A 115,343-nucleotide genomic window follows, 5' to 3' on the forward strand; every position below is an offset into this window, starting at 1 on the left:
CCCGCTTGATGATCTCCAGCCCCAGGGTGTGGAAGGTGGAAATCATCAGCCCACGCGCCTCTTTGCGTCCCAGGGTTTGCGACACGCGCTCTTTCATCTCGCGCGCGGCTTTGTTGGTAAAAGTCACGGCGGCGATGTGCCGCGCCTGATAGCCGCAGTGGTGGATCAGGTGGGCTATCTTATTAGTGATAACGCGCGTCTTGCCAGAGCCGGCACCGGCCAACACCAGGCAGGGCCCGGTAACGAATTCGACGGCTTGTTGTTGGCTGGGGTTTAATCGCATGGCGCTGACTTGCTCGACTGTAAAACGTGGAAGGGAATTGTAGCAGAAAGCGCCGATGAGATTTAGCGGGTATAATCAGCGCAATTTTCGCATCGACAAAGGCAATACCATGGCAAAAACGGCGTGCGCCCTGCACATTCTGGTAGACAATGAAAAGCTGGCCAACGAGCTGCTGGCCAAGCTTAAGCGTGGCGTCAGCTTCGACACGCTGGCGCGCAAATACTCGAGCTGCCCGTCAAAACGCAACGGCGGCTCGCTGGGCGAATTCAACAAAGGCGCAATGGTGCCTGCGTTCGATAAAGCGGTGTTCAGCATCCCGCTGCTCAAACCTTACGGCCCGGTCAAAACCCAGTTCGGTTACCATATCATCAAGGTGCTGTACCGCAACTGAGGGGGCCTGAGCCCCCTGCCACGAATTACTGCGCGCCAGCGGCGTCCGTCGCCGGCGAAGCGACTGCGGTGTCCGCCGGTTTGGCTTCTTCCGTCACCACCGCCGGCGGCGGCATCATGATGCCGTTATAGGTATCCTGCAGCTGCTTCATGCTCATTTCCGGCTCGCCCTTCGGCTGCATCAGCACCAACGTCGCGTCCTGAGACAACTGCAGCTTCAGCGCCTGATTCAACGTCTCCAGCGTCAGGCTGGACAGGAATTCCTGGCGCAACTTCTGGTACAGCTCCGGCGCGATATCCACCACCCCGCTCTGCTGCGACCGCAGACGCTGGCTCATCAGCACGTCGGTGTCGGTACGGGCGTAGGTCGCGAACAGCTTGCTCAGCTGATCGTTTTTCTGCGCCAGCAGCGCATCGAATTCCTCTTTCGACAGGCCGTTGTCCCGCACGTTGGCCAGTTCGCGGGCAATGAAGCCCAGGCTGCCGTTCAGGTTGTTGTTCGGCGTATCCAGGTGGATGGCGCACTGCCCGCGCTGGTACTGCACACGGCAGTCAAAGCCCAAATGCAGGTTTTTCTGGTCGCTTTTTTCCAGCGTCTGCTGGAGGTGCCAGAACAACGCCTCGCGGGCGAGATCGCCACGCCAGTAGCGCAGCAGGCTTTGCGAATCGCGAATCGGGTGCCACGGCGAATCCCACATGATCGACAGCGTATCCTGCTTCACCTGCTCGCTGATCAGGCTCACCGGCTGCTGCGGCAGCGGCGTCAGGGTCGGCATCGGAGCCGGGGTTTCACGTTTGCCCTGCAGCGGCGAGAAAGCCTTGTTGATCTGCTCGCCCAGGCTGCGGCTGTCAACCTTGCCGACCACGAACAGCGTCATGGCGTCCGGTGTGTACCACTGCTGATAGAATTTCTTCAACTGCTCAAGGTTGACCGGCCGTTTCGCCGGCTGCGCCGGATCGTGCGCCAGCAGCGTCGAGCCTTTCAGGCGGTAACGCCACCAGGCGTCTTTAGTATTGGGTGGGAAAGTGCCGACCGGATTGATGCTGGAATTCATCACCGCGTGCACCGTGTGCTCGTCGATCGCCAGTTTGCCGGTCGTGTCCGCCAGCCAGGCCAGCGCTTCTTTCAGCAGATCGGGCCGGTTGTTCGGCAAGCTGAGGTTATACATGGTGAAATCGTACGAGATGATAGCCGGCGGCAGCGGCCGCTCGTTATCTACGCTCTGCTGCCACAGCGCCCGCAGCTGCGGCGCCGTGAAGCTTTCGCTGCGCGTCAACGCCAGCCGCGGCAACAGGTGGGCAAAGCCGGTCTGCTGCGAAGACTCCACCAAAGAGCCGGTATTGACGATCAGCCGCAGTTCCACGCGGTCGCTCGGCCGCTGAGGCGTATCGAGAATCTGCCATGAAAACCCGTTGGCCAGCGCCCCCTGCTGCCAGGCAGGATCGGGTTGTAGTGCTTCAGCCTGCACGCTGCCACTGGCTGCCGCCAGTAGCAGCCCACCAACTATAAGATGAATTCTGGTGCCCTGCATGTGAACCCCTACTTAATGACTATCCAATTTCTTATGCAAATGCGTGTATTCCATTCAATGGAATCATAAAAATACGCCCTGAGTTTCACGGTGGGGCGGAAAGCAGAAAGTGTACCATCGTGTTAGACCGCGCGCCTTTGCGGATGTCACTCATTAGAGTGAAAAATAATAGATTGCGGGGTTTTTAATGCAAAAAATCGTTACGAGGCAGGGGAAGAAGCTCACCGGCCGCGGATGCGACCGGTGATTTACCGCCGAAATCAGGCGGAAGGCAGCGTTTTGTCCGCGCCGGTATTTTTGTTGTTCAGGGTGTCTTTCAGCTGCTTCTCATCCAGCTGATTACACCATTTGGCCACGACCACGGTCGCCACGCCATTGCCCACCAGGTTGGTCAGCGCGCGGGCTTCCGACATAAAGCGGTCGATGCCGAGGATCAGCGCCAGGCCGGCCAGCGGCAGGTGGCCCACGGCGGAGATGGTGGCGGCCAACACGATAAAGCCGCTGCCGGTCACGCCCGCCGCCCCTTTGGAGGAGAGCAGCAACACCACCAGCAGGGTAATCTGATGCATGATATCCATGTGGGTGTTGGTCGCCTGAGCGATAAACACCGCGGCCATGGTCAGGTAGATAGAGGTGCCGTCCAGGTTGAAGGAGTATCCGGTCGGGATCACCAGACCCACCACCGATTTCTTGCAGCCCAACTTCTCCATTTTATCCAGCATGCGCGGTAGCGCGGATTCAGACGACGAGGTCCCCAGCACGATCAGCAGCTCTTCTTTGATGTAGTTGACAAATTTGAAGATGCTGAAGCCGTTGGCGCGGGCGATGCTGCCCAACACCACCACCACGAACAGGATGCAGGTGATATAGAAGCACACGATCAGCTGGCCGAGTTGCACCAGCGTGCCGACGCCGTATTTACCGATGGTAAACGCCATGGCGCCGAAGGCCCCCAGCGGCGCCAGACGCATGATCATGTTGATGATGCCGAAAATCACCCGCGAGAAGCTGTCGATCACGTTGTAGATCAGCTGCCCTTTGTCGCCCAGACGATGCAGGGCGAAGCCGAACAGTACCGCGAACAGCAGCACCTGAAGAATGTTGCCGCTGGCGAACGCGCCGATCACGCTGCCGGGGATGATGTCCAGCAGGAACGGAATGATGCCCTGCTGCTGCGCCTGCTCGGCGTAGATCGCCACCGCTTTGGCGTCCAGCGTACCGGGATCGACGTTCATGCCGGCGCCCGGTTGCACCAGGTTGACGATCACCAGGCCGATAATCAGCGCGAGGGTGCTGACGATTTCAAAATACAGCAGCGCGATGGCGCCGGTGCGCCCCACCGCCTTCATGCTTTCCATGCCGGCGATGCCGGTCACCACGGTGCAGAAAATCACCGGGGCGATAATCATCTTGATCAGTTTGACGAAGCCATCGCCCAAGGGTTTCATCTGGGCGCCGAGGTCAGGGTAGAAGTGGCCAAGCAGGATACCCAGCGTGATCGCCGTCAGCACCTGAAAATAGAGGCTCTTAAAAATTGTTGTTTTCATATGAACATCCTATGGGGGGAAGACACGCACCAGGCGGCAGTCTAAAAATCCAGCCTGTTCATTGCTTGCGCGGAAAATAACACCCACTTAACAACATGGAAATAATTTGTTGCACCCACCCCTCAGGGTTGATGTGAATTTAAGAGCTGAAACGCGTCAGTCCGGGTGCAAAGCTGAAAATTGCGTAAGCCTTTGTTTGCACTAACGCAAAAGAGGTATGAGGGGAATAGCGATTTTCGGACGAGGAAAAGTACCGGAAAGGTATCGCGACGCTCACCGCGCCGCGCGGCAAAACTCGGCTTCGAACGCTTCGCGCGGCAGCGGCCGGGCGAACAGGAATCCCTGCCCACTGCGAATGCCGTGCTGCAGCAGCCAGTCGCGCTGCTCGGCGTTTTCCACGCCTTCGGCCATCACCGGCAACGCCAGCACTTCAGAGATTGAACTGACGATGCGCACCATCGCATCGTCGGCCGGCAGCCCCTGAATGAAACTGCGGTCGATTTTAATCAAATCGATCGGCAGGGATTTCAACCGGTTCAGGTACTCCAGGCTGGAGTAGCCCATGCCGAAGTCGTCCAACGCGATCGACAGCCCCAGATCGTGCAGCTCGCGCAGCAGCGCCAGCGCGCGGTCGAGATCGTCGATGCGTACCGTCTCGGTGATCTCCAGCAGCAGCTTGCGCGGATCGATTCGATACTGCGCCAGCAGATTTTTCAGATGCGGAACAAACGCCTCGTCCTGCATCTGAATGCCGGAAACGTTGACCGCCAGCGGCAGCGCAATGCCGCGCTGCTGCCAGTCCGCCAGGATACGGCAGGACTCTTCCAGCACCCAGTTGCCGAGCGGCACAATCACGCCCAGCTCTTCCGCGAGCGGAATGACGTCGGCCGGCAGGGTATAGCTGCCGTCGTACTGCTGCCAGCGCAGCAACGCTTCTGCGCCAATCACCTCGTTGGACTGCATGTCGATCTGTGGCTGCAGGAACAGCGTGAAATGCCGCTGCTCAATGCCGTGCAGGATCTCGCTCTCCTGCGTCAATCGCTTCTGCGTGCGCTCCGTCAGGCTGGGTTCGAAGAACAGGATCTGATTTTTCCCTTCGCGATGCGCGGACATCATCGCCGAGGTGGCGCTACGCAGCAGCTGTTCCGCACTCTCCCCCTGATTGAGGTAGTGGGCGATGCCGATGCTGGCGTTGGGCCGCAGCGCCAGTCCTTCCAGCGTCAACGGCGCGTTGATCTCCGCCATGATGCGCCGCGCCAGCTGCATAGCGTGGAACGGCCGCTCGATGCCCTTGGCCAGGATGGCGAATTCGGTATTGCTCAGCTGTGCCAGCACGCCGTTTTCGTCGATGCAGCCGCGCAGCTTCTTCGCCAGCGCCAACAGCAATGCCTCGCGCATCGCCGGGCTCATCACGCCCGACGCTTCATGCAGCGTCTCGATGCCGATCACCAGCAGGTTAAAACGCTCGGGGCGCAGGCTGGAGGCGATATGCTGTTCCAGCAACGCGTTCAGCAAGGCCGGGTTCGGCAGTTCGGTCACCGGGTGGCGGGTGCTCAGGCGGCTCATGTCGGCATGCGCCTTGGCCAGCGTCTGTTGATTGCGGTTGTAATTGCGCACCAGCAGGCCGAGCTCATCATCCTGGTGCAGCGCCGGCAGCATCAGTTGATGATAGGGCGCTTCGTCCTGCGAGATGTTCTCCAGCTCTTTGGCCATCGCGCGCAGCGGATGCACCATCAGCCGGTTCATGCACCAGGTGATGGACACCGACAGGATCAGCGCCAGCAGCAGGTAGGTCGACAGCATGGTCGACAATATGCTGAGGATAAACTGATACATGCGGAACGAATCGGCCTGCAGCACCAGGTAGGCCAGCGGCTGCTGGTTGGCCGGCACCCGTTCCAGCGAATAGAGCGGCACGGATATTTGGATAGGCAGTTCAAACAGCCGGGCGATCAGCGTCGGCACCGGCCGCTCCGGCGGGAAATTGGCGTGCAGCGCCTGAAACTCGTTCGGCAAGACGATATCCGCCCGGCTGAGAATGCCGACCGGCAACAGCGTGTTCAGCACCCTTTTGGCTTCCGGCACGTCCATGCGCAGCACCGCCTCCGCCAGCGGCTGGCGCACGGAGTGGGCGATATTCTCCAGTTGCTGGGCGTAGTCATCCCTGCGCTGCTGCACAAAGTGGAATAACTGGATCACGATAAAGATGCAGATCGTAACCAGCGCCACGCCGGACACTGTCGCCATCTGCTTAATCGTTAACGAACGCCTGACCCGCAAACCTGCTCTCCGTGAAATCGGGCTGAAACAAAAAAGGGGGCTGACTCTCACCCGCCCCCTCGAACCGGGCTGAGTATACTCGATCATCGGCTGTTTTTATCTGGCTATGCCGCAGGCAAAACCAAGAAAATCGCGGGTTTCAGTCTTTTCCTAAAGCGAACAAACGCGACCCGCACACAGGGTAACAAAACTCCCCGGCGTCCGACACTCCGAATCTTTCCCCCTTCCGGCTACTTGAAGTCGGCGTAAGGCGTCAGCGGCTGCGGCGGCAAATCGAGATCCCCTTGCCAGCCGGCCAGGGAATAACGCAGATAAATCAACGCGTGGCTCGGCGTATAGTCCTTCGCCTGTTGAATGTCGATGCCGGCGCCGAGCGTCCAGTGCGAACTGAGACGGCGTTCGACGATCGCCCGCAGGGTATAACCGACGCCGCTCGAGGAGCTGCCGTCCTCGACGGCGAACTTATCGGGCAACGAATCCGGGATCAGTCCCTGCAGCGGATAGCGGCGCTGGCTGTCGGTTTTGGAATGGGACAGCGAAACCGAACCGCCCAGCTCCCACGACCAGTTCTCGGTGCGCTGACGGTAGTTGACCGGCAGCGACAGCGACAGATATTGCTGCGGGCTGTAATAGCCGCCCTGCCCCAGCGAATAGCCGCTCAAATCCTTCTGGTAGTGCCACAGCATGGTATTGAGCCCAACGCTCAGGCGGCGATTGTCTTCGTTGATCAGCTTGTAGTAGTAACCGGCCATCAACCGCTGCCGCTGGTTGTCCGCCACGTTCTTGCCGGTGAGCTGGTGCGCGCTGAGATCGGCCCACACGCCGTTCGCCTCGCCGCGATCGTAGCTGGCGCTCAGACTGACGCCGGTGGCGCGCACGCCGCCCCAGGTAGTGCCGGTATTCGGATCCTTGGCGCCGCCAAACGCCAGCAGCGAGCTGGAGATCGGCCGCCGCGAGGCCGCCAGCGTCCAGCCGATGTGGTTCCAGTCGCCGCTGTAGGCCAGGCCGCCGGTCCAGTCGACCACCTCAAAGCCCATCGGCGTCGTGCCGATGTCGGCGGCCCAGCGATCGTTTTTCCAGCCGGCCGCCACGCTGGTGCCGGTGGTTTTCTGGTGTTCATCGCCGCGGCACCCTTGCGTGTGGCAGGTGCCGAAGGTTTCGTAGTACTTGCCGCTGCCGTCGGTCGAGAAGCGGCCGGCATCCAGCTGCACGGTGTCGGTACGCAAAAAGGCGCGCCCGTCATACAGCGGCATGTCCACCTGCAGCATGGTGTCGTGCGCGTTGAAGTCGGAAATGCCGCCGGTGCCGCTCGAGCGCCAGTAATCGTGATCGAGCGTGACGTTCACGTCTTGCTGTCGATACAGATCCGCGGCGTCGGAGCGGATGCCGCGTTTCAGCCAGTCGTCGCTCGGATTATTGCGCGTCAAATAGGTGTAGCCGTCATTATCCTGCGGCAGCGTCGGCGTGATGCCGCCGGCCACCATCGCCTGGCGGTAATCCTGCTGCGCCCGCTCAGGCTGTTGCTGAGCCCGTTCCAGCCGGGCGGCGTCACGATAAACAAGCGCCTTGGTCTGCCCGGCGGGCTCCGAAGCCGCCGCCGTTTTCAGCCGGCTGAAGAGCGCGTCGGCCTGCTGCGGATCGCCGACCGCGCCCCAGGCGTTGGCGACCCGCCGTTGGCTGTTGAGCGAAGCGTCTTGCGGCTGCGGTTCGGTTTTCAGCCGCTGACGCGCCGCGTCCAGATCCCCCTGCGCCACATAGGCTTCGATCTCGCCCAGCTGCGCATCCGGGTTGTTCGGTTCACGCCGTTTCACCCGCTGATAGTCGTCCAGCGCCGCCGCATACTCCCCGCGCGCCAGCGCCCAGTCGGCGAGCAGCAAATCGATGCGGGTGTCCGCCGGCTGCCGACGCAGATAGGCTTCCGCCGCCGCTTCGTCACCGGCGGCCCGCAGCCGTTCGGCATGCTCGATTACCGCCTGCATTTTCAGCCGCTGCGCCAGTTCGCGCATGTTGTCGTTCCATTGCGCCGCAGGCAGCGTATTGAGCTGCGCCAGCGCCTGCCTGTCGCGATCGCTGCCGGAAAGATAGAGCGCATAGGCGTAGGTCAGCTGCGGATTGGCGTGCTGGCGCTGCGTCAGCTGCCGGAATAAGGCGTCCGCCTGTTGCGGCTGCCCGGCCTGACGCAGCGCCTGGGCATAGCGATAGGTCAGCCAGACATCGTCGGGCGCCATCGGCTGGGCGCGCCGATAGATTTCCGCCGCCTGCTGCCACTGTTGCTGCTGCGCCAGCGTCTCCGCCTGCTGTTTCAACCTGTCGAGCCGCAGCCCATCGAGAGTGCTGCGCAGCTTGGCCTGCTGGCTGCGCGGCAGGCCGTCAAGGTAGGCCAGCGCTTTTTCCGGCGACTGGCGTTGATAGATATTCACCAGGCCGCGCAGCGCGCTGCCGTTGCCGGGATCGCGCCGCAACGCCTGCTGATAAAACCCTTCCGCCGCGGCGTCATCCTTGCTCGCCACCGCCACATCGCCCAGGCCGATAAACGCATCGCCGTCGCTGTCGTCGAGCTGGCGCGCCTGTTGATATTTCTGCCGAGCCAGCGCGAGATTGCCGGCCTTGAGCGCTTTGTCGCCCTCGTCGATCGCCAGCCAGTAGCCGGTGCTCTTAATCAGGCTCTGCCATTTGCCGCTGCCGTAGCCATTCTTGTCGGCCGCCAGCGCCTGGCGAAACAGCTTCAGCGCCTGCGGGCGGTCACCGGCGCGTGAATAGGCCTGGCCGAGCGCGCCCAGCACCTCGGCGTCGTTCGGCGTCGCCGCCAACGCCTTTTGCAACTCAGGAATGGCTGCCCGGCTGCCGCCTTTATCCACCTGTGCTAGGCCGCGCACCCGCGCCTGATAAGCCGGATCGGCCAACAGTTTCTGCTGTCTGGCCAGCTCTTCACGGGCGCTGGTCGCCTGATCGCCGGTGTCGAACACGCCGAGGAAACGGTTGAGCGCCGCTACGCTCTGCGCGCTGACCGGCATCGCTTTGACCTTGTCCAGCCACAGATCGGCGGCATCGCCGCGCCCGGCCGGATCGGCGGCGATCTTCTGCAGCAGTTCATAGGCCTGCGCGTCCTGATTCTGGCTGAACAGCATGCGCGCCAGCGACATGCGCAGCGCCGCGTTGCCGGAATATTGCTGATCCAGCGCCTGCAGCTGCTTTAACGCCTTCGCCTCCTGTCCCGGCAAGCGCGCCACCAGCCGCCAGTATTCCACCGCCAGATCGAGCGTCGGCGGCTCGCCGTGGAACAGCGCATCGTACTGCGCCTTGGCCTCCGGCAACCGGCCGGCGGTCGCCATCAGGCGCGCCTGCTGCAGCTTTTGCCGGGTTTCCGGCTGGGTCAGCAGCATGTTCATTTGCGCCTGGCGATAAGCGCTGGACTGCGGCGCGAGCGTTTTCAGCTTGTCCAACTGCTGCTGCGCCAGCGCCATGTTGCCCTGCCGCAGCGCCAAACGCATGCGCGCGGCGATCACGTCCGGGTTGTTCGGATCCATCAGTTCGAGCCGGTACAGCGATTGGCGCACCAGATCGTCCTTGTTGCCGGCCTCGCCAATGCGCACCTGCTCCAGCAGCCACTGCTCCGGCGCCACGGCCTCCGCAGCGCGCGCCTGCGGCAGCATCGCCAGACTCAGCGGAATCAAATTCAGCCAGTTTATTTTGAAGTTGTGCATTGGCCGTCCCACGAGGGTTGCAGTTCACCCTGACGATTAAAGCGATAACGTTGTTGATCCCACCCCTGGCCGAACAGCGTCAGCGAGGCGCTGAAATAGGCGTCGTCACCCGGCGGGTGTTCGCCGATCCGTTGCCGCTGGGCCGCCAGCGCGTCGGCCTGCGCCGCCAACATCGGCAACATCGCGGCGGAAAAGCCGACCGGGCCGTCGCCGGTGGTTTTGCCGCTGGCGGTATCGGTTTTCTCCGGCGGCACGCCCTGGCTGGCGGTGAGCTGCGCCATCGGCTGGAAGCGTTTGAGCAGCGCCGCCTTGTGTTCATCGTCGTCCGCCAGCATGCCGGCCCACAGATAGACCCGAATGGCGTCGTAGCTGCCGACGTTCGGCTTGACGGTGTCCGGCTGCCAGCCGGCGCCGACCCGCCATACCACCCAGTCCGGCGAGAAGCCGTGCGGCGCGGTCTCCAACCACAGCCGCTGATTGATCTCGCGCATCGCGCGCCACGGGCCGTTCAGCGCCGCAAAACGCGTCAACAGCTGCGGCGGCAGGTAGCTGGGGTTCAGCCGCCAGCGATCTTCCGCCACGAACCCGACTTTGCCTGGCAGCAGCATCAGCCCCAGGCCGGGGATGTCGGCCACTTCCTCGCGGCCGATGCGCTGCAACAGCAGCGTCCCCAGGGTTTGATAACGCCGGCTTTTCCACAGGCGGCCGGCTTCGAGCAGGTTATAAGCGATCCACAGATCGGCGTCCGACGCCGAGTTGGCGTCCAGCACCTTCCACTGCTTGTCGTCGCCCTCGCCCCACAGCCAGGCGGGTAAACGGGCGCTGAGATCGCCCGCCGCCAGGTTGTTCTCCGTCCAGGTCAACAGCTGGTCGAAGGTCGGCCGGTCATTGGCCACCAGGGCGAAGAACAGGCCGTAACTCTGCCCCTCCGACGTGGTGATTTTGTTCGGGCTGCTCGGATCGATCACCCGCCCCTGCGGGCTGATGTAGAACTGCTTGTACTGTTGCCAGCCCGGCCATTCGCAGGCCGCCGCCGCGCTGAAAGCGCACAGCAGCAGCATGCCGAGCGACAGGCGTTGCAGCATCGCGTTCACCGCCGTCAATCCCGATCTTCAGGCGCCAGACGCCGCCGGCTGAAGGCCTTCAGGCCGCGCCACAGCATCAACCCCAGGATCACCACCAGCACCACCGCGAGCACCGCCAGCAGGACCGGATGCGTGGAGAGGGCATACCAAAGCCGCTCCCACCAAGGCAGGTGACCGACATAGTAAACATCGCCGACGCGCAGGCTGTTGACCCCCGATTCGCGGATCACCGCCACCGAGCCGAACACCGCGGCGCGCTTGCCGCTGTCCAGCAGGGCATTGTTCAGCAGCTCATAGCCGCGCGGGCTGTCCGCCAACAGCGCCACGATGCTGCGCTGGTCGTTGAACGGCGACTGCACGCCAATGATCGCCGACATCGCCCCCTCGGAACTGACGGTGGTCTTGCTGTCCGGCTTGGCGTCCTCCGCCAGCACTTCCGAGCTGGGCAGCGGCGGTTGGCGCGTCGGCTGTTTCACCCAGCTTTGGGTCGCGTCCACCAGCAGGCTGATTTTCTTGTCGTCGCGCAGCGCCTGCGGAATGGTGCCGACCATCAGGATATCGTCGTCACGATCCTTGGCCTGCGACCAGTCGTCGCTCAGCGTAAAGGCCAGCGCCGGGTAGCCGGTTTGCGCGCCGATCACGCCGAGCGCATTCAGCAGCGCACTGACCTGTGCCGGCTGCGGTTTCTGGTTCACCAACACCAGCGTTTGTGACAGATCCGCCAGGCGGCTGAACGGGAAGCCGGCGTTGGCGAAGGCGCGCAGGTCCGGCATCGCCATAAAGTGGCGGTAGCCGGAGAAATCGATGGTAGACGCGCCGTCGATCACCGCGTGGTTTTGCGTGAAGGAGTAGGTTTCGCAGCGCCCTTCCGCGCCGCTGGCCAGCAGCGTGGTGTAGTCAAAGTCAAAGCGCAGCTGGTTGGTCGCACCCAGCCGCAGCGCCGGGATACTGACGTTCTTGTCTGAGTCGAGCAGCCCCTGCGTCAACGGCAGGCGCAGCAGCTGCGCCCCCTGTTCGTGTTCCGGCACCAGCGAGTAGGCCTGCACGAACTGGTTGTTCAGGCTGACGCTCAGCCGCGAACCGTCCTGAATGCGCGGCGCGGTATAACGGTACTTGAGGTGCATATCGATGCCGGTGCTGCGGATCAGGAACAGATCCGGCGGCAGGTTCATGGTCAGCGAGATCGGGCCGGGCTCGATGCCGCTGGTTTGCAGCTGTTCGGCGTATTGCTGCAGTTCGGCGAAGGTCATCGGCCGATCGGTGCGCACCCAGTTCGGCGCGTCGTAAGGCTGGCGCGGCGCCAGCTGTTCCACCTTGTCCACCGTCACGTTCTGGCCGCGGAACAGGATGTTGCCCTGCGCAATGCCCTTCACCGCGGTGATCAAATCGTTGTCGTCACGCCCCTGAATCAGCAGCAGTTTGACGTACGGATTGTCGGGGTGGCTGATCATCTCCACCGTCGGGCCGTTGACCGCCGGATAATCGCGCAGGAAATCCGGACGCTGCTGGTTGGTGGCGAACACCACCGCGTGCTGCGTCGGCAGCACGTTATACAGCGTCGGGAAGGATTGCCCGCGCCACTGCGCCTTGCTGCCGAACCAGGAAGCCAGAATGCCCGCCGCGCGCTGCTGGGCCAGATCCGGCTGGCCGGCGAACACCATCGGCAGCGTCAGCGGCCGATTATCGCGGCTGTCGAAGAACGGCTCAGGGAAGTGCGACAGCTCGTTTTTCACCGGCAGCGTCTGGAAGCGCAGCTTCAGCGCGCTGGATTTGCTGACGTCGAGCCACAGCGAGGTGCTGGCCGGGTTTTCGCAGATGTTCTGATAATGGCCGACGAACACCAGCCGGACGCGGTTAAAATCGGTGATATAGCGCGGATCGATCGCCATCTGGATGCGATTGGGCTTGCCCAACTGCTCCTTGGCGATCGTGGTCACGCCCATCAGCTCGTCGTTCAGGTAGACTTTGACGTGCGACTCCACCGGGATCAGCGCCGGCGACGGCGTAAATTCCAGGTCGAGCATCGCCTGCGAGACCACCTCATCGCTGCGCACGCCGAATTCGATCTGCCCGTCCGGCCGGGTGCCGCGCAGAACAAAGGTGCCCGGCGGCGGCGCTATCTGCGCGAACGGCAGCGACACGTCGCGCACCGGCGCATTCGGATCCTGCGGCGCGGTCGCCGTATCGGCCGCCGCAGCGATCGGCGGCTGGGCCGCCACGGTCGGCGCGGTGGCGGTTTCGGCCTGCGACAGGGTGCTGATGCCTAAGGCCAGAGCAGTTAACCAGGTTATTTTTCTCGTCATCGTATCATCATCAATGTTGGAGCCTGTTCACCGGGCGAGTGAGCGGGCGGTTGAACTCGCAGCTAACCCACGGTTTCTTGTTGACCCAAGGTCGGATCCCTGCCGACGCCGCGCGGAATAAACGACACTACCCAGGCGGTCAGCGACGTGACCCCGACCAGCAGACCGCGTACCAGCGGCGGCGCGTAGTCCGCCATGCGCACATAGCCGCGGAAGCCCAGCGCCAGCACGTCGCGCAGGCTTTCGATCGGCCGGTCTTCAGGGAACCCGTCCTGCCACAGCGCCCAGGTATCGGCGCGGGCGAAGGTGCACTGAATAAAATCGATGTGTTCGCGGGTGGAAAGACTGACCAGACGCACCCCCACCTTGTTGCCGAAGGCGCGCGTCACCACGCAGGGGAAGCTGTACTCCTGCTGGCCGCGTTTGAGCAGCAGCGAGGCCTTGTCGCCTTCTTTCAACGTGTCCGCCACCCGCATCTCGATGCCCACGCCGCCATCGGAGTAATCGCGCAGCGTGCAGGGGTAGAGGTGGCCGTCGGCACGCGCGATCGCCGCCGGCATGGCGATCTCCACGCGGTGCGCCTGACGCACCTGTTTGGCTTCCACCGCCACCGCCACCGCGCCGCCGAGAATGGTCATGTTGTACAGCACCCACACCAGGCTGATGATCACCGTCATCACCTCGTCCGTCGGGCCATAGGCCAGCCGCCAGGCGCCGAACGCCAGCCCGGCGAGGTTAAGAACCACCAGAAACATGTAAGGCCGGGTGATCACCCAGTCGACGTGCTCCTCCTCCACCAGCCCGCCCTTGGCGGTCACGTTGAATTTGCCCTTGTGCGGATTGAACAGCGCCACCGTCGTCGGCCGCGCGATATACCAGGCCAACACCGTTTCATAGATTTCGCTCCAGAACGAATGGCGGTATTTCCCCTGGATGCGCGAGTTGGTCAGGCTGGCGTGGATCATGTGCGGCAGCACGTAAAGCGCGATCGCCAGCGCCGGCGCGAAGATGATGTAGGCATGCAACAGCAAAAACGCCAGCGGCGTGGTGAGGAAGATCAGCCGCGGGATGCCCGACAGGAAGTGCAGCATGGCGTTGGCGTAGCACAGGCGCTGCGCCAGTTTCAGCCCCTTGCCCAGCAACGGGTTGTCGAGCCGGAAGATCTGCACCATGCCGCGCGCCCAGCGAATGCGCTGGCCGATGTGCGCCGACAGGCTTTCGGTCGCCAGCCCGGCGGCCTGCGGAATGCGGATATAGGCCGAGGTATGCCCGCGTCGGTGCAAACGCAGCGAGGTATGGGCGTCTTCGGTGACGGTTTCCACCGCAATGCCGCCGATTTCGTCCAGCGCGCTGCGGCGCAGGATGGCGCAAGAGCCGCAGAAGAAGGTGGCGTCCCACATGTCGTTGCCGTCCTGCACCAGCCCGTAGAACAAAGTGCCCTCGTTGGGCGTCTGACGGAAGCGGCCAAGGTTGCGCTCGAAGGGATCCGGCGAGAAGAAGTGGTGCGGGGTCTGCAGCATCGCCAGCTTTTTGTCTTTGAAGAACCACCCCATGGTCAGCTGCAGGAAGGAGCGCGTCGGGACATGGTCGCAGTCGAAAATCGCCACGAACTCGCCGGTGGCCTGCTTCAGCGCGTTGTTGATGTTGCCGGCCTTGGCGTGTTCGTGAGTCGGCCTGGCGATGTACTTCACTCCCACCTCGGCGGCGAACGCCCGGAACTCGGGGCGATTGCCGTCATCAAGGATATAGATGTTCACTTTCTCTTTCGGCCAGTCGATGCCCAGCGCCGCATAGATGGTGGGCTTCACCACCCCGAGGTCTTCGTTGTAGGTCGGCACCATCAGATCGATGGTCGGCCAGGTGGCGCTGTCTTCGGGCAACGGCACCGGCTGGCGGTTAAGCGGCCAGATAGTCTGGAAATAGCCCAGCACCAACACCACCCAGGCGTAAGTTTCCGCCACCAGCAACAGCAGGCCGCATACCAGGCTGAGCGGATCGTCCCAGTTCAGCGTGGCGGTATAGCGCCACCACAGGTAACGGCAGGAGACGGTCAACGACAGCACGATCAGCATCAACGCAGGCAAGCGCCCCGGCACCCGTCGCACCACCATCGCGATCCCCCACAGCAGCAGAACGAACACGAACTGCGCCGACAGATCGAACGGTTGCGAGATGCACAGCATGGCGAGGATCGCCGCCAGCACGCCGACCAGAATGAACAGCGCGCGCCGCAATCCGCGGTTCATGCGGCCGAGTCGCTCTACCGAGCGCTGTTCCACGCCGGCGTTTTTCAGCCGCTGCGGCAAGCCCTGCAGCCAGTCGGCATAGCGCTGCTGCAGCCGCCGCCAACCGGCGAAATAATCGCGCTGCACCGGCGCGCGGCCGCTGCGGAACAGCAGCAGCCACGCCCCCTGCAGCAAATAGCGCAGCGCATCCGCCGGACGGGGGCGTTCGGCGGACAGATGCGGGAACCAGTAAGCGCGGCCGGCGCGCACGCGCCGCCAGGCCGGTGACTCCAAACGCAGCAGCATCCACCCCAGCGCCACCAACAGCGTAGTGAAAAAGGCGGTCAGCGCCGACGCCCCGCTGCGGCGATAGGCGCGGTAACGCGCCTGCACCGCCTGGCGCACCGGCGGCACCAGCAGCAGGCTCAGCACCCGACTCATGGCGCAATGCCCCGTTTGAGGTTGATCAGGCACCAGTTGGCCAGCGTCAGCACTTCATCCGCCGCCAGGCTCTCGGGGCGGTACTCGCCCAGCGGCTGTTTGGCCGCCAGCGCTTCCGCCAGCGCTTCATCGCGGTGGATAACCACCGGCAACAGGCCGCTCAGCGTTTGCAGCCACAGCTGATGCAAATCCTGCTGCAGCCGGCTGGCCGAAGAGTAATGGTTAATCAGGAAATGACTTGCGTGCGGCAGCGCCTGCTGATGGAGCCGCACCTGACAGTTGGCGTCGGGGTTCAACAGCACGAACACGCTGTCGGCCAGTTGCAATGCCTGCTGCGCCAAAACGCCATCCCCGACCGGGACGTCCAGCAGGATCCAGCGCTGCGGATCGCCGGCCATCAGCTGGCGCAAATTATCGCGCCAGCGATCGGGATGCGCCTGACACCGATGTTGCACTTCCAGCCGTTCCGCCGCATTCAGGCGGCCAAACGGTAAAAAGTCGAGGTTTTCGCAATAACGCAGCGCGCCTTCCCGCCAACCGCCGCCGTCCTGTTCCGCGCGTGCCCAGCCGCGCGCCAGTTCGAACGGCGTGTTGAAATGCAGGCGCAGCAGATTGTCCGGCGTAAAGTCTATCGCCAGCACCGACTCGCCAAGCTGGCGCAACGCCCAGGCGAGCGCCGCCGTGACTGACGTCGTCCCCATTCCACCCCGCAACCCTTGCAGCGCGATCGCCGGCATAGATCAGTGGCTCCCCGCGTTTTGCGCCAATTCGGCCAGCAGCGGCCAGCGCGTCATCATTTGCGTTAACCGCTCCTGCCGCGAAATATCGACATAGCTTAATTTTGGTAATGAAAAAGCCTGGCTGAGCGCCTGCAGGTCATCCTGGCTCTCCTCCGGCGCCGCTGCACGAAAATGGCTGGGTGCGTTATTCATTCTTCCGCCTTGGCGAAAATAGGCTATGTTAATTAACTATAGCAACGATACAAAAAGAGACAGGCAATAAGATGATTCTCAACAAATATTATTGAAGAGCATCGGAGATTTGTTATTGCCAGCGTAAAAATGGCTATCTTTAAATATAAACGCCTTTAGTCGGCTTTCAACGAAAGTAGAACACATCCTATGGCGCACTCTTTTTCTCTAGGCATTCGGCAGATTTGGGAAGAGCTGTCGGTGATGCAGGCCCCCGGGCTTTATTGGATCAATATCGACAGGCAAAGCGACGCCGCGCTGTTGTGTCGCCAGGCCATCGCCGCCCAGCCGGCCACCCGCAAGCTCGCCCTGATCTGCAGCGGAGACAAACCCGATCGCCTGCTGGCCGAGCTGGCTGCGCCCGCTTTGCAGAAGCTGCCGCTGTATCAACTACCGGAGAAAAAAGCCGCGCTGGCGCAGTTGAGCGACGATCTGATGCGCGCCCTGCGGCCGCAAAATCGCTTACTTATCCTGCTGGCCCACGCCAGCCTGTGGCAAACCTTCACCACCGAAGAACTGCGCGAATGGACGCGCACCCTCGCCGCCTGGCTGCGGCGGCAGGGGTGTACGCTATTGATCCTCAGCCACGGCGGCGGCATCAATAAGCTCAAAGGGCAGCTCAGCACACAGCACCGCATCCTGAACGGCCTGTCCAGCCTGCAATGGCAGCAGGACAGCGCGCAATACCTGGTGAACTGGTGGAGCACCGAAAACGGCATCAACGCCAATCAGCTGCTGACGCTGTATGCGGCGGAAGGCGGTTGGCAGGGCGAGGAGGAAAATAGCCAACCCTCCCCCACCGCCTTGCGCAGCGACGAAGGCCAGTATCTGGCCGAGCGCAGCATCCTGGAAGGCGCACCGCCGCTGTCCGCCAACTGGCAGCTGTTGGAGAACAACGACGAACTGGCGCAGCACGGCATGCTGAGACTCTCGGCGACGTTGATTTTCGCATTGTATCAAAGCGACCAAATCGATCATCTGGCGCACCAGATCCACACCCTGCGCCGCAGCCGCGGCAACGGCCTGAAAATCGCGGTGCGCGAGATGAGCGCCAGCCTGCGCTACAGCGACGAACGGCTGCTGCTGGCCTGCGGCGCCAACCTGATCGTGCCGCACGTCGCGCCGCTGTCGCGTTTTCTGACCATGCTTGAAGGCATCCAGGGGCAGCGCTTCTCACGTCACGTGCCCGCCGACATCGATGCGCTGCTGGCCGGGCTGCGTCCGCTGCAGCTGAAAGGCTACATGCGGCCGGAACCGTTTAGCCAGGCGGTGCTTTCGCTGATGGCCAACACCTTGCTGCCCGAGGACGGCAAAGGCGTGATGGTGGCGTTGCGCCCGGCCACCGGCCTGCGCGCCGAACAGGCGATGACCCTGTGCCACCTGCGGCGTTTCGGCGACGTGATGACCGTGGTGCAGGGGCGCCTGGTGCTGTTCCTCTCCACCTGCCGCATCAACGATCTGAACACCGCGCTGAAGTTCATCTTCCGCCTGCCGGTGGATGAAGCCTTCAGCAACCGGGTGGTGTGGCACCAGGATGTCGATATCATTTCGGAAATCAAACGCATGGCTCAGGGGCGCTGGCAGCTTACCGCCACCGGCGCCGCGGGCGTCGCGCCGCCGCCCCCCGTGGTGACGGCCGCAGAGCCCGCAGAACGCCGCCAGCCGATCGCTTTCACGCTGCCGCTTGGCCCGCAGGAGGAAAAGCATGCTGAACCTTAACGACATCCTGCAACTGATCTTGCTGTGCGCGCTGGTCTTCATTCCGCTGGGCTACGCCTTTCACCGGCGTTTTCCGCATTTGCGTCAATACTGGCAAAACCTGTTGTTATCGCCGCGCTATTTGAAATCCGCCGGTTTATGGGTGCGCACAGGCTCATCCTCCCAGATTAAACGTCATAAGAAGCAGCCATGAATCCAAACTCAAATACGCAATCCGATAACGCTCTGTGGCGCTACTGGCGCGGGCTGGGTGGCTGGAACCTCTACTTTCTGGCGAAATTCGCCCTGCTGTGGTTCGGCTACCTGAATTTCCACGCGCTGCCGAACCTGGTGTTCATGGCCTATCTGCTGATGCCGATCCCCTCGCCGCGGCTGCACCGCTGGCGCCATTACCTCGCCATCCCGATCGGCATCGCGCTGTTCTACCACGATACCTGGCTGCCGGGCATCAACAGCATTCTCAGCCAGGGCTCTCAGCTGGCCGGCTTCAGCGCCCAGTACCTGCTGGAGCTGGTCAGCCGCTTTATCAACTGGCAGATGGTCGGCGCCGCCTTCGTGTTGCTTATCGCCTACCTGTTCGTCGCCCAGTGGGTGCGCGTTACGGTGTTCACCGTGGCCGCGCTGGTGTGGCTCAATATCGTCAACATCGCCGGGCCGGCGGTCTCACTGCTGCCCGCCAGTTCCACGGCTGCCGCCGGTGGCGCCGGCACGCCGGCCACGGCCGCGCCGACGGCAGGAGATAATGCGCCCGCAGACAGCCTGCCGCCGACCAGCGCCAACCTGACGGCCTATCTGAACCAGTTCTACGAGCGGGAAAAAGGCCGCGCCACCGCGTTCCCGGCCACTTTGCCCGCCGACGCCCAACCGTTCGATCTGTTGGTGATCAACATCTGCTCGCTGGCCTGGGCCGATATGGAGGCGGTCAACCTGCAGAATCATCCGCTGTGGTCGAAGATGGATATCATGTTCGACAGCTTCAACTCGGCCACCGCCTACAGCGGCCCGGCGGCCATACGGTTGCTGCGCGCCAGCTGCGGCCAGCTTTCGCATCACGATCTGTACCAGCCGGTGAACCAGCAGTGTTACCTGTTCGACAACCTGGCGAAGCTCGGCTTCAAGGAACAGCTGATGCTCGATCACTCCGGGGTGTTCGGCAACTTCCTGAAAGAGCTGCGTGAACAGGGTGATATGCAGGCGCCGCTGATGTCGCAGGCCGGCGTCGGCAACGAGCTGACGTCGTTCGACGGTGAGCCGATTTATAACGATCTGGAATTGCTGACCCGCTGGCTGGATCAGCAGCAAAAAGCCGGAGACGCCCGCACCGCCACCTTCTTCAACGTCATTCCGCTGCACGACGGCAACCGCTTCGTCGGCTCTAACAAGAGCGCCGACTATCAGCCGCGCGCGCAGAAGCTGTTCGATCAGCTGAACACCTTCCTCGATCAGCTGGAAAAATCCGGCCGCAAAGTGGTGGTGGTGATCGTGCCGGAGCACGGCGCGGCGTTGGTGGGTGACAAGATGCAAATGTCCGGCCTGCGCGATATTCCCAGCCCGAACATCACCCATACGCCGGTCGGCATCAAACTGATCGGCATGAAGGCGCCGCATCAGGGCAGCCCGCTGCAGATCAAAACGCCGAGCAGCTATCTGGCGCTGTCGGAGCTGGTATCACGTCTGGTGGACGGCAAAGTCTTCAGCGAGTCCAGCGTCGACTGGCAGGCGCTGACGCAAGGGCTGCCGCAGACGCCGGTCATCTCCGAAAACGACAACGCCATCGTGATGCAATATCAGGGGAAACCTTACATTCGCCTGAACGGCGGCGATTGGGTGCCTTATCCGCAATAAGCGCGGCCTTATCGACCCAAAGCACGCCGACGGCGTGCTTTTTTTATTGAGCAAGTCCGACAAAAGGCGAAGTTAAACGTCTGGCAAAAATATTATTACTCACCCCCGTTAAATTTTTTATTCGCTTATTAATTCATTGCGAAAATTCCTATAAAAATAAGCATTCGTCAGATTTTCGTTAAGCATTCAATAACGCCCTGAAAAGCGATTCGATTAACTGATTGATTAAATAATAAAAAACGCCGGCGTTAAGCCGGCGTGGGTTTATGCGGTGAAATCCGACGCTTTACGCCCCCGGATGTTCGTCCTGATCGACCGCAAAACAGGCCACCATCTGCTCACCGTACTGCTTCAGCTGCGGCTGCAGCTGTACGCAGGTGCCGAAGGCGCGGCGGCAGCGGGCATTGAATGCGCAGCCCGGCGGCGGGTTCATCGGGCTGGGCAGTTCGCCGGTCAGCTTGATGCGCTCGCGGCGCATATCCGGGTTCAACCGCGGCGTCGCCGACAGCAGCGCCTGGGTGTATGGATGGCGCGGGTTGTTGAAGATCGCCTCTTTGCTGCCCTTTTCCACGCAGCGGCCCAGGTACATCACCATCACTTCATCGGCGATGTGTTCCACCACCGACAGATCGTGCGAGATGAACACGTAGGACAGCCCCAGCTCCTGCTGCAGATCCATCATCAGGTTCAGCACCTGCGCGCGCACCGATACGTCCAACGCCGATACCGGCTCATCGGCGATCACCACGTCCGGATTCAACATCAGCCCGCGGGCGATGGCGATACGCTGACGCTGGCCGCCGGAGAACATGTGCGGATAGCGATCGTAATGCTCGGTCTTCAGGCCGACCTTCGCCATCATCTCCAGCGCTTTTTCCCGCCGTTCAGCGGCGCTGAGCGAGGTGTTGATCAACAGCGGCTCCTCGAGGATCTGCCCGACCTTCTTGCGCGGGTTGAGCGATCCGTAAGGATTCTGGAACACGATTTGGATCTTCTGGCGCCGCAATTTCTCGGCGGAAACGTCCGGCTTCAGCAGATCCTGTCCCTGGTAGTACAGCTCGCCGCCGGTCGGCACTTCGATCATCGTCAGCAGGCGGCCGAGCGTGGATTTGCCGCAGCCCGACTCACCGACCACCGCCAGCGTTTTACCGCGCTCCAGAGTGAACGACACGCCGTCCAGCGCCTTGACCAGCCGCTCCGGCGCGAACAGGCCCTTTTTCACCGGGTAATGCTTTTTCAGGTCGATCGCCTGCAGTAAAGGTTGATTCTGGCTCATACGGTCGGCCTCCCCGCATCATCCAGCGGTGTGTGACATTTAACCTGACGGCCGGGAATGCTGCGCAGTTCCGGCTCCTCGTTACGGCAGCGCTCGTTGGCGTACGGACAACGCGGATTGAGCAGGCAGCCGGTCGGGCGATCGTATTTGCCCGGCACCACGCCCGGCAGCGAAGCCAGCCGCGCCTTGTCGGCGGCGAACTCCGGCAGCGCGCGCAGCAGCGCCTGGGTGTACGGGTGGCGCGGCGCGCGGAAAATCTCCGCCGCTTTGCCGGATTCCACCACCTGGCCGGCGTACATCACGATGATGTGATGCGCCGCTTCCGCCACCAGCGCCAGATCGTGGGTGATCAGCAACAGCGCCATGTTCTCGCGCTGCTGCAGATCCAGCAGCAGTTCGATGATCTGCGCCTGGATGGTCACGTCGAGCGCGGTCGTCGGCTCATCGGCGATCAGCAGCTTCGGCCGACAGGCGATAGCCATGGCGATCATCACGCGCTGGCTCATGCCGCCGGAAAGCTGGTGCGGGTACACGTCCAGCCGCGAGGCCGGATCGGGAATCCCCACCTGCGTCAGCAGGTCGATAGCGCGCTGGCGGCGGGTGCGGCGGTTGCCGCCCTGATGCACCTTCAGCGCCTCCATAATCTGATAACCGACGGTGTAGCACGGGTTCAGGCTGGTCATCGGATCCTGGAAGATCATCGCCACTTCGGAGCCCACCAGCTGGCGACGCTCTTTTTCGGAGATCTTGCGCAAGTCCTGGCCGTTGAACTCCAGCTTGTCGGCCATCACTTTGCCGGGAAAATCGATCAGGCCCATGATCGCCAGCGAACTGACGGATTTGCCGGAGCCGGATTCGCCGACGATGCCGACCACCTGACCTTGATCCACGCTGTAACTGATGCGGTCTACCGCGCGGAACGGGGTGCCTTCGTCACCGAAGTGCACCGAAAGCTTGTCTACATTCAATAACGCCATCTCTCTCGTCCTCTGTTACTGCTTGAGTTTGGGGTCGAGAGCGTCACGCAAACCGTCCCCCATCAGGTTGAATGCCAGCACCGTCAGCAGGATCGCCAGGCCGGGGAAGGTCACTACCCACCAGGCGCTTTGCGCGAACTGCAACACGTCGGAGAGCATGGTGCCCCACTCCGGCGTCGGCGGTTGCGCGCCCATGCCCAGAAAGCCGAGAGCGGCCATGTCGAGAATGGCGTTCGAGAAACCGAGAGAAGCCTGAACGATCAAGGGCGCCAGGCAGTTAGGCAGAATATTGACGAACATCTGACGCAGCGCGCCGGCGCCCGCCACCCGCGAAGCGGTGACGTAATCGCGGTTCACCTCCGCCAGCACCGCCGCGCGCGTCAGACGCACATAGTGCGGCAAGGCGACGAAGGTGAGCGCCAGCGAGGCGTTGACGATCGACGGTCCGAATACCGCCACCAGCACCAGCGCCAGCAGCAGGCTCGGCAGGGCCAGCATGATGTCGACGACGCGCATGATCACCGCGTCCACCGCGCCGCCGAAGTAGCCGGCCAGCAGGCCGAACACCACGCCCATGACCAGCGACAACACTACCACCAGACAACCGACCAGCAGCGACAGGCGCGCGCCGTACATCAGGCGCGACAGCACGTCGCGGCCCACGTCGTCGGTGCCCAGGATGTATTGCCAACTGCCGCCCTCCTGCCACACCGGCGGCTTGAGCAGCGCGTCGCGGAACTGGTCCGCCGGCGCATGCGGCGCCAGCACCCCGGCGCCGAGCGCGATCACCAGCATCAAAACGATATACACCAGGCCGACCACGGCCCCTTTATTGCGCTTGAAATAGTGCCAGAACTCCTGAAACGGGGTCATCGGCTTCGGCGCACCTTTAACTGCAGACTCAGTGATTTGAGACATGAGAGCGCCCCTTATTTCTTGTGGCGAATACGCGGGTTGACCACGCCGTAGAGCACGTCTACCAGCAGGTTAACCAGAATGATCATACAGGCGACCAGCAACACCCCGCCCTGCACTACCGGGTAATCACGGCGCTGCAGCGCATCGATCAGCCAGCGGCCCAGACCCGGCCAGGAGAAGATGGTTTCGGTCAGAATGGCGCCGGCCAGCATGGTGCCGACCTGCAGCCCGATCACCGTCACCACCGGCAGCAGCGCGTTGCGCAGCGCGTGAACGACGATCACCCGCATGCGGCTCACGCCCTTGGCGCGCGCGGTGCGGATATAGTCTTCGCCCAACACCTCCAGCATCGAGGAGCGGGTCATGCGCACGATCACCGCCAGCGGGATGGTGCCCAGCACGATGGCCGGCAGGATCATGTGCATCACCGCATCGATAAAGTCGCCCGGTTCGCCCCAGATCAGGGTGTCTATCAGCATGAAGCCGGTCAGCGGGTGGCTGTCGTCGAGGAATACCGTGTCGCTGATGCGCCCCGACACCGGCGTCAGGTTAAGCTGCACCGACACCAGCATGATCAGCATCATGCCCCACCAGAAAATCGGCATCGAATAGCCGGTCAGCGAGATGCCCACCGCGGTATGGTCGAAGACCGAGCCGCGTTTGACCGCCGCCAGCACCCCGACCGGGATGCCCACCAGCACCGCGAAGATCATCGCGCACAGGCCCAGCTCCAGCGTGGCCTGAAAGCGCGGAACGAACTCGCTCCAGACGGAGATGCGGCTTTTGAGTGAGGTGCCCAGATCGCCGTGCAGCACGTTGGACACGTAGGAGAAATATTGTTGATAGAGCGGCTTGTCCAGCCCCATTTCCGCCATCAGCTGCGCGTGGCGCTCGGCGGAGATACCGCGTTCCCCGGCCATGATGGTCACCGGGTCGCCGGGGATCATATGGACGAATGCAAAAGTCAGCAATGTAATGCCGATAAACGTTGGGATAACTAACCCCAAACGTCGGAGTATGAACTGCAACATATCCCGAACTCTCTGTATCAATGCCCGGCAGCTCATCGTCCGCCAGGCTTATTAACGCTCACATGCCTTTGAACGATCCAACGGCCATACGCCGGAGACTGGTCAGCAGAGGCGCAAACCTGTTGCGCCCCTGCAAGTCCATTCGTGCATCTCCGGTTTAGGTCGGAATCAGTCTACAGAGACATTCTCGAAGTGATGTTTGCCGAGCGGATCCACGACGTAGCCCTTCACTTCCTTACGCACAGGCTCATACACGGTGGAGTGCGCGACGATCAGCGCCGGAGCCTGATCGTGCATCACCACCTGCGCCTGCTTGTACAGTTCGATGCGTTTGTCGTGGTTGGACTCGGCGCGCGCCGGTTGAATCAGATCTTCAAACGGCTTGTAGCACCAGCGGGAGTAGTTGGAGCCGTCTTTCGCCGCCGCGCAGCTGAACAGCGTGGCGAAGAAGTTGTCCGGATCCCCGTTGTCGCCGGTCCAGCCCATCATCACCGTTTGGTGCTCGCCCGCTTTGGCGCGCTTGAGGTATTCACCCCACTCATAGGTCACGATTTTGGCTTTCACGCCGATCTTGGCCCAGTCGGCCTGGATCATTTCCGCCATGCGGCGCGCGTTCGGGTTGTAAGGACGCTGTACCGGCATCGCCCACAGGTCGATGCTGAAACCATCGGCCATGCCCGCTTCTTTCAGCAGTGCTTTCGCCTTGGCTGGATCGTAAGCGTAATCCTGCACCGCGTCGTTATAGCCCCACATGGTCGGCGGGATCAGGTTCTTGGCCGCCTGGCCCGCGCCCTGATAAACCGCGTCGATGATCGCCTGCTTGTTGACCGCCATGGTCAACGCCTGACGCACCTTCACGTTATCCAGCGGTTTTTTCTCGGTGTTGAACGACAGGTAACCCACGTTCAGCCCCGGCTGCTCCATCAGGTTGATGGATTTGTCCTGCTTCATGCGGGCGATATCGGCCGGGTTCGGGAACGGCATCACCTGGCATTCGTTTTTCTGCAGCTTGGCGTAACGCACGGAAGCGTCAGGCGTGATGGAGAACACCAGACGATCGATCTTCGGCTTGGTGCCCCAGAAACCGTCGAACGCCTTGTACAGGATTTTGGAGTCTTTCTGGTATTGCAGCAGCTGGAACGGGCCGGTGCCGATCGGGTTCAGGTCGACTTTTTCCGGCGTACCGGCTTTCATCATGACGTCAGCGTATTCGGCGGACAGGATGGACGCGAAGTCCATGCCCAGGTCAGCCAGGAACGGCGCCTCCGGGCGGTTCAGCACGAAACGCACGGTGTTGTCGTCTACTTTTTCGATCTTGGCGATCAGCTTCGGCATGTCCATGCCTTCAAAGTATTCGTAACTGCCGCCGGACACTTTGTGGTAGGCGTTATTGGCATCCAACTGGCGTTCGAAGGAGAACACCACGTCGTCGGCGTTGAAGTCGCGCGTCGGTTTGAAATCTTTGCTGCTCTGCCACTTCACGCCTTTGCGCAGGTGGAAGGTATAGGTTTTGCCGTCTTCGCTGACGTCCCACTTCTCAGCCAGGCCCGGCTGCAGTTCGGTGGTGCCGACTTTGAATTCGACCAGGCGGTTGTAGATCGGTACCGAACTGGCGTCGTAGGTGGTGCCGGAGGTGAACAGCTGCGGGTTGAACCCTTCCGGGGAACCTTCAGAACAGTAAACCAACGTCTTGGCCTGTACGCTGGCCGCCACGGTCAGCGCGATCAGCCCAATGCCGAATTTCAGAACCCCCGATTTACCCAAGGAACGTGTCATCGTTAGTGCTCCATTGTGTGATGTGATGTGTGTAATTGCCGCCAGACCTGTATTTTTTATTGCGTGGCCTGTGCGGTCAGCGCCCGAAGGCAGAAGGCGTACGATGAGAGGATGCCGGATGGAACGCATCGCGACGGGGACGTCTGAGCGCGTGGAATTCACTCAAACAACTCTCGCTCTTACCCCTGAGGCTATCAAGTTGCCAACTGTTTGGGGTGTCGTCAATATAACCAGTGGGGATTTACGCAGACTGTGAGAAACAGCAAACAAACATAAAAAAAACCTTTTGTTAACAGTTCCAGCATGAAAATTTATGCTAAGCGGTCATTTTTAGCGCATTGGTCTGACCCTGATAAATTTACTGGTTTTAAACTCCGCTAAAAAACCCCAAAACTTTGTTGCTGAACGATGAATATCTGAACGGTTATTTTTGTGATCGCCGTTAAAGACAGAAGGAAATGCTGAAGGATTACCCAAAAGGGTGAGTCCGATGAGCGCATTTTTCGCCGGGCAGGCCCACAATCTGTGCGGCGTAAAAAAACTTTCGGCGGTGAAAAAGCCGGGGGCGAAAGGATATCCCCCGGCAACGCACTGCAACCGATTATTGAACGCCGGCGCTGTTGCCCAGGCTGGCGTTCATGCTGTTGAGAATATCGCCGTTGTCCGCGTCGATCTCCCAGGAGAACAGGCCGCCCAGCTGCTTATCCAACACGTACTTGCCTTTGGCCTGCACCGAGCGGGCATCGTCAAAGGTGATCAGATCGCCGGTGGAAGGTTTGAACACGTAAGGCGCTTCCGCCGTGGCGTCGTAGGTGTACTGCCACTCGCCGCTCATGAACTGGCTGGCGATCTGGCGGTAGTCCACGATGCCGTTCTCCCAGGTGCCTTTGACCGGCCCGGTGGCGGTGCCGGTGAACGGAATGTTGTTCTGGTAGCCGTTCACCCCGGTCCAACCGCGGCCATACATGGCGGTGCCGACCACGATCTTGCCCGGCTTGACGCCCTGCGCCAGCAGCGCATTCACGCCGTTCACCGTGGTGTAGGCGGTGTCCGGTTTCCAGGCCGGCGCATTCAGCGCGGTCTGATGCCCCAGGTTTTTCAGATCGAAGGCGCCGTAGAAGTCGTAGCTCATCAGGAAGATGTGATCCATCGAGTTCTGCGCGACGTTGTATGCCACCTTGTCGATCTTGTCCTTGCCGGCGCTGATGGCGGAGGTCAGCTCATACTTGCGGCCGGTTTCCGCCGACAGCTGATCCAGCATCGCCCGCAGTTCTTTCATCAGCAGCACATAAGTTTCCCCGTCCTGAGGGCTGCCCAGATTCGGATTGGCGCCTTTGCCGCCCGGGAATTCCCAGTCGATATCCACGCCGTCGAAGAACTTCCAGGTCTGCAGGAACTCTTTCACCGAGCCGACGAAGCGATCGCGCTTCACCTTGTCGCCCATGAAGAAGAACGGGTCGGACAACGTCCAGCCGCCGATCGACGGCAGGATTTTCAGATCGGGACGCGCCTGCTTCAGCGCCATCAGCTGGCCAAAGTTGCCCTTATAGGGGTCATCCCAGGCGGTGACGCCCTTCTGCGCTTTTTGCAGCGCGGCGAACGGATCGTGGATGGAGACTTTGAAATCCTCGCGGCCCTGGCAGGAGCGCTGCAGCGCCTGGAAGCTGCCTTCGATCTCTTTCAGGCTGTCGTTGATGCCGTTGCCGCCGCAGATTGGGATAAAGCCGTACAGCAGGTGGGTCAGGTTTTGCGCCGGGATCTTATCGACGGTGAAATTGCGCCCGTAAACCCCCCACTCGACGAAATAAGAACCGACCACTTTGCCGGAATTCTGTTTATACGGTTTATTCTTTTCCAGCAGCGGCTCTTTCAACGGCGCCAAATGGCTGCCGTCGGTGTCGGCCACCACAATTTCAGTGGCGTCGCTGGCGGTGCAGCCGTCGGCATTGCACAATGCCACCTGCATTTGATAACGGCCGCCTTTATTGACTTTAAAATTCGCCGTACCGGAAGAACCGGTTGAAGGGCCGCTCCACGCCTCTTTGCCATTTAATAAAATCTTGGCCGTCGTGCCCGCGTCGCCATTCCATAAATTCCAGGAGACGGAAACATCGGCGGCATTTTTTACCTTCACCAAATTATTATAAGCGGTAGCCGCCTGGTCAACTTCAACGATGGCGAACTTGGTGTTGCCCCAGGCGATGGTCGGCTTGCCCGGCGCGGCGGCCTGCGCCGCGGAACACAGCGTGCTGCCGATCAACAGCGCCAACAGCGGTTTATTAAATTTGCGCATAACTGATTCCTTTATTCCGAGAGGATAAACATAAAAGAGTTAATCGTCGCTACGCATTGCCGAAGCGAAAAAATTCCGCAATAATCCACGAAGATTAAAGTCAACAAATAAAAACAGCGTTTTTCCACGTAACGGAAAAAAATCATTCCCGCCGCGTACATTCAGACTATAAATAAAAAAGGCGTAAAAACAAGAGCGCTATCAACTGGGTTTTATTCAGCAAGAGTGAATTTATTTAAATATGAGAAAAAGAACCTAACTGGAATAAGGAGTTTGAATTAATTAAGCGTAAAGGATAAATATATTTCACGAGGCTGGCGGATTGACACGTGCCATAAAGCGAAGCCGGTCGTATCGTAGGAGGTGCTCATCCTCATAAACCGCAGGCGAAAAAAAACCTGCTTTAAAAGCAGGTTTTTCGAATGGTGGTCGGCGAGAGAGGATTACGCGCATCGTTGATGCGCGCCCTGCGGGCCGTTGCTAAAGCAACGTTGTCTCGCTTCGCGAGGCTCGAACCTCCTGCGGAGGTACTCATCCTCATAAACCGCAGACGAAAAAAAACCTGCTTTAAAAGCAGGTTTTTCGAATGGTGGTCGGCGAGAGAGGATTCGAACCTCCGACCCACTGGTCCCAAACCAGTTGCGCTACCAAGCTGCGCTACTCGCCGATGCGGGGCGCATCTTACTGCTGGCGGTTATAGGCGTCAATCACTTTTTTTCCCCTGCATTTCAAGTGGTGATAAAAGCGCCATAATGCGCTGCGCCGGGGGTTACGCAGCGCATTTTACTCAGGCTTTGGCGGTTTTCAGCACCGGCGTCTGCGCACGCAGGAACGGCAGCAGGAACAGCGCCGACAGGCAGGCGGCGATGGAAATCACCACAAAGAAACCGTTCCAGTGCCAGATTTCCATCACCCGCGCGATCGGGTAGCCGGACAACGCCGCGCCCAGGTAGGCGAACAGGCCGACGAAACCGGTCGCCGCGCCCGCCGCATCTTTATGCGAGCACTCCGCCGCCGCCATGCCGATCAGCATCTGCGGGCCGAAGATGAAGAAGCCGATGGCGAAGAAGCAGCAGGCCTGCAGCAGGTAGGTGACGCCCGGCATCAGCCACAGCGCCGCCACCGACAGGAAGATGCCGATGGCGAAGATCAGGTTCATCGGGCCGCGGTTGCCGCGGAACAGCTTGTCGGAACCCCAACCGGCCACCAGCGAACCGATAAAGCCGCCCACTTCAAACAGCGAAATGGCCGAGTTGGCGGTCATCAGCGAATAGCCCTTTTCCTGCGTCAGGTAGAGGTTGCCCCAGTCGTTGATCGCGGTGCGCACGATGTACACCAGCACGTAAGAGACCGCCAGCAGCCAGATGTACTTGTTGGTCAACACGTAGCGCTTGATGATCTCGCGGTTGCTCAGCCCCTGGCCTTCCGATTCCTGCACCAGCTCCATGGCGTCGTTGCGCCATTTGCCGACGCTCGGCAGCCCCAGGGTGGAGGGCTTGTCGCGCAGGCGCCAGCACATCAGCAGGCCGAGCACCACGCCGATGATGCCGGGAATGATCATGCCGTAACGCCAGCTGAAGTGCAGCGAGATAAAGCCCACCAGCAGCGGGATCAGCGCGCCGCCAACGTTGTGCGAAGTGTTCCAAATCGCCCACCAGCTGCCGCGCTCGGAGCGCGAATACCAGCTGGTGAGGATTTTGGAGCACGGCGGCCAGCCCCAACCCTGGAAGAAGGCATTGAGGATCCACAGCGTGCCGAGCATCAGCAGCGACGAACTGAGGCCGAAGAAGATATTCAGCACCCCGGTCATGATCAGGCCCAGCCCCATAAAGTAACGCGGGTTGGAGCGATCGCTGATCATGCCGGAAATGAATTTCGAGCAGCCGTAGGTGATGTAGAACAGCGTGCCGAGGATGCCGACGTCGGACATCGTCAGGCCCAGATCGCTCAGCATCGCCGGCATGATGAAGTTGAAGCTTTTGCGCGTGAAGTAAAACGCGGCGTAGCCGATGTACATGGTGCACATCAGCTGGATGCGCCAGTACTTGTAGCTGGCGTCGATCTGCCGTTGATCGGTGACCTGCGGCGCATCCGGGCGGCTTTTAAGGAAAGACCACATGTGGAACCTCAGAGGATTGAATAAAGTGCCGCTATGATGCTCCCCGCGCGCGCGGGAGGCTTACGCCGGATTCCCGACGCGGTTAGGAGTTTTTCCTAGTTTTGCGCTTGCGCCGGTGAAACTGTGGGCAAGATCACACTCAAACAGGCGCCCCGCTCAGAGGTGAGCCGCAGGCTGCCGCCGAGAGCGCTGATGCGCTCCTGCATGCCGCGCAGGCCGTACCCCGGCTGATGGTGGTCCGCATCGAAGCCCACGCCGTTATCGCGGATGGTCAAGGCAATCTGCGGCGCGGCGCCTTTGCGCGGCTGCAGACGCGCGTCCAATTCCAGGCGGCTGGCGCCGGCGTGGCGGCACACATTGGTCACCCCTTCCTGGCACACCCGGTACAGCGTGATTTTCAGCGTTTCATCCAGCAGTTCGTCCGGCACCTGCCACTGCATGCTGCTCACCAACGAGGCGTCCTGCGGCAGCGACTCCCGCAGCATCGCCGCCACCGCCGCCGACAGCGGCAGGTTGTTCAGCGCCGCCGGCCACAGCTGGGTCAGCACATCGTGCACCCCATCGTAGACCCGCAGCGCTAACGCATCGATGGTGTCGGCGCAGCCGATCACCGCCGGCTCCGGCGCCAGGCGTTTAACGATGCTGGCCTGTGTGCGGATCACGGTGATGGTCTGCCCCACTTCATCGTGCAGCTCGCGCGCCACCTCGCGCCGGGTTTGTTCCTCCGCCGTCACCAGCGCCCGGGCCAGCTGCCGGTTCTCCGCCAGCCGCAGCCGCAGCTGCTGATTCAGTTCGCGCTGGCGCTGAATACCGGCGCCCAGCAGCAGCCCGGTCAGGCTCTGGGCCAGCAGCGACAACAGCAAGTCGCGGTGCGACTCGGGCTGCGGCGGCTCGTTGACCATCAACGCCACGCCGTTGAGCAGCGTCGCCAACAGCGCGCCCTGCCAGCCATAACGGTAAGACATGAACACGATAGGGATCGCCAGGCAGAAAGGCGCAAAGCGGCGCAGCTCGGCGGCGTTAACCTGCTGCTGCAGCCAGATGCTGAATGCAAACAGCAGCAGATAACTGGCCAGGTGGCCCAGGCGCAGCTCCACCGGCTTGTGGATCAGCCCCGGCTCCAGCGGCACCCAGATTTGGCGCGCCAGATAGTGCCACAACAGCAGGCAGGTCGGCGCGATGGTGAAACCGCCGGTCAGGCCGAGCAGCAGCGCGCGGGCGCCTTCGCCGCTCACCAGCTGCCACACAAGCGCCTGCAGCAAAGCGGCGGCGGCCACCACCGCGCCCTGCAACAGCGGCCAGCGCCATTCGCTGTCGCTCTGCTGATGGCGCAACAGCCACGGCGAGGCCAGCAGGCTGAGCAGCACCGTCAGCACCAGCACCGCCACCGACGCCCACAGCGCCGGGCCGTAGCCGTACTGGTCCGCCAGCAGCGCCATCAGCAGCAGGTCGGCCAGCAGGATCCCCGGCCAGAAACGGTACGGGCTCTGCAGCAAAATGCCCATGCGCAGGCCGAACGGGAACAGCAACAGCGCCTGCCAGGGCGGGTCGATCAGCACGGTGCCGATGCCCCACAGGCAAAATGCGCTGGCGGCATAAATGAAGAACAGCGCCAGCTGGGTGATCAGACGCTGCGTCACAGGTTCAGCATCCGTCTGGCCAGCTCAACGTTATTGGTGATGCCCAGCTTGGCGAACAGGTTGGCACGATGCACATGCACCGTCTTCGGCGACAGCCCCAGCGCGGCGGCAATCTCGCGCACCTCCTGGCCCTGTGCCAGCAATAGCGCGATCTCGCGCTCGCGGCGGGTCAACGGATCCACCTTCACCCGCGCCAGCTGCTGGGCGATTTCCGGCATCAGATAGACGCCGCCGCCGGCGACGGTGCGCACGGCGGTGATCAGATCTTCCGGCTTGCAGCGCTTGGAGAGAAAGCCGCTGGCGCCGCGTTCCAGCGCCATTTCCACCAGCGCCGGATTATCGTGCATCGACAGCATCACCACGCGGATGCCGGAGGGAATGTCCGCCAGCAGATCCAACCCGCTGCCGTCGGGCATCGAAATGTCGCAAATGCAGATTTCCGCCTCCAGCCCCGGCAGGCCGGCACGCGCCTGCGCCGCGCTGCTGAACTCGCCCACCACCTGAATATCGGCCTCCAGCGACAGCAGCTGCACAAAGCCCGAACGCACAATGTCATGATCGTCGATAAACGCCACGCGCAGGGTCATGGAAATCTCCGGTTAGAAGGGGAAGTGCGCAAGTATACCGTATGCACACACCGGAATAATTGATGAAGAGAATGTATTGGCGGAAATTACCGGGTGCGCAAGGCACCCGGCGGGAGGGATTACAGGCTGGCAGGCGCCGTTTTATTCTGCGGGAGATGGCACCAGTTGTTTTTATCCACGATGCCGCCGTTCGGCGAGGTGTAGCCGAGGCAACCGAGGATGGTGTCGAACAGCTCGACGTGGCGATGCGTTCTGCCGATGCGTTGCTGCGCCTGCAGTTGCTCAAAGGCGCTGAGGTGCTGCGGGTTCTCGAGGAACTTGTCCGACGCCCACACCATCATCGGCACGCGGAATTGTTCCGGCGGCGCCATTTCGCGCGGCGTGCCGTGCAGGTGCGTATTCTCGCCGATCGACTCGCCGTGATCGGCGGCATAGAACACGATGGCCTTCTTGTCCCGCACCTGGTCGATCACATTACTGATAAAGCTGTCGGTATACAGCACCGTATTGTCGAAGGCGTTGATCAGCTGCGCCTTGGTGCAGGAGTCATCCACCCCCATGCACTCCGGCTGATAGCGCGCATAGCTGCGCGGATAACGCTGCGAGTACAGGTAGTGCGAGCCTTTGGTATGCAGGATCACCAGGTGTTTGCCCTTCGGATAACGCGCCAGCGACTCCTTCATTTCGTCCACCAGCAGCATATCGTCGACCGCCTTGCCGTCGTTGCGCTTCTCGGACGCGATCATCTCGCGGAACGAATAGTTGTTCACCTCGGTGTTGTTGTAGAACCACACCTCACTCTGCATGGCGAACAGCTCGGAAGAGAAGCCCAGTTCCTTCATCACCGCGAACACGTTTTGCTCTTTCAGCGTGCGTTGCGGGTTGTCCTCGGTGCCGCCTTCGCGCACGAACATGCAGCGCAGCGACAGCTTGGTGGCGGTGTCGCAAGACTCGCCGCGGAACGCCACCAGATTCTTCTCTTTCGACAGGCGCGGCGTAGTATCGCGCTCGTAGCCCAGCATGCCCATGTGATCCCAGCGCGTGGTCTCGCCGATGATGAACACCACGTAGGTATCGTCGATGTCCGCCGGCGGCACATAGGTAAAGTGTTTGCCCGGATCGAACAGCGTGCTCTGATCCTGACTTTCGTCATAGCGGGTATAGGCGAACAGCCCCAGCGCCGACAGCCAGTTAGACGGCAGGTACGAGTGCGCCACCACGCCGCCGTAGCTCGGCAGATCGACGTTGGCGAGCTTCTCCTGCACGCTTTGCTCGTCGTCCAGCATGCGCAGCGGCAGCCAGACCAACGCTACCACCGCCAACAACACCAGCAGCGGTTTGATGCGGTGACCGGGGGTTTTCAGCTGTTCGATCAGGGTGAAGCGCAGGCTGTTTTTCCAGATCAGCAGCAGCGGCAAGGCGCTGAGCGCCACCATCCACAGCACGAAATGCAGGCCCACCACCTCTTTCGACAGATCGATATCGGTGGTCATCACCGACACCACGATGCCGTAGCCGATCACCACGTTGAAAAACGTCATGTAGTAGCTGGCGGCAACCGAAATCAGCACCAGCAGCGAGGCGACGATGCGATAAAACAGCCGGCCGCCGAGCGATACCAGCCGCATGATGAAGAACGTGAACAGGACGATAGCGATGACTTCCGTCACCGCCGAAATAAGCTTAATTCCCTGAATGCCGTGCGCCAGCGAATCAAAACGGCGATAAAAAACGGACAGGTTTAGAAAGATGCCGATATAGATCGCTAACAATAACGATAAATTCTGCTGTGATAGCGATTTAACTTTGTTCATGTAACGCGGTGGCTCCGGGGACGGTGTAGCGGTTCTGACTCAGTCAGACACTGATTGCGGCTTCTGGTTCAGCCAACCGGCAATAAGCGTTATTTTGCGAGTAATAATCAAGAGAATTCTCACAAAACGGGCAAAATTTACCGCTTTTTTGAGCACTTTTCAGACGGGATATCAAAGAAAATGGAGGGATAAACCCTCCATTTTTTCCATGGTGTCGGCAAAAAACTTACTTAACGTTCAGCGTAACGTCGATATTGCCGCGGGTGGCGTTGGAATACGGGCACACCACGTGCGCCTTTTTCACCAGATCTTCCGCCACGCTGCGCTCGATGCCCGGCAGCGAAATATCCAGCTGCACTTCGATGCCGAAGCCGTTCGGGATTTCACCGATGCCGACGGTGCCGTCGATCTTCGCTTCGGCCGGGATTTTGACCTTTTCTTTCGCCGCGACAAACTTCAACGCGCCGAGGAAACAGGCCGAGTAACCGGCGGCGAACAGCTGCTCGGGGTTGGTGACTTCGCCGCCGGCGCCGCCCATCTCTTTCGGTACGCCCAGTTTCACGTCCAACACGCCGTCGGAGGAGGTTGCACGGCCGTCGCGGCCGCCGGTTGCGGTGGCGTGAGCGCGGTAAACCACTTTCTCAATAGACATCGTTCATTCCTTCTTGCTGGTTGGCGAGATGACAACGGCCCCCGCGAGGGGTAGCCGGTCACATATATATCTTTTACGATTAAATCGTGCACTACTTATTTTTGACGCTTATTAACCAGTGTAGACCACCCCTGCCGTTCTTGCGTCCGGCGTCGGTGGGTCAAATCTGATCGATCAGGCTGCCGCGCAGCTTTTCCAGCTGCTGTTTGAGCGAGACGATCTCGTCCAGGCTGCAGTCGGTGGCGCACATCACCGCCTCGGGCACCGACTGCGCCCGTTCACGCAGCGCGCGGCCGGCTTCGGTGAGCGCGATGATCACCTGGCGCTCGTCGGTAGTGGCGCGATAGCGCACCAGCAAACCAGCGGTTTCCAGCCGTTTCAGCAGCGGCGTCAGCGTGGCGGAATCGAGGAACAGCCGCTCGCCGATATCCGATACCGTCACCCGATCGCGTTCCCACAGCACCATCATCACCAGATACTGCGGGTAGGTGAGCTCGAGCTGATTCAACAGCTTGCGGTAGACTTTGTGCAGCGCCAGGTTGGCGGAGTACAGCGCGAAACAGAGCTGCTGATCGAGCAGCAGCAGGTTCTTCGCGTTGGGTTGTTCGGTATCGGTGCTTTTCATGTGAGTGAATATAGATAGCGCACGATGTAATCGCAAGCTATTTCTTGTGAGGTATGCTACATTTTTTTCATGCAGAGGATGCCTGGAGGGAAAGGAAATGACGAATACGCTTGCAGAACGCGCGCGCCGCTACGCCACCAAGGCGCATGCGGCCATCGATCAGCGCCGCAAATACACCAACGATCCGTACATCGTCCACCCGCAGGCGGTCATGGAGCTGGTACGCAGCGTGCCGCACACCGAAGAGATGCTGGCGGCCGCCTGGCTGCATGACACGGTGGAAGACACGCCCACCACCCTCGGCGATATCGAAAGCCACTTTGGGCCGCAGGTAGCGGAGCTGGTGCGGATGTTAACCAACGTCAGCCACGCCGAGGACGGCAACCGCTTCGAGCGTAAAAACCGCGATCGGCGCCACAGCGCCAGCGCATCGCCGCAGGCCAAAACCATCAAACTGGCGGATCTGATCGACAACACCCGCTCGCTGCTTGACTACGACAGCCACTTCGCCCAAACCTATCTGATCGAGAAACAGCGCCTGCTGGAAGTGCTGACCGAAGGCGACCCGACGCTGTGGCGCCAGGCCAGCCATATCGTCGAACAGGGGCTGCTCAGATTACAGCAGCCGCCGCACAACGTGCCGGCCAGCTGGTTTGAGCACGCCCGCCGGCGCTACCGCGAGAACGACGCGGCCTGATCAGAAGGTCACCACCGTTTTCAACGCCGTCACCCAGGCGTCCTGCGTCTCGCTGACGCCCGCCGGATGATGCCAGTATTGCAGGCCCGGCTGCAGCTGCAGCCACGGCGTGACGTTAACGCGGTAGTACAGCTCCGCCGTCACCGAGTGGCCCGGCACCGGCCGGTAGTTCGGATCGTGATAATCGCTGATGCCGCTCATCTCGTTGAGGTAACGCTGATTGTCTTTATAGCGGTCGCTCAGTTTCACCACCGAAACGCCCAGCCCCAGCCAGTCGTCCGGCCGCGCATCGAACAGCCCGCGATAGCGGATGCCGGTCGAAGTGGACCAGTGCAGGTAGTTGCTGCGCTGATCCCCCAGCCCCAGGCTGTAGAACACGCTCAGGCCACGGTTGACGTCATCCGCATGGCGCGTCACCTGCTGGTTGAAACCGGTATACAGGAACCAGGTGCGATCGTGGCTGCGATAGCCCTGCGGATCGCTGGCGCCCGGCCCGCCGGATACCCCTTCATAAAGATCGCTCTGGCGCGCGTTGGTGAACAGCACGCCCAGGTTATACACCCCCGGCAGCTGGTTGACGGCGTGGGTTTTCAGCTCCACCTCCATCGGCAGCAGGAAGCCTTTGCTGCCCTTGGTGGACCAACTCCAGGCGTGGCTGCGGCTGGGGGCGCTCGGGTTCTGCTCCATCACGCCGCCCTTGAGCGTCAGGCCGTCGGTCAGCTTGTATTGCAGCGTGGTGCCCCAGTAATGCACGTTCCAGTTGTACCAGGTCAACGAGTTGGCGGACTTGCCGCCGCACAGCGTCAGCGTCTGAAAATCGCAGGGGATGATCTGATCGAAATCCTGCACCTTGTTCATCATGCCGATACGCCATTGCAGCCGGCTGTCGAGGAAGGAACGGCTGAAGGTCAACCAGCCCAGCCGGGTGATCGACTGCCCGCCAAAGCTCTCCTGCGACAGATCGGTCAGGCCGACGCGCGGATCCTGCAGCCGATCGCGGGTCAGGTTGTTGTCATGGTTGCGGTTGACGATATTGCCTTCGATCGCCGCATCCGGAATGCCGGTCAGCGCCTGCAGATCCTGGCTGAAGGTCAGCGAAAATTGGTCGATGTACGACGCCTGTTTATCGTGGTTGTAACCGCCGCCGGCGTTATACGACAGCTGGCTGAGGTAGCCGAGATTATAGTGGAAACCGTGATCCTCCAGGATCGGCCTGATCCCCAGCATATCCCCCAACAGCCCAGGCTGCGGCGGTTCAAAGCCGAGCGCCACCCCTTCCCATTTGGCGGTGGGAGCTTCAACGTCCTTGCCGGTTTGCAGCGTTTCCGCCTGCGCCTGGCTACAGAGCAGCGCCAGCGCCGCCAGGGTCATGGAACGAGGTAATAAGCTTTTCATCATTATTATATTTCTCCGCATAACGGCTGACTGCGGGCAACAGCATTCCCTGGGAGAGAATTTCCCATCATGAACAGCAGCGAATAAGGTTAGTTAACGCCCGGCGTTTGCCGCCGGGCTGAAGGGTTAGCGCCGGTCTTTCAGGCTGGCGCCGTTGCTGTGGATCACATCGCGATACCAGTAGAAACTCTTCTTGCGGCGGCGCTCGAGGCTACCGTTGCCGGCATCGTCTCTGTCGACGTGAATGAAGCCGTAGCGCTTCGACATTTCGGCCTTCGAGGCGCTGACCAGATCGATCGGCCCCCAGCTGGTGTAGCCCATCACCTCGACGCCGTCGTCGATCGCCTCGGCCACCTGCACCAGGTGGTCATTGAGGTAGTTGATGCGGTAGTCGTCGTTGATGCTGCCGTCGGCCTCGACGCGGTCTTTGGCGCCCAGCCCGTTCTCGACGATGAACAACGGCTTCTGATAGCGGTCGTACAGCACGTTGAGCAGGTAGCGCAGCCCGATCGGGTCGATTTGCCACCCCCACTCCGAACTGGCCAGGTGCGGGTTCGGCACCATATCGAGAATGTTGCCGCGCGCCGTTTCATACTGCTCCGGGTCGGCGGTAACGCAGCCGCTCATGTAGTAGCTGAACGAGATGAAGTCGATGGTTTCGCGCAGCGTTTGCCGATCTTCCTCGGTGATCGCCACCTGAATGCCGTTTTCACGGAAGAAGCGCTGCATGTAGGCCGGGTAATAGCCGCGCGCCTGCACATCGCCGAAGAACAGCCAGTCGCGGTTTTGCCGCTGGGTTTCCAGCAGATCTTCCGGCTTGCAGCTCAGCGGATACAGAATGCCGCCCAGCAGCATGTTGCCGATTTGCCCCTCCGGCACGATCTCGTGACAGGCCTTCACCGCTCTGGCGCTGGCCACCAGCTGATGGTGGATCGCCTGATAGACGGCGCTCTTGTCGCTCTCTTGCGGCAGGCCAACCCCGGTGAAGGGCGCGTGCAGCGACATGTTGATCTCATTGAAGGTCAGCCAGTGTTTAACCTTGTGCTTATAGCGTTCGAACACGGTGCGCGCATAGCGCTCGAAGAAATCGATGGTGCGGCGATCGCCCCAGCCGCCGTAGCGCTTCACCAGACCGTAAGGCATCTCATAGTGCGACAGCGTGATCAGCGGCTGAATGCCGTATTTCGCCATCTCATCGAACAGCCGATCGTAAAACGCCAGCCCGGCTTCGTTCGGGGTCTCTTCATCGCCCTGCGGGAAAATGCGCGTCCAGGCGATCGAGGTGCGCAGGCACTTGAAACCCATCTCGGCGAACAGCGCGATATCCTCCGGGTAACGATGATAGAAATCGATCGCCACGTCCTTGATGCCGCTGTCGCCCGCCGTGCGCGGCGTGATGGCGCCGAAGATGCCCTGCGGCTGCAGATCGGAGGTCGACAGCCCCTTGCCGTCGGCCTGATACGCGCCTTCTACCTGGTTCGCCGCTACCGCGCCGCCCCACAGAAAATGTTGCGGAAACTTGCCGTTCATCGCTTGCTCCTCAATTAACGTAATAAAGTCAGCAGCGGCGCCTGTTCCTGCACCGGAGACAGGCCGCTGGTCAACACGTCCACGTAGTCATCGCTGTTGCTGATGATGATCGGCGTGGTGGTGTCATAGCCGGCGGCATGGATCGCCGCCTGGTCGAACTCGATCAGCAGATCGCCCGGCGCGATCCGCTCGCCTTCCCGCACGTGGGCGGTGAAATGCGCCCCGTCGAGCTTCACGGTATCGATGCCGACGTGGATGAGAATCTCCGCGCCATCGTCCGATTCGATGCCGATGGCGTGTTTGGTTTTGAACAGCGACGCCACGCTGCCGCTCACCGGCGCCACCACTCGCCCCTGCTGCGGCGCGATCGCCACCCCTTTCCCCAGCAGGCCGCTGGCGAAGGTCGCGTCGTTCACCTGCTCCAGCGGCACAATGTCGCCGGCGATCGGGCTGAGAATGGCCTGCTTGCGGTTAAGCGGCGCGGCGGCTTCAGGCGGCGCCGTCTCTTCCGCCGGCGCGACGCCGAACAGGTAGCTGGCCAGCGCGGCGAACACAAACGACAGCAGAGTGCCGCCGATCGCGCCCCACACCGTGGCGTCGATGCCGCCGTTGGGAATGATTTGCGCGAAGGTGAACACGTTCACCAGGCCGAACGAGTAGACCGAGGTATGGAAGTAACCGATCACCGCCCCGCCCAGCGCGCCGCCGATGCAGCCGAAGATAAACGGACGCTTGTTCGGCAGGGTGACGCCGTACACCGCCGGTTCGGTGATGCCGAAAATCCCGGCGCCGATGGCCGAACCGGACAGCGCCCGCAGCTTGGCGTCGCGGGTGCGCAGCATCACGCCCAGCGTGGCGCCGACCTGCCCCATCACCGCTGGCAGCAGCAGCGGCACCATGGTGTCGCGCCCCAGCACGCTCAGGTTGTTGATCATCAACGGCACCAGCCCCCAATGCAGGCCGAAGATCACACACACCTGCCACATCGCCCCCATGAAAGCGCCGGCGATGATCGGGTTGAAGGCGTAAATGGCCTGATAGCCGTTGGCCAGCAGATGGCTGAGCCAGGTCGCCGCCGGGCCGATCAGCAGGAAGGTCAGGGGCACGGTGATCGCCAGACACAGCAGCGGCGTGATGAAATTGCGCAGCGCGCTGTGGATCACCCGGTTAAACAGCGGCTCCAGACGGCAGGATACCCAGGCCGCAAAGATGATGGGGATCACCGACGAGCTGTAGTTGATAAAAGTCAGCGGAATGCCGAAGAAATATTCGCGCACCGCGCCCGGCTGTTGCGCCGCCTCGAACGCCGCCATCATCAGCGGATGCGTCAACGCGCCGCCGATCGCCATGGTGACGAACGGGTTGCCGCCGAATTTTTTCCCGGCGGTGTAGCCGAGCATGATCGGGAAGAAATAGAACAATGCGTCGCTGGCGGCGAACAACATTTTAAAGGCGCCGCTGCTTTCCAGCAGCCAGCCGCAGGCCAGGCTCAGCGCCAGCAACCCCTTCAATACCCCCGAGGCAGCCATCACCCCGAGCAATGGGGTGAAGATGCCGGAAACCACGTCGATAAAGCGGCTGAGCAGATTGTCTTTTTTAACGTCCGCATCGCTGCCGCTCGACGCGCCTTCGGCTAACCCGCCGACTCGGTTGACCGCGTCGAACACCTCGGCCACGTGGTTGCCCACCACCACCTGAAACTGGCCGCCGCTCTCCACCACCATGATGACGCCCGGGTTTTTCTTCAGCGCTGCCGCGTTGGCGCGGCGGTCGTCACGCAGCTTGAAACGCAGGCGGGTGGCGCAATGCACCAGGCTTTTCACATTGTCGCGGCCACCGACGCCGGCCAAAATCTCACTGGCTAATGTGTCATATTTCATACGGTTATCCTTAGACTTCGCGTTCTGCCGATCCCGCATTTGCGCTGGCCTGGCGCAGGAGCGAAATTCGGCGCAAAAAAAAACCTAAACCTCGCGGCCTCTGCCCCATCGGGGAACAGAAACGCGAGGTTTAGGTTTTGCCTGCCGCAGCAGTAACAACCCTAAATCGGTTGAGTTATGACGTTAACACCGCAGATTTTAGCGGAGCAAGGCTTTGCGACGGCAAATTGCCGAACTGTGATCGCAAAGGCAAAACGGCCTCAATGCGCGAAATAATGCATGCCGCCCTCTACCGGGATCACTGCGCCGATGATATATCGCGCGAGCGATAGAGAGGGATGAGAGAGTATCGCCCGGCTTCACGTCAAAAAAACATAAGATTAACTAACCTAATAATTCACTATCAAGCTAAAGCGAAACACGCATTTTCCAGCGGCCAATCGGCTTTTCTGGCAATATTCGCAGCCATCAAGGCAAATACATCGCCAAACCTCATCGAATATTGTTATCATTCCACGATATTCACCCGCGTAAAAATCACCGTGCGCAATTGAATACGGCAAATAAACATCAGAATAACTAATTAAAACAACTAGACAAAAATCACACGGGGGATTATTACTGGTCAACGCTTAATCGAGAGTAGGGATGACAGTCACCATGGTGTTGCGTACTGATGTAGGACGGATTTTGATTACCGGCGCCGGCGGCCGAGTCGCCACCGCGTTTCGCCAGGCAGTGGGCGATCGCTATGCATTGCGGCTGGCGGAACGAGATCTCGCTCTGTTGCGCGATCGCCGGCCCGGCGATGAGGTCATCAGCTTCAACATCGCCGATCTCGACGCCTGCCGTGAGGCCTGCGCCAATATCGACACCGTGTTGCACCTGGCCGCCGATCCGGCTCCCGACGCCGATTTTTGCGGTTCGCTGATGGACAACAACATTCTCGGCACCTTCAATATCTTCCGCGCGGCGAAAGACGCCGGCTGCCGCCGGGTAGTGTTCGCCAGCAGCGCGCAGGCGGTGGAAGGCTACCCGCTCGATTATCAAATCCGCCCGGATGACGCCCCGAAGCCGAAAAATCTGTACGGCGCCAGCAAGGCGTTCGGCGAAGGCATCGCCGCCTATTTCGCCCATCAGGAGGGGCTTTCCGCCCTGTCGGTACGCATCGCCAACTTCACCACTCTAAGCCGGGGCGAACAGCTTAGCGCCCGCGACATGAGCGCTTTTCTCAGCCATCGCGACGCCGCCGATCTGCTGGATCGCTGTATTCGTGTCGAAGGGGTGCAATATGCGGTGGTGCACGGGGTTTCCAATAACCGCTATACGCGTTTGTCGCTGGAAGAGACCCGTCGCCTGCTCGGCTACGCCCCGCAGGACGATGCGTTCAGCCAGCTCGGCTTTGAGTGAGCGCGGCGGGGAACCCCGCCGCACATTATCGTTTACCCGTTGGCGTAGGCCACTTTTTCGGCCTGACGGTGGGTGAACAGCACCAGCAACAGCGCCAATCCGGCAATAATAGCCCCCATCACCGGCACGAAGCTGTATCCCAGCCCGGCGGAGACTACCGCGCCACCGGCGGCGGCGCCCAGCGCATTGCCCAGGTTAAAGGCGCCGATGTTGACCGAGGACGACAGGCCCGGCGCTTCGCTGGCGACACGCATCACGCGCATCTGCAGCGGCGGCACCACGGCAAAGGTCGCCGCACCCCAAATCACCATGCTGACCGCGGCGCCGATTTCACTGCGCGCCAGGAACGGGATCACCAGCATAATGACCACCAGCAGCAGCAAGAAACCCTTCAGCGTCGCGCTCTCGGAGCGGTCGGCGAATTTACCGCCCAGGTAGTTGCCGATGGAGAAACCGACGCCGATCAACACCAGCATGACCGTCACGAACAGCGGCGTCGCATCGGTGATGTGCTGCAACACCGGCGAGATATAGGTATAGAGCGTGAACATCGCGCCCGCGCCCAGCACGGTCGTCAGCAAGGCGGACAGCACCTGCGGGCGCACCAACACCGACAGCTCGCGTTTCACATCAGGGCGTGCGCCGGCGCTGCCTTTCGGCAACGAGAACCACAGCCCCAGCATGGCGATCACGCCCAGCCCTGCCGTCGCCAGGAACGACATGCGCCAGCCGATGGTTTCACCCAGCCAGGTCGCGGCCGGCACCCCGCCGATATTGGCGATGGTCAGGCCCATAAACATGGTCGCCACGGCGCTGGCCTGTTTCTCTTTCGGCACCACGCTGGCGGCCACCACTGAACCGAGGCCAAAGAACGCGCCGTGGTTCAGGCTGGTGATGATGCGCGACAGCATCAGGGTGGTGTAGTCAGGCGCAACCGCCGACAGCACGTTACCCAGGGTAAAGATCGCCATCAGGAAGATCAGCGCGCTTCTGCGCGCCCGGTGAGAAAGCAGCAACGTCATCAGCGGTGCGCCGACCATCACGCCAACGGCGTAGGCGCTGATCAACATGCCGGCCATCGGGATGGAGACGTCCACCCCTTTGGCGATCGTCGGCAGCAACCCCATCGGGGAAAACTCGGTCGTGCCGATGCCGAACGCCCCCACCGCCAGGGCTAATAAGGGAAAGTTAATTTTCATTCAACAACTCCGGTTAACCGCTGCCGAAGCGCGGGAAAGTTAAGATGCCAAAAGTATGACATTGATCACACCAAAGATAAGCAGGCGGAAGGCTAAAAGACTTTTGCGATTTTGTTAAAAATCGTGGGGAAAAACAGCAGCCGACTCTATCTCAGCCACGCGCCGACAGGCAATAGCCGCCGTCGCCCGTGCGCACATCGGGTTCATTCTCGCCACCTGGCCCACCCGCCATACCGGCTCACCGGCGGCTGCCGCGACTATTGAACACAGAGCAAAAGTGTTTTGTTATTGTGCGCGTTTTTAGAATTAAACGACGAAATATAATGGCCTCAGCAAAACATCATCGCCCCACGGCCTAATTCACATGAGGGAAGCGCCATGCTTTTTGACTCGTATTCTTTAAACGGTTTATTGCTGAACAATCGCATCGTCATGCCACCCATGACCCGTTCACGGGCCGGCGCCGGCGACGTCGCCACCGACATGATGGCTGAATATTATGCCCAGCGCGCCAGCGCCGGGCTGATCGTCAGCGAAGGCACGCAGATCAGCCAGCAGGGCCAGGGTTATGCCTGGACGCCCGGCATTTACACCCCGGAACACATCGCCGGTTGGAAAAAAGTCACCGACGCCGTACATCAGGCCGGCGGCAAGATCTTCGCGCAGCTTTGGCACGTCGGCCGCGTGTCGCATACCATTTTACAGCCTGGCCACGCCGCGCCGGTCTCCTCCTCCGCCATCCAGGCCGACGGGGTCAAGGTGTTCGTGGATGTCGAAGGCCGCGGGCCGGAACATGGCGTGGGTGAAATGGTGCAACACTCCGCACCGCGCGCCTTAACGCGGGAAGAAATCCCGGCGATCGTTAACGACTACGCCCAGGCGGCACGCAACGCCATCGCCGCCGGTTTCGACGGCGTAGAGCTGCACGGTGCGAATGGCTATCTGATCAATCAGTTTATCGACTCACGGGAAAACCAGCGCGACGACGAATACGGCGGTTCACTGCAAAATCGCCTGCGTTTCCTGCGGGAAGTCGCGCAGGCGGTCGCGGACGCCATCGGCAAAGAGAAACTGGGCGTGCGCCTGGCGCCGCTGACCACTCTGATGGGCTCGCAGGACGATACCCCGGAAGCCACCTATCTGGCGGCGGCCAGCGTGCTGAACGATATCGGCGCCGCTTATATTCACATCGCCGAAGCGGATTGGGATGATGCCCCGGTGATGCCGGCGGCGTTCAAAGAATCGCTGCGCCTGATTTTCCGCGGCACGCTGATTTACTCGGGCAAATACACGCCTGAACGCGCTGAAGAAGCGCTGGCCAAAGGTTGGGCAGACTTGATCGGCTTCGGCCGCCCGTTCATCGCCAACCCGGATCTGCCTCACCGCCTACAGCACGGGCTGGCGCTGAATGCGCCAATCAAAGAGAAATTCTTCGGCGGCAGCCGGGAAGGCTACACCGATTACCCAGCGATCGGGTAAATACATTCAGCCCCCCGAGCTTGGAGGCGGGGGGCTTCGCCGGCCAGGCAAACAACGCTCTTAAAAATAAGCGACATAATCCAGATTTTCAGTGTCCGCACGATAAAGAAAAAAATCGAAAACCTTAAATATAAAATAATAAATTAAACATTTTCATTGCAATTTCTTATTAGAATACAAAATAACAAAGCATATAAAAACAATATAATTTGAAACAAAAACAATGAAAAAAACGAAAATAAAAACGGAAAAGACAATATTAACTGGAGATTTAAACACATAGTCCGTATTGACCGAACAGGGTTGAATATATACACGAACGTGTAAATATCTTTCTGAACAGCGCTACTGTGGCGCTGCATTGATTAAGGAAAGATCTTATGTCTAAATCACCTATTGGCACTACAGCCACGACAGGACAGAAATGCCCGGAAAGCGGCGTCTGGGAAGTGGTTGGCAAACCCTCAACCACAGCGCCAATCGCTAAAGGCAATATCATGCCTCCTTATGGCGGCAAAGGGGTCACCTGGAAATTGATCCAATACGCATAATCCGTCGTCTTCAGGCCTCTTTTTTCAAAAGGGGCCTCGCAGAAAAATCCTATGACGCCTTATTTTATACCCTCCCGTTGCGCACTTTGCCCGATCGCATTTCGATGTTCCGTTGCAGTTCGCGCAGCCCGCCGGCCAGGAAGCAGGCTTCCGCCAGCACGAACAGCGGGCCGATGATCAGGCCCGTCACGTCGTCCATAAACGCCGGTTTTCGTCCCTCCCAGAAATGTCCGACAAACTGAAACAGCCAGCCGATGACGAAACCGCCGATGCCGACGCTCAGCCACGCCGTCGTCGATAGCGACGCCACCCAGGCGCCGACCCCGAGGCACAGCAGCAGCAACGCCAACATCATGACGCCAAGCCGCAGACTCAGCCGCAGGTAATAGAGAGCCGACACGATCACCACCGCGCAGGCCGGCGAAAACGGCAGCCATCCCGCACCCCATGCCGGCCGGGAGAGCAGCACCAGCAGGCTGACGACGATCAGGGGGATGCCGATAAAGTGCGTGACGATATTGCGCGCATCGCGATGATAGGCGGCATAAGCGGCAAGTTGATCTTCCAGACTTCGCATGTTGACCTCCGGTATGTACGGCCTTCGTCGCCGAACGCGTGCAGCCGCATGCGGCTGCCCTTACCCATAGCTTAGCGCGGGATCACCAATACCGGTTGGCCAATCTCATCCAGCAGGCCACGCGTGACGGAGGCGTTCAACCAGCGCCCCAACGAAGACAGGTGGCGGTGCGAGATGATCAGCAAATCGCAGTTGAACAGCGCCATCTGTTCCGGGATCACCTCGATGGGCGTCCCCGCAGCCAGCAAGCCCTGGGCGTTGAAACCCTGCTGTTTCAGCGCCCGCGTCACCTGCCCGACCTGCTTTTCCGCCAGCGCCTCTTCCCGTTGCGCGGCGGGATACTCCTCGCGCTCCTCGCTGTCGAAACGCAGGCCGCTACGGCTGAGCGTGAAGGCATTGTCCACCACCGTCAGTACGATCACGTCGCCGATGCTGCCTTGCAGGCGCGCCATAAAATCCAGGGCATTGCCGCTGTGCTCAAAGCAGTCCACCGCCAATAACACTCTCTTAATCATAACAATCCTCGTTCGGCTGAGTTAAATCGCGCCCTTGAAGTTGGCTTCGCCCTTTTTCCAATACCCCTTGGCAAACAGCGCCGCACGGGAGACGCCCATTTCGTTGATAAAGCGCGCCTTCAGGTATGCGGCGATCTGCTGCTCGCAGGCCAGCCACACCTGCCCTTCGCCGGGCGGCAGTTCGCAATGGCTGACGGCCTGCACCAGCGGGCTGTTCATCACGCTGTCAAAATGGCGCGTGCGAATTTGCCAGCTGTTCACCTGCAAGAAGGAACAATCGACATCCTGAATCTCCTGCGCATCGCCCACTTCGGCGAACCACAGCACCGGCAACGGGTCGGACAGCGAGGCGAGAATGGTGCGCATGGCGGGCAACGCGGTCTCATCGCCCAGCAACAGCAGCCAGCGAGTTTGCGGCAACAATCGGAAGCCGCCGGAACAAGGGCCGGCGAACCCCAGCTTGTCGCCCGGCATCGCGTCGCGCGCCCAGTTCGACGCCGGGCCTTCGCCGTGCAGTACCATATCGATATCGAAGGTGCGGGCGAGTTTGTCGATGCCGCTCAGGGTGTAAGCCCGCCCGGCCAGCGTGTCGCGCCACGGGAAGAACACTTTGACCCAACTGGCCGGCTCCTGCGCGCGCGGATCGGCGATAAACTTATCCACATCATCGCCGCTCAACGTGATGCGACGGATCCGGGCGGTGACTTGCCGCACGGCGCTCACCCGGGCCTCCCGTTTGCGGCGGGTGTCCCTTTCCAGCATCTCGTCGACAATCTTATTCAGCGTGTTGTGCATCGGCCTTCTCCTGTGGCGCCGCAGACGGGTAGGTGTGTTCCCAGCCGCCGCCCAGCGCTCGATAGATATTCACCACGGCGATCGCCGTCTCCTCCTCTGAAACAATTTGCGCGGACTGCAGATCCAGCAGCGCGCGCTGCGTGCTCAGAACGTGGATAAAATCGCTGGCGCCGTTCAGATAGCTGTCGCGCGCCAGCGCAAACGCGTGTCGGTTGGCGGCCAGCGCCTCGGCCAGGTGCGTCTGGCGGCGCTGCTGGGCGCGATAACCGGCAAGCGCGTCGTCAATCTCGTGCCAGGCGCGCAGCACCGTTTGCTGGTAGGCGATGGCCATTTCCTGCTGCCGGTATTCGCTCAGGCGCACCCGTTGGGTGATTTTCCCCCCGTCGAACAGCGGCAAATACAGGGCGGGGCCGATGGCGAAGGTATGCGTGGACCAACTGCCCATATCCGCCAGCGCCAACGCCTGATAGCCCGCATTGCCGGTCAGCGTGATGCGCGGGTAGTAGTCGGCGGTGGCGACGCCGATCTCGGCGGTCGCCTGATGCAAACGCTCCGCCGCTTCGCGAATATCCGGCCTGCGCAGCGCCAGATCCGACGGCACCCCCATCGGCACGGCGCGCGCCAGCGTCGGCAGCGGCCCCGTCGGCGACAACATCGCTGTCAGCGCGCCCGGTCGCTCGCCCAACAGCAGGCTGATGGCGTTGATCAAGCGTTCCTGCCGATCGAACAGCGCCGGCAGCAGGGCATCCACCTGCGCCAACTGCACCTGCGCCTGATCGACATCCAGTTCGTTGCCCGCGCCGCTCTGATAACGGTTTTGCGTCAGCTGCAGCGTGCGCAGCGCCGTAGTGCGGTTTTCCTGCGCCACCGCCAGCTGTTGCTGCGTGGCGCGCAGGCGCAGATAGTCGCTCGCCACCTCCGCCGTCACCGACGTCAGCAGTGCGCGCCGGTTCTCCTGCGAAGCGGCGAAGCTGGCGCGCGCACTTTCCGACGCGCGACGCAGCTTGCCCCACATGTCCAGCTCCCAGGTGGCGCTGGCTCCGCCGCGCCAGAGGTTATAATCCGCCTCTCCGCCGTTGCCGGACGGATCCATGCTGCCCACCGAGGTGGCGCGTTGGCGCAGATAAGCGCCGTCCAGACTCAGATCCGGCATCAGCGCCGCCTCCGTCACGCCCAGCAAGGCGCGGCTTTGTTGCATGCGCGCCGTGGCGAGCTGCAGATCCAGGTTGCCGGCCGCCGCGCGCTGCACCAGTTGCGACAGCGACGCATCGTTGAATATCGACCACCAGGCCACCGGCAGCGCCCCGCCGCCGGCCTGCTCCCCCCAGCTTTCGGGCAGCGCGTTCTGCGGCCGAGCGTAGTCCGGCCCTACCGCCCGGCAGCCGCTCAGCGCAATCAGCAGCAGCGGGATCACGACTCTGTTCATTGCAAGCCCCCGTCCAGCGTATTGATGCTGACGTCCGCAGACATGCCGACGCGCAGGGCGCTCAGCAAGGTGGCGTGCTCTTTGTTGATATCAAACACAATCTTCACCGGGATGCGCTGAACGATCTTGGTGAAGTTGCCGGTGGCGTTCTCCGGCGCCGCGGCCGCGAAGCTGACGCCGGAAGCCGGCGCGATGCTGTCCACCAGCCCTTTCAGCGTTTGGCCGGGAAAGGTATCGATATGGATGTCTACCGACTGCCCGTGCGCAATGTTTTCCAACTGGGTTTCCTGGTAGTTGGCGATGATGTACAGCTTGTCCTGCGGCACGATGGCCAGCAGCGCATCGCCCGGTTTGACGAACTCCCCGACCCGTAGGCTTTTCTTGCCGATCACGCCGCCGATCGGCGCGGTGATACGGGTGTAAGACAGGTTCAGCTCGGCCATCGCTTTCTTCGCCTGCGCCAGCATCAGCTCGGCATCGCTGTCCGCCAGCTTGGCTTGCAGCACCTGCTCCATGTTTCGCGCCGCTTTGAGCGTCGCCTCCGCCTGCGCCACATTGGCGGAAAGCGTGTGCACCCGCGTTGTCGCCTGCTGCGCCGCCTGCTGCGACCCCGCACCGCTGCTGGCCATTCTCTGGTAGCGGTTCTGCTCCTGGCACGCAAACGCCAGCTCCGCCTGCGCCGCCTGCCGCTCCGCCAACGCGGCGGCGATCAGCGCGCTCTGTCGGGTCAGGTTGGCCCCGGCGTCGTCCTGTCGGGCGCGGGCGGATTGCTCCTGGGCCGTCGCCTGCGCCAGCGCGACGTTGAATTCACGCGGGTCGATCACCGCCAGCAATTCCCCCTGTTTGACCCACTGGTTGTCCCTGACCAACACCTGCGCAATTTCACCGGCAATCTGCGGTGAAATACGCGAGATATCGGCGCGAATATAGGCGTCGTTGGTATTCTGCTGTGTTTCTTTAATAAAGAACTTATTGATTAATAACCCCAGCGTAATGACGGCAACCGCCAATACGGCAACGGCGACTTTCTTGTTAGCCATAAAAGTGACTCCACTTAATATTTATGTCTGATGATAAAATGTCAGGCAGCGACCGAACGCGGCGGGTAAATACGGGTCGGCATAACTAAAATCAGCGCGGTCAGTAATAACGCCAGGCCGGCAACCAACAGATAAAGATCGGCGCTGGCCAGCACGTGGCCCTGCCGGGCGGCAAGCTGCGCCAACTGCTCCGCCGATCCCGATGCGCGGCTATAGGCCGAGCCGAAGCCGTCGGCGATCGTACCGGCGTGATAATCCCCGCGCTGCCGGCTGAGCAGTGCGATGGCGCCGCCGGCCGCGGTGGCGGCGAAACCTTTCACCGCGTTGAACCACGCCGCCGCAAACGGCCCGTCGGTCGGCAACAGCCCGCCGGTCGCCTGCATCAGCAACGGGATGATCGCCATCGGTTGAGCAATCGCCTGCAACAGTGCGATGACGCGAAACGTGTCGCCGTTCCATTCCGGCGTCAGCTGGGCGGCCAGTACGCAGGCGGTGGCCATCAACAGCAGGCTGATCGCCAGCACCCAGCGGCAATCCACCCGCGGCGTATTGCAAATTATGGCGACGATCGGCAGCGTAATTAATTGCGGCAACGCCACCCACAGCATTAAGTCGGAGGTTTGTTCCTGACGGTAACCCTGAATCGCGGATAAATATCCCGACGTGATATTGACCAGCGACACCATAATTAACAGCACGCCACCCAGCGTAATTAAGGAGAAGGACAAGTTCCTTTTGCTTAATAGCTGCAAATTGAAAAAAGGCAGCGGGTGATACCATTCGTTAATCAGAAATAATGCCAATAGCCCAATGCCGCCCAACAATAAAACGTAGATCAGCGGCGAGTTCAGCCAGTCGAGGCGCTCCCCCTGTGAGATGCCCATCGTCAGCATGCCGAGCGCCATGCCGCCGAGCAGCAGGCCGCGCCAGTTGAACTGCCGCAGGCGCTCCAGCCGCAACGGATCCTGCGGCAGGCCGTAACCGATGCACACGGCGGCGATCGCCATCAGCGGCAGGTTCCAGTAGAAATATCCGCTCCAGCCCCAGTGAAAGGCGAAGGCGGCGGCGGTGGCGCCCAGCGTAGCGCTCCAGGCCGAGACCCAGCCGTAGGCGCCCAGTCCCAGCACCTTGATCAGCGGCGGCATAAAACGCAGCACCACCGTCATCAGCATCGGCGGCAACGCGCCGCCGGCGAAGCCCTGCAGGCTGCGCACCGCCAGCAGCACGCCATATTGTTCTCTCAGCCAGGGCGTCAGCAGCCCGCCGGCCAGGTAAATGCCGCACATCGTCAGCGCCACCCGGCGCAGCGAAAAGGTCGGCCAAAAACAGGGCGTGAACCCGGAACCGATCACAAAACCGGTGACGTAGCACGTGGTCAGCCAGCTGCCGGCATCGAAACTCAGCAGCATGCCGCCCTGTATATCCGCCAGCGCGAACTTGCTGGCGTTTTCCCCCACGCCGCTGGCCATCACCGCCAAAAACACGCCGAACAACCCCAGCCAGGTACGGCCGTTGATTTCGCCGGCGCTGGCGAGCCATCTATTCTTGTGATGCGGCGTAACAGACACCTCAACCATTCCCCACTCCTGCTGTTTCAGCCTCAATCTTTGTTGTCGTGGGCAGTATCCGGGCTTATTTCGATTGTTTAAAATGAAATGATGTAATTAACTAGTTGCACAAAACGCAATCCACTGAGTGCACCACCACCGGAGAGGACATGCCGCAAAAAATTGATTTCAACCTGATCTATGCGCTGAATCTGCTGCTGGAAGAAGGGAGCGTGAGCGGCGCCGCCGAGAAGATGAATCTGAGCGCGCCGGCAATGAGCCGCATTCTTGGGCGCATCCGCCGGCAGTTCGACGACCCGATCATGGTCAGAGCCGGCAAGCATCTGGTGCCGACGCCGCGCGCGCTGGAGTTGAAACGCCAGCTCGGCGAGATCATCGAACAGGCTGCCGCGCTGATCGCACCGAATGATGCATTCGAACCCGGCAAGCTGACCCGAACCTTCACCATTCGCGCCAACGACATTTTTATCGGCGCGCTGGCGGGCGGCCTGCTGGAAACGCTGCGGGACATGGCGCCGTTAAGCGGCCTGAAGTTTATCGCAGAAAGCGACGGCGAGGATGATGCGCTGCGCAGCGGCAAGGTGGATCTGGTGATCGGCTCCTCGCGCGACTGGCACCCGGAAATCAAAACGCAGAGCCTGTTCACCAGCACCTTTCAGGCGCTGGTGCGCCCTGGGCACCCGATCATCGGCCGGGTAACGCCCGAAACCCTGACCCATTACCCGCATATCAGCGTTTCTCGCCGCGGGCGAACGCAGGGGCCGATCGACGACGCGCTGCGCGATCTCGGCCTGCAGCGCAACGTCGCCCTGACCCTGCCGGGCTTTCATTCGGCGATGATGCTGACCATGAAGTCGGACTTTATCCTGCCGCTGCCGCGCCACGTGCTGCAGGGGGTGAGCAATATCCACCTGCCGTTGGCGGAGATCGAGCTGCCGCTCGAGCTTGAATCGGTGTTTATCGTCCAGGCCTGGCACCCGCGCCTGGATCGCGATCCGGCGCACCGCTGGCTGCGGCAGACCATCAAGCAGTTCTTTTTGCAGCGGGAGTGAGGGGGCTATGTGTTGGGGAGAGGGACGCTCGCGACAGAACCCAAATACGCCTGCCAGATAAGCCGGTAATATGGCATTTTGCCGAAGCCCTGCGCATACTCAGACGTCTTGGGTAAACCGCGCAACGCGGGCAATGGCATCGATATTCCATTTCGCCAAGCACGAAAACAGAAAGGAACTCATGTCCAGGGAGGCACAAATGACCAAAGCGTATTATTGGAAAAGTCAGGTGTGGGGCGTGACTTACTTTTTTATCGCGCTTTATTACATCTATTCTTTCCAGGACATGGTGAATATCGCACTTTCGTTGATCCTCTCCATCCTGAGCTTTTTACTGTATCCCTGTGCTAAAAAAGGCACTGAAATGGCCGCCCTGCAGTTCACGAGTGAAGAATTTTGGCACCGCGGACTGTTCGCCGATACCATAGGCAAAAATGGCGTGCTGATCCTGTATTATGCATTCTGTTATGTCATGGCCCTGCCGCTGGGCGCCCTGTATCTGCTTGCCCTGTTTCTCAGAAATAAAAAGGCCGCGTAAGCGGTTTTTACGTCAACGGCTTACTGCCTCATAGTCCTTCTTCATGAACGTTTCTTCTACCCACGCAAGCTGCGCTATCACAAAGCGAAAGAAGCAAATTACCCCTACCGGAGCCGACAATCACAGAGGAGATTGGGAGACATTGATTGGCGGAAGATCACAGGAGTCGAACCTGCCCAGGACCGCTGGCGGCCCCAACCGGATTTGAAGTCCGGCCGCCCCACCGGGGACGAGGATCTTCCTTGGAGAAGAGAAGAAGCAAGGCGCTGATTATAGCGCAGTTTGTTCGCTGCGCTAAGCGGGAAATGGCGGCCGCCGGCGATTCGGCGGCCGGGGAGCGCTACTTCAGGAAATCCTTCACGTCCAGCAGGATGAACTCGTTGTCATCCGCCATATTGGGCTGGCGGCTGGAGGAAAACGGGAAGTTGTTGTCGTTGCCGACGATGATGTGGTTGGCGTCCACCACGTCCACGTTCTCGATAGTGAAGAACGGGAAGGTCAGCACGCCGTCGTTCAGCGGCTTGCGCGCCAGCTTGTTCGGATCCTGAATGTTCATCAGGTCGATATAGCCCAATTTTTCGACCGGTTTGCCGACGTTGGCGTCCGAGAAGGCGATTTTATACACCCGCTTGAACTTGGCCACCTGGCTGAAGCAGTTGTCGGTTGGCGCGCCGGCGGCGCAGGCTTTATCCGGCGTGCCTTCGCCGTTGTCGCGCTCAATCACCAGCCCCTGGGTGGCGTCGATCATGTTGAAATCGCCGATGGCGTTCTGGTTGTCTTCCAGCACGTACTGCCAGCTGCGGCCGGTCCAGGCCTGCTGTTTGACGTCGAACTCCAGCACCCGCAGGTAGCGTTTGCCGCCGACGTTCTCGAACTGTTCGCCATCCCACAGCGCCCCTTCCAGCAGCGGGTACAGCTTGCTGCCGTCCGGCGAGGCGGCCATGCCTTCAAAGCCTTTGGAACGCGCCACCTGGAAGTTCTGCTTGCCGTCCGGCGCGCCCGGCAGGGTCAGCGTCGGGTTGTCCGGCGATTTCACCACCTTGCCGTCCACTTTGGTGTCGAACACCGCCAGCACCTTGCCGTTCAGGTCGGCCTTGATTAGGTAAGGCCCGAACTCTTCACCGATCCATAAGGCATCGTCGGCAAACTGGAAGCTTTCCGGATCGAAATCGCTGCCGGTCAGATAGCGCTGCTCGGTGCTCTCGTTGATGATGTGGAACGGCACCTTTTTATCCGGATCGTGCAGGAACACCGTCTTCAGCGGCGCGACCGTGCCGTCTTTGAAATCGATCTTGTAGTGGTTGAGGTACAGCATGGCGTCCGGGGAGTTGGCCTTGCTGCCGAAACCATTGTCGGTCAGCACCCAGTAGGTGCCGTCGGGCATGTGTTTGATGCCGGAGTGGCCCTGCAGCGGCTGGCCGTTGATCGGCAGGCCGATGCCGGTCAGGCGATCGGCGGATTTACCCGCCACGCTGCCCAACTCGGTGACGCGTTTCCCGCTGGTGTATTTGCCGCTCTGCTGCAGATCGCTCGGCGCGTCCTTCGGTGTGGAAACGGCGGATTTCACCGGCAGCAGCGCATGCCCCGCCAACGTCGCCGGCACCGGCTGCGCGTCGGCCCACAGGTTGGCGCTCAGCGCCATGCAGCCGACCAGCAGCGCCAGCCGGGTTTTGGTGTTGTGCATGTCATTGTCCCTTTTCGTTGTTATCGCCCAGAAGTAAAAGCAACGTCACTATAGGGAGCGGCAATGACAGAAATATTATTCGGCGAACGCCCGCCGGTAGCTGTGCGGATGGAAGCGCCAGGTGATGGCGATCAGCACCACCACCAGCAGCGCGTGGATCTGCCAGTCCAGCACGAAGCCGCCGCTGTAGTCGCGCAGCAGGCCGGAAAGGTAAGGCGTGACACCCGCCAGCAGGAAGCCAACGCCCTGCATAAAGGCCACCAGCCGCCCGGCCGCCGCCGGCTGGTGCAGGTGATCGAGCGCCAACACCAGGCACAGCGGGAACGCGCCGCCCAACCCCAGCCCGGAAAGCAACACCCACAGCCACGGCAGCGTTTGCGGCAGGTAAATCAGGCCGATAAAACCGATCAGTTGCATCATCAGCGCCAGCAACAGCAGCGGCCGCCGGTCATGATTGCACGCCAGCGCCGGCAACAGCAGCGCCCCCACCACCTGGCCGAAGGTCATCAGCGCCAGCAGCGAACCGCTGGCCTGCGGCTGCCAGCCGAGCTGCATGTAATACGGCGGCAACCACGCAATCAGGCTGGTATAGCCGCCATTGATCAGGCCGAAATAGGCGCCGAGCAGCCAGGCGCGCCGGTTGCGCAGCAGGCTTGGCCCGCGGTTTTCGCCCGCCGCGCCCAGGCGAGACAGCCCACGGCTGACCGGCCACCAGGCCAGCAGCGCCACCAGGGCCGGCAACGCCCACCAGGCCAGTGCGCTGTGCCAGTCGTGCCCTACGCTCATCAGCCACGGGGTGATCGCCGCCCCCAACCCGCCACCGCCCATCAGCGCCGCCGACCACAGCCCGGCCACCAGCGCCATGCTTTTGAGGAAGTGATGCTTGATGATGCCGGGCATCACCGCCTGGATCACCCCGATGCCGAGCCCGCCCAGCACCGCGCTCATCAGCAGTTGCACGCTGCCGGGGGCCAGTTCGCGCCAAAGCGCGCCCAGCCCGATCGCCAGCAGGCTCAACGCCACGGCGCTGCGTTCGCTGAACAGTCGGTTGATGGCGCCGCCCGCCAGCGCCATCAGGCCCATCATCAGCACCGGCAGCGTGGTCAACAGCGCCGCGCCGCCAAAACTCAGCCCGGTAGCCTGGCGCAACGTCGGCAGCAACGGGCCAATCGAGGTCAACAGCGGCCGCATGTTCAGGCCGATCAACACCAGCGCCAGCAACAGGGGGTTGAGCCAACGGCGTGGAGAAGGTGAATTAACAGAATGATTTAACAAGGTATATTCCTGGTACTGCGAAATGAAGAGTGCGGCGTCACAGCGCGATCGCCGCAGCGTTGCGTTACTGTAGGCAACGCCGCTAGTATTGGGAAATTAAATAATAAAATAGCCAACAGTGGGAAAATGAATCGCTACCCGATGTTCAATCCGCAGCTGCTGCTCAGCTTCGTCGCCGTGTGCGACAGCAACAGCTTCACCCGCGCCGCAGAGCGGGTGTTTTTGTCGCAGTCCACCGTCAGCCAGCAGGTGCGCCGGCTGGAAGAGATGCTGGGCAAGCCGCTGTTTGAGCGTTCCTCGCATCAGGTGCTGCTGACCGAAGAAGGCGTCAAGCTGTTGAGCTACGCGCGCCGCATTATCGCGCTGAATGAAGAAGCCCACGATGCGCTGACCGGCATCTGGCGCGACGGCGTGCTGCGGATCGGCATGCCGGAGGATTTCGCCGTGCCCACCACCGGGCTGCTGGCCGAATTCAGCCGCGAGCACCCGCACCTGCGGCTGGACGTCGCCAGCGGCCTGAGCGCCGATCTGCACAACGCCTACGCGCGTGAAGAGCTGGATCTGATCCTGGTGAAGCAGCGCCGCCGGCAACCGCCGCGCGCCGCGCGGCCGGAACCGCTGCTGTGGCTGGACAGCCTGGCCTTCCCGGCCATCGAGCAATCGCCGGTGCCGCTGGCGGTATTTCCACTGAACGGCCTGTACCGCGACGAGCTGTGCCAGGCGCTAGACACCCTCGGCAAACGCTGGCGCATCGGCTACAGCAGCGCCAGCCTGGCGGCGCTGACCGCCGCTTCGGCCGCCGGGCTGGGCGTCACCCTGCTGCCGGCCGGCTGCCGTTTGGCGACGCACCGGGTGCTGGGCGCGGCCGAAGGATTGCCGCCGATAGACAGCTTCGAACTGGCGCTCTACTACCGCGACGGCGCTCCCGCCGCCACGCTGGCGCTGGCCCAGCGGCTGGCGGCGTTTTGCGGGCTGAAGTAAGGCAGCTTACGCCACTATCTGCGGATGTTCGCGCTGCAGCCAGTCGATAATCCGTACCCACAGCGCTTCTGTCTGCTCAAGGCAAGCCTGTACCGCCGCGTCCGTCACCAAGTCGCCGGAATAATCCGCCACGTTGCGCTGTTTTCGCAATGCATCCAGGCAGATCATTTCCTCTCGCGGCAGCCCTACGGTGAGCGGCAACGATTGGATCATGATCTGGTGATGGCCGGGTTTGCTGGTCAGCGTGCGGTATCCTTTGGCTTGTAAAGCGGCATTCGCCATTTGCATGACCGCCTTATATGCCGTGTCGAAACGGCTCTCATTGCTAAGCTGAGTGATACCCGCATCGCGTCGGTTGCGAGCGGCGGCGGCCAGCAATTTTTTAATCGCCCCCGCGTCAGGCGTTATCACCTCCAGTCCCAGCCCGACCAGATTGTCCAGCGTCATCCTTGTCTCCCACAATCCAGAGTTGGGGTTTATCCATAATGTCCTGAATAAACGCGGAGTTCTCGGCCAAAGCCGCTCGCCACTCTTCAGGCGAATACAGTTTGGGGTTAATTTCCCGACCCAGCGTTGCCTGCAGCGGGTAAACCGCCTGAATCACCTCCGCAAAAGACAGTTTGCCGACGATCAGAACATCGATATCACTGGCCGCCGTCGCTTTGCCACTGGCGACAGAACCAAAAATAAAAGCGCGTTCAATAGCTTCGCCAAACGCTGCCAATGTCTGCCTTAAGCACTCCGCCGGCCCGCAAACCTTGCGGAAAATCGCCGCCAGCTCAGGGAAAATCAGGCAATCGGCGTTGGCCTGATAGCAAATTTGGTTGCCCTGCCGCTGCCTGAGCAAGATGCCGCTCTCCGCCAACCTGCTCAACTCTTTATGTAAAGTGCCGGCCTGAGTTGCGGTGCGCCGCGCAATTTCTCGCACATGAAACGCACGCCCGGCTTCAATAAACAGCAGGCTTAGCACTTTTCTACGGTATTCGCTGAACAGCAACTCGAGCATCGGATCGTGCATAACGCTGACCTCAATGTAGCTTTAATGACTACAAATGTAGCCATTAAAGCTACGAAAGAGCAAGCCAGGAAAATCCTTGCCCCGGCGCACGCCGGTCATTACCAAATCGAATAGTCACCAGTGGCAAATGTCGCTGCCAACCGGCCGGTTCCTCTCCTAAATTGGGGGATGTTTTCACCCACCTCACCTCTGGATTAAGGAACCGAACGTGGAAAACCCTCAACAACCGGGCCGCAGAGCCTTCCTCAGCCAAACCGGCAAACTCACCACCGCTTGCGCAGTGATCGGCCTGACCGGCGGCATGGCGCAGGCCGCTTCGCCTGGCGGCGAGCCGTGTGCGCCAACGCCGATGACCCTGACCGATCGCCACTACTGCCTGAGCGAGGTGCGGCTGGAAGACGGCTTTGAATACGACGGCGAAACGGTGATCGGCACCCGCACCGCGCTGTACACCCTGGAGATCAAAGACGGCAAGATCGCCGCCATTCACGCCGCCAACGCCGCGTTGCCGGCCGGCGTGCCCCGCTATAAGGCGCAGGGCCGGCTGCTGCTGCCGGCATTTCGCGATATGCACATCCACCTGGATAAAACCTTCTACAGCGGCCCGTGGCAGGCGCCGCGCCCGCGCCAGGGCAAAACCATCATGGACATGATCGCGCTGGAGCAGACACTGATCCCGACACTGCTGCCCACCTCGCAGCAACGGGCGGAAAACCTGATCGCCTTGCTGCAGTCCAAAGGCAGCACCGTGGCACGCAGCCACTGCAATATCGATCCGGTCAGCGGCCTGAAAAGCCTGGAGCACCTGCAGCGCGCGCTGGAAAACCACCGGGCGGACTTCAGCTGTGAAATCGTCGCCTTCCCGCAGCACGGCCTGCTGCACTCCAGGGTCGATGCGCTGATGCGCGAAGCGATGCAGATGGGCGTGCAGTACGTCGGCGGGCTGGATCCGACCAACGTCGACGGCGCGATGGAGAAATCGCTCGACGCCATGTTCCAGATCGCCCTCGATACCGGCAAAGGCGTGGATATCCACCTGCATGAAACCAGCCCGGCCGGGGTCGCCGCCATCAACTACATGATCACCACCGTGGAGAAAAACCCAGCGCTGCGCGGCAAGGTCACCATTAGCCACGCTTTCGCCCTGACCACGCTGACGCCGGGCGAACTGGCGGAAACCGCCACCCGGCTGGCGGCGCAGCAGATCACCATCGCCTCCACGGTGCCGATCGGCGGCCTGATGATGCCGCTGCCGCAGCTCAGTGAGAAAGGGGTGTTCGTGATGACCGGCACCGACAGCGTGATCGACCACTGGTCGCCGTTCGGCACCGGCGACATCCTGGAGAAGGCCAATCTGTACGCCCAGCTGTACCGCGGTTCCGACGAGTATCACCTGTCGCGCGCCATGGCCATCTCCACCGGCGGCGTGCTGCCGCTGGACGATAAGGGGCAGCGCGCCTGGCCGAAAGCCGGCGATGCCGCCGAGTTCGTGCTGGTCAACGCCAGCTGTTCCGCCGAGGCGGTCGCCCGTCTGCCGGCGCGCAGCGCCACCTTCCATCAGGGGCGCCTGGTCGCCGGCCAGGTGAGCAAAGCCTAAGGTCGGTCCGTTGTTGTCATCATGATGGCCGTTTTTGGCCTTCTGCCAGAGTAAGGCGCGGCGCAAGATGGTCGCTACACACACTGGCGGAGGGCCGAAAATGTCACAGAGCGCGTTATTGATCATCGATGTCCAGCAATCATTCCAGCACCGTCCATTCTGGCAGGAGGACGATCTGCCGGCGTTTCAACAGGCGCTGACCCGCCTGATCGCGGGCTGCCGACAGCGCGGCGCGGCCCTGGTCGACGTGCTGCACGTTTCGCCGCAAGGGCCGTTCTCACTGACTTCGGGCCATGTGCAGCGCCTGCCGTTCCTCACCCACCAGGCGGATATCACCATACACAAGCATGTGCACAATGCGCTGACCGAATCCGGCCTCAACGCCTGGCTGCGCGAGCGGGACATCAACCACCTGATCGTCTCCGGCATCCGCACCGAGCAGTGCTGCGAAACCACCACCCGGGTGGCGTCCGATCTCGGTTATCGGGTGACTTTCGTCACTGAGGCGACGTTAACCTTCCCGATGCGCCATCCCGGCGGCGAAGTCTTTACCCCCGCGCAGTTGAAGCGGCATACTGAAACCGTACTGGTCGATCGTTTCGCCCGCATCGCCAGCGTGGATGAGGCGCTGGCGCAACTCGCACAGGAGTAACCATGTCGCAGGCCGTCTATTTTCTGCTGTTGCCCAACGTGCTGTCGCTGGACGTCAGCGGCCCGGCGGAAACCCTGCGCCTCGCCGGGCAGTTCAGCCTGCGTTACCTCAGCCCGGCGCCGCAGATCGTCTGCTCCATCGGCATGACGCTGAGCGGCCTGCAGCCGTTGCCCGAACGCCTGGAAGACGGCGCCATCCTGGTGCTGCCGGGCGTCGGCGATTCGCAGCGCTATTTCGCCGGAGAGGAGGCCGAGCAGGCGCGCCGCTGGCTGGCGACGCTGCGGCCCGATCTGCAACGGCAGCGCATCACCCTGGTGTGCATCTGTTCCGGCGCGCTGCTGGCGGCGCAGGCCGGGCTGCTCGACGGCTATCAGTGCACCACCCACCACGACGTCATCGAACGTATCCGCCTCCAGGCGCCGGCGGCGCAGGTGAAAGAGAACCGCATCTTCGTCGAAGACCGTGGCGTCTACACCAGCGCGGGCATCACCACCGGCATCGATTTGGCGCTGCACCTGGTCCACCGCCACTGCGGTTCCGGCCGGGCGCGCGACGTCGCACGCGACATGGTGGTTTATTTCCGCCGCGCCGGCGACGATCCGCAGCTGTCGCCCTGGCTGCGCTACCGCAACCACCTGCACCCGGCGGTGCACCGCGCGCAGGACGTGATGGCCGCAGAGCCGGAGGCCGACTGGTCGGTGCCGCAGATAGCGGAGAAGGCGCACGTCAGCAGCCGCCACCTGGCGCGGCTGTTTCGCAGCCACGTCGGCATCAGCGTGCGGGAATATCATGAGCAGCTGCGGTTGGCGGTGGCGCAACAGCGCCTGCAGCAAGGATATGGCTTGGAGAAGGCCGCGCTGGCGGCCGGTTTTTCCTCCGGGCGGCAGCTGCGCCGCGCCCAGCAGCGCCAACCCTCGCCGCTATGACACCAGCCGGCGGGTATCCAGCCGCTGCAGGCCGACAGACAGCAGCAGGCTGCCCCCCAGCGCCACGCCGAACACCCAGAAGATATCCAGCAGCGGGTGGCCGGTGAAGTCCAGGTGCCGGCTGCGCATCACGTTGACGATCAGGGCGTGAAAACCGTAGATCGCCAGCGAATGGCGGGAAAATACGCTCAGCCAGCCGATCGGCTGCGGCAGACAGTGTTTCACCCACACCAGCAGCGCCACCGCCGCCATAAACACCAGCGGGCCGCTGTAGATGTAGTAGGTATCGGCGAAGTTGCCGTTGATGAACAGCTGATGTTTGGTGCCGCGCGCGATCAGCGCCACGCACAGCGCAAATCCCAACGCCGCCAACCAGCCCACGGCGCGCCCGCGCGCCTCCATCATGCCAATCGCCCGTCCGGCCAACGCATACAGCAGGTAGTAGAAGGTATCGCCGTAGATATACAGGTTAACCGGCAGCAGATGCGCGTTGCCGAAGGTCAGCTTATCGGTATTCGGGTTGGCGATCGCCGCCAACATCACCAGCGCGGCGGCCAGGTAGCGGCGCGATACCGGTTTGACGCTAATCAGCGGCGACAGCAGGTAAATCACCGCGATGGCGTAGAAAAACCACAGATGATAGAACACCGGCTTTTGCAGGATGCCGCGCAGCGACGGCCAGAAACCGATCTTGGTGAAAGCCGCGATATAGATCAGCGCAATGGCGCTGTAGAACAGAATGCAGCAGAGGATGCGGGTGAAATGCCGCCGGCCGGCGCTCTTTTCGCCGAAGAACAGGTAGCCGGAAATCATGAAGAACAGCGGCACCGACACGCGCGACAGTGAGTTCAGCACGTTGGCGATGTCCCAGTTGTGCAACCCTATCGCCGCGCCGTTGGTGACGTAATAGGTGGTGGCGTGGATCATCACCACCATCATGCACGCCATCGCCCGCAGGTTGTCTATCCAGCCGATTTTCTCGCTCAAACGCTCGCCCGATCTTGTGTCATATTGATATGTTAAGAAGAGGTTATCGGGCACGGCGTTCGGCGACAACCCAAAAGCGAAATATCAGAATGCACTTAAACAACACCTTATGATTGCGAAGGTGAACAATTGGCGGCAAAATAGCCGCCATAACTCGCTCAGTTTGCGCTTCCCGCCCTGGCAGTTCCTTTTTCTCTTTTACTATCAGTACAATAATATGAAAACGACATTACCACCTGCGGCACGTTTGGGCCGGCAGGCGCTTTTATTCCCTCTTTGTCTGGTGCTGTTCGAGTTCGCCACCTATATCGGCAACGATATGATTCAGCCCGGCATGCTGGCCGTCGTGGCGGATTTCAACGCCGGCGAAGAGTGGGTGCCCACCTCGATGACCGCCTATCTGGCCGGCGGCATCTTCCTGCAGTGGCTGCTCGGGCCGCTGTCGGATCGCCGCGGCCGTCGCCCGGTGATGCTGGCCGGGGTGGCGTTCTTTATCGTCTCCTGCCTGGCGATCCTGCTGGTCACCACCATCGAGCAGTTCATCGCCATGCGTTTCCTGCAGGGCATCGGCCTGTGCTTTATCGGCGCGGTCGGCTACGCCACGATTCAGGAGTCGTTCGAAGAGGCGGTGTGCATCAAAATCACCGCCCTGATGGCTAACGTGGCGCTGATCGCCCCGCTGCTGGGGCCGCTGGCCGGTGCGGCGCTGATCCACGTCGCACCGTGGCAAAGCATGTTCGTGCTGTTTGCGGCGCTGGCGGCCATCGCCTTCTACGGCCTGTGGAAAGCCATGCCGGAGACCGCCACGCTGCAGGGCGAGGCGTTCTCCGCCGCCAACCTGTGGCGCGACTACCGCCAGGTGCTGGGCAACCGCCGCTTCCTGTGCGGCGCCCTGGCGATCGGTTTCGCCAGCCTGCCGCTGCTGGCCTGGATCGCCCAGTCGCCGGTGATCCTGATCAGCGGGGAGTCGTTGTCGACGCTGGATTACGGCCTGCTGCAGATCCCGGTGTTCGGCGCACTGATCCTCGGCAACCTGACGCTGGCGCGCCTGACCGGCAAAAACAGCGTGGAGCGCCTGATCAAGCTGGGCGCTGGCCCGATGCTTCTGGGGCTGCTGATCGCCGCGCTGGCGACTCAGTTCTCCAGCCACGCCTACCTGTGGATGACCGCCGGCCTGAGCCTGTACGCCTTCGGCATCGGCCTCGCCAACGCCGGGCTGTACCGCCTGACGCTGTTCTCCAGCAACGTCAGCAAAGGCACCGTGTCCGCCACCATGGGCATGCTGAGCATGATGGTGTTCACCGTCGGCATCGAGCTGGCCAAGGTCGCCTACGTCTGGGGCGGCAGCGGGTTGTTCAACCTGTTCAACCTCATCAGCGGCCTGTGCTGGCTGACGTTGGTGGCGCTGTTCCTCGCCAAACGCCGCAACGGCGATCCCACCCCGCAGCCGAACGGCGCGGCATAAGCGCGACGATAAAACGCCGGTCTGGTTTCCCGACCGGCGTTTTTTATGCGGCTTCAGCCGAGCAGCCCCCCCAGCGCATACCCCGCCCCCACCACCGCTACCGCCAACAACAGCAACGCCGACAGGACGGAGATCGCCCGTCGCGCGCGCTGCAATGCCGTTCCCGACAGCAGGGTGATATAGGCCAGCAAGATGGCGAAGTCCATCAGCACCCACAGCGCGGTCAGCAACGTCAGGCTGCCGCCGACCGAGGGGGTGACGGCGATGAACTGCGGAAAAAAGGCGACGAAGAAAATGATGTCCTTAGGGTTGGCGATGCCCACCAGAAAACCGTTCACGATCGCCGAGCGTTTTTGCGGCGGCGCAACGGGCCGCGCATCGGGGGCCGGCGAGGAGAAATCCTCATACAGCGAGGCGATCGCCATGCGGGCGATAAACAAGCAGCCCAACAGGCTGATCCCCTGCAGCATGCGCCTTTCGACGGCGAACAGCCCGGTGACGATCAGCGCAGCGATGCCGATCAGCAGCAGTGAGGCCCCGTTGCTGCCCAGCGCGGTCCACAGCGCCCGCCGGGCGCCAAAGCGCGTCGCGGTGTTGGCGACCATTACCACCACCGGCCCCGGCGTGGCGATAAGCAGGAAAATAGCGGCGAAATACGCCGCCAGCAACGACAGGTTCATCTTTATTTCACTCACATTCAGACGGTTGGCATCGGATCATTATGATGCCGCCGCCCCCGCCTTGAAAAAGGAGTAATCCTGTCGTTTACTGTGAATCAGACTCATCCTGAGAGACGCCGCGATGGCCAGTTCCCTTCCGCCGCTTTACGCCCTGCGCGCCTTCGAAAGCGCCGCCCGCACCGGCTCGTTCACGCTGGCCGCCGACGCGCTGCATCTCACCCCCAGCGCCGTCAGCAAGCATATCAAAACGCTGGAGCAGCACTTTGGCTGTCGCTTGTTCCAGCGCAATGGCCCGCGCATCGAGGTCACCCCGCAGGGAAAAATCTTCGCCGCCGAGCTGCAGCAGGGGTTTGCGCGCATCGAGCAAGCCTGCGAGCTGTTCAGAAGCCACCGCGATCTGCTGCGGCTGAAGGCGCCCTCTACCCTGACCCTGCGCTGGCTGCTGGACTGCCTGAGCCGGTTCCGGCAAACGGCGCAGGCGTTCGAAGTGCAGGCAGCCAGCGTGTGGATGGACATCGACAACGTGGACTTTTTCAGCGAACCCTACGACTGCGCCATTCTGCTCGGCAACGGCTATTTCGGCGCCAACACCGCCGCCGTAAAACTGTTCGACGAATGGCTGATCCCGATTTGCGCCCCTGCGCTGCTCGCCGACGCGCAGCGCGATCTTGCCGCCTGCCCGCTGCTCCATCCTTCGCCCGATCGGCGCGACTGGCGGCGCTGGCTGCAAAAAAGCGGCATCGCGACCCCGATCGATCTTATGCGCGGCCAGGTATTTGATTCGCTGGAACAGGGCAACGCGGCGGCCATCGCCGGGCACGGCGTCTCGATCGGCGATCTGGCGCTGAGCCTGCGGACGATTGAGGAGGGGTTATTGGCGGTGCCCTGTGACGCCGCCGTGCGCACCGGCGACGGTTACTATCTGGTTTGGCCGGAGGAATCGGCGAAACGGCCGCTGATCGAGCGTTTACAAGCGTTTCTCGCCGCCCAAACGCCCGACGTCAGCCGGGCCGCCGTCAGGTTTATCGGGTAGGGGACTCGCTACCGAACAACCCGCCGTCGCGCAGCAGATGCTCGTTGCCCTTGCGGCGGGTAAAGCCGCTGCGATCGAAGAACTCCAGCACCTGGATCGCCAGCTTGCGCCCGACGCCGAGCCGATCGCGGAAATCGGCGGCGTTGGCGCCCCCGCGCTCCGCATCCAGCTCGCGGATCAGCGCCGCGAACTGATCGATGCGTCGGCTGAGGTAGTAGCGATCCACCACCACCGCCGTCACATGGCCCAGTTGAGCCGCCTTGCGCAGCAGCGCGCGCACCCGGCTTTCCTCTTCGCCCAGCTCGCTCGCCAGATCGCGCACCCACCACGGCTCGTCGCCGAACAGCGGCTCGATGCGCGCCCACAGCGGCGCCTCGTCGGCGCTGAACGCCAGGCCGTGTTCCGGCAGATGCAGCCAGCCGCGCGTATTGCGCAGCGCGCCGGCCTTCAGCAGCCGATCGATCATCATAAACACCAGCGTTTCCGGCTGCTGAGGCAGGGCCATGCGCCGCAGGCGGGCGCGCCCTAAGCCCAGCTGATCGGCGTGCTGTTGGTGATACTCCGCCAGCACCTGCAGCAGGCGGCTTTCCGCCTGTTGCACCTGATCCTGCGCCAGCGCCCGGTCACCGACGATCAGCAGATCGCGGTTCGCCAGCAGTGCCGCCAGGCCGTCGTCGGTCAACTGACGCGCCCAGGCAAACGCCGCCAGCGACAGCGCGCCGTGCGGCAGCTCAAGCGCCAGCGCCTGCGCATCGTCTTGCGCCTGCGCCAGGGCCTGCAGCCAGGTCAGGTAGCTCGGCTGGCGCTTGCCGCGCTTGGGCGCGCTCAGCCTGAGCACCCGGGCCGCGCCCAGCGTTTGCCGCGCGCCGATATCGCGCAGCACCAGCCGATCGTTCTCCGCCAGCCACAGCGGACGATCGAGGATCAGTTCCGCCAGCCCGTCGTTCAGCAGCGAAATGCGCCCGGTGATGTGGCTGGCGGCATGGTGCAGATGCAGCGGCTGCCAATGGCGGATCGGCCGATCCGTCTCAAGCGCCACCAGAATGCGTTCCGCCGCCTCCGGCGGGCGCTGCGCCAGCAGCCATTCGCCGCGCGCGATCCGGTCTTTATCGACATCGCCGCTGATGTTAAGCGCGATGCGTTGCCCGGCCTGCGCCTGTTCCACGGTCTGATTCTGGGCATGCAGGCCGCGCACCCGCACCGGCGCGTCGGCGCCGGTCAGCCACAGCGTATCCCCCACCTTCACCCGGCCGCCGAGCGCGGTGCCGGTCACCACCAGCCCCGCCCCTTTGACGCTGAACGCACGGTCTACCGCCAGACGAAAACGGCGCGTCAGCGCATGCTCGCCGGGCGACAGCGCCAGCAAATGCGCGCGCAGCGCCTCAATGCCCTCGCCCGCCACTGCTGCGGTGACAAACAGCGGCGCATCGGGCCAGCCCTGGCGCGCCAGCTCGTCGCGCACCTGAACGCGCACCTCATCGACACGCGCCGCCTCCACCCGGTCGGCCTTGGTCAGCGCCACCGTCAGCGCCGGGCGCCCGCTCAGGCGCAGGATCGCCAGATGCTCGCGGGTCTGCGCCATCACGCCGTCGTCGCAGGCCACCACCAGCAGCGCATGGTCAATGCCGCCGACGCCCGCCAGCATATTGGCGAGGAATTTTTCGTGGCCGGGCACGTCGATAAAGCCCAGCACCCGGCCGTCCGGCTGCGGCCAGTAGGCGTAGCCCAGATCGATGGTCATGCCGCGGCGCTTTTCTTCCGGCAGGCGATCCGCGTTGATCCCGGAGATCGCCTGCAGCAGAGTGGTTTTGCCATGATCGACATGGCCGGCGGTGGCGATGATCATGATGCGCTCAACGCGTCGATCAGCGCCCCTTCCTGTTCCAGACAGCGCAGATCCAGCCACAGCCTGCCGTCGCCAAGGCGGCCGATCACCGGCTGCGGCAGGCGGCGCCAGCGTTCAGCCAGCGCTTCCAGCGTGGCGCCGCGGCCGTCGCGCGGCGTGAAGGTCAGCGCATAGCTGGGCAGGCGATCCACCGGCAGCGAACCGCTGCCAATCTGCGACCAGCACGGTTCGGCGCGCAGCGCGAAATCGGCGGTGAACCGTGGCGTCAGCGCCGTCAGCAGCCGCTCGGCCGCCTGTTGCATCTCCTGCTGCGGGCGGGTCAGCAGCCGCAGCGTCGGCAGTTGCTCAGCCAGTTTTTCCGGCTGCAAATAAAGCCGCAGCGTGGCCTCCAGGGCCGCCAGCGTCAGCTTGCCGACGCGCAGCGCGCGCTTGAGCGGGTGCTGCTGCAGGCGCGCGATCAGCGCCTTTTTGCCGACGATGATGCCGGCTTGCGGGCCGCCCAGCAGCTTATCGCCGGAGAACGTCACCAGATCGACGCCGGCGGCCAGCAACCGCTGCGGCATCGGTTCGGCGGGCAGGCCGTACTGCGCCATATCGATCAGCGAGCCGCTGCCCAGATCGGTGGCGGTCGGCACGCCCTGTTCGGCCCCGAGCTGCGCCAGTTCGGCCTCATCGACCGCAGCGGTAAAGCCCTGAATGCTGTAGTTGCTGGTGTGCACTTTCATCAACAGGCCGGTCTGCTCGTTGATGGCCTGGCGGTAATCCTTCAGATGGGTGCGGTTGGTGGTGCCGACCTCAACCAATTGACAGCCGGCCTGGCGCATCACGTCGGGAATGCGGAACGCGCCGCCGATCTCCACCAGCTCGCCGCGCGATACCACCACCTCTTTGCCGGGGGCGATCGCCGCCAGCATCAGCAGCACCGCCGCCGCGTTGTTATTGACGATGCAGGCGTCTTCCGCGCCGGTCAGCCGGCACAGCAGACTCGCCACCGCCCGATCGCGATGGCCGCGCCCGGCGCCGTCCAGATCGTACTCCAGCGTCACCGCCTCCCCCATCACCGCGCTCACCGCATCCTGCACCGGCTGCGCCAGCAGGGCGCGCCCGAGGTTGGTGTGCAGCACGGTGCCGCTGAGGTTGAACACCGGCAATAACGCCGGGCGTTGCTGCCGGGCCAGCTCGGCCCGCAGCGCCTGCGGCCAGTCGCCGCACCAGGCCGGTAAACGTTGCTGCTGTTTTATCGCGTCGCGCGCCTCGGCCTGCAGCCGGCGCAGCAGTTCGCCGATCAGCGTCTGGCCATGCTGCGCCACCAGCGATTCAATCGCGGGTTCACGCAGCAGGCGGTCGATGGCGGGCAGTTGGCTGTAAAGAAGGTGGGATTCAGTGCTCATGGTCGCTCGGTTTTCAGTTTAGACGTATCGGCATAGCAAAACCCCGCCGCGGCGGGGAGAAAAGAACGTTCAGGGCGGCGCCGTGCGGGCGAAACTTTCGCGGGCGAACAGGCGTTCGGCCAGCTTGACCAGCGCCGGGCGTTGGACGCACCAGTTGGGCAGGATGCGGCGGAAATTCAGGTAGCCCAGCGCGCAGCCGGTGGCGATATCCGCCAGCGTCAGCCGCTCGGCATTGAGCCACGTTTTTTCCTGCGCCAGCGCCTCCAGCGCATCCAGACCGTGCGTCAGCTTGTCACGCTGGCGCAGCATCCAGTTTTCGTCCTGCTTTTCCGGCGCACGCCGGCTTTCGCGGTACAGCGTCGCCGCCGCTTCGGTCACGCCGTCCGCCAGCGCCGCCACCTGGCGGACGCGCAGCGCCACGGCGCGATCGGCCGGCAAAAACGCCGGCTCCACCGTCAGCAGTTCGAGGTATTCGGCCACGATCGGCGAGTCGTAAAACACCTCGCCGTCATCGGCGATCAGCACCGGCACTTTGCCGAGCGGGTTCTGCTCCTTCACCCGGCTGCCGGGCTCATACGGCGGATCGTTGACGAATTCAAACGCGATCCCCTTCTCCAGCAGCATCACGGAAATCTTGCGCACAAAGGGGCTGGTGTAACTGCCGATAAGCTTCATCCGGTCTCCTCCGCTTCGTCCTGGCCGCGGCGCAATGCCCTTACTTCACCGCCAGAGTATCGATAATCCGCTGCACCAGCGCCTGATGCACTTCCGGCGTTTTGGCCGGCGACAGCATTTGCAGCGTTACCACCCGTTTGTTGAACACCGTCAACACCAGGGTGGACACCACCTTTTGGCCGTTGACGGTCTGCTCGGTATCCACCCGGCGAAACTTCTGTTTGCCGACGGTGAAGTTCTCTTCTTTGGTGGTCTGGATATTCTGATAGCGCTCGGCCAGCACCGTGATGGCGCTCTGCGTCAGCTCTTTCAGCATTTTGTCGCTGGTATTGATCTTCATGCCGTCCGGCGGGATCACTTCGGACGAAACCGCGCTCTGGCGCGACTTGCCGTCAAGAAAGCGCTGGATGGTGGAGGTGCTGTCATTGACGATGCCGCTGTTCAGCGTTTGATCGCTAAAGCCCGGCGGCAACTCGAAGGTGATCTTGCCCTTCTGCAGCGACACGTTCAGCCCCGGCGGCGCGGGTGGGGCCTCTACCGGCGCAGGCGGCGGCGGTGGCGCGGGCTGCGTCACGGTCGGCTTGGTGTCCGGTGGCGGCACCGCCGGTTTGGTGTCGTCCTTGTTGTCGCAGGCCGCCAGTCCGATCGCCAACACGGCGACCGCGGTCAGTTTTGCCAGGGTGTTTAACATCGTGGTTCCTTTCGCTTGGCGCGTCATGGCCTAAACGTAGCAACTCGCCCGGGCGAATGCCAGAAGCCCGTTATGAAATTGCTTGTCCGGCCCCGCGCGAACGGGGCCGGGCGGTTACTCCGCCGGGAACAGGAACGGATTGATGCTGCTGCGGCCGAAGCCTTCCTCTTCCATGCGGGCGTCCAGCACCAGCGAAGCCAGATCGTCGGCCACCGCTTCGACCTGCGGGTCTTTTTCCTGATAGAGGATCTTCAGGTAAGTGCCGCAGTCGCCGCAGCTTTCCGCCTTCACCGCCGCCTGCTCGCTGTCCAGCGACCAGTAGTTGAGATCGCGGGTCTGCTCGCAGTTGCTGCACTTCACCCGCACCACGTGCCATTCGCTTTCGCACAGGTTGCAGTGCAGGTAGCGCAGGCCGTTAACGGTGCCGATATGCACCATGCTGGAAACCGGGATGCTGCCGCACACCGGGCAGAACTGGCGCTGCTCGCCGTATTCGGCGCGCGCCTTGCCGGGGATCAGGCTGGCCATCTGCGCCCAATAGAGCGACAGTGCGGCCCAGAGGAACGGCGCCTTCTCGCTGCCCACCTTGCCGAACTCGCGGTTGAGCAAGGCGTCGGCCATCAGCTCCAGCTCGTGCGCCGAGGCCTTCTCCAGGTTGTCCAGCACCACCAGAATGTGTTCCGGCGCCTGCGGACGCAGCTCGGCGATCAGCGACGTCAGCAGCTTGCGCCAGTGCTCGCTGCGCGGGAACACGCTCAGATCGAGCGGCGGTTTGCCGCTGGCGGCACCCTGCACCAACGCTTCACTCAGATCGAGCTGCAGCGGGTTATCGTGCAACGCATGCTGCTGCGCCTGCGCCAGCTCGGCGGCAAAGTTCAGGTAGTCACCCAGCGGGTTGTCGACCGCCAGCTGACGCAGACGATCGGCGCGGCGGCTGTACAGGCTTTTCAGGTTGGCGAAAAGTAACGGCGGGATGTTCTCCGCCGTTGTGGACTTCTCACGCTGTGCCCCTAACTGCTCTTTAGGAACGATGCGGATACTCATCAGGGTTTATCTTCCTGTCGTTTCTCGCGGACCTCACGGTACCAGCGCGGATGATGTTTCTTGGCCCAGGCCGCCGGCACCCAGCCTTCCACCATCGCGGTAATGGTGCCTTTTACCCACAATGCGGCGTAAATGTGCACCATAATCACGATGATAAGGCCGACCGCGGCCAGCGAATGCACCAGCAGCGCGATGCGGATCAGCGGAATGGAGAACGACGGCGCAAAATACGGCCGCCAGATCACCACGCCGCTGGCCAGCAGCAGCACCAGGCTGACGATCGCCGCCCAGAACACGCACTTCTGGCCGAAATTATAGCGCCCGGTGTCACCCACTTCCTCGTTCATGGCGATTTTGTGGATGTTCTTGGCCCAGACGATATCTTCCCGGTTGATCAGGTTATGCTTCCAGTAGCGCAGGAACATCAGCAGGAACGCGGCGAACATGATGACCCCGACAAACGGGTGCAGAATGCGCGCCAGCTGCGGCGTCCCGAAGATGTTCATCAGCCAGTTGAAGGAGGGGAAGAAGAACCCCAGCCCGCTGATGGCGGCGAACACGAAGCAGAACGCCACTATCCAGTGGTTGATGCGCTCCGGCGCGCTGTAACGCTGAATGGGCTTTTCCTTTCTCATTTGCGCGTCTCCTCGTCATGCGACTCGTCGTGCTCGTCCTCATCCTCGACGCGGTTAGGCCCGACGCCGACATAGTGGAACACGCTGGCCGCGAAGGTGGCGGCAAAGCCGATGGCCGCCAGGGGTTTCCACACGCCCTTCCAGAAGGTCACCGCCGGGCTGATGCTCGGGTTGTCCGGCAAACCGTGGTACAGCTGTGGTTTGTCGGCGTGGTGCAACACGTACATCACGTGCGTGCCGCCCACCCCCGCCGGATCGTACAGACCGGCGTTCTGGTAGCCGCGGGTGTTCAGCTCGCTGACGCGATCCGCCGCCACCTGCTTCATCGCTTCCTTGGTGCCGAAGTGAATGGCGCCGGTCGGGCAGGTTTTCACGCAGGCCGGTTCCTGGCCGACGTCCACGCGGTCGACGCACAGGGTACACTTGTACACCCGGTTGTCGTCCTTGTTCATGCGCGGTACGTCGAACGGGCAGCCGGCGATGCAGTAGCCGCAGCCAATGCAGTGCTCGGACTGGAAGTCGACGATGCCGTTGGCGTACTGAATGATCGCGCCTTCCGACGGGCAGGCCTTCAGGCAGCCCGGATCGGCGCAGTGCATGCAGCCATCCTTGCGGATCAGCCATTCCAGCTTGCCGTTTTCCTCCACCTCGGAGAAGCGCATCACCGTCCACGACTTGGCGGTCAGATCGGCGGGGTTATCGTACACCCCGACGTTGTGCCCCACTTCGTCGCGGATGTCGTTCCATTCGGAACAGGCCACCTGACAGGCCTTGCAGCCGATACAGGTGGTGACATCGATCAGTTTGGCCACTTCTTCCTGGTGGTCACGGGCGCGCGGCGCCGGCGTGAAGCCATTGGTGGCGGATTTACGAATGATGTCTTGAGATTGCATGGCCATAATTCGTCTCCGTTACACCTTTTCCACGTTGACCAGGAACGCCTTGAACTCCGGCGTTTGCGTATTGGCGTCGCCGACGAACGGCGTCAGCGTGTTGGCGATAAAGCCTTTCTTCGCCACCCCTTCGTAACCCCAGTGAATCGGGATGCCGATGGTGTCGACTTCCTGGCCGTGCACCTGCAGCGTGCGAATACGCTTGGTCACCACCGCCTTGGCCTTGATGTAGCCACGGTTGGAACTGACCTTCACGGTATCGCCCTGCTTGATGCCCTTCTTCTCCGCCAGCTTTTCGCCGATCTCCACAAACTGCTCCGGCTGGGCGATGGCGTTCAGCCGCGCGTGCTTGGTCCAGTAGTGGAAGTGCTCGGTCAGACGATAGGTGGTGCCGACGTACGGGAACTTGTCGGATTTGCCCATCGCCGCCAGATCGTCCTTGAACACGCGCGCCGCCGGGTTGGACACCACGTTCGGGTGCAGCGGGTTGGTGCCGAGCGGCGTTTCGAACGGCTCGTAGTGTTCAGGGAACGGCCCTTCCGCCATTTTGTCGGTGGCGAACAGGCGGCCCATGCCTTCCGGCTGCATGATGAACGGCCCGACGTCGCTGCTCGGCGCGGCGGTGCTGTAGTCCGGGATATCGGCCCCGACCCACTTGGCGCCGTCCCACTCCAGCAGCTGGCGTTTCGGATCCCACGGTTTACCCTGCGGATCCGCCGAGGCGCGGTTGTACAGAATGCGGCGGTTGAGCGGCCATGCCCAGGCCCAGCCCAGCGTGTTGCCGAGGCCGGACGGATCGGCGTTGTCGCGCCGCGCCATCTGGTTGCCGGCCGGCGTCCAGCTGCCGGCGAAGATCCAGCAACCGCTGGCGGTGGTGCCGTCGTCGCGCAGCTGCGCGAACGAGCTGAGCAGCTCGCCTTTTTTCACCACCACTTTGCCGTCGGCATCCAGCAGATCCGCCAGCGCCTTGCCGTTGTTCTCCTGCGCCACCTCTTCTGGCGCCGGGTTGTCCGGCGTCAGGTAGTCCCAGCGCATGTTCAGCACCTGTTCCGGCACCGCGCCGCCGTCGCGCGCATACATCTCGCGCAGGCGGCTGAAGATGCCCGCCAGGATCTCGCCATCGTTCAGCGCTTCACCCGGGGCGTCCGCGCCTTTCCAGTGCCACTGCAGCCAGCGGCCGGAGTTGACGATCGAGCCGTTCTCTTCGGCGAAGCAGGTGGACGGCAGGCGGAACACTTCGGTCTGGATCTGCGAGGAATCCACCTCGTTGAACTCGCCGTGGTTCTGCCAGAAGTTGGAGGTCTCGGTGTTCAACGGATCGATGGTCACCAGGAACTTCAGCTTGGACAGCGAAGCCACCACCTTGTTTTTGTTCGGGAACGACGCCACCGGGTTAAAGCCTTGGCAGAAGTAGCCGTTGACCTTGCCCTGCGACATCATCTCGAAGTACTGCAGCACGTCGTAGCCTTTGTCCCACTTAGGCAGCCAGTCAAAGCCCCAGCTGTTGTCCTTCTGCGCCTTGTCGCCGTAGAAGGTCTTCATCATGCTGACGAAGAATTTCGGGTAGTTGCCCCAGTAGTTCACCTGGCCCGGCAGCAGCGCCTTCGGCGTGTTGGCCTTCAGGTAGGTCTCGAGATCGGTCTGTTTCTCCGACGGCAGCGTCAGGTAGCCCGGCAGGCTCTGCGACAGCAGGCCGAGATCGGTCAGCCCCTGGATGTTGGAGTGGCCGCGCAGCGCGTTGACGCCGCCGCCCGCCATGCCCATGTTGCCGAGCAGCAGCTGGATCATCGCCATGGTGCGAATGTTCTGCGCGCCGACCGAGTGCTGAGTCCAGCCCAGGGCGTACAGGAACGAAGCGGTCTTATCCGCGACGCAGGTTTCGGCGATGTATTCGCACACCTTGAGGAAATCGTCCTTCGGCGTTCCGCAGATGTTGGTCACCACGTCAGGCGTGTAGCGGCTCACGTGCTGCTTCAGCAGGTTCCACACGCAGCGTGGATCCTGCAACGTGACGTCGCGCTTGGCGAAGCCGTTCTCGTCGAACTGGTAGTTCCAGGTGGTTTTGTCGTACTTGCGGTTTTCCGCGTCGTAGCCGCTGAACAAGCCGTCTTCGAAGGCAAAGTCTTCCCGCACCAGCAGGCTGGCGTTGGTGTAGGCCTCGACGTACTCGCGGTTAAACTTGTTGTTGGTCATCAGATACAGCAACACGCCCGACAGGAAAGCAATGTCGGTCCCGGAGCGGATCGGCGTGTAGAAGTCCGCCACCGATGCGGTTCGGGTAAAGCGCGGATCGATCACGATCAGCTTGGCATTGTTGTGTATTTTGGCTTCCATCGCCCAGCGGAACCCCACCGGATGCGCTTCCGCCGCATTACCGCCCATGACGATAATCAAATTCGCGTTCTTGATATCAACCCAGTGGTTGGTCATCGCACCGCGACCAAATGTTGGAGCAAGACTTGCTACCGTTGGTCCGTGTCAGACACGCGCCTGGTTGTCTACGGCAAGCATGCCGAGAGCGCGACTAAATTTTTGCGACAGAAAACCGGTTTCGTTGCTGGCGGCCGAGGCGCACAGCATGCCGGTGGTCAGCCAACGGTTGACGGTAACGCCCTGGTCGTTGGTTTTGATGAAGTTAGCGTCACGGTCTTCTTTCACCAGCTTGGCGATGCGGGTAAAGGCGTCGTCCCAGCTGATGCGCTGCCATTTGTCCGACCCCGGCGCCCGGTATTCCGGGTACTTGAGGCGGCTTTCGCTGTGGATAAAGTCAACCAGGCCGGCGCCTTTCGGGCAAAGCGCGCCGCGGTTTACCGGGTGATCCGGATCCCCTTCGATATGGAAAATGCTTTCTTTGGCGTTTTTGGCGCCATCACCAAGGCTGTACATCAACAGCCCACAGCCGACGGAACAATACGTACAGGTATTACGGGTCTCGCGGGCGCGCAGCAGTTTGTACTGCCGGGTTTCCGCCAACGCCACTTCGGGGGCAAAGCCCAGCGCGGCCACCGTCGTTCCTGCCATACCGCCAGCGCAGATCTTAAAGAACTGCCTTCTGCTGACCTGCATGGGGGTCTCCTTTACTCTCGATTGTCACATTGTTCAAATGGCGCTCCTCGCCAAAACGGCGGAGCGCTAATGTCACTGTTGTTATGCTGATACGCGACGCGGCGATATTACCACAGCGTGCTTGTGGTTGTTACACACTCGTGCTCATTCAGTGAACGCATTGGCACATTTCGATACATTTCGGCGTCGCAGCAGGCTCGGCGCTCTCTACAGTATAGAGAGTAACCAACGCATCGGCGCCAAGGCATGAAGAGGCGCTCAAGGCCTCTTTTCTATCAGTATGTTAACGCAGCGATTTGCTCATTAACCACACAGTCAGCAGGGCATTGATAATCATTTTCAATATCATTTAATTAACTATAATGATCCGACTGCTTACGCGGTGCTCGCCCTTTGCGCCGCCCATACACCACTGGAGATGATGATTATGAGTTATTCACTGCCATCCCTGCCGTACGCTTACGACGCACTGGAACCGCATTTCGACAAGCAGACGATGGAAATCCATCACACCAAACACCATCAGACCTACGTCAACAACGCCAACACCGTGCTGGAAGCCTACCCTGAGCTGGCCAAATACAGCGTTGAAGAGCTGATCCAGGATCTGGATAAAGTGCCTGCCGACAAACGCACCTTCATGCGCAACAACGCCGGCGGCCACGCCAACCACAGCTTCTTCTGGAAAAACCTGAAAACCGGCACCACGCTGGGCGGCGATCTGAAAGCGGCCATCGAGCGCGATTTCGGCAGCGTTGAGAAATTCCAGGAAGAGTTCGAGAAAGCCGCAGCCACCCGCTTCGGTTCCGGTTGGGCCTGGCTGGTGCTGAAAGACGGCAAACTGGCCGTAGTGTCTACCGCTAACCAGGACAGCCCGCTGATGGGCGAAGCCGTCGCCGGCGCTTCCGGTTTCCCAATCATCGGCCTGGACGTGTGGGAACACGCTTACTACCTGAAATACCAGAACAAACGCCCTGACTACATCAAGGCGTTCTGGAACGTGGTCAACTGGGACGAAGCCGCCGCACGCTTCGCCGCGAAGAAGTAATTCGCCCCCGTTGATGAAGATGCCCGCCACCGGCGGGTATTTTTTTGCCTGAAATCCGCTAAAGTTTGACCACTTCTTGCCGATGGTTTGTTCAATTGACGTTCGCCCGGAGAAGGAAAAACGCTATGGCGGCATTGCAAGCATTGGCAGGAAAGTTCACCCATCTCACCGTAGGTAAAAAGCTCGGCTTCGGTTTCGCGCTGTTGCTGCTGTTGGCGGTCGTCATCGCCGGCACCGGGGCGCAATACCTGCACATCATCGAATCCCGCGCCGATCGCATCGACTTCAGCAACCGGCTGAACGAGGAGATCAACCAGGCCAAATACAACCGCGCCATGTACGGCCAGACCTACCAGCCGGAGTATCTGCAGAACAACCGCGCCAATATCGATAACGCCGTCAAACTGATAGACCAGGGCCAGACGTTGGACTGGGACGCCCAAAGCCGCAAGGATCTGCAGCGTCTGGTGACGCTGATTGGGGAATATCAGCAACAGCAAAAAATCTTTGAGCAGGCGGTCTCGGCGAAAGACGCGGTGCGCCAGAGCTGGAACATGTCGGAAGTGCAGGCCAGCCTGAGCCAAGTGGAGCGCCAGCTCACCAACGGCGATCTGCAGTTGGCCTTCATCCAGCTGAACCAGAAGCTGACCCAGGTGCGCTACGGCGCGCGCGGTCTGCTGCTGAGCCTGAACAAGGAAACCGAAGCGCCGCTGATGGCGGCCATCGACGACGCGCGCGACGCGGCCAACGCCTTGAGCCGCCGGGTCAGCGACGCGCAGCGCCCGCAGCTGCAACCGCTGCTGGCTGCCCTGGACGATTACAAAAACCGTATCGCGGCCTACCTGCCGGCCTATGAGCACGAGCAGCAGATCAGCCGACAGCTCGGTGAACGCGCGCATGAGATCGGCACGCTGGTGAACGCCTTTATGCAGGACGAATTGGCGCAGACGCGCAGCAACATCAACCTGGCGCAGCTGCAGATGGGCATCACCACCCTGATCGCGATTATCGCCGGAGTGCTTATCGCCTGGCGCATCACGCTGCAGATCACCCGTCCGCTGCAAAGTACGCTGGCGATGGCGGAACGCATCGCCAGCGGCGATCTGCGCCAGGCGCAGACCAGCACCCGCCGCGATGAGTTGGGGCAGTTGCTGAACGCGGTGGCGGCGATGAGCCAAAATCTGCGCACCATGATTGAGAAGATCCAGATGGGGGTCAGCCAGGTCTCCACCGCCTCGGCGGAAATCGCCGCCGGCAACACCGATCTCTCTTCCCGCACCGAGCAGCAGGCGGCGGCGGTCGAGGAAACCGCCGCCAGCATGGAACAGCTGACCGCCACGGTGAAACAGAACGCCGACAACGCCCATCATGCCAATCAGCTGGCCACCGACGCCTCGCAGACCGCGCAACAGGGCGGCAAGCTGGTGGAGAACGTGGTCAGCACCATGCGCGATATTTCCAGCAGTTCGCAGCGTATCGCAGAAATTACCACCCTGATCAACGGTATTGCCTTCCAGACCAACATCCTGGCGCTCAACGCCGCGGTGGAAGCGGCGCGCGCCGGCGAACAGGGACGCGGCTTCTCGGTGGTCGCCAGCGAAGTGCGCAGCCTGGCGAGCCGCAGCGCCCAGGCGGCGAAGGAGATCGAAGGGCTGATCGCCGAATCGGTCAGCCGGGTGAAAACCGGCACCGAACTGGTGGAAAGCACCGGCAATACCATGGAGCAGATCGTCCGCTCGGTTACCCACGTGCGCGACATCATGGCCGAGATCGCCGCCGCCTCCGATGAACAGACGCGCGGCATCGCCCAGATTGGCCAGGCGATCGTCGAAATGGACCATACCACTCAGCAGAACGCCGCGCTGGTGGAAGAGTCCGCCGCCGCCGCCGATTCACTGGAAGAGCAGGCCGACATGCTGTTGCAGAGCGTTTCGGTGTTCCGTTTGGCGGAGCAGACCGAACCCGCCGCCGTGAAAGCCGCTGCGCAGAAAGCGCCAGCCGTAAAACCCGCGGCCGCCAACGCCGCAGCGGAAGAGAACTGGACCACCTTCTGACGCCCTCAGGCGAGGAATATCCGTTCCTCGCCCTATCTTTGTGGCAACAGGTGGGTCGCGACTCCCCAATTCAACAAGTTAAAACCAGAGGCGGTCGCATCAAGCATTGCGTAGCCGCAATTGCGATGACCGTATCTGCGGAGGTCCTCCTGCGGGTCGGCCCCTTTAAGCCACCAAATCAGTGCCTGCAGAGCATGGCCGTGCGTAACAACACCAAGCGTTTGATTTTGTCCATCGACAGCCAGATCGGACAGACAAGCCATCAGGCGCCAGGCAACCTCATAAGCATTCTCCCCTCCCGGAGCCGACGCCTCTGCCTTACCGGCAAAGAGGCACTGCGTCGCTTCTGGATAATCGCGCATGGCCTGCGCATAAGATAATCCTTCCAGTCGGCCAAAATCTTGCTCCTGCAAACGCTCATCCATTTGCACAGTGCAGCCACATCTCTCAGCCAACGTCTCCGCTGTCGTAAAAGCCCGACCAGCCGGTGAACTGATCAACAAAGTGACCGATAACATTTGCAAGCGAGCGCCAAGCCCAGCGATTTGACGTCGCCCCTCTTCTGTCAGCGGACTGTCACTTCGCCCCTGAATAATCCCCGAGCGGTTCCATTCTGACTCCGCATGCCTCAATACAATGAAACGCATGGTTTTTTCTCGACGATAAAAGCCTAAATATAGACAGGAAAAACACATCCTTCCGTACAGGTAAATGCCGGGTAGTGTACGAGAACAACTCAGGCTATGCTGAGCCCTCGACGCGAGACACGGAGGCGCACATGCATCACCCAGACGTTTACATCGGCAGCATCCAACCCTATGAAGGCGGGCGCCCCAGCGCCATCGCCAAACGCCAGGTGGATGGCGCCATCCGGCTCACGCCGCTCGGCCTGGAAGGCGACGAACAGGCCGAAAAAAGCTACCACGGCGGGCCGGACCGCGCGCTGTGCCACTACCCGCGCGAGCATTATGCCCACTGGCGCGAGCAGTTTCCGGCGCAGGCCGAGCAATTTTGCGCCCCGGCCTTCGGCGAGAATATCTCCACCGAAGGGCTGACCGAACACAATGTGTTTATGGGCGACATCTTCCGCTGGGGCGAGGCGCTGATCCAGGTCACCCAGCCGCGCTCGCCGTGTTTCAAGCTCAATTATCACTTCGCCATCGAGGACATTTCGGTGCTGATGCAGCAAAGCGGCCGCTGCGGCTGGCTGTATCGGGTGGTGTCGCCGGGCGCGGTCAGCGGCGATCGTCCGCTGGCGCTGGCGGCGCGCAACAGCGATGTGTCGGTGGCCGAAGCCATCGCCATCGCCTGGCACATGCCGTTCGATGCGGAACAGTATCGCCGCCTGTTGGCGGTGGCCGGCCTCTCCGCCAGCTGGAGCAAGACCATGCTCACTCGGCTCGCCGAAGGGCGCCTTGAGGATTTCAACCGCCGCCTGCTCGGCCATTGAAAGCGCGGGCGGAAAAATGAAAAACGTGCGCCGAATGCCGCGTTAACCCTTTTCTTCCGCCTATACTGTAGCCGCACGTTTTTTCAGCCAGGAGCCAGGTATATGACCACCCCGACCCATTCGATTCATCACGCCGCCGCCGAGGGCTATCAGGCCAATGCCGATCGCTATGTGAAAGGCCGGCCGGATTACCCGCCGGAAATCGCCGCCTGGCTGCGTGACGTCATCGGCCTGCACGCCGGCATGACGGTCATCGATCTCGGCGCCGGCACCGGCAAGTTCACCCCGCGCCTGCTGGAAACCGGCGCGCAGGTGATCGCCGTCGAACCGGTGCCGCAAATGCTGGAAAAACTGTCGGCGGCGCTGCCGCAGGTGAAAACGCTGGCGGGCACCGCCGACGCGATCCCGCTACCGGACGAGTCGATGGATGCCGTGGTGTGCGCCCAGTCCTTCCACTGGTTCGCCACGCCGCAGGCGCTGGCGGAAATCCAGCGCATTCTCAAGCCCGGCGGCAAACTCGGCCTGGTGTGGAACATGCGCGATGCGCGCGTCGGTTGGGTGCGTAAACTGAATCAGATCGTCGATAGCCACGAAGGCGATGCGCCGCGTTTCTATACCGGCGAATGGCGCAAACTCTTCCCGTTCAAAGGCTTTGAACCGCTGCAGGAGCAGGTGTTTATGCTCGGCCACCGCGGCGCGGTGGAGGACGTGATCTACAACCGCGTGCGTTCAACCAGCTTTATCGCCGCGCTGCCGCAGCCGCAACAGGAGCAGGTTATCGATCGGTTGCGCCAACTGGTGGCGGAAGAAGAGGAACTGCGGGGCAAGGACACGGTCACCGTGCCCTATCAGACCAAGGCGTATTTCACCACCAAGGTCTGACGCCCGGGGATTCAGAACGCTTTCTTGGCGTAGCCGGTGACCGCTTTCAGGCCCATCTCGCGGCCCAGCGCGGTCATCGGGTGCACGACGATCAGCCCGCGCGCGCTTTTCTTCAGCGCGCCCATATCGGCCTGCTCTTTCTTGGTGATCTCGCGGCTGAACGGCAGCTGGCTCAGCTTCTGCGCTTCGGCGCTCAGCTTCTCGCCGCGCACGTTTTTCAGGCGCTCGATCTCCGTCGCCAGTTTCTCTTTCTCTTTGGTGTGCTGCGCGATCAACTCAGGGTTGCCCTGTTGGATCACGGTGGCGTCTTTGTGGTTCAAGGCGTCCAGCAGGTCGCTCAGGCGCTTGATCTCTGCCTTTTCTTTCTCTTTCATGGTCTCTGGCCCGTTGTGCCCAAAATGGCACGCTAATCAATGATACCGGCATTGTAGCAAAAGGCGCGCGCCGTTACCCGCCCTGCGCAATGCCGGGCGGCAGGCCGCTCATCTCGCAGGCCCTGGCGCCGAGCCGAGCCAGCGCCTGGGTGTAGCGCGCGTTGAACGGGTAGCAGCAGGAGAGCCGCAGCGCGTTGCGGTAGCGCCCGCTCGGGGAATACAGGGTGCCCGGCGTCAAACAGATCTGCTCCTCCAGCAGCTGATGGAACAGCGCCACGCTGTCCACGCCGGGAGGGAATTCGACCCAGAACACGAAGCCGCCCGCCGGCTGCGTGGCCAGCGTGCCGCGCGGGAAATGCCGGGCGATCAGCGCCCTCGCCTCGTCGACCTGCGCCGCATAGCGCTTGCGCAGGTTGCGCAAATGGTGATCGTAGCCGCCGCTCTCCAGGAAGGTCGCCAGCGTTTCCGACAGCAGCTGCGACTCGGACATCGACGACACCGCCTTCAGCTTGCGCAACGCCTCGTGAAAACGGCCGCCGCAGATCCAGCCGACGCGAAAATCCGGCGCCAGCGTTTTGGTAAAGCTGGAGCAAAACAGCACCCAGCCGTCGCGATCGAACGCCTTCACCGCCGGCGACAGCGCGCCGCCGAACTGGATCTCGGCATACAACCCATCTTCAATCAACGGCACCTGATGATCGTTCATCAGCCGCGCCAGCCGCTTTTTCGCCGCCAGCGGCATGGTGCAACCCAGCGGGTTTTGCACCGTCGGCATGGCGATCACCGCATTCAGCCGCTTCTCGTTCAGCAGCAGCTCCAGCGCGTCCAGCGACAGCCCCAGCTGGGGATCGGTAGGGATTTCCAGCGCTTTCAGCCCCAGGCTGGCCAGCAGCGGCAGCAGATAAAAGTAGGTCGGTGACTCCAGCCCGACACAGTCGCCCGGTTTGGTGGTGACGCGCAGCGCCAGCTGCAGCGCCTCCATGCAGCCATGGGTCAACACCACGTCGCCCGGCTCCAACAGCATGCCGAGCGTCATTGAGCGGCGGGCGATCTGCTGACGCAGCCGCAGGCTGCCGGGCGGCAACGGATATTGTCCGATCAGACCCGGCTGGCGGCGCAGTTGGGAAGACAGCATGCGCCCCAGTTTGCCGCCGGGATAGAAATCGCTGGTCTGCGGGCAGGCCAGCGCAATGTTGGTGAAGGCCGGGTTCTGCTGGGCGGCGAACACCGTATCGATCAACGCCAGCACGTCGTCCGCCGGCGGCTCGATGCGGCCGCTGGGCGCCGAGGCCATCTTCAGCGCCGGCAGCGTGCTGCGGACATAAAACCCCGACTGCGGCCGCGCTTCGATCAGCCCGCGATCCTCCAGCGTGCGGTAAGCCGACACCACGGTATTGATGCTGACCCGATGGGTTTGCGCACAGCGCCGCACCGAAGGCAAGCGGTCGCCGGGCTGCAGCGTGCCGCGGCGAATGGCTTCGGCCAGCGTATCCGCCAGCTGCAGGTAACGGGTATCCGGGGTTTCATCGAGCAAGGTCACAGTTTCTCTCCAGGCAATGGGTACAGTTTACATTTCATACAACTGTAACCATGACAATATCCGATTTGTGATTCTGTCACCATCCCATCGCAGCGATTATGCTGATCCTCTCGTTATTACCGTCATTTTCACGTTCAAGGAACCTGCCATGCTGGACTCCGCCTTTGTCAGCTACGTCACCGTCATGTCGATCACTCCCGGCCCCAACAACCTGCTGCTGGCCTCGTCGGGCGTTAACTTCGGCCTGCGCCGCACCCTGCCGATGCTGTTCGGCATCTGCGTCGGTTGTGCGGTACAGCTGGCGATCATTATCCCGCTGCTGGCGCTGGCGCTGAGCTGGGCCGGCGTCATCCGCCTGCCGCTGGCGGTGATCGGCTGCGCCTATCTGCTGTGGCTGTCATGGAAGCTGTTTCAGGCGGCCTCGCCGGACGCCAAAGAACAGGCGCAGCCGATGAGCCTGCTCAGCGGCGCGCTGTTTCAGGCAATCAACCCCAAGGCCTGGCTGATGGTGATCAACGTGGCGATCCTGTTCACCCCGCGCGAAGGCGCCACTTTCGTCCATACGCTGTCTATCATCGCCGGTTTCGCGCTGCTGAACTTGCCGTGCGTGCTGCTGTGGGCGGTGTTGGGCGACCGGTTGCGCAACGCGCTGCGGGTCACCTGGAAACTGCGCGCCTTCAACGGCGTGATGTCCGGGCTGATGGCCGCCACCGCGCTGTGGTTGCTGTTCGACGAATGGCGCGCGGCCTTCGCTTAGCCGCGGCCGAGAGGAGAAAGTCGGGAAGGTTGTTTGGCGCCGATGCCGGCGATCAGGTCGGTAATGGACAGCACCATGGTGGAGCGCACCATCTGCTGATAGCGCTGGCGCTGCATGGCGATCAGCGCTTCATCCGCCTCGCCCGGCTGCAGGAAGGTCGGCACCGGCGGCAGCGCGGCCACGCAGTGCAGCTCGCCGAACGGCCCGAGGATTTCGTCGTCGACGAAGCGGTATTCCGAACCGTCGTGGTTCAGCTCTTCGCGCATCGCCATCAGCAGTTCGGCGTCTTCATATTCGTGGCGGGAGATCACCCCCAGCCCGTACATCAGCTTCAGGCGTACCGACAGCTCCCCCAGCGGGCCGCTGCCGGACAATAGCGGTTCGACGGCGTATTTCACCGCATAGTCGTCCTTGCGGAATACCTGCACCACCAGCACGTTGAGCGCTTCCGCCAGCAGCTCTACCGCCGCGATCAGGAAGCTGCGCACCGTTTTGCCCGCGTTCAGCTTTTCCAGAACCTGGTTTTCAAATGCCTGTGCTTCTTCCATCGTCGCTTTTCGAAAGGCGTGGGGAGGGCCGTCGATGCCGAACTCGGGTTCCAGGAGCGCAGCAAGCTGCGCTCGGGTGTTCATCATCACGATTCTACTTGTGCATGGCGTTATACACAGCAACGGCCTCTTCTACAACCTCGCTTTCCGCCGGCAGGCCGGAAATTTGCGCCAGCGCGGCTTTCGGCCCGAGCGTGTTCAGCAGTTCCGCCAGTTCCTGCGCCTGCGGATCCTGTTCGCTGCGGTAGCTCATGGCGGCGGCGATGCCCTGGATCAGGTTGGCATGCGGCAGGCCGTATTCCAGCGTGCCCAGCAGCGGTTTGATCAGGCGATCGCCGGCGCTCAGTTTGCGCAGCGGCTGGCGCCCTACGCGCTCGACGTCGTCGTGCAGATACGGATTTTCAAAGCGGCCGAGGATTTTGTTGATGTAGGCGGCGTGCTTGTCGGCGTCGAAGCCGTAGCGCTTGATCAGCACCGCGCCGCTCTCTTCCATCGCCCCTTTCACCACGCGGCGGATCGCCGGGTCGAGAATGGCGTCGCGAATGGTTTGCAGCCCGGCCTGTTGGCCGAGGTAGGCGGTGATGGCGTGGCCGGTGTTGAGGGTGAACAGCTTGCGCTCGACGAACGCCATCAGGTTGTCGGTCAGTTCCATGCCGGCGATCGCCGGAGGCTGGCCTTTAAACTGCGTCTGATCGACGATCCATTCGCTGAAGGTTTCCACCGTCACTTCCAGCGGATCGCTACTGTCCGCCGGCGGCACGATGCGGTCGACCGCCGAATCGACGAAGCCGACGTGCTGTTCAACCCATGCCTGCTCGTCCTGCGGCAGCGCGGCGAACACGTGCTGCTTCAGCTGGCTGGTGCCGCGCACCATGTTCTCGCAGGCGATGATGTTCAGCGGCTGCACATTGCCCTGCTGATGGCGCAGCACCAGCCCTTTGGCGATCGTGCCGGCGATTTTGGCGAGAATTTGCGGACCCACGGCGGTGGTCACCAGATCCGCCTCGGCGATCAGCGCCGCCGCGGCCTCGCTGCCGCTGTTGACGGCGCTGACGTTGTTGACGCGCTCCACGCGCTCTTGCTCGCCCACCACGTGCACCGAGTAGCTTTTTCGGCTGGTCAGCAGATCCAGCACCGTTTGATTGACGTCGGCGAAGGTCACCTCAACCCCCGCGTCCGCCAGCAGCTTGCCGATAAAACCACGGCCGATATTCCCTGCGCCAAAATGTAATGCTTTCATAACTCTACCTTCTTAATGTCGAAGGGTGCAGCAAGCTGCACCCTTTAAAATGATTCCGTTATCCGGCTTTTTTGCCGCCGAGCAGGTCCAGCACTTCCTGAACGCTGGTGGTATTCGCCAGCCGCTCGATCACGCTCTCGTCATCCAGCGCGTTGGTCAGGCTGGTGATCACCTGAATATGCTCGTTGTTGCGCGCGGCGATGCCGATCACCAGACGGGCCACTTCATCCTCTTCATCGCCGAAGCGCACGCCCTGTGGGTACTGACAGAACACCACGCCGGTGCGCAGCACCCGGTCTTTGGCCTCGATGGTGCCGTGCGGCACGGCGATCGATTCGCCCAGGTAAGTGGAGGTGAGCTTTTCGCGCTCCAGCATCGCCGGCACGTATTCCGCCTCGACGTAGCCGCCCTTCACCAGCTGCTCGCCGGCGAAGCGGATCGCCTGCTCTTTGTCGCTGGCCTGCAGGTTGAGGAACACGTTGCTCTCGCTCAGCTTGAACAGGTTCGGTTCCCCGGCTTCAAAGCTGTCGTCCAGCGCGCCCAGCACCTTCTGCTGGTTGTCGGTGGTTTTGTTGACCGCCACCAAACGCTCGACCAGATCGCTGTACAGCTTGCTGTCGAGGAAGTTGGTCAGCGAGATGTGCTGGGCCTGCGGCGCGTGGCGCATCGCGCGCTCGGTCAGATCGCGGTGGGTGATCACCAGATCCACGTCGTCCGGCAGGCTGTTGATGGCGCTGTTGGTCACCGAGATGTTCTTCAGCCCGGCGTCGGCCACTTTCTTGCGCAGCACCCCGGCGCCCATGGCGCTGGAACCCATGCCCGCATCGCAGGCGACGATGATTTTGCGCACGGTGCTCAGATCGCCGTCGACCGATGCCGCCGCGCCGCCTTTGGACTGCGATTTCATCTCTTGCATGCGACGGGTCGCAGCTTCCAGATCGTCATCCTCTTTCACCTTGGAGGTTTTCAGCAGGAAAGCGGATACCACGAAGGAGACGGCGAAGGCTGCGCATACCGCCGCAATGTTGGCGAAGTAAGCGCCTTTCGGCGTCATCGCCAGCACCGCCAAAATCGAACCCGGGGAAGCCGGAGAAACCAGGCCGCCGTTCAGCATCGTCAGGGTAAAGACGCCGGTCATGCCGCCCAGGATCACCGCCAGCAGCAAGCGTGGGTTCATCAGCACGTAGGGGAAGTAGATTTCGTGGATGCCGCCCAGGAAGTGAATGATCGCCGCACCGCCGGCGGATTGCTTGGCGCTGCCGCGGCCAAAGAACATGTAGGCCATCAGCACGCCCATGCCCGGACCTGGGTTGGCTTCTATCAGGAAGAACACCGATTTGCCGGCTTCCGTGGCCTGCTGAATACCCAGCGGCGAGAAGATGCCGTGGTTGATGGCGTTGTTCAGGAACAGGATTTTCGCCGGTTCAACGAAAATGGACGCCAATGGCAGCAGGTTGTTCGTCACCATCACGTGCACGCCCGCCGCCAGCAGCTTGGAAAGCACCTCCACCAGCGGCCCGATGCCCAGGAAGGCCAGGATCGCCAGCAGCATGCCGATGATGCCGGCGGAGAAGTTGTTCACCAGCATTTCAAAGCCGCTTTTGATCTTGCCGTCCACCCAGCGATCGAAACGCTTGATGGCCCAACCGCCCAGCGGGCCGGCGATCATCGCGCCGAGGAACATCGGCATGTCGGCGCCGACGATGACGCCCATGGTGGTGATGGCGCCGACCACGCCGCCGCGATCGCCGCCCACCAGCCGCCCGCCGGTGTAGCCGATCAGCAGCGGCAGCAGGTAGGTGATCATCGGGCCTACCAGCTTAGCCAAGGTCTCATTCGGCAGCCAGCCGGTTGGAATGAATAGCGCGGTGATAATCCCCCAGGCGATAAAGGCGCCGATGTTGGGCATCACCATGTTGCTCAGGAAGCGGCCAAAGTTTTGCACTTTAACCTTGATGTCTGGTGAAAACATAAAACACACCCCTATTGTTACGCGCTGACAATAGAGCGCGTGATTATTGTTGTGACGATCCAGCCGTGTTGCCGCTGTATGCGAAACGGACTCTATCACGCTGTTTTTGTCACGCGAACTTCACGGATTTTTTGTGATACAAATCACACACAACACCCCAATAAACCACCCTTTATAGTGACTAAGATCACATTTATGGCGTGTAAAAAAAGCACAGTGAGAAAAAAGTCGCCACAAAACCCCCAATAAAGTGACTATGATCACATTTTTAAATTGGCGTTTTGTTTTTGAATTGTGACATTAGTCACAATTTATTTTTAGCTGCAGCGCCGATCGCAACGCTCTGTTTGATCTTCCCTGTGAGCACTCATCCCGCCGGGAACTAGCGAATTGATGAATGAAAGAAAACTACATTGCCTAATGAATGGATTAATTGAAGTGTAGTACAGAAGCCTGCGCAATAAGCCAGCAAGCGATTGGAAACGCTGAGGGGAAATAAAACAGGCCGGCAATGCCGGCCTGTTTCGCGCCTGGACGCGTTATTATTGCGTCACGCTTTGAATGGTTTTCTGCGCATTCATCAGGTTCTGCTGCTTAGCCACCAGATTCGACATCATGGTGTTGTATTGCGCCACCTGCTGCGCAGTGCGGAACTGCACGCCGTTGTTGTTGAAGCTGACCTGATTGCCCTGGCTCTGCAGGAAGTCGCCGACCTGCACCAGATCCTGCACAAAGCTGGCGGTAGTCGGGATCGCCGGCATCAAGGCGTTGGCCGGGGCGGTGACTATCTTGTCATAGGCCTGGTTGTACACCGCCTTCAGATCGTCAGGCTGCTTCAGCGCCGCGTGGGCAGTATCCGCCTGCGATTTGGCCGACTGGATCTGCTGGCCCAACAGGTTCAACGCCCCGACCGATTGCTGCAGCGCGTCGCGTTTGTTCAGGTAGTCCTGCGCGGTGCGGATCTGGTTAATCTGATCCAGCGCCGGGGTCAGGCTGGCGCCGACCGATTTAGACAACTGCTGCGAAAAGCCGACCAATATCGCGTAATCGCCGGCATAGTTGCCGAACTTCTGCTTCTGATCTTCGCTCAGCGTGGGGATATTCGCCCCGCTGCGCATCACGGTATTCTGTAAGTAATCGATAAATGCTTTGCGCTGTTCCGGCTCTTTATCGCCGCAGGCGGTCAATTGCATGACCACCAACAATGCCAATACCGGTGCCAACCAACGCGCGAAACCTCTGCTCTGGATCCCTACCGCCATGTGACATAACTCCTGTTATAAACCTGCTTTTTCATTGGACTCCGCCCCTTTTTCCGCACTCCGTGCGCCTATAAGAATAGATCAACTGGCGGCGTTCCGATACGCGATTCCGCTTGCGGTGAACATTGTCTCGGCCGGGCGGTTGAAAACGGCGTACTGCCTGATGCTGGCCGCTATCGTCAAAGCGGCGTCGGCGTGATGAACGGCAATGTTGTGATCCATATGGCTCCACCGGCGGAACGCGTACCGTTGCTAATCCGTCAATTGCTCATCTGGCTGCAACAAACCGACCTGCCACCGCTGATCGGCAGCTGTGTATTTCACTATGAATTCGAATTTATCCATCCCTTTGCCGATGGAAACGGCCGTATGGGACGGTTGTGGCAAACGCTGATTTTGTCACGCTGGGATCCGTTGTTCGCCAACGTGCCGGTTGAGAGCCTGGTACATGATAACCAGCCCGGATATTACCAGGCGCTGAATGCCAGCAACCAAAAGACCGATTGCTCACCCTTCGTTGAATTCATGCTGGAAATGATTCTAAAAGCGCTTGAGCTGAGCATTACCCCCCAAGTCACCCCCCAAGTCACCCCCCAAGTCGCTGACTTGCTAGCGGCGCTGCAAGGGGAGATGTCGCGAGAAACGCTTCAGAATGTTCTACAGTTGCAAGATCGAAAATCTTTCCGCGAGCGCTATCTACAGCCGGCCTTGAATGCGGGTTGGATTGAAATGACGCTACCGGATAAACCCAAGAGCCGTTTACAACGCTATCGCTTGACTGCTGCCGGTATCAGACTGTTACGCCAACCATAAAAAAGGCGCCCGCAGGCGCCTTTTCACAGCAAAGAACCGCTTACTGCAGCACGGAGATATCCGCCACCTGCAGGAACAGCTCACGCAGTTTGCTCAGCAGCGTCAGACGGTTAACGCGCACTTCCGCATCGTCCGCCATCACCATCACGTTGTCGAAGAACGCATCCACCGGCTCACGCAGCGCGGCCAGTTCCACCAGCGCTTCCTGGTAGTTGCCCGCCGCGAAATACGGCTGCAGCTTGTCGCGCAGCACCACCAGGTGAGTCGCCAGCTGGATCTCCGCCGCATCCTTCAGCACCGAGGCGCGCACGCTGTCGTTCAGCGTTTCGGTAGACTTGGCCAGAATGTTGGAGACGCGTTTGTTGGCCGCAGCCAATGCCGCCGCCTCGTCCAGCGTACGGAAATGGGATACCGCCTTGACGCGCGCGTCGAAGTCGGCCGGTTTGGTCGGACGGCGCGCCAGCACCGCCTGAATGGTATCGACCGCGTGGCCTTCTTCCTGATACCAGGCGCGGAAACGACCCAGCATGAATTCCACCACGTCGTCGACCACCTTGGCATTGGTCAACTTGCTGCCGTACAGGCGCACGGCCTCTTCGGTCAGAGTCTGCAGATCCAGCGGCAGGTTTTTCTCGACGATGATGCGCAACACGCCCAGCGCGGCGCGGCGCAGCGCGAACGGATCTTTATCGCCCTTCGGATGCTGCCCGATGCCGAAGATGCCGGCCAGGGTGTCCATCTTGTCGGCGATCGCCAGCGAGCAGGCCACCAGCGACTGCGGCAGCGCATCACCGGCGTAGCGCGGCTGATACTGCTCGTTCAGCGCAACGGCGACGTCTTCCGCCTCACCGTCGTGGCGCGCATAATGCATGCCCATCACGCCCTGGGTGTCGGTGAATTCGAACACCATGTTGGTCATCAGGTCACACTTCGACAACAGGCCAGCACGGGTGGCGTGGTTGACGTCAGCGCCAATCTGGCCGGCAACCCAGCCCGCCAGCGCCTGGATGCGATCGGTTTTGTCGCGCAGGGTGCCCAGCTGCTGTTGGAACAGCACGGTTTCCAGGCGCGGCAGGTTGTCTTCCAGACGTTTTTTGCGGTCGGTGTTGAAGAAGAACTCGGCGTCGGCCAAACGCGGACGCACCACCTTCTCGTTGCCGGAGATGATCTGCTGCGGGTCTTTCGACTCGATGTTGGCCACGAAGATAAAGTTAGGCAGCAGTTTGCCTGCGGCGTCGTACACCGGGAAATACTTCTGGTCGCCCTTCATGGTGTACACCAGCGCTTCCGCCGGCACCGCCAGGAATTTCTCTTCGAATTTGGCGGTCAGCACCACCGGCCATTCCACCAGCGAGGCCACTTCTTCCAGCAGGCTGTCGCTCAGATCGGCCTTGCCGCCGATCTTCTGCGCCGCCAGTTCGGCGTCGCGTTTGATAAGGGCTTTGCGCGCTTCGTAGTCAGCGACCACTTTGCCGCGCTCCAGCAGGATCTGCGGGTATTGGTCTGCATTGTCGAGGGTGAACTCGGCTTCGCCCATGAAGCGGTGGCCGCGCACGGTGCGCGCGGATTCGATGCCCAGCACGGTGCCCGGGATCAGATCGGCGCCCAGCAGCATCGTGACGGTGTGCACCGGACGCACGAACTGCACGTCGGAATCGCCCCAGCGCATCAGTTTCGGGATCGGCAGCTTGCCGAGCGCGGTGCTGACCATGCCGGCCAGCAGTTGTTGCGCCGACTGGCCTTTGACATGGGCGCGGTACATCAACCACTCGCCCTTGTCGGTCACCAGGCGCTCCGCCTGATCGACGGTGATGCCGCAGCCGCGCGCCCAGCCTTCGGCCGCTTTGCTCGGTTTGCCTTCGGCGTCGAACGCCTGAGCGATCGCCGGGCCGCGTTTTTCAATTTCGCGATCGGCCTGCGCCGCGCTCAGGTTGGCCACTTTCAGCGCCAGACGGCGCGGTGCGGCGAACCAGCTCACGTCACCGTGTTCCAGGCCGGCGTTGTCCAGCTCGGCGGTGAAGTTGGCGGCGAAAGATTCCGCCAGGGAACGAAGAGCCTTCGGCGGCAGCTCTTCCGTGCCGATTTCCACCAGGAAAGTCTGTTGAGTCATGGCTGCCTCTTAGTTCTCGTTCTTCTTGTTGCACATCGGGAAGCCCAGCGCTTCGCGGGAAGCGTAGTAGGCTTCGGCAACGGCTTTGGTCAGCGTGCGGATGCGCAGAATGTAGCGTTGACGCTCGGTCACCGAAATCGCCTTGCGCGCGTCCAGCAGGTTGAAGGTATGGCCCGCCTTCAGGATGCGTTCGTAGGCCGGCAGCGGCAGCGGTTTTTCCAGCGCCAGCAGCGATTGGGCTTCTTTCTCGTACTGCTCGAAGCAGGAGAACAGGAAGTCGACGTCGGCGTATTCGAAGTTGTAGGTGGACTGCTCCACTTCGTTCTGATGGAACACGTCGCCGTAGGTGGTGACGCCCAGCGGGCCGTTGCTCCACACCAGATCGTACACGCTGTCCACGCCCTGGATATACATCGCCAGACGCTCCAGGCCATAGGTGATCTCGCCGGTCACCGGCTTGCACTCCAGGCCGCCGACCTGCTGGAAGTAGGTGAACTGCGTCACTTCCATGCCGTTCAGCCACACTTCCCAACCCAGGCCCCAGGCGCCGAGCGTCGGGTTTTCCCAGTTGTCTTCCACGAAGCGGATGTCGTGGATAGTCGGATCCAGACCCAGCTCTTTCAGCGAGCCCAGGTAGAGTTCCTGAATGTTGTCCGGCGATGGCTTAATCACCACCTGGAACTGATAGTAGTGCTGCAGACGGTTCGGGTTTTCGCCGTAGCGGCCGTCGGTCGGGCGACGGGATGGCTGCACATAAGCGGCGGCCATCGGCTCCGGCCCCAGTGCGCGCAGGCACGTCATCGGGTGTGAGGTTCCCGCGCCGACTTCCATGTCCAATGGTTGAACGATGGTGCAGCCCTGGCGCGCCCAATAATCCTGCAGTGTCAGGATCAGGCCCTGGAAGGTCTTGGTATCAAACTTTTGCATGTTGAATTCGCACGCGATACAAGTGGATTTATATGGAATGCGCCAGTATACCCTTTGACCGTAAGATATACAGCCAGAATCCGGCAACAAGTGCGAATCGGGGCAAGAAGCGCTGGATTTTCACCCGTCGGCCAAGAAAACCGTCGGCAGCATCGGCGCCGCAGAAGGCGAGGTACCGCACCGCTTTCGCAGGCTCGGGTATCGGCTGGCTTTAGAGAAACGCCGATTCATCCCCCGCATGCTTCCACTACCGGCAGCTTGAGGCTTCTTCGACAAACAACAGGCGTGTTGAACAATATTCAAATAAGTGAATGGAATGAAAAAAAACATAACTCAGTGTTATATATTTACTTTATTCTTACCGACGCGGCATCGACTGAAATTTACTTGCCATAGTGACTCTGGTAGTATAACAAGAACAAATAACAGCCGCAGCTAAAAAGCCATTTAAGTCGCTTAGGAAAAAGATTGAAAATGATAGAGCTCTTTGACGTAGACTATAATTTGCTGCCAGATAACAGATCGAAAGAACTATTCTCTTTAAGAAAAAAAACGTTTAAAGACCGTTTAGACTGGCTCGTTAATTGCGAAAATAACATGGAGTTTGACGAATACGACAACCGTCACGCCACCTATATTTTCGGCACCTACCAAGATCACGTCATTTGCAGCTTGCGATTTATCGAAACGAAATACCCAAACATGATCAGCGATGGCGTATTCGACAATTACTTTAACGATATAAAACTCCCCGAAGGGAATTACGTTGAAGCCAGCAGATTATTTATAGACAAGGCGCGCATTCAAGCACTTCAACTCCATCAAGCGCCAATTAGCACCATGCTTTTCCTGTCGATGATAAACTATGCAAGAAGCTGCGGCTACGAAGGCATATACGCCATTATCAGTCACCCGATGCGCATTATTTTCCAACGCTCCGGCTGGCATATCTCGGTGGTAAAAACCGGATGCTCCGAAAAGAATAAAAATATTTATCTGATCTATCTGCCGATAGACGATGTCAACCGGAACAGATTGCTGGCGCGCATCAACCAACACGCCACAAAGTGGGATAACCCGTTGGATTCCTGGCCATTATCCTTCCGAGTCAGCGAGAAGCGGCCGGATGAGCTGCAGCTCCACACCTAACCTGATGGCATGTTTGGCATTGGTGACGCCAAGCTTTTTGACGGCGTTGCCGATGTGATATTTTACGGTGGTGAGTTTTATTCCCAGGATAAGGGCAATTTCTTGATAGGATTTACCTAAGCTCGCCCAGTAGATGATCTCATTTTCACGCTTGGAGAAAAACTCCCGCTGGTTCATTTTTTCAAAGTCAGCAGGCGTGCTCATTTCCTGGTAGAGCGCCGTCATTTTTCCGTGCATGGTAATCAGCAGCATTTGAATTTCGGCCTTATTATTGTCAATCTGCTGTTCAACATCCGCATCACAATGCTTATCCAACATAATGGATAACACCACCAGATTATGATGATGATCGTGCAAGACGAAAGTATACCCATTAATAATATTGTAGTTCTTGGCCATATCAAAAATCTTTGGCAATTTTAATCCTGCGCCAATTTCCAAATCTTTATCCCAGGTAAACGGGGTGATTCTATGCGATGCGGTAATCAAAACGGGATCAATAAACTGATAGTTATTTTTGATATAAAACTCGAACCACTCCGTTCTATTGGAAATGATTGAAAAGCTAGTCGGATTTCTTTTATTCATTATAGCATAGGCATATTTTATATTATTGTATTTGCTCAGCCCGCGTTCCAACTCTTCTTTTATAGAGGCATTAATGGTTTCATTATTGAAAAAAAAGTTAGACACTCACCAATCCTCTTCAAGAAATAACATCACTATAAAACTGAGAAGAGTATAACCCGGTTGCGCCGCCAAGTAAATTAAACCGACAGGCATAATAGGAAGCGTTAATAATCAACAGGCGTTTTAAAGAGTCAATTAAAATAATTTCGGAGGGGAAATTAATTTAATCGAGAAATAAGCGCGTCGCTGAAGAAGGGGCGGCAGAGGGCATTATCCGGCAAAGAAACACAAAGAAAACAAAATCATAACAACTCGGCATCATGACATGCATCTGACAAAAGCGTTCTGTCGCGTTGAAGATGAGAGGGGCCAGACAGGCAGGCGAAAACGCCCCGCATCCGATGATGAAGGGAAAAAGCCATTGACAGTGAAGATTTGGATATACAATAATAACCAAAATTTTCCCTGGTGTTGGCCAAGTGGCTACCTGATCCTTTATAGGATCAGTTTTTTTTTGTAGCGCTGTATTTTATCGTTATGCAATAACGATAAGAACTTTCAGCGATAAATGATAGTTGTACTAAAGTACAGTCTCATCCGCCCACATCGCCTCGCCATCTCGCCGTCACAGGCTCTATCCTCTCCCAAGAGTTCTCAGAAGCGCGCGCTGACGCCGACGTTATACATAAACTGCTCGCCGCTGCTCAGGCCGCCGGTTTGCGAGACGGTGGCGAAGGCCGACACTCTATCCGTCAACGGCATGTTGGCCCCCAGCGTGACATCCACCCAGTTTTTGTCCTGACCCGCACTGTCGCGAGTAAATGAGGTTTGCGTCGATTTCAGGCCGCCGCCGGCGCGGTAGACGTCATCGCCGAACTGATGCTGATAACTCACTTCCGCATAGGGGTTAAACACGCCGAATTGCGTATCCAACCGCCAGCCCAACGCGCCGATCTGCGAATGATAGGTTTGATCGTTGAAGCGCATGGCGGTGCTGTCATCACCGTCTTCGCTGTAGCCGGACACATGGCTGTAATCCCAGGCGAACTGCGCCACCGGCCCGGTGGTGAGGTAAGCAGCGATAGGGAAGTCATAGCCGGCGGTCACGCGCGCGCCCCACTGCTTGCCGGAGGTCGAACCGGTTTCGGTGCGCGTCAGCGGCCCCAACCGCATGCTGCGGCGGATGTCGTCATAATCCATCGTCGCATAGTGCAGATCGGCATTGACCCATCCCTGCTCGAATATGGCCAGCGAACTGAAGGCCGACAGCAGCACCCCACGCGCCTTGTAGTCATAGCGGCTGGAAGGATGCTGATCGTCGTTGGAACCGGCGATCAACGCACCGATCAACCAGCTGTCGGTCAGTTGATAGTCCACGCCGACGGTCAGGTTGTGGGTGGTGGCGTTGCCATCCCCCGCCGCCCGGTTATCGGCATAGTCATAGTGCTGGCCTGCGTAGCCGCCGAACACGCCCAGCGAGCCCTGCGGATTGTCGCCGTTGCGCAGCTGCTGGAAACGGCTATCGAGCGTGGCGCGGCTGTCACGCGCCATCGCTGCCGTCGCCTGATTCAGCGCCACCACCTGCGCCGGGCCATCCAACACCGCCTGGATATAATCCGCAATCAGCAGGTGCGCCTGCGGGCTGGGGTGGAAATGGTCGGAGAACAGATAGGACTGGCCGGCGTCGAAGCCGGGCATGTCGGAACGGCAAACCGCCGAGGAAACGCCCGCCGGACAAGCCATGCCGGCCGTGTTGGCGAAGCCGAACTGCGCCGGATTGGCGATCGCTTCTGCGAACAGCTTGTTCACGTCCACCCGCACGATATTGCCGCCCCCCTGCGCCAGCAAACGGTCTTCGCTTTGATTATAGAAATCGGTCAGCTGAGCGGCCTGCGCGCTCAGGCTGTCATACGCCGCCACAAGCTGGGCGGCGATCGCCTGCTGCACCTGAGGGATCGCGCTGCCCTGCTTCGCCGCGGCGGCCAACGCCGCGTGGATCGCCTGCGTGCGCGAAGCGTTGTCCGGGGTAGCCACCGAATTGAGCGTGGCATAGGCCGCCTGAATCGCCGCCCCCTGTACCGGCGGCAGCGCCTGCTGAATGATTAGCTCCATCAGCTGCGGCGTGGAGCCGATGTTCGGCACCGTCGGCACGATCACCGTGCCGGCGCCGGCGTTCAGCAGCGAATGCACCTGCGCGGCGGCGGCCGCGGCGCTGTTATAGGCCACGCCGGGCGCGGTAGCGGCGTTCAACGCCGCCGCCGCCAAATCGTTACCGCCAATCCAGTGAATATACAAACCGTCGCCATCGGCCTGGCCGTTAACCCGATTCAGGTAGCGCTGCACCTGATCCTGGGTGTTGTCGACCGGGTTCAGGCCCGGCACCGCCACGGCGCCGCCGGCGGCGTAGTTTTCACCGCCGTTGTCCGAGGCCACCAGCGCCGCACCGATGCGTTGCGCCAACGCTTCGTCGTACAGCAGGTGCTGACTGCCGTCATAGGTGAACCGGCCGTTGTTGCCGGTATCACTCAGGCTGTCGCCAAAGACGTAGAGTTGGTCATACGCCTGAACCGGAAGGGTCACACTGCAAAGTAACGCCACTGCAAGCGCCGCCGGGCGGGGCATGCATGTTATTTTTAGAGGCATGAATCGACTCCTGAGAGCCTGCAAATGAAGGCAATGTCGTTTTTATCGTTGGCCGGTTTTCCACCGGCCATGTAGTAACTATTGTCGGCTTTTTCGTCACGTCAAGCGGGGCTGCTGACAAAACAATCAGAGGCTTGCCAAGTTCACCGCTTCGAGCGATGATTACTGTTCATAAATACAGCATAAGGACATTCAGGATGGCAGAAGAACGTTGCGGTTGGGTGACGGCCGATCCGTTGTATCTCGAGTATCACGACAAGGAATGGGGCACGCCCACCACCGACGCGCGCGAGCTGTTTGAAATGCTGTGTCTGGAGGGACAACAGGCCGGTCTTTCCTGGATCACCGTGCTGAAAAAGCGCGAGAACTACCGCCGCGCCTTCCATGATTTCGATCCGCAGCGGGTCGCCGCCATGACCGAACAAGACGTGGAAAGGCTGCTGCAAGACAGCGGCATCATCCGTCACCGCGGCAAGATAGAAGCCATCATCACTAACGCCAAAGCCTATCTGGCGATGGAGGCGGCCGGCGAGAATTTCGTCACCTTCATATGGGACTTCGTCGGCGGCCGGCCACAGCTCAACCGCTGGCAGGCGCTGAACCAGGTTCCGGCCAAAACTGAGCAGTCCGACGCCATGTCCAAGGCGTTGAAAAAGCGCGGCTTCAAGTTTATCGGCTCCACCATCTGTTACGCCTTCATGCAGGCCAGCGGGCTGGTGAACGATCATCTCACGGGGTGCATGTGCTACCCAAGGCCACGGTGATCCGCCCCTGTGGCCCGGCGGATATCGATCGGCTGATGGCGCTGTGGCTGCCCAGCACCATCGCCGCCCATCCGTTCGTGGCGGAAAAATACTGGCGTGAAAGCGCCGCACTGGTGCGGGAAAATTACCTGCCGCGCGCGCAGAGCTGGGCCTGCTGGCATGAAAACGAGATCGTCGGCTTTATCAGCGTGCTGGACGAACAGTTCATCGGCGCGCTGTTTGTCGATCGGGCGTATCACGGCCGCGGCGTAGCCCGGGCGCTGATGACGCACGTGCAGCAGCGCTACCGCCGGCTCAGCCTGGAGGTTTATCAGCAAAACCTGCGCGCCTGCGCGTTTTACCACAAGCACGGTTTTCAGGTGACGCAGCGCCTGTTTAACGACGAAACCCAGGCCTATACGCTGATCATGAACTGGCCGGCAATCGAGAATTCAACCGGTTACGGTTAAAAAAGGCGCATTCGCGCCCTGGCGGCGCGCAATTAGGAATCCGCTGCATGGCGCCGCCCGGCGTTTTGTCGCATAACTCCCCCAGCACTTACCCGCGCTCATCATTTGTCACGTTTTTCTCCGGAACTGCCGGCGAGCCAACGCGTCATAGTAGCGCGGTGATGCGGGCCCCACCTGCGTCGCCTACTTTTTTGCGCCCCCGTGTTGGGCCGGCGCGTACAGATATTGATGCCATTAAGGACAAGAACATGAAAAAACGCATTGCAATTATTGCCGGCGCAGTGAGCGTCGCGCTCACGCTGTCGGCCTGTACCACCAACCCTTACACCGGCGAATCCGAAGTCGGCAAGTCCGGCATCGGCGCGGGCCTCGGGGCCGCACTGGGCGCCGGCGTCGGCGTACTGTCCTCTTCCAAGAAAGATCGCGGCAAGGGCGCGCTGATCGGCGCGGCGGCCGGTGCGGCGCTCGGCGGCGGCGCTGGCTATTACATGGACGTGCAGGAAGCCAAACTGCGCGACAAGATGAAAGGCACCGGCGTCAGCGTCACCCGTCAGGGCGACAACATCGTGCTGAACATGCCGAACAACGTGACCTTCGACAGCAGCAGCGCCACGCTGAAACCGGCGGGCGCCAATACCCTGACCGGCGTCGCCATGGTGCTGAAAGAGTATCCGAAAACCGCAGTCAACGTCATCGGCTACACCGACAGCACCGGTTCCCGTTCGCTCAACATGAACCTGTCGCAGCAGCGCGCCGATGGCGTAGCCAGCGCGCTGATCACCCAGGGCGTGGCGGCGAACCGTATCCGCACCGCCGGTGCCGGCCCGGACAACCCGATCGCGTCCAACAGCACCGCGGAAGGCAAGGCGCAAAACCGCCGCGTCGAGATCACCCTCAGCCCGCTGCAATAATCCCGCGCGGGGCGCCACCGGCGCCCCGCCGCTTCCCTGCGATTTTCTCCTTATCCTTCAACATTCCCGCCCGCACGCCGGGTATGGTAGTCTCCTTGGCAATTAACCGCAGGAGGGATCGGCTGTGAGCACTGTCAAGGCAACGCGCGCCTCAGGACGCGCCACCATCAGCGATGTAGCGAGCATCGCCAAAACCGGCAAGACCAGCGTGTCACGCTATCTGAATGGTGAACAGCACCTGCTTTCCGACGATCTCAAACAGCGCATCGAACAGGCGATCCAGCAGCTCGACTACCGCCCAAGCCAGATGGCGCGCAGCCTGAAGGGCGGCCAAACACGCCTGATCGGCCTGATCCTCGCCGATATCACCAACCCCTATTCGGTGGACGTGATGCGCGGCATCGAGGCCGCCTGCCGCCAACACGGCTTTACCCTGCTGGTGTGCAACACCAACAACGAAGTCAATCAGGAACAGCACTACCTGCAGCTGCTCAGCAGTTACCGGGTGGAAGGCATCGTGGTCAACGCGGTCGGCATGCGCGAGGAAGCGTTATCCACGCTGCAACAGTCGATGCTGCCGATGGTGCTGATCGACCGCAAAATCCCCGACTTCGCCTGCGACGTAGTGGGCCTGAACAACCGCGAAGCCGCCACCGTCGCCACCGAGCACCTGCTGCAACAAGGCTTCGAAGCGATCCTGTTCCTCAGCGAACCGCTCGGTACGGTCAATACCCGCCTGGAACGCCTGCACGCCTTCAGGCATACCATGGCGCAGCACCCTGCGCTGCTGGCGGAGCAGGCCGAAACGCCGCTCAACGATCGGCAAAAACTGGAACAGGTGCTGAGCGATTTCAGCGGCCGTCATCGCGGCATGCGCAAGGCGGTGATCTCCGCCAACGGCGCCCTGACGCTGCAGGTGGCGCGCGCCATGCGCCGGCTCGGCATCCAGTGGGGCAACGACATCGGCCTGCTGGGCTTCGACGAGCTGGAGTGGGCGGAACTGGCGGGCGTCGGCATCACCACGCTGAAACAACCCACCTACCAAATGGGGCACGCGGCGCTGGAGCGGCTGGTGCAGCGTATTCAGGGTCTGGCCGCCCCCAGCGGCGAGCAGATGTTCTCCGGCGAGCTGATCGTCCGCGGCTCCACCACCCGCTAACCCGCCTTCTCCGGGGCCTTAACCGCCCCGCCTTCATCGGCTGTTTTTTGCTCAGCTTCGTGATTGCGATCATATTTTTACACTCTGTCGCTTTCTACTGGAACCGGTTCCATTTAACGTACCGGTAACAGCAGCGGCGGCGACAATGCCGCCTCAGGAGTCAAAATGAAAACAGAAATCATCGTGGTCACCGGCGCCTACGGCGCCGATACCGTCAAACAACAGGGCGGCCAGCGCGCGCTGTTGCCCATCATTGCCGGCGCGGGCGCCGACGGGGTGGAGATCCGCCGCGAACTGTTCGCCGCCGGCGAACTGGACAGCCTGCCTGCGCTGGCCCAGGAGATAGAACGCCAGCAGCTGTTCGCCGTCTATTCCGCCCCTGAGGCGCTGTTCACTCCGCAACATACGCTGAATCCCGACCTGCCGGCGCTGCTGGCGGAAGCGCAGGCGCTGAACGCGCGCCAGCTGAAGCTCTCCCTCGGCCATTTCCGCCCCGGCTTCGATTTTACCGAGCTGAAAGTGGCGCTGGAGCAACATCCGGTCAAACTGGTGGTCGAGAACGACCAAACGCCGGACTGCGGCATTTTGTCGATGCTGAACGCCTTTTTCCATGCAGCGGAAGATAGCCACCTGCCGGTCAGCATGACCTTCGATATGGCCAACTGGCTGTGGGTGGGGCAAGACGCCTTCGCCGCCGCCGAGCGCCTGGCCCGCCACGTCGGTTACGTGCACGTCAAAGCCGCCACCCAAGGCCCGCGCGGCTGGCGCGCCGTCGCGCTGGACGATACCGACGGCAGCTGGCGCGATCTGCTGGCCTGCCTGCCGCACGATGCGCCGCGCGGTATCGAATTCCCGTTGCAGGGCGATGACCTGGAGGCCGTCACCCGTCATTACGTCAATATTTTGCGTGCGGAGTAACCCCATGATGACAACGTTAACGGCAACGACGGCGCAGCAGACGCCCCTGGATGTGGTCACGCTGGGCGAAGCCATGGCGATGTTCGTGGCGGCGCAAACCGGCGACCTGGCGGAGGTGGAAACCTTCACCAAACGCATCGCCGGCGCCGAACTGAACGTGGCGATCGGCCTGGCGCGTCTGGGTATGAACGTCGGCTGGGTCAGCCGCGTCGGCAATGACTCGTTCGGCCGCTTCGCCCTGCAGCAGCTGAAAAAAGAAGGCATCAACTACCGGCAGGTGACGGTCGATGGCCACTATCCGACCGGTTTTCAGGTGAAATCCAAAACCACCGATGGTACCGATCCCAGCGTGGAATATTTCCGCAAGGGCTCGGCGGCCAGCCACCTGTCGATTGCCGATTTTAACCGCGAGTATTTCGGTTCCGCGCGCCACCTGCACCTGAGCGGCGTGGCGGCGGCGCTGTCCGGCGAATCGCTGGCGCTGTGCCACCATGCGGCGCGCGAGATGCGCGCCATGGGCAAAACCATTTCGTTCGATCCCAATCTGCGCCCGGTGCTGTGGCCCAGTCGCGAGGTGATGATCGAGCAACTGAACCAGCTGGCGTTCGCCGCCGACTGGGTGCTGCCGGGGTTGAAAGAGGGACAGATCCTCACCGGCCAGTCGACGCCGGAAGGCATCGCCGATTTCTATCTGGAGCGCGGCGTGCAGGCGGTGATCATCAAAACCGGCCCGGACGGCGCCTGGTTTAAAACCGCCGCCGGCGATAAAGCGGCGGTGGCCGCGGTCAAGGTCGACAACGTGGTGGATACCGTAGGGGCGGGTGACGGCTTTGCCGTCGGCACCCTCAGCGCCCTGCTGGAAGGCAAAACGCTGGTACAGGCGGTGCAACGCGGCAACAAAATCGGCTCGCTGGCGATCCAGGCCATCGGCGACAGCGAAGGCCTGCCGACCCGCGCGGCGCTGGCCGAATAACAATAAAAAAACGACTTCTCCGCATGACGTCAGCCTCTGGCCCTACAACCGGGACGCGTCGGGAGAGCATCTGCCCCTTCGTCTTTCATGCCCAACGGGCTGGGCGAAAGGGATGCAACACCACTGAAGGATACTGAACATGAACAAAGCGACTGTCGCGGCCAAACGCTGGTGGTACATCATGCCCATCGTGTTTATCACCTACAGCCTGGCCTATCTCGATCGCGCCAACTTCAGCTTCGCCTCCGCCGCCGGCATCAATGAGGATCTCGGCATCACCAAGGGCATGGCCTCGCTGCTGGGCGCGCTGTTTTTCCTCGGTTATTTCTTCTTCCAAATTCCCGGCGCCATCTACGCCGAGCGCCGCAGCGTCAAAAAACTGATCTTCTGGTGCCTGATCCTGTGGGGCGGCTGCGCCTCGCTGACCGGCGTGGTGAGCAATATCCCGATGCTGGCCGCCATCCGCTTTATCCTCGGCGTGGTGGAAGCGGCGGTGATGCCGGCAATGCTGATCTACATCAGCAACTGGTTCACCAAATCGGAGCGTTCACGCGCCAATACCTTCCTGATCCTCGGCAACCCGGTGACGGTGCTGTGGATGTCGGTGGTGTCCGGTTACCTGATCCACGCCTTCGGCTGGCGCGAAATGTTCATCATCGAGGGCATTCCGGCGGTCATCTGGGCGTTCTGCTGGTGGGTGCTGGCGAAAGACAAACCGGCGCAGGCCGGCTGGTTGAGCGCCGATGAGAAACAGGCGCTGCAACAGCAGCTGGACGAAGAACAGAAAGGCATCAAGGCCGTGCGCAACTACGGCGAAGCCTTCCGTTCGCGCAACGTGATCCTGCTGTGCGTGCAGTACTTCGCCTGGAGCATCGGCGTATACGGCTTCGTGCTGTGGCTGCCTTCCATCCTGCGCAGCGGCATGCAGATGGGTATGGTGGAAGCGGGCTGGCTGTCGGCGGTGCCTTACCTGGCGGCGACCATCGCCATGATCGTGGTCTCCTGGGCGTCGGACAAAATGCAAAACCGCAAGCTGTTTGTCTGGCCGCTGCTGCTGATCGGCGCGCTGGCGTTCTTCGGCTCTTACGCCGTCGGCACCAACCATTTCTGGATCTCTTACGGCCTGCTGGTAGTCGCCGGCGCCGCGATGTACGCCCCTTATGGGCCGTTCTTCGCCATCATTCCGGAAATGCTGCCGAAAAACGTCGCCGGCGGCGCCATGGCGCTGATCAACAGCATGGGCGCGCTGGGTTCGTTCTTCGGTTCCTGGTTCGTCGGTTACCTGAACGGCGCCACCGGCAGCCCGGCGGCTTCCTACATGTTTATGGCCATCGCACTGGTGGTGGCGGTGGTGTTGACGCTGATCGTCAAGCCCGCCCGCAACGAGATCCAGCCGCAGATGGCTTGATCCGGTTATACTTTTTCTCTGTCAATCAACCCGAGGGGGCGCCAGGCCCCCTTTGGCCCAGCTGGAGTTCGTGATGAAACCTTCTATCGTATTGTACAAAAGCCTGCCCGCCGACCTGCGTGAACGTCTGGAACAACACTTCACCGTACACGCGTTCAACGGCCTGCAGCCGGAGAACCGCGAGGAACTGCGCCAGGCGTTGCAGCAGGCCGAAGGGATCATCGGTTCCGGCGGCAAAATTGACGAAGCCTTCCTGCAGCAGGCGCCCAAACTGCGCGCGGCCTCGACCGTTTCCGTCGGCTACGACAACTTCGACGTCGAGGCGCTCAACGCCCATAACGTGCTGTTGATGCACACCCCGACGGTGCTGACCGAAACCGTCGCCGACACCATCATGAGCCTGGTGCTGGCGACGGCGCGCCGGGTGGTGGAAGTGGCGGAACGGGTCAAGGCCGGCGAATGGCGCGGCAGCATCGGGCCGGACTGGTTCGGCGTCGACGTGCACCACAAAACCATCGGCATCCTCGGCATGGGCCGCATCGGCCTGGCGCTGGCGCAGCGCGCGCACTTCGGCTTCGGCATGCCGGTGCTGTACAACGCCCGCCGCACGCACGAAGAGGCGGAGCAACGCTTCAACGCCCGCCGCTGCGATCTGGATACCCTGCTGGCCGAGTCGGATTTCGTTTGCATCACGCTGCCGCTGACCGAACAAACTTTCCATCTGATCGGCCGCGATCAGCTGGCGAAGATGAAGAAAAGCGGCATTCTGATCAACGCCGGCCGCGGGCCGGTGGTGGATGAGCAGGCGCTGATCGAAGCGCTGCAAAACGGCGTGATCCACGCCGCGGGGTTGGATGTGTTCGAGAAGGAACCGCTGCCGGCCGACTCGCCGCTGCTCAGCATGCCGAACGTGGTGGCGTTGCCGCACATCGGCTCCGCCACCCATGAAACGCGCTACGGCATGGCCGCCTGCGCGGTGGATAACTTGATCGCGGCATTGACCGGCACGGTGAAAGAAAACTGCGTCAACCCGCAGCTGTTGCAGAAATAACTTATCGAGGCCGGCGATCTGCGGATCGCCGGCCTCGCCGCTTTTTGCGGCCATCGACGGAGTATCTTCACTCCGTCAAACTCACGGGCTTCCCCCTTATCTTGCTGACGACAAATTTGCCCACGTCGTCATTGGCGATCAGCATGACCAGCAGCAGCATCACCAACACCGCCAGTTTCATATGGCTGTAGGCTATCGACGGGTCAAAAACCTCCAGCAACAGCGTAATGCAGGGTGAAACATTCACAATAATGTTGGTGGTCAAGGCGCTGGTGAGTTCAATACCCTTTTGCAGCATCCATAGCGGCAATATATTCCCTAATATGACGATGATCGGCAGGTACATCCAGAAGCTGGATTGCGTCGTTGCCAATACGCCTTCGCTCGGCAACATCAGCGCGCAAACGCCAATGAGCAAGGGAAATCTGAACGACTGAATATTGACGGCGTTAAACGCTTGTTTGGACAATGATTTTGCAATATAGGTGCCGACAGCCATACAGGTTGAGGTGACGAGACACACTAAGCCAAGCGCCAGAACAAATAGGGTGTTTGAATCGAAGGGGTTAAAACGCTGCCCTTTCACGGCCAATATCATCAGCACGGCGACAATAAAAGCCAGCATCACGGATATAACGATGTTTTTTACACCCACCGAATTTCGGTTATAAATCTCAATGAAAACAGAAATGATCGGGCTCAGTCCAAAAAGCATGGCCACCAGAATGGAGGGCTCCGTCCATTTCAACCCAACGAAAAGCCCAACCCAAGCTCCCAGCGTAGAGATATTCAATAATAGAATTAACTTCCAGGCGTTGAGGCAAGCTCGCAGCTTGACGGGGAAAAACAGCACGGAGATCACAAAGAAACCGAGCCAGGTCAAGGTGAAAGTCCAAAACAATAATACGAACAGATCGATGCTCTGCAACAAACCTGAGAGAAAAACATCTATGGCCGCACCCAGGATGCAATATCCAAGAATGTACGTTGGGCCGGACGCCTTGATTTTACTGTTCATAGACTTCAAACATGCCCTTACTTTCAAGGCCAACGATATATTGATAGTCGGCATTGAGCTGATCGGCGCAACGGTGGCTTAACGCAATCCAGCCCGGAGAGCTGTAAACGTCCGTCGTGAGTTTTATTTCCTGATCAACATCCGGCAGATTTGATTTCTTGTAGGATGGCAAACCGGCGATGGTATCGACATGCTTAACAGCCTTGATAGTGCCAGCGCTAAAAGATATCAGCTCTTTAATTTTTAAATAGTTTAACGGTTTATATTCCTCTGCGACCGCTTCCAGGAATGCCTCGGTTGAACACACGCTCAGTACCAGTTCGTCAATCTGCGTGCGCTTCAACGCCAGGGATGACAACGCCGGAAAACCCGCGCCGTGCGGTCTGGCCCCGGTTTCAATTAGCGTCCAACCGTCTTTGGTTAAAAACAGTTCCGAGTGCGCTGCGCCAAACGTGATCCCTAAAGCATCCAGACAGCTAAAGATGTAATCTTTGAGCTGAGCGTGATTCTGCGCATCGAAGGAGGTCAGTTCGGTGAACTCACAGATGGAATCGGCCCCGTTGTAACTGCCCTTGCCCATCTTCCATATCGCACAGATCTTGTGACGGCCTTGATAACTGACAGTATCGACGACGTACTCTTCCCCCTCAATAAAAGGCTGCAGAATAATGACTTCATTTTTTAAATTGAGCTGATTGCTTTTTTTGAACAAATCACCCGAATGAGCTTCAACTTCTTCAACCGTTTTGCAAACAAAAACGGAGTCCGTGCCTGCACTGTCAACGGGTTTTAGCACCAGCTTCCGGTATTTTTTAAACAGCTCGGTCGCATATTGCGTGGCGTCTTTAAGGGTAGTTAATCGGAGCGTGGGGATATGATTGATCGCGCTATTTTTCAGGCACTCCTGCATCAGGTATTTATTCCTGCGAGAACGGCTCGTGCCGGTATCGTTACCGGGCAGGTCCAGAAGCTCAGCCAGATGATCTGCGAGTTCAATGCCTGTTTCACAGCCTGCAATCACCGCGATAACATCATACTCTTGCAATTGATTGAGGATCTCATCCCCTGTGTATTGCAAACTGATAAAGAAATCATCCCCTCTGTAGCTATTCAGCAGCTTCGCCGGGATATCTTCTCGACTTTGAATGTGCGCGCACCCGTATCCTTTTTTATTGAATTCCGGTGCCACATCATTTCCGGATGAGTAGGCGTCAACGAGGATGACGATTTTTTTCGTGTCTTTGATGTCCATGCAGCGGGTTACTCCGTACTATAATCAGGGCCGAATATTAACGTTCGATTGTCTTGGCGTCGAATTTACGCTCGACGCCCTTTTACTTTATGAAGGGAACGTGTCAGCAAATTTGTGAGAAGTCGGTGCGTTCAATACTTTTAGCCAGGCTTGTCATTTCGCGATATTTATCAGATTTATCACCACCCGGCTGATAGATTCTATACCGCCAATAACGCCAAAGAGATGTCAGGATGGCGGCGTATTCCGTATAGGTTTTCAACACCTTAATTTCGCGCGCTTCAAGCATTCTTATAGAATTATAACCCGCGATGATATGCTTCGCTTTTTCCGGCGACAGCGTCCCATTGATGCCGCAGGTGCCGACAATCGCCATGGCGATATCGAAAACGGAGTGATAAATACAGGTCAACTCAAAATCTATCATGCCGACGAACTGCTCGCCTTCAAACAGCATATTGTCATAGAAAAGATCGGAGTGGATGACAGAGGTAGGCAAGCCGCTGATGCGTTCTACGGCAAGATGCCTGAGTCTATCTTTGGCCCAGCGCTCATAATCCTGATCGATATTGGCATCGAGGGCATCCATGAACTTTTTCTGCTCATAGAAGACTGAGTCTGTTAAGAAATTAGGGACGGGGATCGTATGCAGTTTCGCCATGGCAACACCGAGCTGCCTGAGCATATGTTCGTTGAAATCCCGGCGGACGGCGCCATCCATATAGGTTCTTAATAGAGAGTGCTTGCCCCTTAATATAATTGAATAGCTTTCTTGCCCTTTGGGTTTGACCAGCAAGGAGGTCTCATAATCATGTGCTTCCAGCCATACCAGCGTCTTTGCCATGATCTCAACATCATCACGGCTTTGCTCTTCAATAATGCTGAAAACACAGCGGCCGATATCCGTTTCGAGGCAGTAATTGGTATTGCCAGATCCCATCCCCAAGAAGGCGCTGCTTTTTACCGTCAGCCCATAAAGAGATTCTATGCGGTGAACTTCATCACTATTCAACGTTGAGCCTGTTTGCATTTCTAATTCCATATCATTCACTTGAGCGCTTGATGCAAATCTTCATACAAGTCATTAACGTCTTCGATGCCGACTGACATTCGTATTAATTGCCTCGTAATCCCTGATTTTTTCTGCTCCTGCTCGCTAAGACTTCTGAACGACGATGAGGCCTGATAAGGCGAGTTCAGCGTGGTCTCCAAATCCCCCAAACTGTTGGAAGGGACGATGAGATTTAACTTCTTCTGAAAACTTGTCGCGTCAAACCGCGGGGCGATTTCAAAGCTGACCATGCCGCCGAACCCCCTCATTTGTTCGCGGGCTACGCTATGATTATGATGACTCGGCAACCCCGGATAGAACACGTTCGTCACATTAGGGTGCTCATTTAAACGGCTGGCCAGTTCCATCGCGTTGCGGTTAATGGCATTCATTCGAATGGCCAACGTGCGCAAGCTTCGCTCAAGCAGATGACATGACTGCGCGTTCAGACACCCGCCAAAGTCATTCATATATTCGGCCATTGCAGCAATGGACTCTTCACTGCCGACAGCCACGCCGCCTGACACATCGCCGTGGCCGCCCAAAAACTTGGTGGCGCTGTGCAATACCAAATCGACGCCATATTCCAGAGGGTTTTGGTTGATCGGCGTCGCCACGGTGTTATCAATAATGGTGAACACCCCCCGACTCTTGGCGAATCGGGTCAATAGCTCAATGTTCAGGATTTTAAGCAACGGATTAGTCGGTGTTTCGATATATATCATTCGCGTATTCGAATGGACTAATGCGATGATGCTCTCTACTTCACAACTCTCCGAAACGCTGTATGTGATGCCTAATTTTGCAAAATGATTCTGTACAAACTTGAGCGCACCTGAATACACGCCGTTTTGTAAAACAATATGGTCACCGGCTTTTAAATGCGAAAGCATCGCCGTCGCGAAAGCCGCCATACCGGAACTGAATACCAGAGCGGCCTCACCACCGCTTTCCAATGCGCACATCTTCTCGGCAACGGCGCGTTGATTGGGTAAGTTACCATGTCTTGGATAGACATCTTCTGTCATATCAAGATGCTTGTGAGAACTCGCGGAGAATAGCGGAGAAAGAATGCCACCATGCATTTCGTCGATAATGGTCCCGCTGTGAACGGCAAGAGTTTCTTTTGCTAACACGGTTACTGCCTATTTTCGAGTATCAGGAAGTGGGGGGCATGCCTTGAATAAAGGATCCCCCCGTTCATGTGAGTCTTTATTACGATGGGTTATTTGGCACCGCGAACATCGGGGTGAAATCGATTAATATGACATCGCGGAAGCCCACCTTACCGTGCCCATCTACATGAACCGGTTTCACCTGGTGCCAGACTAGATCATCAACGATGCCGATGGAGTCCAGCGGTTTGAGCATCGCCTCATTACACAGGATGTTCGTCTTAGTGTTATCTGTAATGATGTTCTCACCGCCAGAAACACCATCACGATTGATCAAATGTATCCAGGTGCAAGGCTCGCCATCCTTATGAAGTCGATTCGGTACGGAAATCCCCGGCGCATCAACCGTCGCTTTCATTCTGATGAAGTGAATGCCGACCTCCATGGGAATCGTGGAAGCATACTCATGTAACGGGGAGTTTTTAAAATCATGCAGGACAAGCGACGTGATCAGATTATTTGACAAAATTTCGTTTGGAACAGGCTGAAACTTCCTTGCCTCCTCAACGACTTCATCATTAAATCCGACATCTTGTTTGTAACTGTAGGCGTGTTCGGAAGATTGAGGAATCAAGAGATTAAAGCAAGGTAAAAGCACATATTTACTGTGCTGCCGATAGCGCCCCGCATTTTCACCGTAGGGATCCAGAGCAAGCGTATCGAAATGCCGCTGAATAATACTTAAGTCTGATTTTTGCGCATCGGTAAGGTTAAAGTCATCCGAAGCCAATTTGCAATACCCTACATCTGTCATCATGGGGTATGCGCTCACACGGCACTCAAGTGTGTTCTCAAACTCTTTAATGTTACCACGAATCATCGTGCAATCTTCCTTTTTACTCTGATTGGAATAACGACATATTGATGTTCACCGCAATGCTCATGAACATTGAACAGCAAATGCTTCCCTGTTTTTCAAGTGAAGTAATTCATTTCACAAATAAAAGAGCTTGATTATTTATTCTTTAAACTTCCTGCACGCTAAAAAGTGCGAAAGAGACTTTTATAGATTTCTTTTCCACTTATTTATCGAAACCAGACTTGCGCTGTTTTTCATTGCTACCTGACCTCATCTCACTTGTACGCGGTGAGCGAAAGTCTACGCTGCATACGGGTTTTCAAATGACGCCAGGTGAATCGGCGCAAAACCTTTATCCTCCAACCCTACCCGCCTAATGGGCTGCGAGGCCTGGCGATGCGCATCTGCCGGACACAGAGCGCCCTACGCCGCTGAATGCTATTTGCGGCTCCCTCGCGGGTAGTATGATTAGTAATTTTTATACAAAATAGCCAATTTTCGGCAACGGCAACGTACATGCACCATGCTGGCCAGCAGGAGACACCGCTCATCAAACCGATTGCTCTGTAGAGAGACAGGGACGAAACTGGCAACTAACTATGGTCAGCCAAGTAAAACCGCCTTGAAAGCCGTGCTTTTGGCATGGCTTCATCCACGCTACCGCACTACTCATCCCTTCCCGAGCATTAGTTTAGATAATCTTTATTGTTAAGCCAAATTTAACGGATGCGGAAGTTACTCGATATGGTTATAAATTGCCATAGTGTTAATGAAATGCAGCGAAAAAGTGTGATCTGGGTCGGGGCCGCAAAACCTGTGCCAACCCTAAGATCGCGTGGCTGAAAGGTTGAGGCGATAATGGCGTGGGCCGGCGAACGGTCACAATAATCCAGCGTAATATGCTGCTAATCGAACGCAGGGCAAAACTTGTGCCCACCGGTCGATTTGTCAGCCGCATTGCAGCGGGGTTTATCTGGCGGTATGGTGGGTGATTACCTGCTAAAAAACAGTACTGCTGCACCTATGACTTTCTCACTTTTCGGCGAAAAATTTACCCGTTATGCGGGCATTACCCGTTTGATGGACGACCTGAACGAAGGCCTGCGCACCCCCGGCGCCATCATGCTCGGCGGCGGCAACCCCGCACAGATCCCAGAGATGGAAGCCTATTTCAAACAGCTGTGCCAGGAGATGCTCGACCAGGGCAAACTGACCGAAGCGCTGTGCAACTACGACGGCCCGCAAGGCAAGGACGCGCTGCTGAAAGCGCTGGCCAATCTGCTGCGCGACGAGCTCGGCTGGGAGATCTCGCCACAGAATATTGCTCTGACTAATGGCAGCCAAAGCGCATTTTTCTACTTGTTCAACCTGTTCGCCGGCCGCTACGCCGACGGCTCGCGCCGCCGCGTGCTGTTCCCACTGGCGCCGGAATATATCGGCTATGCCGACGCCGGGCTGGACGAAGGGCTGTTCGTCTCCGCCAAACCGAACATCGAGCTGCTGCCGGACGGTCAGTTCAAGTATCACGTTGATTTCGAACACCTCACCATCGGCGATGACATCGGTATGATCTGCGTTTCACGGCCGACCAACCCGACCGGCAACGTAATTACCGACGAAGAGCTGATGAAGCTCGACCTGCTGGCGCAGCAGCGCGATATTCCGCTGGTGATCGACAACGCCTACGGCGTGCCGTTTCCCGGCATCATCTTCAGCGACGCCACGCCGCTGTGGAACCCGAACACCATCCTGTGCATGAGCCTGTCCAAGCTCGGCCTGCCGGGCTCGCGCTGCGGCATCGTGATCGCCGACGAGAAGGTGATCACCGCGTTGACCAACATGAACGGCATCATCAGCCTGTCTCCAGGCAGCATGGGGCCGGCGATGGCGACGGAAATGATCGCGCGCGGCGATCTGCTGCGCCTGTCGAACGAGGTGATTCGCCCGTTCTACAAACAGCGCGTCGAGCACACCATCGAGATCATTCGCCGCTACCTGTCGCCGGAACGCTGCCTGATCCACAAACCGGAAGGGGCTATCTTCCTCTGGCTGTGGTTCAAGGATCTGCCGATCACCACCGAAGTGCTGTATCAGCGCCTGAAAAAGCGCGGCGTGCTGATGGTGCCCGGCCACTACTTCTTCCCGGGACTGGAGCATGAATGGCCACATACCCACCAGTGCATGCGCATGAACTACGTGCCCGATCCGGAGAAAATCGAGCGCGGCGTGGCTATTCTGGCGGAAGAGATCGAACGCGCACATCAGGAAGGCTAACGCCGACTGATTGAAAATCGACCGATAAAGATATACGATGCATATATCGTATATCTTTTTTGGAGGGCCAACGATGACTCGCATCGTGATCGATTTACCTGAAGAAGACCTGCGGCAGCTCGATAATCTGAAAAATATCCGCCACGTTCCCCGGGCCGAAATCATTCGTCAAGCAGTCTCCCGCTATCTGACGGAGAACCACGTGGAAGATCCCAGCAACGCTTTCGGGCTCTGGTCCGGGGCGATGGGAGATGGCGTGGAGTACGAAAATCGTCAGCGCGAGGAGTGGGAATAATGGTGGCTCAACGGGCGTTATTCGACACCAATATCCTGATCGATTATCTCAACGGCATTCCTCAAGCCAGGGACGTTCTGGTCGAGTATCACATCAATCCGGCCATCAGCGCCATCACCTGGATGGAAGTGATGGTAGGTGCTAAAAAACAGGGTCCGGCACTGGAGCTGAAAACACGTCAGTTTTTAGGGCAATTTCTGCTGCTGCCTATTACCGATGAAGTCGCCGAACGCGCCGTAGAACTGCGCCACTCACAGCATGTGAAACTGCCAGACGCCATTATCTGGGCCACCGCGCAGGTGGGATTCCGGATGCTCATCTCCCGCAACCCCAAAGATTTCGGCACTGACAATGGCGTGTTGATGCCTTATCGGCTGTAGACGATCCGCACTACAACGTCCAGAACAGCACCGCCAGCAGCTGCGGCGACATGATGCGCAGGAACATCGCCAGCGGATATACGGTGGCGTAAGACAGCGCGGCGGCGCCGCTGGTGGGATGCAGGCCGTTGGCGAACGCCAGCGCCGGCGGATCGGTCATCGACCCCGCCAACATGCCGGACAGCGTCAGGTAATTCATTTTGCCCACCGTGCGCGCCAGAATGCCGACGCTCAGCAGCGGAATGGCGGTGATCAACGCGCCATAACCAATCCATGTCAGCCCCTCGCCATGCAGCAACGTATCGATAAAATTGCCGCCCGATTTCAAACCGACCACCGCCAGAAACAACACGATGCCCAGTTCGCGCAGCGCCAGGTTGGCGCTCGGCGGCATAAACCAATACAGCTTGCCGATACTGCCGATGCGCCCCAGGATCAACGCCGCCACCAACGGCCCGCCGGCCAGCCCCAGCCGCAATGCCGCCGGGAAGCCGGGCACAAACAGCGGAATGGAGCCCAGCAGCACCCCGAGGCCGATGCCGATAAAGACCGGCAGCATCTGCACCTGCTGCAGCTTTTGTTGGGCGTTGCCGACGATTGCCGTCACCGCGTCGATGGCCTCCGGCCGGCCGACCAGGTTGAGAATATCGCCAAACTGCAGCGTCACGTTGCTGCCGGCCACCAGCTCCACGCCGGCGCGGTTGAGGCGTGAAATCACCACGTCATATTTCTGCTTCAGGTTCAGATCGCGGATTTTTTTCCCCAGCACCTGCTCGTTGGTCACCGCCGCCCTCACTACCTGCAGCGCAGTGCCGCGCGTGGACAGCGAAGCGTCAACCTCTTCGCCGATCACCAGCCGGGCGTTCTCCAGATCTTCGCGTTTGCCCACCAGGTGCAGATAGTCGCCGAGCTCCAGCCGCTCATGCGGCGCCGGCACCATCAACAGCTCGCCGCGTTTGAGGCGCGAACAGACGATCGCTTCACCGTTGAGCAGCGGCACGCTTTTGATCGCCATGCCCTGCAGATTGGGGTTACGCACCGCCACGTTCATGGCGTGCAACAGCTCGCGCTGATTGCCCAGGCTGCTTTCAAACGCCTGCGCCTCGCGCTCGATGTTGATGCGAAAAACCAATCGGATCAGCCACATCACCAGCAGGATGCCGCAAATGCCGAACGGATAGGCCATGGCGTAACCCATGCCCATGCCGTCCACCAACGCCGGATCGGAACCGAGATCGGTCAGGATTTGCTGACCGGCGCCCAGCGCCGGCGTGTTGGTGACCGCGCCGGAGAACACGCCGAGGATGATCGGCAGCGGCACGTCGAACAGCTTGTACACCGCCGCCGCCACTGCGCCGCCGGTCAGCACCAGCAGCACCGCGAAGGCGTTGAGCCGCAGACCGGAGACGCGCAGCGAAGAGAAGAAGCCGGGGCCAACCTGAATGCCGATGGTGTAAACGAACAGGATCAGGCCAAACTCCTGGATGAAGTGCAGCATGTCCCCGTTCAGGCTGATTTGCCCGCTCTGGGCGAAGTGGCCGACCAGGATGCCGCCGAACAGCACGCCGCCAATCCCCAGCCCGACACCGTACAGCTTCCAGTTCCCCATCCACAGCCCAATGACGGCCGCCAACGCCAACATGCTGACGGTCAGGGCGATATCGCTCATAGGTCACATCCTTGCCAAAGTTGAACATGGGATTTGCGGACATAGACACACAATTAACAAGGATTATGGCATCGGGCAGACGGGGGGACTGTGGCGTGCGCCACATAACGCAACGGGGGAGATCCGTCTGGATCTCCCCCACATGATGATGACCGTTTTTCAGTCGGTTATTTG

98 protein-coding genes, 2 tRNA genes and 1 other RNA gene (2 of these 101 cut by a window edge) are annotated in these 115,343 nt (G+C 60.4%); 34 read left to right on the plus strand and 67 right to left on the minus strand.

Features of this window, described 5'->3' with window-relative positions; translation table 11 throughout:
* Positions 1-283, minus strand: the beginning of a protein-coding gene (rep, locus tag ACJ8J1_RS22055) for a DNA helicase Rep (protein WP_033645047.1). 1,742 nt of this gene lie to the left of the window's left edge; the window shows 283 of its 2,025 coding nt (coding positions 1-283); the start codon lies at positions 281-283; its stop codon lies beyond the left edge, outside the window.
* A gap of 109 nt (positions 284-392) precedes the next feature.
* On the opposite strand from rep, the gene ppiC reads away from it, so the two are divergent.
* Positions 393-674: a peptidylprolyl isomerase PpiC gene (ppiC, locus tag ACJ8J1_RS22060; RefSeq protein WP_004934175.1), complete on the plus strand. Its 282-nt coding sequence runs from the start codon at positions 393-395 to the stop codon at positions 672-674.
* 25 nt (positions 675-699) lie between these two features.
* Here the strand turns inward: ppiC and ACJ8J1_RS22065 are convergent, their stop codons facing one another.
* From ACJ8J1_RS22065 to bcsR, 9 genes are all read right to left on the minus strand, one after another.
* Entirely contained in the window at positions 700-2,205 is a 1,506-nt protein-coding gene (locus tag ACJ8J1_RS22065) for a M16 family metallopeptidase (protein ID WP_033645048.1), read from the minus strand.
* 260 nt (positions 2,206-2,465) lie between these two features.
* Positions 2,466-3,752, minus strand: a complete 1,287-nt coding sequence (locus ACJ8J1_RS22070) for a dicarboxylate/amino acid:cation symporter (RefSeq protein ID WP_033645049.1) — start codon at positions 3,750-3,752, stop codon at positions 2,466-2,468.
* 273 nt (positions 3,753-4,025) lie between these two features.
* A complete protein-coding gene (hmsP, locus tag ACJ8J1_RS22075) occupies positions 4,026-6,032 on the minus strand; it encodes a biofilm formation regulator HmsP (RefSeq protein WP_033645050.1) in 2,007 nt (668 codons plus the stop codon).
* 230 nt (positions 6,033-6,262) lie between these two features.
* A complete protein-coding gene (gene bcsC, locus ACJ8J1_RS22080) occupies positions 6,263-9,736 on the minus strand; it encodes a cellulose synthase complex outer membrane protein BcsC (protein WP_033645051.1) in 3,474 nt (1,157 codons plus the stop codon).
* Positions 9,718-10,830, minus strand: a complete 1,113-nt coding sequence (bcsZ, locus tag ACJ8J1_RS22085; protein WP_080273430.1) for a cellulose synthase complex periplasmic endoglucanase BcsZ — start codon at positions 10,828-10,830, stop codon at positions 9,718-9,720. Before bcsZ ends, bcsC begins: the two co-directional genes overlap by 19 nt.
* A gap of 5 nt (positions 10,831-10,835) precedes the next feature.
* Positions 10,836-13,124 carry a cellulose biosynthesis cyclic di-GMP-binding regulatory protein BcsB gene (gene bcsB / locus ACJ8J1_RS22090; RefSeq protein ID WP_033645052.1) on the minus strand — a complete coding sequence of 763 codons (2,289 nt, stop codon included), beginning with the start codon at positions 13,122-13,124 and terminating at the stop codon, positions 10,836-10,838.
* Between the two features lie 62 nt (positions 13,125-13,186).
* Positions 13,187-15,790, minus strand: coding sequence for a UDP-forming cellulose synthase catalytic subunit (bcsA, locus tag ACJ8J1_RS22095; RefSeq protein WP_442520429.1), 2,604 nt, complete (start codon positions 15,788-15,790; stop codon positions 13,187-13,189).
* Complete coding sequence (bcsQ, locus tag ACJ8J1_RS22100) at positions 15,787-16,527, minus strand: cellulose biosynthesis protein BcsQ (RefSeq protein ID WP_033645054.1); 741 nt, start codon at positions 16,525-16,527, stop codon at positions 15,787-15,789. Before bcsQ ends, bcsA begins: the two co-directional genes overlap by 4 nt.
* A 3-nt stretch (positions 16,528-16,530) precedes the next feature.
* On the minus strand, positions 16,531-16,722 hold the full coding sequence (gene bcsR / locus ACJ8J1_RS22105) for a cellulose biosynthesis protein BcsR (protein WP_033645055.1): 192 nt from the start codon (positions 16,720-16,722) through the stop codon (positions 16,531-16,533).
* A 189-nt stretch (positions 16,723-16,911) separates the two neighbouring features.
* Here bcsR and bcsE point away from each other — a divergent pair, with 189 nt between their 5' ends.
* Genes bcsE through bcsG form a run of 3 tightly spaced genes read left to right on the plus strand, consistent with a single transcriptional unit; the run spans position 16,912 to position 20,325 of the window.
* Positions 16,912-18,480 (plus strand): cellulose biosynthesis protein BcsE, encoded by a 1,569-nt coding sequence (gene bcsE, locus ACJ8J1_RS22110; protein WP_033645056.1) that lies wholly within the window; start codon positions 16,912-16,914, stop codon positions 18,478-18,480.
* Positions 18,467-18,673: a cellulose biosynthesis protein BcsF gene (bcsF, locus tag ACJ8J1_RS22115; protein ID WP_033645228.1), complete on the plus strand. Its 207-nt coding sequence runs from the start codon at positions 18,467-18,469 to the stop codon at positions 18,671-18,673. The genes bcsE and bcsF overlap by 14 nt, the downstream gene beginning before the upstream one ends.
* Positions 18,670-20,325 carry a cellulose biosynthesis protein BcsG gene (gene bcsG / locus ACJ8J1_RS22120; protein WP_033645057.1) on the plus strand — a complete coding sequence of 552 codons (1,656 nt, stop codon included), beginning with the start codon at positions 18,670-18,672 and terminating at the stop codon, positions 20,323-20,325. The genes bcsF and bcsG overlap by 4 nt, the downstream gene beginning before the upstream one ends.
* A 286-nt stretch (positions 20,326-20,611) precedes the next feature.
* Here bcsG and dppF read toward each other — a convergent pair whose 3' ends face one another.
* The 14 genes from dppF to ACJ8J1_RS22190 form a co-directional block, all read right to left on the minus strand.
* Positions 20,612-21,601 carry a dipeptide ABC transporter ATP-binding subunit DppF gene (dppF, locus tag ACJ8J1_RS22125; RefSeq protein WP_015376237.1) on the minus strand — a complete coding sequence of 330 codons (990 nt, stop codon included), beginning with the start codon at positions 21,599-21,601 and terminating at the stop codon, positions 20,612-20,614.
* Entirely contained in the window at positions 21,598-22,578 is a 981-nt protein-coding gene (dppD, locus tag ACJ8J1_RS22130; RefSeq protein ID WP_033645058.1) for a dipeptide ABC transporter ATP-binding protein, read from the minus strand. The genes dppF and dppD overlap by 4 nt, the downstream gene beginning before the upstream one ends.
* Before the next feature lie 15 nt (positions 22,579-22,593).
* Positions 22,594-23,496, minus strand: a complete 903-nt coding sequence (gene dppC, locus ACJ8J1_RS22135; protein ID WP_033645059.1) for a dipeptide ABC transporter permease DppC — start codon at positions 23,494-23,496, stop codon at positions 22,594-22,596.
* 11 nt (positions 23,497-23,507) lie between these two features.
* Entirely contained in the window at positions 23,508-24,527 is a 1,020-nt protein-coding gene (dppB, locus tag ACJ8J1_RS22140; RefSeq protein WP_033645060.1) for a dipeptide ABC transporter permease DppB, read from the minus strand.
* A 168-nt stretch (positions 24,528-24,695) separates the two neighbouring features.
* Complete coding sequence (gene dppA, locus ACJ8J1_RS22145) at positions 24,696-26,303, minus strand: dipeptide ABC transporter periplasmic-binding protein DppA (protein WP_033645061.1); 1,608 nt, start codon at positions 26,301-26,303, stop codon at positions 24,696-24,698.
* A 601-nt stretch (positions 26,304-26,904) separates the two neighbouring features.
* Positions 26,905-28,596, minus strand: coding sequence for a glycosyl hydrolase family 18 protein (locus ACJ8J1_RS22150; RefSeq protein ID WP_033645062.1), 1,692 nt, complete (start codon positions 28,594-28,596; stop codon positions 26,905-26,907).
* Positions 28,597-29,022: 426 nt separating this feature from the next.
* A non-coding RNA gene (locus tag ACJ8J1_RS22155) (RtT sRNA) lies at positions 29,023-29,151 on the minus strand.
* A 35-nt stretch (positions 29,152-29,186) separates the two neighbouring features.
* Positions 29,187-29,263, minus strand: a tRNA-Pro gene (locus ACJ8J1_RS22160).
* Positions 29,264-29,383: 120 nt separating this feature from the next.
* On the minus strand, positions 29,384-30,715 hold the full coding sequence (locus tag ACJ8J1_RS22165; protein ID WP_033645063.1) for an MFS transporter: 1,332 nt from the start codon (positions 30,713-30,715) through the stop codon (positions 29,384-29,386).
* Positions 30,716-30,810: 95 nt separating this feature from the next.
* On the minus strand, positions 30,811-32,355 hold the full coding sequence (gene uhpB, locus ACJ8J1_RS22170) for a signal transduction histidine-protein kinase/phosphatase UhpB (RefSeq protein WP_033645064.1): 1,545 nt from the start codon (positions 32,353-32,355) through the stop codon (positions 30,811-30,813).
* A complete protein-coding gene (gene uhpA / locus ACJ8J1_RS22175) occupies positions 32,352-32,942 on the minus strand; it encodes a transcriptional regulator UhpA (RefSeq protein ID WP_033645065.1) in 591 nt (196 codons plus the stop codon). The genes uhpB and uhpA overlap by 4 nt, the downstream gene beginning before the upstream one ends.
* 119 nt (positions 32,943-33,061) lie before the next feature.
* Entirely contained in the window at positions 33,062-34,756 is a 1,695-nt protein-coding gene (gene eptB / locus ACJ8J1_RS22180; protein WP_033645066.1) for a kdo(2)-lipid A phosphoethanolamine 7''-transferase, read from the minus strand.
* 226 nt (positions 34,757-34,982) lie between these two features.
* Complete coding sequence (locus ACJ8J1_RS22185; RefSeq protein ID WP_004934114.1) at positions 34,983-35,408, minus strand: organic hydroperoxide resistance protein; 426 nt, start codon at positions 35,406-35,408, stop codon at positions 34,983-34,985.
* 160 nt (positions 35,409-35,568) lie between these two features.
* Positions 35,569-36,033 carry a MarR family winged helix-turn-helix transcriptional regulator gene (locus tag ACJ8J1_RS22190; protein WP_033645067.1) on the minus strand — a complete coding sequence of 155 codons (465 nt, stop codon included), beginning with the start codon at positions 36,031-36,033 and terminating at the stop codon, positions 35,569-35,571.
* Positions 36,034-36,130: 97 nt separating this feature from the next.
* On the opposite strand from ACJ8J1_RS22190, the gene ACJ8J1_RS22195 reads away from it, so the two are divergent.
* A complete protein-coding gene (locus ACJ8J1_RS22195) occupies positions 36,131-36,730 on the plus strand; it encodes an HD domain-containing protein (protein WP_033645068.1) in 600 nt (199 codons plus the stop codon).
* Here the strand turns inward: ACJ8J1_RS22195 and ACJ8J1_RS22200 are convergent, their stop codons facing one another.
* From ACJ8J1_RS22200 to bglF, 3 genes are all read right to left on the minus strand, one after another.
* On the minus strand, positions 36,731-38,101 hold the full coding sequence (locus tag ACJ8J1_RS22200) for a carbohydrate porin (protein WP_370453985.1): 1,371 nt from the start codon (positions 38,099-38,101) through the stop codon (positions 36,731-36,733). It abuts the gene before it with no gap.
* Positions 38,102-38,251: 150 nt separating this feature from the next.
* A complete protein-coding gene (locus tag ACJ8J1_RS22205; RefSeq protein ID WP_033645069.1) occupies positions 38,252-39,655 on the minus strand; it encodes a glycoside hydrolase family 1 protein in 1,404 nt (467 codons plus the stop codon).
* Positions 39,656-39,669: 14 nt separating this feature from the next.
* A complete protein-coding gene (gene bglF, locus ACJ8J1_RS22210) occupies positions 39,670-41,535 on the minus strand; it encodes a PTS beta-glucoside transporter subunit IIABC (protein WP_033645070.1) in 1,866 nt (621 codons plus the stop codon).
* A gap of 660 nt (positions 41,536-42,195) precedes the next feature.
* Here bglF and ACJ8J1_RS22215 point away from each other — a divergent pair.
* A complete protein-coding gene (locus tag ACJ8J1_RS22215; protein ID WP_033645071.1) occupies positions 42,196-42,945 on the plus strand; it encodes an NAD-dependent epimerase/dehydratase family protein in 750 nt (249 codons plus the stop codon).
* Positions 42,946-42,977: 32 nt separating this feature from the next.
* Here ACJ8J1_RS22215 and ACJ8J1_RS22220 read toward each other — a convergent pair whose 3' ends face one another.
* Positions 42,978-44,144: an MFS transporter gene (locus tag ACJ8J1_RS22220; RefSeq protein ID WP_033645072.1), complete on the minus strand. Its 1,167-nt coding sequence runs from the start codon at positions 44,142-44,144 to the stop codon at positions 42,978-42,980.
* 378 nt (positions 44,145-44,522) lie between these two features.
* Here ACJ8J1_RS22220 and ACJ8J1_RS22225 point away from each other — a divergent pair, with 378 nt between their 5' ends.
* Together ACJ8J1_RS22225 and ACJ8J1_RS22230 are read left to right on the plus strand one after the other, a co-directional pair.
* Entirely contained in the window at positions 44,523-45,623 is a 1,101-nt protein-coding gene (locus ACJ8J1_RS22225; protein ID WP_033645073.1) for an alkene reductase, read from the plus strand.
* Positions 45,624-46,003: 380 nt separating this feature from the next.
* Positions 46,004-46,174 (plus strand): hypothetical protein, encoded by a 171-nt coding sequence (locus ACJ8J1_RS22230; RefSeq protein ID WP_162837995.1) that lies wholly within the window; start codon positions 46,004-46,006, stop codon positions 46,172-46,174.
* Positions 46,175-46,238: 64 nt separating this feature from the next.
* Here the strand turns inward: ACJ8J1_RS22230 and ACJ8J1_RS22235 are convergent, their stop codons facing one another.
* From ACJ8J1_RS22235 to ACJ8J1_RS22260, 6 genes are all read right to left on the minus strand, one after another.
* Entirely contained in the window at positions 46,239-46,751 is a 513-nt protein-coding gene (locus ACJ8J1_RS22235) for an Mpo1 family 2-hydroxy fatty acid dioxygenase (RefSeq protein ID WP_033645074.1), read from the minus strand.
* Between the two features lie 71 nt (positions 46,752-46,822).
* On the minus strand, positions 46,823-47,266 hold the full coding sequence (locus ACJ8J1_RS22240; RefSeq protein ID WP_033645075.1) for a universal stress protein: 444 nt from the start codon (positions 47,264-47,266) through the stop codon (positions 46,823-46,825).
* Between the two features lie 21 nt (positions 47,267-47,287).
* Positions 47,288-48,061 (minus strand): siderophore-interacting protein, encoded by a 774-nt coding sequence (locus tag ACJ8J1_RS22245; protein ID WP_033645076.1) that lies wholly within the window; start codon positions 48,059-48,061, stop codon positions 47,288-47,290.
* Positions 48,042-49,487 (minus strand): efflux transporter outer membrane subunit, encoded by a 1,446-nt coding sequence (locus tag ACJ8J1_RS22250; RefSeq protein ID WP_033645077.1) that lies wholly within the window; start codon positions 49,485-49,487, stop codon positions 48,042-48,044. Before ACJ8J1_RS22250 ends, ACJ8J1_RS22245 begins: the two co-directional genes overlap by 20 nt.
* On the minus strand, positions 49,484-50,527 hold the full coding sequence (locus ACJ8J1_RS22255; RefSeq protein WP_033645078.1) for an HlyD family secretion protein: 1,044 nt from the start codon (positions 50,525-50,527) through the stop codon (positions 49,484-49,486). The genes ACJ8J1_RS22250 and ACJ8J1_RS22255 overlap by 4 nt, the downstream gene beginning before the upstream one ends.
* Positions 50,528-50,568: 41 nt before the next feature.
* Positions 50,569-52,104: an MFS transporter gene (locus ACJ8J1_RS22260; RefSeq protein ID WP_033645079.1), complete on the minus strand. Its 1,536-nt coding sequence runs from the start codon at positions 52,102-52,104 to the stop codon at positions 50,569-50,571.
* 140 nt (positions 52,105-52,244) lie between these two features.
* Between ACJ8J1_RS22260 and ACJ8J1_RS22265 the strand changes: the two genes are divergently transcribed.
* Complete coding sequence (locus ACJ8J1_RS22265; protein ID WP_031299766.1) at positions 52,245-53,147, plus strand: LysR family transcriptional regulator; 903 nt, start codon at positions 52,245-52,247, stop codon at positions 53,145-53,147.
* Positions 53,148-53,346: 199 nt separating this feature from the next.
* A complete protein-coding gene (locus ACJ8J1_RS22270; RefSeq protein WP_033645080.1) occupies positions 53,347-53,685 on the plus strand; it encodes a colicin E1 family microcin immunity protein in 339 nt (112 codons plus the stop codon).
* A 147-nt stretch (positions 53,686-53,832) separates the two neighbouring features.
* Here ACJ8J1_RS22270 and ACJ8J1_RS22275 read toward each other — a convergent pair.
* The 3 genes from ACJ8J1_RS22275 to ACJ8J1_RS22285 form a co-directional block, all read right to left on the minus strand.
* Positions 53,833-53,927 (minus strand) — tRNA-Sec (locus ACJ8J1_RS22275).
* 98 nt (positions 53,928-54,025) lie between these two features.
* Positions 54,026-55,369, minus strand: a complete 1,344-nt coding sequence (locus ACJ8J1_RS22280; RefSeq protein ID WP_033645098.1) for an esterase-like activity of phytase family protein — start codon at positions 55,367-55,369, stop codon at positions 54,026-54,028.
* Positions 55,370-55,444: 75 nt separating this feature from the next.
* Positions 55,445-56,644, minus strand: coding sequence for a cyanate transporter (locus ACJ8J1_RS22285; protein WP_033645099.1), 1,200 nt, complete (start codon positions 56,642-56,644; stop codon positions 55,445-55,447).
* A 126-nt stretch (positions 56,645-56,770) separates the two neighbouring features.
* Here ACJ8J1_RS22285 and ACJ8J1_RS22290 point away from each other — a divergent pair, with 126 nt between their 5' ends.
* Positions 56,771-57,625 carry a LysR family transcriptional regulator gene (locus ACJ8J1_RS22290; protein WP_033645100.1) on the plus strand — a complete coding sequence of 285 codons (855 nt, stop codon included), beginning with the start codon at positions 56,771-56,773 and terminating at the stop codon, positions 57,623-57,625.
* A gap of 6 nt (positions 57,626-57,631) precedes the next feature.
* On the opposite strand, the gene ACJ8J1_RS22295 is transcribed toward ACJ8J1_RS22290, so the two are convergent.
* Together ACJ8J1_RS22295 and ACJ8J1_RS22300 are read right to left on the minus strand one after the other, a co-directional pair.
* Positions 57,632-58,072 (minus strand): hypothetical protein, encoded by a 441-nt coding sequence (locus ACJ8J1_RS22295; protein ID WP_033645101.1) that lies wholly within the window; start codon positions 58,070-58,072, stop codon positions 57,632-57,634.
* The gene (locus tag ACJ8J1_RS22300) at positions 58,023-58,643 is read right to left on the minus strand and encodes a nucleotidyltransferase domain-containing protein (RefSeq protein ID WP_033645102.1); all 621 of its coding nucleotides are present in this window, start codon (positions 58,641-58,643) and stop codon (positions 58,023-58,025) included. Before ACJ8J1_RS22300 ends, ACJ8J1_RS22295 begins: the two co-directional genes overlap by 50 nt.
* Before the next feature lie 208 nt (positions 58,644-58,851).
* On the opposite strand from ACJ8J1_RS22300, the gene ACJ8J1_RS22305 reads away from it, so the two are divergent.
* The 3 genes from ACJ8J1_RS22305 to ACJ8J1_RS22315 all read left to right on the plus strand — a co-directional run bounded on the left by ACJ8J1_RS22305 (position 58,852) and on the right by ACJ8J1_RS22315 (position 61,818).
* Positions 58,852-60,240, plus strand: a complete 1,389-nt coding sequence (locus ACJ8J1_RS22305) for an amidohydrolase family protein (RefSeq protein ID WP_033645103.1) — start codon at positions 58,852-58,854, stop codon at positions 60,238-60,240.
* Positions 60,241-60,340: 100 nt separating this feature from the next.
* The gene (locus tag ACJ8J1_RS22310) at positions 60,341-60,892 is read left to right on the plus strand and encodes an isochorismatase family protein (RefSeq protein ID WP_033645104.1); all 552 of its coding nucleotides are present in this window, start codon (positions 60,341-60,343) and stop codon (positions 60,890-60,892) included.
* Positions 60,893-60,894: 2 nt separating this feature from the next.
* Positions 60,895-61,818 (plus strand): GlxA family transcriptional regulator, encoded by a 924-nt coding sequence (locus ACJ8J1_RS22315; protein ID WP_033645105.1) that lies wholly within the window; start codon positions 60,895-60,897, stop codon positions 61,816-61,818.
* Here ACJ8J1_RS22315 and ACJ8J1_RS22320 read toward each other — a convergent pair.
* Positions 61,813-62,805 carry an acyltransferase gene (locus ACJ8J1_RS22320; RefSeq protein ID WP_033645106.1) on the minus strand — a complete coding sequence of 331 codons (993 nt, stop codon included), beginning with the start codon at positions 62,803-62,805 and terminating at the stop codon, positions 61,813-61,815. The two genes, ACJ8J1_RS22315 and ACJ8J1_RS22320, sit on opposite strands and share 6 nt — an antisense overlap.
* Positions 62,806-63,022: 217 nt before the next feature.
* Here ACJ8J1_RS22320 and ACJ8J1_RS22325 point away from each other — a divergent pair, with 217 nt between their 5' ends.
* The gene (locus ACJ8J1_RS22325; protein ID WP_033633516.1) at positions 63,023-64,270 is read left to right on the plus strand and encodes an MFS transporter; all 1,248 of its coding nucleotides are present in this window, start codon (positions 63,023-63,025) and stop codon (positions 64,268-64,270) included.
* A gap of 53 nt (positions 64,271-64,323) precedes the next feature.
* Here the strand turns inward: ACJ8J1_RS22325 and ACJ8J1_RS22330 are convergent, their stop codons facing one another.
* A complete protein-coding gene (locus ACJ8J1_RS22330) occupies positions 64,324-64,950 on the minus strand; it encodes a LysE family translocator (protein ID WP_033645107.1) in 627 nt (208 codons plus the stop codon).
* 121 nt (positions 64,951-65,071) lie between these two features.
* Here ACJ8J1_RS22330 and ACJ8J1_RS22335 point away from each other — a divergent pair, with 121 nt between their 5' ends.
* Entirely contained in the window at positions 65,072-65,983 is a 912-nt protein-coding gene (locus ACJ8J1_RS22335; RefSeq protein WP_033645108.1) for a LysR family transcriptional regulator, read from the plus strand.
* Here ACJ8J1_RS22335 and selB read toward each other — a convergent pair.
* From selB to fdnG, 8 genes are all read right to left on the minus strand, one after another.
* Complete coding sequence (gene selB / locus ACJ8J1_RS22340; RefSeq protein WP_033645109.1) at positions 65,973-67,829, minus strand: selenocysteine-specific translation elongation factor; 1,857 nt, start codon at positions 67,827-67,829, stop codon at positions 65,973-65,975. The two genes, ACJ8J1_RS22335 and selB, sit on opposite strands and share 11 nt — an antisense overlap.
* Complete coding sequence (gene selA / locus ACJ8J1_RS22345; RefSeq protein ID WP_033645110.1) at positions 67,826-69,220, minus strand: L-seryl-tRNA(Sec) selenium transferase; 1,395 nt, start codon at positions 69,218-69,220, stop codon at positions 67,826-67,828. The genes selB and selA overlap by 4 nt, the downstream gene beginning before the upstream one ends.
* 69 nt (positions 69,221-69,289) lie before the next feature.
* Positions 69,290-69,895 carry a glutathione S-transferase gene (locus ACJ8J1_RS22350; protein WP_033645111.1) on the minus strand — a complete coding sequence of 202 codons (606 nt, stop codon included), beginning with the start codon at positions 69,893-69,895 and terminating at the stop codon, positions 69,290-69,292.
* A gap of 40 nt (positions 69,896-69,935) precedes the next feature.
* Complete coding sequence (locus ACJ8J1_RS22355) at positions 69,936-70,586, minus strand: DcrB-related protein (RefSeq protein ID WP_033645112.1); 651 nt, start codon at positions 70,584-70,586, stop codon at positions 69,936-69,938.
* Between the two features lie 114 nt (positions 70,587-70,700).
* Entirely contained in the window at positions 70,701-71,630 is a 930-nt protein-coding gene (fdhE, locus tag ACJ8J1_RS22360) for a formate dehydrogenase accessory protein FdhE (protein ID WP_033645113.1), read from the minus strand.
* Complete coding sequence (gene fdoI / locus ACJ8J1_RS22365) at positions 71,630-72,265, minus strand: formate dehydrogenase cytochrome b556 subunit (RefSeq protein WP_033645114.1); 636 nt, start codon at positions 72,263-72,265, stop codon at positions 71,630-71,632. The genes fdhE and fdoI overlap by 1 nt, the downstream gene beginning before the upstream one ends.
* A complete protein-coding gene (gene fdxH / locus ACJ8J1_RS22370) occupies positions 72,262-73,164 on the minus strand; it encodes a formate dehydrogenase subunit beta (protein WP_004934014.1) in 903 nt (300 codons plus the stop codon). The genes fdoI and fdxH overlap by 4 nt, the downstream gene beginning before the upstream one ends.
* Before the next feature lie 12 nt (positions 73,165-73,176).
* Positions 73,177-76,224: a formate dehydrogenase-N subunit alpha gene (gene fdnG, locus ACJ8J1_RS22375; protein ID WP_146049824.1), complete on the minus strand. Its 3,048-nt coding sequence runs from the start codon at positions 76,222-76,224 to the stop codon at positions 73,177-73,179.
* A gap of 427 nt (positions 76,225-76,651) precedes the next feature.
* On the opposite strand from fdnG, the gene sodA reads away from it, so the two are divergent.
* Together sodA and ACJ8J1_RS22385 are read left to right on the plus strand one after the other, a co-directional pair.
* Positions 76,652-77,272, plus strand: coding sequence for a superoxide dismutase [Mn] (sodA, locus tag ACJ8J1_RS22380; protein ID WP_004934003.1), 621 nt, complete (start codon positions 76,652-76,654; stop codon positions 77,270-77,272).
* A 125-nt stretch (positions 77,273-77,397) separates the two neighbouring features.
* The gene (locus tag ACJ8J1_RS22385) at positions 77,398-79,326 is read left to right on the plus strand and encodes a methyl-accepting chemotaxis protein (protein ID WP_033645116.1); all 1,929 of its coding nucleotides are present in this window, start codon (positions 77,398-77,400) and stop codon (positions 79,324-79,326) included.
* Between the two features lie 32 nt (positions 79,327-79,358).
* On the opposite strand, the gene ACJ8J1_RS22390 is transcribed toward ACJ8J1_RS22385, so the two are convergent.
* Positions 79,359-79,973, minus strand: coding sequence for a histidine phosphatase family protein (locus tag ACJ8J1_RS22390; protein WP_031299772.1), 615 nt, complete (start codon positions 79,971-79,973; stop codon positions 79,359-79,361).
* Positions 79,974-80,104: 131 nt separating this feature from the next.
* Between ACJ8J1_RS22390 and yiiM the strand changes: the two genes are divergently transcribed.
* Both yiiM and ACJ8J1_RS22400 read left to right on the plus strand, forming a co-directional pair.
* Positions 80,105-80,776, plus strand: a complete 672-nt coding sequence (gene yiiM / locus ACJ8J1_RS22395; protein ID WP_033645117.1) for a 6-hydroxyaminopurine reductase — start codon at positions 80,105-80,107, stop codon at positions 80,774-80,776.
* Positions 80,777-80,878: 102 nt separating this feature from the next.
* Positions 80,879-81,658, plus strand: coding sequence for a class I SAM-dependent methyltransferase (locus ACJ8J1_RS22400; RefSeq protein WP_033645118.1), 780 nt, complete (start codon positions 80,879-80,881; stop codon positions 81,656-81,658).
* Positions 81,659-81,669: 11 nt separating this feature from the next.
* On the opposite strand, the gene ACJ8J1_RS22405 is transcribed toward ACJ8J1_RS22400, so the two are convergent.
* Positions 81,670-82,032 carry a YibL family ribosome-associated protein gene (locus tag ACJ8J1_RS22405; protein WP_021504152.1) on the minus strand — a complete coding sequence of 121 codons (363 nt, stop codon included), beginning with the start codon at positions 82,030-82,032 and terminating at the stop codon, positions 81,670-81,672.
* A gap of 73 nt (positions 82,033-82,105) precedes the next feature.
* Positions 82,106-83,572, minus strand: a complete 1,467-nt coding sequence (locus ACJ8J1_RS22410) for an aminotransferase-like domain-containing protein (RefSeq protein WP_033645119.1) — start codon at positions 83,570-83,572, stop codon at positions 82,106-82,108.
* A 148-nt stretch (positions 83,573-83,720) separates the two neighbouring features.
* Between ACJ8J1_RS22410 and ACJ8J1_RS22415 the strand changes: the two genes are divergently transcribed.
* Positions 83,721-84,329, plus strand: a complete 609-nt coding sequence (locus ACJ8J1_RS22415) for a LysE family translocator (protein ID WP_060660109.1) — start codon at positions 83,721-83,723, stop codon at positions 84,327-84,329.
* On the opposite strand, the gene ACJ8J1_RS22420 is transcribed toward ACJ8J1_RS22415, so the two are convergent.
* The 4 genes from ACJ8J1_RS22420 to ACJ8J1_RS22435 all read right to left on the minus strand — a co-directional run bounded on the left by ACJ8J1_RS22420 (position 84,326) and on the right by ACJ8J1_RS22435 (position 89,351).
* Complete coding sequence (locus ACJ8J1_RS22420) at positions 84,326-84,877, minus strand: MltR family transcriptional regulator (protein WP_016929575.1); 552 nt, start codon at positions 84,875-84,877, stop codon at positions 84,326-84,328. The two genes, ACJ8J1_RS22415 and ACJ8J1_RS22420, sit on opposite strands and share 4 nt — an antisense overlap.
* A 94-nt stretch (positions 84,878-84,971) precedes the next feature.
* Positions 84,972-86,117 carry a mannitol-1-phosphate 5-dehydrogenase gene (locus tag ACJ8J1_RS22425; protein ID WP_033645121.1) on the minus strand — a complete coding sequence of 382 codons (1,146 nt, stop codon included), beginning with the start codon at positions 86,115-86,117 and terminating at the stop codon, positions 84,972-84,974.
* Positions 86,118-86,175: 58 nt separating this feature from the next.
* A complete protein-coding gene (locus ACJ8J1_RS22430; protein WP_033645122.1) occupies positions 86,176-88,089 on the minus strand; it encodes a PTS mannitol transporter subunit IICBA in 1,914 nt (637 codons plus the stop codon).
* Positions 88,090-88,631: 542 nt separating this feature from the next.
* Positions 88,632-89,351, minus strand: coding sequence for a DUF3053 domain-containing protein (locus ACJ8J1_RS22435; RefSeq protein WP_025304780.1), 720 nt, complete (start codon positions 89,349-89,351; stop codon positions 88,632-88,634).
* Between the two features lie 156 nt (positions 89,352-89,507).
* Here ACJ8J1_RS22435 and ACJ8J1_RS22440 point away from each other — a divergent pair, with 156 nt between their 5' ends.
* Entirely contained in the window at positions 89,508-90,164 is a 657-nt protein-coding gene (locus tag ACJ8J1_RS22440; protein ID WP_228287433.1) for a Fic family protein, read from the plus strand.
* Positions 90,165-90,204: 40 nt separating this feature from the next.
* Here the strand turns inward: ACJ8J1_RS22440 and glyS are convergent, their stop codons facing one another.
* Together glyS and glyQ are read right to left on the minus strand one after the other, a co-directional pair.
* Positions 90,205-92,274 carry a glycine--tRNA ligase subunit beta gene (gene glyS / locus ACJ8J1_RS22445; protein ID WP_033645123.1) on the minus strand — a complete coding sequence of 690 codons (2,070 nt, stop codon included), beginning with the start codon at positions 92,272-92,274 and terminating at the stop codon, positions 90,205-90,207.
* Positions 92,275-92,283: 9 nt separating this feature from the next.
* Positions 92,284-93,201 (minus strand): glycine--tRNA ligase subunit alpha, encoded by a 918-nt coding sequence (gene glyQ / locus ACJ8J1_RS22450; RefSeq protein WP_004933966.1) that lies wholly within the window; start codon positions 93,199-93,201, stop codon positions 92,284-92,286.
* Between the two features lie 474 nt (positions 93,202-93,675).
* Here glyQ and ACJ8J1_RS22455 point away from each other — a divergent pair, with 474 nt between their 5' ends.
* The gene (locus ACJ8J1_RS22455) at positions 93,676-94,350 is read left to right on the plus strand and encodes an acyl-homoserine-lactone synthase (protein ID WP_033645124.1); all 675 of its coding nucleotides are present in this window, start codon (positions 93,676-93,678) and stop codon (positions 94,348-94,350) included.
* Here ACJ8J1_RS22455 and ACJ8J1_RS22460 read toward each other — a convergent pair.
* Positions 94,297-95,043: a helix-turn-helix transcriptional regulator gene (locus ACJ8J1_RS22460; RefSeq protein ID WP_033645125.1), complete on the minus strand. Its 747-nt coding sequence runs from the start codon at positions 95,041-95,043 to the stop codon at positions 94,297-94,299. The genes ACJ8J1_RS22455 and ACJ8J1_RS22460 overlap by 54 nt on opposite strands.
* Before the next feature lie 591 nt (positions 95,044-95,634).
* On the minus strand, positions 95,635-97,623 hold the full coding sequence (locus ACJ8J1_RS22465) for an autotransporter domain-containing esterase (protein ID WP_033645126.1): 1,989 nt from the start codon (positions 97,621-97,623) through the stop codon (positions 95,635-95,637).
* A 197-nt stretch (positions 97,624-97,820) separates the two neighbouring features.
* Between ACJ8J1_RS22465 and ACJ8J1_RS22470 the strand changes: the two genes are divergently transcribed.
* The 8 genes from ACJ8J1_RS22470 (at position 97,821) to ghrB (ending at position 105,256) form a co-directional block, all read left to right on the plus strand.
* Positions 97,821-98,387, plus strand: coding sequence for a DNA-3-methyladenine glycosylase I (locus tag ACJ8J1_RS22470; protein WP_033645127.1), 567 nt, complete (start codon positions 97,821-97,823; stop codon positions 98,385-98,387).
* Positions 98,384-98,836, plus strand: coding sequence for an N-acetyltransferase (locus ACJ8J1_RS22475; protein ID WP_033645128.1), 453 nt, complete (start codon positions 98,384-98,386; stop codon positions 98,834-98,836). The genes ACJ8J1_RS22470 and ACJ8J1_RS22475 overlap by 4 nt, the downstream gene beginning before the upstream one ends.
* Before the next feature lie 248 nt (positions 98,837-99,084).
* On the plus strand, positions 99,085-99,747 hold the full coding sequence (locus ACJ8J1_RS22480) for an OmpA family lipoprotein (RefSeq protein ID WP_033645129.1): 663 nt from the start codon (positions 99,085-99,087) through the stop codon (positions 99,745-99,747).
* A 124-nt stretch (positions 99,748-99,871) separates the two neighbouring features.
* A complete protein-coding gene (locus ACJ8J1_RS22485) occupies positions 99,872-100,906 on the plus strand; it encodes a LacI family DNA-binding transcriptional regulator (protein ID WP_004933951.1) in 1,035 nt (344 codons plus the stop codon).
* Positions 100,907-101,071: 165 nt separating this feature from the next.
* Positions 101,072-101,824, plus strand: a complete 753-nt coding sequence (locus ACJ8J1_RS22490) for a sugar phosphate isomerase/epimerase family protein (RefSeq protein WP_033645130.1) — start codon at positions 101,072-101,074, stop codon at positions 101,822-101,824.
* Positions 101,825-101,831: 7 nt separating this feature from the next.
* A complete protein-coding gene (locus ACJ8J1_RS22495; protein WP_033645233.1) occupies positions 101,832-102,797 on the plus strand; it encodes a sugar kinase in 966 nt (321 codons plus the stop codon).
* Positions 102,798-102,936: 139 nt separating this feature from the next.
* Positions 102,937-104,205 carry an MFS transporter gene (locus tag ACJ8J1_RS22500; protein ID WP_033645131.1) on the plus strand — a complete coding sequence of 423 codons (1,269 nt, stop codon included), beginning with the start codon at positions 102,937-102,939 and terminating at the stop codon, positions 104,203-104,205.
* A gap of 73 nt (positions 104,206-104,278) precedes the next feature.
* Positions 104,279-105,256, plus strand: a complete 978-nt coding sequence (gene ghrB, locus ACJ8J1_RS22505; RefSeq protein WP_033645132.1) for a glyoxylate/hydroxypyruvate reductase GhrB — start codon at positions 104,279-104,281, stop codon at positions 105,254-105,256.
* A 67-nt stretch (positions 105,257-105,323) separates the two neighbouring features.
* Here ghrB and ACJ8J1_RS22510 read toward each other — a convergent pair whose 3' ends face one another.
* The 5 genes from ACJ8J1_RS22510 to ACJ8J1_RS22530 form a co-directional block, all read right to left on the minus strand.
* On the minus strand, positions 105,324-106,274 hold the full coding sequence (locus ACJ8J1_RS22510; RefSeq protein ID WP_033645133.1) for a hypothetical protein: 951 nt from the start codon (positions 106,272-106,274) through the stop codon (positions 105,324-105,326).
* Positions 106,264-107,526 (minus strand): ATP-grasp domain-containing protein, encoded by a 1,263-nt coding sequence (locus ACJ8J1_RS22515; protein ID WP_033645134.1) that lies wholly within the window; start codon positions 107,524-107,526, stop codon positions 106,264-106,266. Before ACJ8J1_RS22515 ends, ACJ8J1_RS22510 begins: the two co-directional genes overlap by 11 nt.
* A 103-nt stretch (positions 107,527-107,629) precedes the next feature.
* The gene (locus ACJ8J1_RS22520; RefSeq protein WP_080273428.1) at positions 107,630-108,568 is read right to left on the minus strand and encodes a phosphotransferase; all 939 of its coding nucleotides are present in this window, start codon (positions 108,566-108,568) and stop codon (positions 107,630-107,632) included.
* Between the two features lie 5 nt (positions 108,569-108,573).
* A complete protein-coding gene (locus ACJ8J1_RS22525) occupies positions 108,574-109,713 on the minus strand; it encodes a trans-sulfuration enzyme family protein (protein ID WP_033645136.1) in 1,140 nt (379 codons plus the stop codon).
* Between the two features lie 79 nt (positions 109,714-109,792).
* Complete coding sequence (locus ACJ8J1_RS22530; RefSeq protein WP_033645137.1) at positions 109,793-110,572, minus strand: 2OG-Fe dioxygenase family protein; 780 nt, start codon at positions 110,570-110,572, stop codon at positions 109,793-109,795.
* A 1,002-nt stretch (positions 110,573-111,574) separates the two neighbouring features.
* Between ACJ8J1_RS22530 and ACJ8J1_RS22535 the strand changes: the two genes are divergently transcribed.
* From ACJ8J1_RS22535 to ACJ8J1_RS22545, 3 genes are all read left to right on the plus strand, one after another.
* The gene (locus tag ACJ8J1_RS22535) at positions 111,575-112,825 is read left to right on the plus strand and encodes a valine--pyruvate transaminase (protein WP_033645138.1); all 1,251 of its coding nucleotides are present in this window, start codon (positions 111,575-111,577) and stop codon (positions 112,823-112,825) included.
* A gap of 73 nt (positions 112,826-112,898) precedes the next feature.
* Complete coding sequence (locus ACJ8J1_RS22540) at positions 112,899-113,120, plus strand: ribbon-helix-helix domain-containing protein (RefSeq protein WP_025304767.1); 222 nt, start codon at positions 112,899-112,901, stop codon at positions 113,118-113,120.
* Entirely contained in the window at positions 113,120-113,500 is a 381-nt protein-coding gene (locus tag ACJ8J1_RS22545) for a type II toxin-antitoxin system VapC family toxin (RefSeq protein ID WP_025304766.1), read from the plus strand. The genes ACJ8J1_RS22540 and ACJ8J1_RS22545 overlap by 1 nt, the downstream gene beginning before the upstream one ends.
* 10 nt (positions 113,501-113,510) lie before the next feature.
* Here ACJ8J1_RS22545 and ACJ8J1_RS22550 read toward each other — a convergent pair whose 3' ends face one another.
* Entirely contained in the window at positions 113,511-115,169 is a 1,659-nt protein-coding gene (locus tag ACJ8J1_RS22550) for a putative transporter (protein ID WP_033645139.1), read from the minus strand.
* Positions 115,170-115,336: 167 nt separating this feature from the next.
* Positions 115,337-115,343: the 3' end of a small heat shock chaperone IbpB gene (gene ibpB, locus ACJ8J1_RS22555; protein WP_004933922.1), read on the minus strand. It continues 422 nt past the right edge of the window; 7 of the gene's 429 nt are visible here — the last part of the coding sequence; the start codon falls outside the window, past its right edge; the stop codon is at positions 115,337-115,339.

The sequence above is a fragment of the Serratia sp. CY37869 genome, assembly GCF_052168895.1.
In the GTDB taxonomy this organism is placed as follows: domain Bacteria; phylum Pseudomonadota; class Gammaproteobacteria; order Enterobacterales; family Enterobacteriaceae; genus Serratia; species Serratia ureilytica.

Bases quoted from the DNA above. Each gene is read 5' to 3' on its own strand.
- ACJ8J1_RS22200 (WP_370453985.1), bottom strand. From the start codon at position 38,101: ATGACCCTGGCGGCGCTGGCGCTGCTCTGTAGCCAGGCGCAGGCGGAA.
- ACJ8J1_RS22215 (WP_033645071.1), top strand. From the start codon at position 42,196: ATGGTGTTGCGTACTGATGTAGGACGGATTTTGATTACCGGCGCCGGC.
- ACJ8J1_RS22195 (WP_033645068.1), top strand. From the start codon at position 36,131: ATGACGAATACGCTTGCAGAACGCGCGCGCCGCTACGCCACCAAGGCG.
- ACJ8J1_RS22415 (WP_060660109.1), top strand. From the start codon at position 83,721: ATGCTGGACTCCGCCTTTGTCAGCTACGTCACCGTCATGTCGATCACT.
- ACJ8J1_RS22430 (WP_033645122.1), bottom strand. From the start codon at position 88,089: ATGTTTTCACCAGACATCAAGGTTAAAGTGCAAAACTTTGGCCGCTTC.
- ACJ8J1_RS22405 (WP_021504152.1), bottom strand. From the start codon at position 82,032: ATGAAAGAGAAAGAAAAGGCAGAGATCAAGCGCCTGAGCGACCTGCTG.
- ACJ8J1_RS22520 (WP_080273428.1), bottom strand. From the start codon at position 108,568: ATGGAATTAGAAATGCAAACAGGCTCAACGTTGAATAGTGATGAAGTT.
- ACJ8J1_RS22500 (WP_033645131.1), top strand. From the start codon at position 102,937: ATGAACAAAGCGACTGTCGCGGCCAAACGCTGGTGGTACATCATGCCC.
- selA (WP_033645110.1), bottom strand. From the start codon at position 69,220: ATGAGCACTGAATCCCACCTTCTTTACAGCCAACTGCCCGCCATCGAC.
- eptB (WP_033645066.1), bottom strand. From the start codon at position 34,756: ATGAACAAAGTTAAATCGCTATCACAGCAGAATTTATCGTTATTGTTA.
- selB (WP_033645109.1), bottom strand. From the start codon at position 67,829: ATGATCATCGCCACCGCCGGCCATGTCGATCATGGCAAAACCACTCTG.
- ACJ8J1_RS22330 (WP_033645107.1), bottom strand. From the start codon at position 64,950: ATGAACCTGTCGTTGCTGGCGGCGTATTTCGCCGCTATTTTCCTGCTT.
- bcsA (WP_442520429.1), bottom strand. From the start codon at position 15,790: ATGAGTCGGGTGCTGAGCCTGCTGCTGGTGCCGCCGGTGCGCCAGGCG.
- bcsR (WP_033645055.1), bottom strand. From the start codon at position 16,722: ATGAATAACGCACCCAGCCATTTTCGTGCAGCGGCGCCGGAGGAGAGC.
- ACJ8J1_RS22550 (WP_033645139.1), bottom strand. From the start codon at position 115,169: ATGAGCGATATCGCCCTGACCGTCAGCATGTTGGCGTTGGCGGCCGTC.
- ACJ8J1_RS22515 (WP_033645134.1), bottom strand. From the start codon at position 107,526: ATGGACATCAAAGACACGAAAAAAATCGTCATCCTCGTTGACGCCTAC.
- ACJ8J1_RS22530 (WP_033645137.1), bottom strand. From the start codon at position 110,572: ATGATTCGTGGTAACATTAAAGAGTTTGAGAACACACTTGAGTGCCGT.
- ppiC (WP_004934175.1), top strand. From the start codon at position 393: ATGGCAAAAACGGCGTGCGCCCTGCACATTCTGGTAGACAATGAAAAG.
- ACJ8J1_RS22420 (WP_016929575.1), bottom strand. From the start codon at position 84,877: ATGGAAGAAGCACAGGCATTTGAAAACCAGGTTCTGGAAAAGCTGAAC.
- yiiM (WP_033645117.1), top strand. From the start codon at position 80,105: ATGCATCACCCAGACGTTTACATCGGCAGCATCCAACCCTATGAAGGC.
- ACJ8J1_RS22490 (WP_033645130.1), top strand. From the start codon at position 101,072: ATGAAAACAGAAATCATCGTGGTCACCGGCGCCTACGGCGCCGATACC.
- ACJ8J1_RS22385 (WP_033645116.1), top strand. From the start codon at position 77,398: ATGGCGGCATTGCAAGCATTGGCAGGAAAGTTCACCCATCTCACCGTA.
- bcsB (WP_033645052.1), bottom strand. From the start codon at position 13,124: ATGACGAGAAAAATAACCTGGTTAACTGCTCTGGCCTTAGGCATCAGC.
- fdxH (WP_004934014.1), bottom strand. From the start codon at position 73,164: ATGGCCATGCAATCTCAAGACATCATTCGTAAATCCGCCACCAATGGC.
- ghrB (WP_033645132.1), top strand. From the start codon at position 104,279: ATGAAACCTTCTATCGTATTGTACAAAAGCCTGCCCGCCGACCTGCGT.
- dppA (WP_033645061.1), bottom strand. From the start codon at position 26,303: ATGACACGTTCCTTGGGTAAATCGGGGGTTCTGAAATTCGGCATTGGG.
- bcsF (WP_033645228.1), top strand. From the start codon at position 18,467: ATGCTGAACCTTAACGACATCCTGCAACTGATCTTGCTGTGCGCGCTG.
- ACJ8J1_RS22255 (WP_033645078.1), bottom strand. From the start codon at position 50,527: ATGGCTAACAAGAAAGTCGCCGTTGCCGTATTGGCGGTTGCCGTCATT.
- fdhE (WP_033645113.1), bottom strand. From the start codon at position 71,630: ATGAGTATCCGCATCGTTCCTAAAGAGCAGTTAGGGGCACAGCGTGAG.
- ACJ8J1_RS22535 (WP_033645138.1), top strand. From the start codon at position 111,575: ATGACTTTCTCACTTTTCGGCGAAAAATTTACCCGTTATGCGGGCATT.
- ACJ8J1_RS22070 (WP_033645049.1), bottom strand. From the start codon at position 3,752: ATGAAAACAACAATTTTTAAGAGCCTCTATTTTCAGGTGCTGACGGCG.
- fdoI (WP_033645114.1), bottom strand. From the start codon at position 72,265: ATGAGAAAGGAAAAGCCCATTCAGCGTTACAGCGCGCCGGAGCGCATC.
- uhpA (WP_033645065.1), bottom strand. From the start codon at position 32,942: ATGACCCTGCGCGTGGCGTTTATCGACGATCATGACATTGTGCGTTCG.
- bglF (WP_033645070.1), bottom strand. From the start codon at position 41,535: ATGAAATATGACACATTAGCCAGTGAGATTTTGGCCGGCGTCGGTGGC.
- sodA (WP_004934003.1), top strand. From the start codon at position 76,652: ATGAGTTATTCACTGCCATCCCTGCCGTACGCTTACGACGCACTGGAA.
- ACJ8J1_RS22245 (WP_033645076.1), bottom strand. From the start codon at position 48,061: ATGCACAACACGCTGAATAAGATTGTCGACGAGATGCTGGAAAGGGAC.
- ACJ8J1_RS22455 (WP_033645124.1), top strand. From the start codon at position 93,676: ATGATAGAGCTCTTTGACGTAGACTATAATTTGCTGCCAGATAACAGA.
- ACJ8J1_RS22465 (WP_033645126.1), bottom strand. From the start codon at position 97,623: ATGCCTCTAAAAATAACATGCATGCCCCGCCCGGCGGCGCTTGCAGTG.
- ACJ8J1_RS22335 (WP_033645108.1), top strand. From the start codon at position 65,072: ATGGCCAGTTCCCTTCCGCCGCTTTACGCCCTGCGCGCCTTCGAAAGC.
- bcsC (WP_033645051.1), bottom strand. From the start codon at position 9,736: ATGCACAACTTCAAAATAAACTGGCTGAATTTGATTCCGCTGAGTCTG.
- ACJ8J1_RS22165 (WP_033645063.1), bottom strand. From the start codon at position 30,715: ATGTGGTCTTTCCTTAAAAGCCGCCCGGATGCGCCGCAGGTCACCGAT.
- ACJ8J1_RS22065 (WP_033645048.1), bottom strand. From the start codon at position 2,205: ATGCAGGGCACCAGAATTCATCTTATAGTTGGTGGGCTGCTACTGGCG.
- ACJ8J1_RS22480 (WP_033645129.1), top strand. From the start codon at position 99,085: ATGAAAAAACGCATTGCAATTATTGCCGGCGCAGTGAGCGTCGCGCTC.
- ACJ8J1_RS22300 (WP_033645102.1), bottom strand. From the start codon at position 58,643: ATGCACGATCCGATGCTCGAGTTGCTGTTCAGCGAATACCGTAGAAAA.
- ACJ8J1_RS22190 (WP_033645067.1), bottom strand. From the start codon at position 36,033: ATGAAAAGCACCGATACCGAACAACCCAACGCGAAGAACCTGCTGCTG.
- bcsQ (WP_033645054.1), bottom strand. From the start codon at position 16,527: ATGCCGGCGATCGCGCTGCAAGGGTTGCGGGGTGGAATGGGGACGACG.
- bcsE (WP_033645056.1), top strand. From the start codon at position 16,912: ATGGCGCACTCTTTTTCTCTAGGCATTCGGCAGATTTGGGAAGAGCTG.
- ACJ8J1_RS22315 (WP_033645105.1), top strand. From the start codon at position 60,895: ATGTCGCAGGCCGTCTATTTTCTGCTGTTGCCCAACGTGCTGTCGCTG.
- glyQ (WP_004933966.1), bottom strand. From the start codon at position 93,201: ATGCAAAAGTTTGATACCAAGACCTTCCAGGGCCTGATCCTGACACTG.
- ACJ8J1_RS22435 (WP_025304780.1), bottom strand. From the start codon at position 89,351: ATGGCGGTAGGGATCCAGAGCAGAGGTTTCGCGCGTTGGTTGGCACCG.
- ACJ8J1_RS22270 (WP_033645080.1), top strand. From the start codon at position 53,347: ATGACCAAAGCGTATTATTGGAAAAGTCAGGTGTGGGGCGTGACTTAC.
- ACJ8J1_RS22205 (WP_033645069.1), bottom strand. From the start codon at position 39,655: ATGAACGGCAAGTTTCCGCAACATTTTCTGTGGGGCGGCGCGGTAGCG.
- ACJ8J1_RS22310 (WP_033645104.1), top strand. From the start codon at position 60,341: ATGTCACAGAGCGCGTTATTGATCATCGATGTCCAGCAATCATTCCAG.
- ACJ8J1_RS22290 (WP_033645100.1), top strand. From the start codon at position 56,771: ATGAATCGCTACCCGATGTTCAATCCGCAGCTGCTGCTCAGCTTCGTC.
- ACJ8J1_RS22470 (WP_033645127.1), top strand. From the start codon at position 97,821: ATGGCAGAAGAACGTTGCGGTTGGGTGACGGCCGATCCGTTGTATCTC.
- ACJ8J1_RS22350 (WP_033645111.1), bottom strand. From the start codon at position 69,895: ATGAAGCTTATCGGCAGTTACACCAGCCCCTTTGTGCGCAAGATTTCC.
- ACJ8J1_RS22220 (WP_033645072.1), bottom strand. From the start codon at position 44,144: ATGAAAATTAACTTTCCCTTATTAGCCCTGGCGGTGGGGGCGTTCGGC.
- dppB (WP_033645060.1), bottom strand. From the start codon at position 24,527: ATGTTGCAGTTCATACTCCGACGTTTGGGGTTAGTTATCCCAACGTTT.
- ACJ8J1_RS22425 (WP_033645121.1), bottom strand. From the start codon at position 86,117: ATGAAAGCATTACATTTTGGCGCAGGGAATATCGGCCGTGGTTTTATC.
- ACJ8J1_RS22355 (WP_033645112.1), bottom strand. From the start codon at position 70,586: ATGTTAAACACCCTGGCAAAACTGACCGCGGTCGCCGTGTTGGCGATC.
- ACJ8J1_RS22390 (WP_031299772.1), bottom strand. From the start codon at position 79,973: ATGCGTTTCATTGTATTGAGGCATGCGGAGTCAGAATGGAACCGCTCG.
- ACJ8J1_RS22250 (WP_033645077.1), bottom strand. From the start codon at position 49,487: ATGAACAGAGTCGTGATCCCGCTGCTGCTGATTGCGCTGAGCGGCTGC.
- ACJ8J1_RS22265 (WP_031299766.1), top strand. From the start codon at position 52,245: ATGCCGCAAAAAATTGATTTCAACCTGATCTATGCGCTGAATCTGCTG.
- ACJ8J1_RS22325 (WP_033633516.1), top strand. From the start codon at position 63,023: ATGAAAACGACATTACCACCTGCGGCACGTTTGGGCCGGCAGGCGCTT.
- glyS (WP_033645123.1), bottom strand. From the start codon at position 92,274: ATGACTCAACAGACTTTCCTGGTGGAAATCGGCACGGAAGAGCTGCCG.
- ACJ8J1_RS22280 (WP_033645098.1), bottom strand. From the start codon at position 55,369: ATGCACAACACCAAAACCCGGCTGGCGCTGCTGGTCGGCTGCATGGCG.
- ACJ8J1_RS22540 (WP_025304767.1), top strand. From the start codon at position 112,899: ATGACTCGCATCGTGATCGATTTACCTGAAGAAGACCTGCGGCAGCTC.
- ACJ8J1_RS22240 (WP_033645075.1), bottom strand. From the start codon at position 47,266: ATGATTAAGAGAGTGTTATTGGCGGTGGACTGCTTTGAGCACAGCGGC.
- dppC (WP_033645059.1), bottom strand. From the start codon at position 23,496: ATGTCTCAAATCACTGAGTCTGCAGTTAAAGGTGCGCCGAAGCCGATG.
- ACJ8J1_RS22150 (WP_033645062.1), bottom strand. From the start codon at position 28,596: ATGCGCAAATTTAATAAACCGCTGTTGGCGCTGTTGATCGGCAGCACG.
- ACJ8J1_RS22230 (WP_162837995.1), top strand. From the start codon at position 46,004: ATGTCTAAATCACCTATTGGCACTACAGCCACGACAGGACAGAAATGC.
- ACJ8J1_RS22225 (WP_033645073.1), top strand. From the start codon at position 44,523: ATGCTTTTTGACTCGTATTCTTTAAACGGTTTATTGCTGAACAATCGC.
- ACJ8J1_RS22545 (WP_025304766.1), top strand. From the start codon at position 113,120: ATGGTGGCTCAACGGGCGTTATTCGACACCAATATCCTGATCGATTAT.
- ACJ8J1_RS22185 (WP_004934114.1), bottom strand. From the start codon at position 35,408: ATGTCTATTGAGAAAGTGGTTTACCGCGCTCACGCCACCGCAACCGGC.
- bcsG (WP_033645057.1), top strand. From the start codon at position 18,670: ATGAATCCAAACTCAAATACGCAATCCGATAACGCTCTGTGGCGCTAC.
- ACJ8J1_RS22260 (WP_033645079.1), bottom strand. From the start codon at position 52,104: ATGGTTGAGGTGTCTGTTACGCCGCATCACAAGAATAGATGGCTCGCC.
- ACJ8J1_RS22235 (WP_033645074.1), bottom strand. From the start codon at position 46,751: ATGCGAAGTCTGGAAGATCAACTTGCCGCTTATGCCGCCTATCATCGC.
- dppF (WP_015376237.1), bottom strand. From the start codon at position 21,601: ATGAGCCAGAATCAACCTTTACTGCAGGCGATCGACCTGAAAAAGCAT.
- ACJ8J1_RS22295 (WP_033645101.1), bottom strand. From the start codon at position 58,072: ATGACGCTGGACAATCTGGTCGGGCTGGGACTGGAGGTGATAACGCCT.
- ACJ8J1_RS22510 (WP_033645133.1), bottom strand. From the start codon at position 106,274: ATGAACAGTAAAATCAAGGCGTCCGGCCCAACGTACATTCTTGGATAT.
- ACJ8J1_RS22495 (WP_033645233.1), top strand. From the start codon at position 101,832: ATGACAACGTTAACGGCAACGACGGCGCAGCAGACGCCCCTGGATGTG.
- ACJ8J1_RS22400 (WP_033645118.1), top strand. From the start codon at position 80,879: ATGACCACCCCGACCCATTCGATTCATCACGCCGCCGCCGAGGGCTAT.
- dppD (WP_033645058.1), bottom strand. From the start codon at position 22,578: ATGGCGTTATTGAATGTAGACAAGCTTTCGGTGCACTTCGGTGACGAA.